Origin of the sequence: Sphaerisporangium sp. TRM90804 (genome assembly GCF_029846175.1) — a bacterium.
Taxonomy (GTDB): Bacteria; Actinomycetota; Actinomycetes; order Streptosporangiales; family Streptosporangiaceae; genus Sphaerisporangium.
This window is the reverse complement of record NZ_JARWAC010000027.1, coordinates 113,325-200,062: the sequence shown is the minus strand read 5'-3', so window position 1 is coordinate 200,062 and position 86,738 is coordinate 113,325. Positions and strand designations below refer to the sequence as shown.

77 protein-coding genes, 2 tRNA genes and 1 riboswitch (1 of these 80 only partly in view) are annotated in these 86,738 nt (G+C 71.0%); of the genes, 32 read left to right on the top strand and 47 right to left on the bottom strand.

Features of this window, described 5'->3' with window-relative positions:
• Positions 1–535: 535 nt before the first annotated feature.
• From PYR91_RS30550 to PYR91_RS30525, 6 genes are all read right to left on the bottom strand, one after another.
• Positions 536–3,127 (bottom strand): valine--tRNA ligase, encoded by a 2,592-nt coding sequence (locus PYR91_RS30550; protein ID WP_347943720.1) that lies wholly within the window; start codon positions 3,125–3,127, stop codon positions 536–538.
• Positions 3,128–3,323: 196 nt separating this feature from the next.
• Positions 3,324–4,607, bottom strand: coding sequence for an ATP-dependent Clp protease ATP-binding subunit ClpX (gene clpX, locus PYR91_RS30545; protein ID WP_279785421.1), 1,284 nt, complete (start codon positions 4,605–4,607; stop codon positions 3,324–3,326).
• Positions 4,608–4,787: 180 nt separating this feature from the next.
• Positions 4,788–5,432, bottom strand: coding sequence for an ATP-dependent Clp protease proteolytic subunit (locus PYR91_RS30540; protein WP_279785420.1), 645 nt, complete (start codon positions 5,430–5,432; stop codon positions 4,788–4,790).
• Between the two features lie 10 nt (positions 5,433–5,442).
• A complete protein-coding gene (locus PYR91_RS30535; RefSeq protein ID WP_279785418.1) occupies positions 5,443–6,087 on the bottom strand; it encodes an ATP-dependent Clp protease proteolytic subunit in 645 nt (214 codons plus the stop codon).
• A 333-nt stretch (positions 6,088–6,420) separates the two neighbouring features.
• Positions 6,421–7,788, bottom strand: a complete 1,368-nt coding sequence (tig, locus tag PYR91_RS30530) for a trigger factor (RefSeq protein WP_279785415.1) — start codon at positions 7,786–7,788, stop codon at positions 6,421–6,423.
• A gap of 207 nt (positions 7,789–7,995) precedes the next feature.
• Positions 7,996–8,865 carry a helix-turn-helix transcriptional regulator gene (locus PYR91_RS30525; protein WP_279785414.1) on the bottom strand — a complete coding sequence of 290 codons (870 nt, stop codon included), beginning with the start codon at positions 8,863–8,865 and terminating at the stop codon, positions 7,996–7,998.
• Positions 8,866–9,144: 279 nt separating this feature from the next.
• Here PYR91_RS30525 and PYR91_RS30520 point away from each other — a divergent pair, with 279 nt between their 5' ends.
• A complete protein-coding gene (locus tag PYR91_RS30520; protein ID WP_279785412.1) occupies positions 9,145–9,633 on the top strand; it encodes an ATP-binding protein in 489 nt (162 codons plus the stop codon).
• A gap of 66 nt (positions 9,634–9,699) precedes the next feature.
• On the opposite strand, the gene PYR91_RS30515 is transcribed toward PYR91_RS30520, so the two are convergent.
• Positions 9,700–9,773: transfer RNA gene (locus PYR91_RS30515), tRNA-Pro, on the bottom strand.
• Between the two features lie 89 nt (positions 9,774–9,862).
• On the opposite strand from PYR91_RS30515, the gene PYR91_RS30510 reads away from it, so the two are divergent.
• Positions 9,863–9,933 (top strand) — tRNA-Gly (locus PYR91_RS30510).
• A 62-nt stretch (positions 9,934–9,995) separates the two neighbouring features.
• Here the strand turns inward: PYR91_RS30510 and PYR91_RS30505 are convergent.
• The 10 genes from PYR91_RS30505 to PYR91_RS30460 all read right to left on the bottom strand — a co-directional run bounded on the left by PYR91_RS30505 (position 9,996) and on the right by PYR91_RS30460 (position 17,378).
• Positions 9,996–11,204, bottom strand: coding sequence for a site-specific integrase (locus tag PYR91_RS30505; protein WP_279785410.1), 1,209 nt, complete (start codon positions 11,202–11,204; stop codon positions 9,996–9,998).
• Positions 11,204–11,455 carry an excisionase family DNA-binding protein gene (locus PYR91_RS30500; RefSeq protein ID WP_279785408.1) on the bottom strand — a complete coding sequence of 84 codons (252 nt, stop codon included), beginning with the start codon at positions 11,453–11,455 and terminating at the stop codon, positions 11,204–11,206. The genes PYR91_RS30505 and PYR91_RS30500 overlap by 1 nt, the downstream gene beginning before the upstream one ends.
• A complete protein-coding gene (locus PYR91_RS30495) occupies positions 11,452–13,131 on the bottom strand; it encodes a replication initiator (RefSeq protein WP_347943715.1) in 1,680 nt (559 codons plus the stop codon). The genes PYR91_RS30500 and PYR91_RS30495 overlap by 4 nt, the downstream gene beginning before the upstream one ends.
• On the bottom strand, positions 13,128–13,283 hold the full coding sequence (locus tag PYR91_RS30490; RefSeq protein WP_279785406.1) for a hypothetical protein: 156 nt from the start codon (positions 13,281–13,283) through the stop codon (positions 13,128–13,130). The genes PYR91_RS30495 and PYR91_RS30490 overlap by 4 nt, the downstream gene beginning before the upstream one ends.
• Entirely contained in the window at positions 13,280–14,704 is a 1,425-nt protein-coding gene (locus PYR91_RS30485; protein WP_279785404.1) for an FtsK/SpoIIIE domain-containing protein, read from the bottom strand. The genes PYR91_RS30490 and PYR91_RS30485 overlap by 4 nt, the downstream gene beginning before the upstream one ends.
• A gap of 90 nt (positions 14,705–14,794) precedes the next feature.
• Complete coding sequence (locus PYR91_RS30480) at positions 14,795–15,142, bottom strand: hypothetical protein (RefSeq protein ID WP_279785402.1); 348 nt, start codon at positions 15,140–15,142, stop codon at positions 14,795–14,797.
• On the bottom strand, positions 15,139–15,420 hold the full coding sequence (locus tag PYR91_RS30475; protein WP_279785400.1) for a hypothetical protein: 282 nt from the start codon (positions 15,418–15,420) through the stop codon (positions 15,139–15,141). The genes PYR91_RS30480 and PYR91_RS30475 overlap by 4 nt, the downstream gene beginning before the upstream one ends.
• Complete coding sequence (locus tag PYR91_RS30470) at positions 15,420–15,845, bottom strand: plasmid replication, integration and excision activator (RefSeq protein WP_279785399.1); 426 nt, start codon at positions 15,843–15,845, stop codon at positions 15,420–15,422. The genes PYR91_RS30475 and PYR91_RS30470 overlap by 1 nt, the downstream gene beginning before the upstream one ends.
• A gap of 109 nt (positions 15,846–15,954) precedes the next feature.
• Positions 15,955–16,689: a GntR family transcriptional regulator gene (locus PYR91_RS30465; RefSeq protein WP_279785397.1), complete on the bottom strand. Its 735-nt coding sequence runs from the start codon at positions 16,687–16,689 to the stop codon at positions 15,955–15,957.
• Positions 16,690–17,030: 341 nt separating this feature from the next.
• Positions 17,031–17,378, bottom strand: coding sequence for a hypothetical protein (locus tag PYR91_RS30460; protein WP_279785395.1), 348 nt, complete (start codon positions 17,376–17,378; stop codon positions 17,031–17,033).
• Positions 17,379–17,984: 606 nt separating this feature from the next.
• Here PYR91_RS30460 and PYR91_RS30455 point away from each other — a divergent pair.
• From PYR91_RS30455 to PYR91_RS30425, 7 genes are all read left to right on the top strand, one after another.
• Positions 17,985–18,761, top strand: a complete 777-nt coding sequence (locus PYR91_RS30455; protein WP_279785393.1) for a GntR family transcriptional regulator — start codon at positions 17,985–17,987, stop codon at positions 18,759–18,761.
• 17 nt (positions 18,762–18,778) lie between these two features.
• The gene (locus PYR91_RS30450; RefSeq protein ID WP_279785391.1) at positions 18,779–19,705 is read left to right on the top strand and encodes a DMT family transporter; all 927 of its coding nucleotides are present in this window, start codon (positions 18,779–18,781) and stop codon (positions 19,703–19,705) included.
• 1,269 nt (positions 19,706–20,974) lie between these two features.
• Complete coding sequence (locus PYR91_RS30445) at positions 20,975–21,268, top strand: hypothetical protein (RefSeq protein WP_279785389.1); 294 nt, start codon at positions 20,975–20,977, stop codon at positions 21,266–21,268.
• 60 nt (positions 21,269–21,328) lie between these two features.
• Positions 21,329–22,666, top strand: coding sequence for an NAD(P)/FAD-dependent oxidoreductase (locus PYR91_RS30440; RefSeq protein ID WP_279785388.1), 1,338 nt, complete (start codon positions 21,329–21,331; stop codon positions 22,664–22,666).
• Positions 22,667–23,160: 494 nt separating this feature from the next.
• Positions 23,161–23,961 carry a DeoR/GlpR family DNA-binding transcription regulator gene (locus PYR91_RS30435; protein ID WP_279785386.1) on the top strand — a complete coding sequence of 267 codons (801 nt, stop codon included), beginning with the start codon at positions 23,161–23,163 and terminating at the stop codon, positions 23,959–23,961.
• The gene (gene galT, locus PYR91_RS30430; protein ID WP_279785384.1) at positions 23,958–25,037 is read left to right on the top strand and encodes a galactose-1-phosphate uridylyltransferase; all 1,080 of its coding nucleotides are present in this window, start codon (positions 23,958–23,960) and stop codon (positions 25,035–25,037) included. Before PYR91_RS30435 ends, galT begins: the two co-directional genes overlap by 4 nt.
• A gap of 64 nt (positions 25,038–25,101) precedes the next feature.
• A riboswitch (cyclic di-AMP (ydaO/yuaA leader) is annotated at positions 25,102–25,236 on the top strand.
• Positions 25,224–26,210: a hypothetical protein gene (locus PYR91_RS30425; protein WP_279785383.1), complete on the top strand. Its 987-nt coding sequence runs from the start codon at positions 25,224–25,226 to the stop codon at positions 26,208–26,210. It overlaps the preceding riboswitch by 13 nt.
• A 203-nt stretch (positions 26,211–26,413) precedes the next feature.
• On the opposite strand, the gene PYR91_RS30420 is transcribed toward PYR91_RS30425, so the two are convergent.
• Entirely contained in the window at positions 26,414–27,718 is a 1,305-nt protein-coding gene (locus PYR91_RS30420) for a site-2 protease family protein (protein WP_279785382.1), read from the bottom strand.
• A gap of 228 nt (positions 27,719–27,946) precedes the next feature.
• On the opposite strand from PYR91_RS30420, the gene PYR91_RS30415 reads away from it, so the two are divergent.
• Entirely contained in the window at positions 27,947–28,573 is a 627-nt protein-coding gene (locus PYR91_RS30415) for a response regulator transcription factor (RefSeq protein ID WP_347943708.1), read from the top strand.
• An 18-nt stretch (positions 28,574–28,591) separates the two neighbouring features.
• Here the strand turns inward: PYR91_RS30415 and PYR91_RS30410 are convergent, their stop codons facing one another.
• A complete protein-coding gene (locus PYR91_RS30410; RefSeq protein WP_279785378.1) occupies positions 28,592–29,707 on the bottom strand; it encodes a PP2C family protein-serine/threonine phosphatase in 1,116 nt (371 codons plus the stop codon).
• A gap of 119 nt (positions 29,708–29,826) precedes the next feature.
• Here PYR91_RS30410 and PYR91_RS30405 point away from each other — a divergent pair, with 119 nt between their 5' ends.
• A complete protein-coding gene (locus PYR91_RS30405; protein WP_279785377.1) occupies positions 29,827–31,080 on the top strand; it encodes a GNAT family N-acetyltransferase in 1,254 nt (417 codons plus the stop codon).
• A gap of 94 nt (positions 31,081–31,174) precedes the next feature.
• Here the strand turns inward: PYR91_RS30405 and PYR91_RS30400 are convergent, their stop codons facing one another.
• Both PYR91_RS30400 and PYR91_RS30395 read right to left on the bottom strand, forming a co-directional pair.
• Positions 31,175–31,384 carry a hypothetical protein gene (locus PYR91_RS30400; protein ID WP_279785375.1) on the bottom strand — a complete coding sequence of 70 codons (210 nt, stop codon included), beginning with the start codon at positions 31,382–31,384 and terminating at the stop codon, positions 31,175–31,177.
• A 73-nt stretch (positions 31,385–31,457) separates the two neighbouring features.
• Positions 31,458–31,931: a ribose-5-phosphate isomerase gene (locus tag PYR91_RS30395; RefSeq protein ID WP_279785373.1), complete on the bottom strand. Its 474-nt coding sequence runs from the start codon at positions 31,929–31,931 to the stop codon at positions 31,458–31,460.
• A 154-nt stretch (positions 31,932–32,085) separates the two neighbouring features.
• Between PYR91_RS30395 and def the strand changes: the two genes are divergently transcribed.
• Positions 32,086–32,574, top strand: a complete 489-nt coding sequence (gene def, locus PYR91_RS30390) for a peptide deformylase (protein ID WP_279785371.1) — start codon at positions 32,086–32,088, stop codon at positions 32,572–32,574.
• An 81-nt stretch (positions 32,575–32,655) separates the two neighbouring features.
• On the opposite strand, the gene PYR91_RS30385 is transcribed toward def, so the two are convergent.
• A complete protein-coding gene (locus PYR91_RS30385) occupies positions 32,656–34,062 on the bottom strand; it encodes an aldehyde dehydrogenase family protein (protein WP_279785369.1) in 1,407 nt (468 codons plus the stop codon).
• Between the two features lie 255 nt (positions 34,063–34,317).
• Positions 34,318–34,962: a disulfide bond formation protein DsbA gene (locus PYR91_RS30380; RefSeq protein ID WP_279785368.1), complete on the bottom strand. Its 645-nt coding sequence runs from the start codon at positions 34,960–34,962 to the stop codon at positions 34,318–34,320.
• Positions 34,963–35,247: 285 nt separating this feature from the next.
• Here PYR91_RS30380 and pepN point away from each other — a divergent pair, with 285 nt between their 5' ends.
• Together pepN and PYR91_RS30370 are read left to right on the top strand one after the other, a co-directional pair.
• Positions 35,248–37,815 (top strand): aminopeptidase N, encoded by a 2,568-nt coding sequence (gene pepN, locus PYR91_RS30375; RefSeq protein ID WP_279785366.1) that lies wholly within the window; start codon positions 35,248–35,250, stop codon positions 37,813–37,815.
• A gap of 168 nt (positions 37,816–37,983) precedes the next feature.
• Positions 37,984–38,976: a hypothetical protein gene (locus PYR91_RS30370; protein WP_279785364.1), complete on the top strand. Its 993-nt coding sequence runs from the start codon at positions 37,984–37,986 to the stop codon at positions 38,974–38,976.
• Positions 38,977–38,988: 12 nt separating this feature from the next.
• On the opposite strand, the gene PYR91_RS30365 is transcribed toward PYR91_RS30370, so the two are convergent.
• Positions 38,989–40,407 carry an amidase gene (locus tag PYR91_RS30365; protein WP_279785362.1) on the bottom strand — a complete coding sequence of 473 codons (1,419 nt, stop codon included), beginning with the start codon at positions 40,405–40,407 and terminating at the stop codon, positions 38,989–38,991.
• A gap of 269 nt (positions 40,408–40,676) precedes the next feature.
• On the opposite strand from PYR91_RS30365, the gene PYR91_RS30360 reads away from it, so the two are divergent.
• The 3 genes from PYR91_RS30360 (at position 40,677) to PYR91_RS30350 (ending at position 44,041) form a co-directional block, all read left to right on the top strand.
• Positions 40,677–41,381 carry a nuclease-related domain-containing protein gene (locus tag PYR91_RS30360; RefSeq protein ID WP_347943701.1) on the top strand — a complete coding sequence of 235 codons (705 nt, stop codon included), beginning with the start codon at positions 40,677–40,679 and terminating at the stop codon, positions 41,379–41,381.
• A 178-nt stretch (positions 41,382–41,559) separates the two neighbouring features.
• The gene (gene ilvD, locus PYR91_RS30355) at positions 41,560–43,398 is read left to right on the top strand and encodes a dihydroxy-acid dehydratase (protein WP_279785359.1); all 1,839 of its coding nucleotides are present in this window, start codon (positions 41,560–41,562) and stop codon (positions 43,396–43,398) included.
• Positions 43,399–43,558: 160 nt separating this feature from the next.
• Entirely contained in the window at positions 43,559–44,041 is a 483-nt protein-coding gene (locus PYR91_RS30350) for a WYL domain-containing protein (protein ID WP_279785357.1), read from the top strand.
• On the opposite strand, the gene PYR91_RS30345 is transcribed toward PYR91_RS30350, so the two are convergent.
• Positions 44,038–44,259, bottom strand: coding sequence for a zinc ribbon domain-containing protein (locus tag PYR91_RS30345; RefSeq protein ID WP_279785356.1), 222 nt, complete (start codon positions 44,257–44,259; stop codon positions 44,038–44,040). The two genes, PYR91_RS30350 and PYR91_RS30345, sit on opposite strands and share 4 nt — an antisense overlap.
• 53 nt (positions 44,260–44,312) lie before the next feature.
• Positions 44,313–44,822, bottom strand: a complete 510-nt coding sequence (locus tag PYR91_RS30340) for an HNH endonuclease (protein WP_279785436.1) — start codon at positions 44,820–44,822, stop codon at positions 44,313–44,315.
• A gap of 366 nt (positions 44,823–45,188) precedes the next feature.
• Here PYR91_RS30340 and PYR91_RS30335 point away from each other — a divergent pair, with 366 nt between their 5' ends.
• Positions 45,189–47,261, top strand: coding sequence for a prolyl oligopeptidase family serine peptidase (locus PYR91_RS30335; protein ID WP_279785354.1), 2,073 nt, complete (start codon positions 45,189–45,191; stop codon positions 47,259–47,261).
• Between the two features lie 111 nt (positions 47,262–47,372).
• Positions 47,373–48,347: a zinc-binding dehydrogenase gene (locus PYR91_RS30330; RefSeq protein ID WP_279785352.1), complete on the top strand. Its 975-nt coding sequence runs from the start codon at positions 47,373–47,375 to the stop codon at positions 48,345–48,347.
• 21 nt (positions 48,348–48,368) lie between these two features.
• Here the strand turns inward: PYR91_RS30330 and purU are convergent, their stop codons facing one another.
• Positions 48,369–49,217: a formyltetrahydrofolate deformylase gene (gene purU, locus PYR91_RS30325; protein ID WP_279785350.1), complete on the bottom strand. Its 849-nt coding sequence runs from the start codon at positions 49,215–49,217 to the stop codon at positions 48,369–48,371.
• A 241-nt stretch (positions 49,218–49,458) separates the two neighbouring features.
• On the opposite strand from purU, the gene PYR91_RS30320 reads away from it, so the two are divergent.
• From PYR91_RS30320 to PYR91_RS30310, 3 genes are all read left to right on the top strand, one after another.
• A complete protein-coding gene (locus PYR91_RS30320) occupies positions 49,459–49,620 on the top strand; it encodes a hypothetical protein (RefSeq protein WP_279785348.1) in 162 nt (53 codons plus the stop codon).
• Between the two features lie 82 nt (positions 49,621–49,702).
• The gene (locus PYR91_RS30315; protein ID WP_279785346.1) at positions 49,703–50,152 is read left to right on the top strand and encodes a hypothetical protein; all 450 of its coding nucleotides are present in this window, start codon (positions 49,703–49,705) and stop codon (positions 50,150–50,152) included.
• 28 nt (positions 50,153–50,180) lie between these two features.
• Positions 50,181–50,633 (top strand): NUDIX domain-containing protein, encoded by a 453-nt coding sequence (locus tag PYR91_RS30310; RefSeq protein ID WP_279785344.1) that lies wholly within the window; start codon positions 50,181–50,183, stop codon positions 50,631–50,633.
• 5 nt (positions 50,634–50,638) lie between these two features.
• On the opposite strand, the gene PYR91_RS30305 is transcribed toward PYR91_RS30310, so the two are convergent.
• From PYR91_RS30305 to PYR91_RS30295, 3 genes are all read right to left on the bottom strand, one after another.
• Positions 50,639–52,585 (bottom strand): tetratricopeptide repeat protein, encoded by a 1,947-nt coding sequence (locus PYR91_RS30305; RefSeq protein WP_279785342.1) that lies wholly within the window; start codon positions 52,583–52,585, stop codon positions 50,639–50,641.
• Between the two features lie 235 nt (positions 52,586–52,820).
• A complete protein-coding gene (locus PYR91_RS30300; protein ID WP_279785340.1) occupies positions 52,821–53,333 on the bottom strand; it encodes a GNAT family N-acetyltransferase in 513 nt (170 codons plus the stop codon).
• The gene (locus tag PYR91_RS30295) at positions 53,330–54,400 is read right to left on the bottom strand and encodes an XRE family transcriptional regulator (protein ID WP_279785338.1); all 1,071 of its coding nucleotides are present in this window, start codon (positions 54,398–54,400) and stop codon (positions 53,330–53,332) included. Before PYR91_RS30295 ends, PYR91_RS30300 begins: the two co-directional genes overlap by 4 nt.
• Before the next feature lie 819 nt (positions 54,401–55,219).
• Here PYR91_RS30295 and PYR91_RS30290 point away from each other — a divergent pair.
• From PYR91_RS30290 to PYR91_RS30275, 4 genes are all read left to right on the top strand, one after another.
• Complete coding sequence (locus PYR91_RS30290; RefSeq protein WP_279785336.1) at positions 55,220–55,489, top strand: hypothetical protein; 270 nt, start codon at positions 55,220–55,222, stop codon at positions 55,487–55,489.
• A gap of 461 nt (positions 55,490–55,950) precedes the next feature.
• Complete coding sequence (locus PYR91_RS30285; RefSeq protein ID WP_279785334.1) at positions 55,951–56,934, top strand: mechanosensitive ion channel family protein; 984 nt, start codon at positions 55,951–55,953, stop codon at positions 56,932–56,934.
• A gap of 14 nt (positions 56,935–56,948) precedes the next feature.
• Entirely contained in the window at positions 56,949–57,338 is a 390-nt protein-coding gene (locus PYR91_RS30280) for a globin (protein WP_279785333.1), read from the top strand.
• Positions 57,339–57,368: 30 nt separating this feature from the next.
• Positions 57,369–58,910, top strand: coding sequence for a glycoside hydrolase family 13 protein (locus PYR91_RS30275; protein WP_279785331.1), 1,542 nt, complete (start codon positions 57,369–57,371; stop codon positions 58,908–58,910).
• Positions 58,911–58,972: 62 nt separating this feature from the next.
• Here PYR91_RS30275 and ettA read toward each other — a convergent pair whose 3' ends face one another.
• The 16 genes from ettA to PYR91_RS30195 all read right to left on the bottom strand — a co-directional run bounded on the left by ettA (position 58,973) and on the right by PYR91_RS30195 (position 80,299).
• Positions 58,973–60,637 (bottom strand): energy-dependent translational throttle protein EttA, encoded by a 1,665-nt coding sequence (gene ettA, locus PYR91_RS30270; protein WP_279785329.1) that lies wholly within the window; start codon positions 60,635–60,637, stop codon positions 58,973–58,975.
• A gap of 10 nt (positions 60,638–60,647) precedes the next feature.
• Positions 60,648–61,907, bottom strand: a complete 1,260-nt coding sequence (locus tag PYR91_RS30265) for a GGDEF domain-containing protein (protein ID WP_279785328.1) — start codon at positions 61,905–61,907, stop codon at positions 60,648–60,650.
• 498 nt (positions 61,908–62,405) lie between these two features.
• Positions 62,406–64,055: a GTP-binding protein gene (locus PYR91_RS30260; RefSeq protein WP_279785327.1), complete on the bottom strand. Its 1,650-nt coding sequence runs from the start codon at positions 64,053–64,055 to the stop codon at positions 62,406–62,408.
• On the bottom strand, positions 64,052–66,778 hold the full coding sequence (locus PYR91_RS30255) for a GTPase (protein ID WP_279785325.1): 2,727 nt from the start codon (positions 66,776–66,778) through the stop codon (positions 64,052–64,054). Before PYR91_RS30255 ends, PYR91_RS30260 begins: the two co-directional genes overlap by 4 nt.
• Positions 66,775–68,010 carry a uroporphyrinogen-III C-methyltransferase gene (cobA, locus tag PYR91_RS30250; protein WP_279785323.1) on the bottom strand — a complete coding sequence of 412 codons (1,236 nt, stop codon included), beginning with the start codon at positions 68,008–68,010 and terminating at the stop codon, positions 66,775–66,777. Before cobA ends, PYR91_RS30255 begins: the two co-directional genes overlap by 4 nt.
• 190 nt (positions 68,011–68,200) lie before the next feature.
• Positions 68,201–69,235: an agmatinase gene (gene speB, locus PYR91_RS30245; RefSeq protein ID WP_279785321.1), complete on the bottom strand. Its 1,035-nt coding sequence runs from the start codon at positions 69,233–69,235 to the stop codon at positions 68,201–68,203.
• A 983-nt stretch (positions 69,236–70,218) separates the two neighbouring features.
• On the bottom strand, positions 70,219–71,499 hold the full coding sequence (locus tag PYR91_RS30240; RefSeq protein WP_279785319.1) for a nicotinate-nucleotide--dimethylbenzimidazole phosphoribosyltransferase: 1,281 nt from the start codon (positions 71,497–71,499) through the stop codon (positions 70,219–70,221).
• A 1-nt stretch (position 71,500) separates the two neighbouring features.
• The gene (locus PYR91_RS30235; RefSeq protein WP_279785317.1) at positions 71,501–73,042 is read right to left on the bottom strand and encodes a sirohydrochlorin chelatase; all 1,542 of its coding nucleotides are present in this window, start codon (positions 73,040–73,042) and stop codon (positions 71,501–71,503) included.
• Positions 73,043–73,232: 190 nt separating this feature from the next.
• Positions 73,233–74,321 carry a GNAT family N-acetyltransferase gene (locus tag PYR91_RS30230; RefSeq protein WP_279785315.1) on the bottom strand — a complete coding sequence of 363 codons (1,089 nt, stop codon included), beginning with the start codon at positions 74,319–74,321 and terminating at the stop codon, positions 73,233–73,235.
• Positions 74,322–74,483: 162 nt separating this feature from the next.
• Positions 74,484–75,656, bottom strand: a complete 1,173-nt coding sequence (locus PYR91_RS30225) for an ABC transporter permease (RefSeq protein ID WP_279785313.1) — start codon at positions 75,654–75,656, stop codon at positions 74,484–74,486.
• The gene (locus tag PYR91_RS30220) at positions 75,653–76,561 is read right to left on the bottom strand and encodes an ATP-binding cassette domain-containing protein (protein ID WP_279785310.1); all 909 of its coding nucleotides are present in this window, start codon (positions 76,559–76,561) and stop codon (positions 75,653–75,655) included. Before PYR91_RS30220 ends, PYR91_RS30225 begins: the two co-directional genes overlap by 4 nt.
• On the bottom strand, positions 76,554–76,871 hold the full coding sequence (locus PYR91_RS30215; RefSeq protein WP_279785308.1) for a transcriptional regulator: 318 nt from the start codon (positions 76,869–76,871) through the stop codon (positions 76,554–76,556). The genes PYR91_RS30220 and PYR91_RS30215 overlap by 8 nt, the downstream gene beginning before the upstream one ends.
• The gene (locus PYR91_RS30210) at positions 76,868–77,308 is read right to left on the bottom strand and encodes a hypothetical protein (RefSeq protein WP_279785306.1); all 441 of its coding nucleotides are present in this window, start codon (positions 77,306–77,308) and stop codon (positions 76,868–76,870) included. Before PYR91_RS30210 ends, PYR91_RS30215 begins: the two co-directional genes overlap by 4 nt.
• 144 nt (positions 77,309–77,452) lie before the next feature.
• The gene (locus tag PYR91_RS30205; protein WP_279785304.1) at positions 77,453–78,088 is read right to left on the bottom strand and encodes an LUD domain-containing protein; all 636 of its coding nucleotides are present in this window, start codon (positions 78,086–78,088) and stop codon (positions 77,453–77,455) included.
• Positions 78,085–79,494, bottom strand: a complete 1,410-nt coding sequence (locus tag PYR91_RS30200; RefSeq protein ID WP_279785302.1) for a lactate utilization protein B — start codon at positions 79,492–79,494, stop codon at positions 78,085–78,087. The genes PYR91_RS30205 and PYR91_RS30200 overlap by 4 nt, the downstream gene beginning before the upstream one ends.
• A 28-nt stretch (positions 79,495–79,522) precedes the next feature.
• On the bottom strand, positions 79,523–80,299 hold the full coding sequence (locus PYR91_RS30195; protein WP_279785300.1) for a (Fe-S)-binding protein: 777 nt from the start codon (positions 80,297–80,299) through the stop codon (positions 79,523–79,525).
• A gap of 110 nt (positions 80,300–80,409) precedes the next feature.
• Here PYR91_RS30195 and PYR91_RS30190 point away from each other — a divergent pair, with 110 nt between their 5' ends.
• From PYR91_RS30190 to PYR91_RS30165, 6 genes are all read left to right on the top strand, one after another.
• Positions 80,410–81,099, top strand: a complete 690-nt coding sequence (locus PYR91_RS30190) for an FCD domain-containing protein (protein WP_279785299.1) — start codon at positions 80,410–80,412, stop codon at positions 81,097–81,099.
• An 82-nt stretch (positions 81,100–81,181) separates the two neighbouring features.
• The gene (locus tag PYR91_RS30185; RefSeq protein ID WP_279785297.1) at positions 81,182–82,201 is read left to right on the top strand and encodes an LLM class F420-dependent oxidoreductase; all 1,020 of its coding nucleotides are present in this window, start codon (positions 81,182–81,184) and stop codon (positions 82,199–82,201) included.
• A 137-nt stretch (positions 82,202–82,338) separates the two neighbouring features.
• A complete protein-coding gene (locus PYR91_RS30180) occupies positions 82,339–83,136 on the top strand; it encodes a class I SAM-dependent methyltransferase (RefSeq protein ID WP_279785295.1) in 798 nt (265 codons plus the stop codon).
• Positions 83,137–83,790: 654 nt separating this feature from the next.
• On the top strand, positions 83,791–84,435 hold the full coding sequence (locus PYR91_RS30175) for an ATP-binding protein (protein ID WP_279785294.1): 645 nt from the start codon (positions 83,791–83,793) through the stop codon (positions 84,433–84,435).
• A gap of 21 nt (positions 84,436–84,456) precedes the next feature.
• Positions 84,457–85,101, top strand: a complete 645-nt coding sequence (locus PYR91_RS30170) for a response regulator transcription factor (protein ID WP_279785292.1) — start codon at positions 84,457–84,459, stop codon at positions 85,099–85,101.
• A gap of 203 nt (positions 85,102–85,304) precedes the next feature.
• The gene (locus tag PYR91_RS30165; RefSeq protein WP_279785290.1) at positions 85,305–85,979 is read left to right on the top strand and encodes a hypothetical protein; all 675 of its coding nucleotides are present in this window, start codon (positions 85,305–85,307) and stop codon (positions 85,977–85,979) included.
• 237 nt (positions 85,980–86,216) lie between these two features.
• On the opposite strand, the gene dnaE is transcribed toward PYR91_RS30165, so the two are convergent.
• Positions 86,217–86,738, bottom strand: the 3' end of a protein-coding gene (gene dnaE, locus PYR91_RS30160) for a DNA polymerase III subunit alpha (RefSeq protein WP_279785434.1). 3,156 nt of this gene lie beyond the right edge of the window; the window shows 522 of its 3,678 coding nt (coding positions 3,157–3,678); the start codon falls outside the window, past its right edge — the gene reads right to left on this strand; the stop codon is at positions 86,217–86,219.

The window sequence follows — 86,738 nt, the reverse complement described above, 5'->3', positions numbered from 1 at the left end:
TCTCAAGAAACGGACGCGTACACCGACCACCACCAGAAACCAGAACAGTTCCCAGCCCGACCGGGGCTTCCATCTCGCTTTAAGCTTACGAATCTTGGTCGACCCCTGTCAAATCAAGTGATTTGACAACAACCCGGCCAATCCTCGCTCCTACAACACCCCGTCTCCAGGGCAACCCTGCTAACTTACCCACACCGGGCGCCACGGTCAAATACCGACGCGGCGACCAGAGAAGGTGGATAACCAGGGAGTGCGAGTGATCACTATCTCCAGGAGTTGGCTGACTTCCGGAGCCTCCGCCAGGCCTGAGCCGGGGAGGGCTGTGATCGCCCTGCAAGAGAAACTCTATCACCGGCTGAGCGGCATCATGAACAACTCTGCTCAGCCCGTGGATATTCCCCGCGCGAATCGTGCCCAAACCTTGGCCTGGTGAACGCATCGTCGCAGGTCAACGGCTCCACGTCGCCGTGCGCATCCCGATGAGAACGGGCGGGGTCCGTGTCCGCTGCCGGTCACGGACCCCGCCCGTCGTGTCTCAGCCGGCCGGAAGCGCGGCGAGCTGGGCCTCCAGCCGGGCGATGTCGCCGTCGGCCTGGGCCGCACGTGCCCGCACCTTGGCGACGACGTCGTCGGGGGCCTTGGACATGAACTGCTCGTTGCCCAGCTTGGCCGTCGCCTGCGCCGCCTCCTTGCGCGCCGCGGCGAGGTCCTTCTCCATGCGCCGGCGCTCGGCGGCGACGTCGATCGCGCCCGCGGTGTCGATCTCCACCGTCGCCGGGCCCACGGCCAGGCGAGCGGTCGCCGCGAAGGACTCCGACGGCTCGTCGAGGCGCAGGAGCACGCGTATGGCCCTCTCGTGGGCGGCCAGAGGCGTGCCGGCGAGCCCGAGCCGCGCGGCGACGCGCTGCCCCGGCTTGAGGCCCTGGTCGGACCGGAACCGCCGGACCTCGGTGACGAGCTCCTGCAGTGCCGCGATCTCGCTCTCGGCCGCCGGGGCGGCGTAGCGGGCGTCCACCGAGGGCCAGGCGGCCACGGTGATCGACGGGCCGCCGGTCAGCGCCCGCCACAACTCTTCGGTGACGAACGGCATGAGCGGGTGCAGCAACCGGAGCAGGGCGTCGAAGACGTGACCCAGCACCAGCCTGGTGCGCTCGGCCACCTCGCCCCCGGACGCGATCTGGATCTTGGCCAGTTCGACGTACCAGTCGCACACCTCGTCCCAGGCGAAGTGGTAGAGCAGGTCGGAGATCTTGGCGAACTCGAAGTCCTCGTACGCCGTGTCGACCGCGGCGAGCACGTCGTGCAGACGGGAGAGGATCCAGCGGTCGGCCACGGCCAGCTCGCCAGGCTCGGGCAGCGGGCCCGCGACGGTCGCGCCGTTCATCAGCGCGAACCGCGTGGCGTTCCACATCTTGTTGCAGAAGTTGCGCGAGCCCGCGGCCCAGTCCTCACTGATCGCCACGTCGGAGCCCGGGCTGGCGCCCCGCAGCAGCGTGAAGCGGGTGGCGTCGGCCCCGTACCGGTCGATCCAGTCGAGCGGGTCGACGACGTTGCCGAACGACTTGGACATCTTCTTGCCGTACTGGTCGCGCACCATGCCGTGCAGGGCCACCGTGCGGAACGGCGGCTCGCCGTCCATGGCGTACAGCCCGAACATCATCATGCGGGCGACCCAGAAGAACAGGATGTCGTAACCGGTCACCAGCACCGTGGTCGGGTAGAACCGCTCCAGCTCGGGGGTGCGCTCCGGCCAGCCGAGCGTGGAGATCGGCCACAGGCCCGAGGAGAACCACGTGTCGAGCACGTCGGAATCCTGGGTGTAACCGGGGGGCGGCTGCTCGTCGGGACCGACGCACACCAGCTCGCCCCCGGGCCCGTACCAGACCGGGATGCGATGGCCCCACCAGAGCTGCCGGGAGATGCACCAGTCGTGCATGTCGTCGACCCAGTCGAAGTACCGCTTGGCCAGCTCGGGCGGGTGGATGCGGGTGCGGCCGTCGCGCACGGCGTCACCGGCCGCCTTGGCGAGCGGCTGCACGTTGACGAACCACTGCAGCGACAGGCGCGGCTCGACCACCGTCTTGCAGCGCGAGCAGTGGCCGACGGCGTGCAGGTAGGGGCGCCGCTCGGCGACGATGCGGCCCTCGGCGCGCAGCGCGGCCACCACGGCCGGACGGGCCTCGAAGCGGTCGAGGCCCTCGAACGGCCCGTGGGTGGTGATCACGCCCCGTTCGTCCATGACGGTTAGCGACGGCAGCCCGTGCCTGCGGCCGATCTCGAAGTCGTTGGGGTCGTGCGCCGGGGTGACCTTCACCGCGCCGGTGCCGAACGACGGGTCGACGTGCTCGTCGGCCACGACCGGGATCATGCGGCCGGTGAGCGGCAACTCGACGGACGTGCCGATGAGGTGGCTGTAGCGCTCGTCCGCCGGGTGCACCGCCACGGCGGTGTCGCCGAGCATGGTCTCGGCGCGGGTGGTGGCGACGACGATGGACGCCTCGCCCTCGCCGTAGCGGATCGAGACGAGCTCGCCCTCGTCGTCGGAGTGGTCGACCTCGATGTCCGACAGCGCGGTGAGGCAGCGGGGGCACCAGTTGATGATGCGCTCGGCGCGGTAGATCAGCCCGTCGTCGAAGAGGCGCTTGAAGACGGTCTGGACGGCGCGCGACAGGCCCTCGTCCATGGTGAACCGCTCGCGTGACCAGTCGACGCCGTCGCCGAGCTTGGCCATCTGGCCGAGGATGCGGCCGCCGGACTCCTCCTTCCACTGCCAGACCCGCTCGATGAACGCCTCGCGGCCGAGATCGTGGCGGGAGAGGCCCTGCTTGGCCAGCTCGCGCTCGACGACGTTCTGCGTGGCGATGCCCGCGTGGTCCATGCCGGGCAGCCAGAGCGTCTCGTGCCCGCGCATGCGCGCCCGGCGGGTGAGGACGTCCTGGATGGAGTGGTCGAGGGCATGACCGATATGCAGCACGCCGGTGACGTTGGGAGGGGGCAGGACGATTGAGTACGGTTCTCGTTCGCTGCCTACATCCGCCGTGAAGTAGCCCTGCGCCACCCAGCGCTCGTAGCTCCGGGTCTCGACATCAGCGGGTGCGTACTGGGTAGGCAGCTCAGGCGTTGTCACAGTCCCCAATTCTAGGGACGTCCCCACCCTGCACGCGTCTCAACCGCAGGCACCCCGAACCGTTATACAGGGGGCTGTCACCGAAAAGCCTATTGCGGTCGGCTGTAAGCCGGAATCGTCACGGAGCGTCGCCGCTGGATCGCGCGTGCACTACCGTGACGAGACCGGTGCGGAGGGTGGGCGGGAACGCCGCCGGTCAGGCGGACTTCTCCCGGGGGGTGCGCTGCTGCTTGGCGTTGAGCTGGTCGCGCGGCACCAGGGTCGGGTTCACGTGCTCCAGCACCGACTCGCGGGTGATGACCACGCGGGCGACGTCCTCGCGGGACGGCACCTCGTACATCACCGACAGCAGCACCTCTTCGAGGATGGCGCGCAGCCCGCGCGCGCCGGTGCCCCGCAGGATCGCCTGGTCGGCGATGGCCTCAAGGGCGTCGTCGGTGAACTCCAGCTCGACGTTGTCGAGCTCGAACAGCCGCCGGTACTGCTTGACCAGGGCGTTCCTCGGCTCGGTGAGGATCTGGATCAGAGCCTCGCGGTCGAGGTTGTGCACGCTGGTGATGACCGGCAGCCGGCCGACGAACTCGGGGATCATGCCGAACTTCAGCAGGTCTTCCGGCATGACGTCGGAGAAGATGTCGGAGGAGTCGATGTCGTCCTTGGAGCGGATGATCGCGTTGAAGCCGATGCCCTTCTTGCCCACCCGGGACTCGATGATCTTCTCGAGCCCGGCGAAGGCGCCACCACAGATGAACAGCACGTTCGTGGTGTCGATCTGGATGAACTCCTGGTGGGGATGCTTCCTGCCGCCCTGCGGCGGGACCGAGGCCGTGGTGCCCTCAAGGATCTTCAGCAGGGCCTGCTGCACACCCTCGCCCGAGACGTCGCGGGTGATCGAGGGGTTCTCGCTCTTGCGGGCGATCTTGTCGACCTCGTCGATGTAGATGATGCCCGTCTCGGCCTTCTTGACGTCGTAGTCGGCGGCCTGGATGAGCTTGAGAAGGATGTTCTCGACATCCTCGCCGACGTAGCCGGCCTCGGTGAGCGCCGTGGCGTCGGCGATGGCGAACGGCACGTTGAGCATCTTGGCGAGCGTCTGTGCCAGCAGCGTCTTGCCCGAGCCGGTGGGGCCGAGCAGAAGGATGTTGGACTTCGCCAGCTCAAGGCCGTCGTCGCGGCCGCGCTCGCCGGACTGGACGCGCTTGTAGTGGTTGTACACCGCCACCGAGAGGGCCTTCTTCGCCTTGTCCTGACCGATGACGTAGGCGTCGAGGAACTCGTAGATCTCCCTCGGCTTGGGCAGACTGTCCCACTTGAGCTCGGAGGACTCGGAGAGCTCCTCCTCGATGATCTCGTTGCAGAGATCGATGCACTCATCGCAGATGTAGACGCCTGGTCCGGCGATGAGCTTTTTGACTTGCTTCTGGCTCTTCCCGCAGAACGAGCACTTCAGCAGGTCTCCCCCGTCGCCGATGCGTGCCACCCCAGATACTCCTTTGCGTGGGACCGCCTGCTCCGCGATCCGAATCTTGCGGACTCGGTCCGAAAAGTCATCCCGCTCAGGTTTCGACGTTACCGTCTTCTGGGCCCTCAGTGCGCCCCCTAGCGGTGAGTCGCACCGGAACGTGCCCAATTGGGCACCGTTCCGGTGCGATCCGCGTCCTCAGGAAGCCACGGCTTGGGCGCGCTTCTTCCGTGAGGGGATGATGTCGTCGATCAAGCCGTAGGCCTTGGCCTCGTCGGCGTTGAGGATCTTGTCGCGTTCGATGTCGCGGCGTACGTCCTCCGGCGCCTTGCCCGAGTGCTTGGCGACGATCTCCTCCAGCAGCGAGCGCATCCGCAGGATCTCTCGCGCCTGGATCTCGATGTCGCTGCCCTGGCCACCGCCCTCGGTCGACGGCTGGTGGATCAGGACGCGGGCGTTCGGCAGCGCGAAGCGCTTGCCGGTGGTGCCGCCGGCCAGCAGCACGGCCGCGGCCGAGGCCGCCTGGCCGAGGCAGACCGTCTGGATCTCCGGCCGGACGAACTGCATCGTGTCGTAGATCGCCGTCATCGCGGTGAAGGAACCACCCGGCGAGTTGATGTAGATGCTGATGTCACGGTCGGGGTCGAGCGACTCCAGCGTGAGGAGCTGCGCCATCACGTCGTTCGCCGACGCGTCGTCGATCTGCACCCCGAGGAAGATGATGCGGTCCTCGAAGAGCTTGTTGTACGGGTTCATCTCCTTCACGCCGTACGTCGTGCGTTCGACGAACGAAGGGATGATGTATCGGCCGTTGATGTCTCCCGGCCGGATCAGGTCACTCACGATTGCCCCTTCAGGAGACGGCGCCCTCGGAGGGCACCTGCCGCGCGCTGCGTACGACGTGGTCGATGAAGCCGTAGTCCTTGGCCTCCTCGGCGGTGAACCAGCGGTCCCGGTCGGAGTCCCGCTCGATCTGGTCGAGGGGCTGGCCGGTGTGCAGGGCGATGCGCTCGGCCAAGGTCTTCTTGACGTAGAGCATCTGCTCGGCCTGGATCGCGATGTCCGCCGCGGTGCCGCCGATGCCGCCGGAGGGCTGGTGCATCATGATGCGGGCGTGCGGCAGCGCGTACCGCTTGCCCGCGGCGCCGGCGCACAGCAGGAACTGCCCCATCGAGGCGGCGAGTCCCATGGCGACGGTGCAGACGTCGTTCGGCACATACTCCATCATGTCGTAAATCGCCATGCCGGCCGTCACCGAACCGCCAGGAGAGTTGATGTAAAGCCAGATGTCCCGGTTGGCATCGTCGGCGGCGAGCAGCAGCAGCTCGGCGCAGATCCGGTTGGCGACCTCGTCGTCCACCTGGGTGCCGAGCACCACGATGCGCTCGCGCAGCAGACGGTTGTACAACTGGTCTTCGAGCCGGAACGAGCCGTTCTGCGGGGCTCGCGACTCCGGGCCGAAGCCGGTGGGCAGATTAGAGGTCGGCGGGCTGGTCACAGCTTCACCTTCCGATGCGTCGTAATCGATGGGCTTTGCTTGTGACCTTAACCCGCGCCGCGGACCGGTCATGCCCGCTCTCCGTGCTGTTCGCTGACGGCGCAGGTAGCCCGGCCCCCCTCCGGCACCCGGCCGGGCGCGGCCGTGCGCCCGCTCGTGAGGGCAGGGGCCATGGCCCCTACGGCCGGCTCGCGGGTAGGGGCCGGGCGGGGGTGCTCCGAAACGGCGCAAGCACCGCCTGAGACCCGCTGTGTGCCGTTCCCGCGCCGGAGGCCGGGAACGGCGACGCCCCCGCCGGGGCGGGGGCGTCGTGCGTGCGAGGTGGCGTGGAGGCTACTCCGCGGCCTGGGCGTCGGCGGGCGCGCCCTCCTGCTCGGGGTTGAGCTCGGCGTAGATGGCCTTGAGGTCGACCTCGTTGCCGGCGTCGTCGACGACCTTGGCGGCGTCTCCGACGACGGTCTTGGCCTTGTCGCGGACGATCTCGACCATGGCCAGCGTGAGCTGGTCGTTGTCGGCCAGGTGCTGGGCGAGCGTGTTGGGCGCGACGCCGAGCTGCGCGGCGCGGCGCATCACGAAGTTGGTCAGCTCGGGCTCGGTGACCCCGAGCTCCTCCTGCTTGGCGATCTTGTCGAGCACGAAGCCGACCTTGATGGCCTTGCGGGAGTTCTCGTCGAACTCGGCGAAGCGCTCTTCCTCGGTGGTCTGGTAGAGCCGGAAGTAGGCCTCGCGGCTGAGCCCGCTCTCGCCGATCTGGTGCTCGAGGTTGTGCTTGCGAGCGTCGAGCTCGGCCGTCAGCGCGCTCTCGGGCAGCGGGATGTCGATCTTGTCGAGGAGGGCGGTCAGCGCGCGCTCGCGGGACTCGACGACCTGCTCGAAGAGCTTGCTGCGACGCGCCTGGGCGCGCACGCTCTCGCGCAGCTCCTCAAGGGTGTCGAACTCGCTGGCCAGGCCCGCGAAGTCGTCGTCGAGCTCGGGGAGGACCTTCTCCTTGACGCTCTTGACGCTGATGGTGACGTCGGCTTCCTCGCCGGCGTTCTCGCCGCCGACCAGCGTCGTGGTGAAGGTCTTCTCGTCGCCGGCGGACATGCCCACCAGGGCGTCGTCGAGCCCCTGCAGGACCGAGCCGGCGCCGACCTCGTAGGAGACGTCGGAGGCCTGCTGCTCCTCGATGTTCCTGCCGTCGATGGTGGCCGAGAGGTCCATCACGACGTAGTCGCCGTTGCCGGCGGCGCGCTCCACGCCGGTCAGCGTGGCGAAGCGCTGGCGCAGGGCGTCGATCTGGGTGTCGACGTCCTCATCGCTCACCTCGGCGGTGGGGACGGTGACCTCGAGGCCCTGGTAGTCGGGGACGTCGAAGGCGGGGCGGACGTCCACCTCGGCGGTGAACTCGACCTCCTTGCCGTCCTCGATCTTGGTGACCTCGATCTCCGGCCGGCTCACCGGGAAGACGTCGCTCTCGTCCACGGCCTGGCCGTAGAGCCGGGGCAGCGCCTCGTTGAGCGTCTCCTCCAGGACCACCGCGCGGCCGAAGCGCTGCTCGATGATGCGGGCGGGAACCTTGCCGGGGCGGAAGCCGGGCACGCGCACCTGCTGCGCGACCTTCTTGTACGCCGCCTGCATGCTCGTCTCGAGCTCCTCGAACGGCACCTCGACGGTGAGCTTCACCCGGGTCGGGCTGAGCTCCTCGACAGCGGTCTTCACGGGGTGGTCTCCTTGATCAAGCTACTGGTGATCGCGGGCGCGTCATGCCGTACGGCTACCGCGACATGATTCGCGCGCCGCGCCCACATGGGCGGCTCAGTGCACAGGCCAGCGCATGCCCTGTCTGGGCGTGCTCAACTGTGGCGGGTGTCCAGCGCCGCATGCCAGTCTAGAGCAGGCGGGCCCTTCCGTCGTCATCGACAGGCGTCAGAATCTCTCGGTGGAGATCTTCTGGAGGATGTCGACGGTCGCCTCGGGAGTGGTGCTGACCGCGCAAAGGCGCTCCATCACCTCGCTGTAACGGTCCACTTCCTCGCGTTTGTCCAAGTAGAGGGCACTGGCGAGCTGTTCCACGTACACGACGTCCGGAAGCTCGCTGTCGTTGAAGCGGAGGACGCTGAAGGCCCCGCCCTCGGCGCTGTGGCCGCCGAAGCTGAACGGCATGACCTGAATCGTGATGTTCGGCAGGCGCATCAACTCCAGCAGGTGCTCCAGCTGCCCCCGCATGACCTCGGCGCCGCCGATCGGCCGCCGCAGCGCGGCCTCGTCGATCACCGCCCAGAACACCGGCCCGTCGGGACGGTCGAGCACCCGCTGGCGCTCCATGCGCAGGTCGACGCGGCGGGAGATCTCCGCCGCCCCGATGCCGGCCGCGCCCGCGGTGATGACCGCCCTGGCGTACTCCTTGGTCTGCAACAGGCCCGGCACGAACTGCACCTCGTACGTGCGGATGCGCGAGGCGGCCTCCTCAAGGCCGACGTAGGCCTGGAACCAGGAGGGCAGCAGGTCGTTGAAGCGGTGCCACCAGCCGGGCTCGTTGGCCCTTTCGAGCAGGCCCATCACCGCCGTGCGGGCCTCGCCGTCCTCGACGCCGTAGTACGCGAGCAGATCGGCGACGTCACGCTCCTTGAACCCGACCCGGCCGAGCTCCATACGGCTGATCTTGGACTCGGAACAGCGGATGACGTTCCCGGCCTCTTCGCGGGATATGCCCTTGCTCTCGCGAAGCCGGCGGAGCTGGGACCCGAGGAGAATGCGGAGGGCCGTCGGACCCGACCCGGGCTGGAACGAAGTCAAGGCTCCCTCCTCCCGTCTCCTCGGCGTCTACAGGGGCCAGCCAACACAGTGTCACCACTTCCGGCCCTCGTGACAAGGGCCGGTCACCCCACCCTCTCCCCCAGCTTCCCAAGGCGATCGGTGCGTCTGCACGAGGCAACTGCACGTGCATTTGGGTCTTGCACCGAACCCAATACTGACCCATGATGGCCTAGTGCATATTGGGCTAAAGGTGCACTAACTCGTTGAAATGACGACTGGCCGCGGAGACCGACAATGACAGCGGGAGGTAGCACCAGAATGCTGGAGCCCGTATCCGCGGCCCACTGCGTCGACGCCATCCCCGAAGTCGCCTTCAAGAAGCTGCTGCGGTCGAGCGTGCGGGAGGACACCGCCACCTGCCCACTGCGCCCCCAGGCCGACTCGGTCAAGACGGCTCGTGACGTCACCCGTTCGACCCTCAGGCAGTGGGGCCTGGCCGAACTCGGCGACGACGCCGCGCTCGTGGTGTCCGAGCTGGTCACCAACGCGGTGCGCTACTCCAGATGCACGCCGGGGTTCTACACCGGCCACGCGCCCATCACGCTCATGCTGCTGCGCCTGCGCCCGCACGTGCTGCTGGCGGTGGCCGACCCGAGCGACGAGGCCCCGACGCCCAAGGAACCGGACTTCATCTCCGAGAACGGGCGCGGCCTGTACATCGTCGAGACCTACAGCAGGTGCTGGGGGTGGGACGCCCTCGACGAGGGCGGCAAAGCCGTCTGGGCGCTCTTCCACTCGGGCGCCTGACCCGCGCGTTCCGCTCGTTCTTCCCGCCAGCCGGCCCCACCGCTGACGGAACCTTGCCCTCATGTGTCGGGGTGACCGGATTTGAACCGATGATCTCCTGCACCCAAAGCAGGCGCGCTACCAAGCTGCGCTACACCCCGGAACGTCAGCCGCTCACCTACTCGGAATCTCCGGTACGCTAACTTCCTGACGACCGGAAGAAGTCTAGACCAGACCACGACCGGCTCGTGCGGACGTAGCTCAATGGTAGAGCCCCAGTCTTCCAAACTGGCTACGCGGGTTCGATTCCCGTCGTCCGCTCTCACCACTAAGGCCCAGGTAGGGACATGCTCCCCGACCCGGGCCCCAGTTTCTTTCACGGCTTACTTTTGGTGTCGTGCCCGTTGTGTGCCCGTTCTCTTTTCGCCCTGTCGACCTGACCGGCGAGCGTGCCCGTTCCCCGTCGCCGGCGTCCGCCTTTCCCCGGGCCCGCCGTCCCTGGCGATCTTGAGTGCCTGGCCGAGCGCTTCGGCGATGACCTTGTCCCGGTCCTGCGTGGCGTGCTGGTAGATCAGCGCCGCCCGAGGGCTCGCGTGGCCCATCCTCACCATCAGCTCCTTCAGACTCGCCCCCGATGCCGCCGCCAGGGTGTTGCCCACGTGACGCAGATCATGGAAGTGAAGATCCGGGAGTCCGACATCGGTGCGGACCTTGTTCCAGATCCGGCGGAAACCCGACCGGCGCAGCCATCCCCCTTTGGGTCCGACGAACACCCGTCCGCTCTCCCCCGGCTCTGCGAACTCCTCAAGGTGGTGGCGAAGCTCAGGAATGATCTCCTGCGGAATGGTGACCACCCGGCGACCGGCCCGAGACTTGGGGGTGTCCTCGATGAGCTTGCCGCCGTCCAGTTCGGCCAACTCGCTCACGACCCGGACAACCCCCTCCTCCAGGTCGAGATTCGGACGACGCAGGCCGGCCAGCTCGCCCCAACGAAGGCTCGTGAACGTGCCCAGGAGCACGAGTGCCCGGTATCGCTCAGGCACGTTGCCATGAATCTCCAGAACCTTCGCCAGTGGGATCATGCGCCGTTCTGGGGTGTCGGGGGTACCAGCGCCTTTGATCCGGCATGGGTTCTTACGGATCAGCTCATCCTCGACAGCCGTACTCATGATCGACTTGAGAAGCTGGTACGCCTTGGCCACCGTGGACTGCCCCACCACACCGAGCCGTTCCTTGCGCCACCGGCGCACGTCGGCGTCCTTGATGTCCCCCAGGGTGGAGTTGCCGAAAGCCGGGACCAGGTGGTTCCTCAACAAGCTGCGATACAGACCCTCCGTCCTCGCCTTCAACACCCGATCATCAATCCACGACGTGGCGTAGACCTCGAAAAGGATCTTTCCGGCGTCGGGGTTCATCCAGTCGCCCCGTTGGATCTCCGCCTCCTTCAGGACCAACCAGCGCTCGGCGTCCCGGCGACTAGCGAAGGTGTAGGGGGCCGGCCGATCGATGCCGTCAGGCCCCGGGTAGCGCGCCTGAAATCGCCCGGAGGGAAGCTTCCGGACCCTGCCGAACCGCCGCTTCTTCTCAGCCATCAGGCAGCCCTCCCAGTCGTCGACCTGATCGGCTCGACGAGGCCGGCACGTATGAAGTCCTCAAGCGCGGACTCCGGGATGCGGACGAAGCGGCCGACGTGGACGAAGCGAATGCGCCGCTCTTCGATGAGCCGTCGCGGGAAGCGGACCGAGGTGTTCAACCGTTCAGCCGCTTCCTCAACGGTGAGTAATCGGTCCCGGCCTATGTCGGAAGCCGCTACGTTCACCGCACGAGTGCCCTTCTGACTCATGCCGCCCTCCCGGCTGCCGAGAGATCTTCGATGAGTTGTCCGTCTGCTTGGGCTTGGGCTTGTTTGAGTGCCGCGCGCCATTCGTGGCGTCGGGCTAGTTCGTTGAGGAGTCGTTTGGTGCGGGGTGGGACGCCGGGGTCTTGGGGGTTTGCCAGGCGCCACAGGTAGCGGTGCGGGTCGACGGGCTCAGCTCGGTCATCAGTTGCCGAAAGGCCGAGCTGTTGCAGCACCCAGGCGCGGCGGTCCTGCTTGTGTTCGGTCAGGGTCTTGCCGGACCACTTGCGCGAGACCAGGACGCGGCGGCCGGCGTAGCCGAGGTGTTCGGGCTTGTGTGCCTTGCCCCGGCAGCCGCCCGGACGCATGCCAGGCTTGGCGCCTTTGGGCTGTACGCCGTAGCGCAGCCAGTTCGGGCAGGTGGGTGCGCACGGCTCGAACCGCAGCGCGTTCATCAGTCGTTCGAGGTGGGCTCGTTGGGCGTCGGTGGTGGGCTCGTGGCAGGCCGACAGGGACTTGGTCAGGTACTTGGACAGGTAGAACAGCCCCCGATCCGCGCCCGGGGAACCGGCAAGCACGCCTTTGACGTCGACCTGTTGACCCAGCCGCACCACATGAAGCGGTTCGGCGTCTTCGTCGGCGTCGAGCTGGTCGAGTGCCTGTTCCCAGGTGGGGAGAAGTTCGCCCGTTGCGGGGTCGAGGTAGTCGCCGGCCTGCCCGTCCTGGCGGTAATGCGCATGCTCATCAGCGACCCAGACCGGCAGGTGATCCCCTTCGAAGCGGACCACGTCGCACGAAGGCCACCACACCTGGTGATACGTGGCCGCGGCCACCGCTTTGACCTCAGCGCGTGGCATGGTCCCCCGCACAGCCATGTGCAGATGCGGTGCGAGACGCCGTTGGGGTTCGACGGTGGCGAAGTATTGGACGTCGTAGCCGGCGACCCGGCGAAGGTTCTGCACGAACCGGTCGACCACCTTGGGGAAGTGGATGGCATCGCGAGCCGCGCGCACGTAGTCATAGGTCGAGGGGTCGACCGGGGTGCCGTCGTGTCTGACCCTGCCGTAGCTGTCACAGGTGAGGGTGATGAACAGCGAGGGCCGGTAGACGTTGCCGTCGGGTGCGGTGAAGGTGCGTCCCACGGTGCGGTTCTCCCGCTGCCGCTTAGGAAGGTCGGGGGCGTCCTGCCGGCGACGCGTCGAGCGGGACCGGCGCGGCTTGCCGTCATCACCGGGCAGGACGCTGCCCCGCACACCTGATTCGGTGAGCTGGTCGTCCAGGTCGGTGATGACCTCATCCCAGACCTCCAGGTCCCCGCCGGCCTGTTCGGCCAGCTCCCGTAGGGCTTGGGCGTCGGCGCGTTCCTCGATCAGCCAGACCTGACGCTCTGTCGGGGTGTCGCGTTCGGCCAGGGGTTCGGCCTCCAGGTGCCAGCCTTCGCGGCATTGCGCCTTGCGGAGCTGGACGGCTCGTTTGGCGCAGGGTTCGCATTTGGTGTCCAGGGTGGCGCCGCAGGGGATGTTGAGGTGTTCTACCTGCCCGGTGTGGGTGTCGACCTTCTTGAGCACCAGCGGCCGCAGGCACACCCCGTTGGCTTTGCATGCCTCCTCGATGACGTCCAGGGCCAGCGGCATCGCCGCGCGCACCGCCCGGGGAACAGACCGGTCATGGGGGTTGGTCACGCGGCCTCACCGCCGTCCACCTCGACCAGGCAGCTGGCCCGCTCCCCGCACTGGCGGCACTCCACCAGCCCTCGGACGGCATCCAGCCACAGCACGTTGAGGGCCCCGCAGCAGGCGCAGCGCAGCCCGTCCAGGAAGTGCGCCAGCGTCATCGCCCCTCACCGGCCCCGGCGAACTCCGCGACCATCGCGCGGATGTCGGTGTCGGAGACGAACGCCGCGCGGACGCGTAACGGTTCGGGGCAGGCTTCCAGGCGGACGTATCCGACGCCGGCCCCCAGGGTTGGGGTGGAGGAGATGTGATCCGCCAATGCGCCCCGGTCGCGGGCCCCGTCGCCGAGGACGAGATCCACCTGTGAGGGCTCATCGAGCCGTAGGGCGATCTTGTCGGGGAACAGGTTCCGGATGGACAGGATCTCTTTGCGGGGGTCTTGTAACGCGGCCATCACCCCGACGCCGACCGCGCGCCCCTGCGTGGTGAGGGTGGCCAGGGCCGCAGTGATGCGGTCTTTGAGTTTGCGGTCGGTCTGGTAGGCGGTCAGGAACGCCACCTCATCCACGATGACCAGCACGAACGGATCTTCCACGGTGGCGACGTGGTTGCGCTGCACACCGGCGAACCGCCCGGCGCGCTCTTGCATGACCTTGACCGCTTCCTCCAGCAGCTCGGCGCAGGCGGCGGGGTCGGCGGCGTAGTGGTCGCCGAACAGGGCGCGGCCGTAGGACAGCTCCATGAGCTTGGGGTCCAACGCCCAAATCTGAGCCAGCCCGGCGAGCACGGCCGGCAACAGGCCGCGGATTGCCGACCACAGCCACGACCCCTTGCCCGCCCCGGTCGCCCCAGCCACCAGGACGTGTGTGCCATGCAGCTTCAGCCGGTAGACGCTCCCGTCCTCGTGCAGCCCGATCGGGACGGCCGAGACCTGTACGTCGGTGGGGATTGGTAGGGCGGGTATCGGGGTGGCCAGCAGGTCACGGCGCGGCAGAATCAGCGTGATCCGGCCGGGTTTGTCGACCTTGACCCGGCATTCGGGAGCGGCGAACCCGTGGGCGAGGTTGTCGGCCCGCTCCTGCCACTGGTCGGCCGATTGACCCGAAAGCATCTTGAGGTGCACCACGTCGGCGGTGGGGGTGCAGGTGACCTTGAGCAGCCGTGGCAGGTACTCCCGTCCGCCGACGTGCTTGGCCAGGCCGGAGACGACCATGACGGGTTGCCAGTGCCGGCGGTAGTTGCTCATCCACCGCCACCAGGCGAACAACCCCAGCCCCACCCACGGCGTGAAGGAGGCCGGATGAGCCAGCCGCCACCCGGCCAACGCCGTGACGACCGAGACGACGAGGATCAGGGCGGTATGCCAGTCATGCAGCCACCACAGCGCCGCCGCAGTGGCCACGGCCAGGCAGGCGACCGGATGGCGCCACAGCATGCCGGCCAGGCCCACGACGGCCCGGAACAGCATCACGCCCAGGGTGATGATGGCCGGGGTCGTGACTACCACCGGGCGAAAGACGATCGAGTCCGGGACGGTGGAGACGATGTCGCGGGTGTAGTCGCCGGGGAGTTTGCGCAGCATAAACTGAACGCCTCTTCTCGTGAATTGAGTCGCAGGGAGAGAACCCGGGGGCCGCCGGAAGTTGCCGCTTCCAGCGGCCCCGCTAAACGATCAGGCCGCCTTGCCGGGCGTCGCCTTGCCGGTACCGGTACCGGTACCGGTGTCGCCGGAGTCGCCGGCGTGTTCGTCGCGCAGTCGCTCACAATCGGCCAGGAACCGGGCCGCCGCGTCGAACAGGTCCCGGGCGAAGCGCACGTGCGCGTCGGTGACCTTGGTCTTGCTGGTCGTGCCGATGCTCACCCGGGCGTCGCCGTGATCCACCGACACGAAGGCGTGCGCGTCGTCGGTGGCGGGGTAGTACTGAGCCCGCGCGTACTCGTCGGGGTAGAAGGACATGGCGATCACAGGTGACTGCCCCGGCCGCATGCTGATCGAGGTGTAGCTGTAGCCGCTGCTCATGCCACGCTTTCCTTCCGCTTGGACTCCCGCCGGACCTGAACCAGATACAGCCGCTCGACCTCAGCGGCGAACGCCGCTGCTTGATCGGCCATCTCCCGGGCGAACATCACCGAGGCGTAGTCCACCCGGTTGGCGTGCAACGTGACCTTGATGACCGCGTTGCCCGCCGCGATCTCCAGGATCGGCGTGCGGTGCGGGTAGGCCAGGCACGCCACCCGGCCCCGCCCGTCCACGTGTAACGCCGTGGTCTGCCACGAGCCGTTGACCCGGCGGCCCATCAGGCAGCGTCCTTCCCGCTCACGCTCACCGCGACCTTGGCCGGACCGGCACTGGCACCGGCGCGGGGAGCGCGCATCTCCCTGGCCCGGAAGGAGAACGCCTGCCGCTCGTTGTTGACCCACGGGGTGACGGTCATGCCGTCGAACTCCACCGGGATGAACGGCAACCCCTGAAGGGGAGCCGGCGGCACCGGCTGAACCGGCGCACTCACCTTGACCTTGACCGTCTTCTCCCGCGCCTCAGGGTCACAGTCGATCACCGTGACCTGCCACACGAACTCCCCCGTCGCCTTGTCCCGCGCGAACACCGGCTTACCGGCCGACGACGCCGCAAAATCCCTGACCTGTTCCACCTCCCCGACCATGTAGCAGCCGTGCGGGAACACGTGCTCGAACTTGACTGGGATAGGCCCCTGAAGTGCCACACTGTCCTCCTGTCGTACTGTCGCTAACTCGTACTGTCGAGTTGACTCTAACCGGTCCAACGCTCACTCGACAAGACGAGTTTCCTAGACGGCTGTGACTTGAGTCACATCACAGCGAGTATGAATCTTCCAGCTCGTGCAACGTCCCCGGCATGGCGATGTCCACCACCAGAACCGCCCGCCCCGAGGAGTCGAAGACCTGACCCAGGACGCCGAGCACAGCCGCGGACTTACTCAGCTTGAACACCTTGACCTCATGCGGCAACGGATGACGAGCAGACAACCGTTCGGTCACATGATCCAGACGCAGACCCTTGACCGCCTGCACATGCTGGCGAACGCTCACCGACAACGCTTGAGCGCGACCAAGGTCGGTCCCTTCGGCGATCTGCATCGGACACCAGAAGGTGACCAACTCGACCGGCTCATCGGCCTCACTCAGCAGCACCCGGCGCATCACCACCGGCGTCCCGTCCGGCAGCGACAACATCCCCGCCACATTGGCCGGGGCCGGTTGCGTCCCGGCTTGGATCACCGCAGCGTCGCCGCCGGTCTCGGCCCGATCCAGCACCGCGCGCCCAGGCCGGGAACCCTCCCCGTCCCCCGAAGGCGGCGTGGACTTCACATACGAGCCCTTGCCGTGCTCCCGGTCGATGATCCCGCGAAGCTGCAACACCTGAAGCGCCCGCACCACCGTGGGCCGGCTCACCGCGAACTCGCGAACCAATTGGGTCTCTGAGGGCAGTTGGGAGCCAGGCGGATAGGTGCCATCCTCGATCTTGCGCCGAATCGCCGTGACGATCTGCGCGTACTTCGGCGGTGCGTACTGGTCCTCTACCGACATAACGACTACCCAACTACTCGACTTATCGTCAGGATAGACGGAGCGCGCTCAGCTTGTACACCGGCGCTCAGATGTGCCAGTCGTCGGGCCCGAAGTGCCGAGGCAGCCGACCGGCTTCCTGCCGATGCGCGGCTCGCTCCAAGAGCCACCGGTCAAGCCAGCCCAGGGCCGCGACGCCCGCCACAGCGAGCACAGCGACCAGCACGTCACCAGAGGAGCCAGCAACGGCGATGAGGATCACCCCCGCTAGGCCACCCAACACGAACACCCGCAGGCTAAGGGAACGACACAAAAGCCTGAAACGCATAACAACGCCTCCACGAAATCGGGGGATGTGGGCCTTACCAAGACCAGGGCCGGTTCTCGATCTCCGTTTCGGTGGCGAGGAAGGAAGCCAGTTCATCCAAGGTCGCCGCGCATCGAACGTTGGACATGCCGCGAGCCAGCGCCGCACCCGACAGGCGGTCTCGACGGACGGCGATCCACCCACCCGCCACACCATCGAAGATGTCCCACCGCACCCCGTACCGGCGATGCAACTCCGACACAGTCACCGCCGCCGAGGTAGCCGGCGGCTCACTGCGGCCCATGGTCACCCCCCGCGTTCGGTTCCAGCCAGGGCGCCCGGTGAAGACGCCGGACCTGCGCATACCGAAACGCGATCCGATTCGCCGCACGAGCAGGCTCAAGCGCCGGATGCCACGCGTAGACGACACGGCGATCCCGCCGATTCCAGCCAGCGCGCCACCAGAAGCGATGACCGTCGCACCACACGACCAGCCCCACCCAGACCGACACGAGCGCCAAGTCATAGCCGTCATGCACGTCAGAGGGGATACCGTGCGCAGCTAGTTCGACCTGCAACGCCTCTGCCGTCCTCAGGGCAAGCACGCCATCTCGGGCTGCTCGAGGATGGCCGTTCACGACACCAGCTCATCGCCGGCAACTGCGGGCGTGCAGGAACCCCAGCATGTTGAGCATCGCTCACGAGCGCGAGAATGACAGACGACCTCACCGGGCACGACGAGCAATCGCCGTCGAGAGCTGACGTACTTCCACCCTCTCCCCTCACATGACGGACACGAAGGGTCGTCGTCCAACACGCCCTCACCACCCTCACGGAATCGAGCGCCCAAGACGCATCCAGCATCTTGAGCCACCTAGGCAACTGGCTCAAGCCAGTTGCTGTCTGGTGCCAGTAGAGCACACGATCGGCTACTGGCTCAAGCCTGTTGGAGGATTGGCCTAGGCCACAGGTACGCTAACGGTGCACGACTGAGAGCGAGGGAAGGCTTATGGGCACGCAACAGCCGGCGGAACGACAGCTTCCAAGCCGCCGCATCGCAGATGACCTACGCCGGGCGATCGAAACGGGCGAGCTGGCCCCCGGTGCGCGACTCCCCTCTGAGCGCGACCTTGCAGGCCGCTATGGCACCGCACGCAACACCGCGCGGGAGGCGATTCGCCTCCTGGCAGACGGGGGGCTCGTCATCGCCGAGCATGGCCGCGGCGTATTCGTACGTCGTGAGTCGCCTCTCATACGACTCGGCAACGATCGTTACTCACACAAGTACCGTGAGTCTGGCCTGTCCCCCTTCTTGCTCGAATGCGCCAAGCAGGGCAAGACCGGCCGATTCGAAGTCTTGAGCATCGAGCAGATCGAGCCGCCCGCAGAGGTAGCCCGTCACCTACGTCTCTCGATGAGCGAGCGATCCGTCCTCGTACGCGAAAACGTGTTCTTCGCCGACGCAGACCCCGTTCATCGCGTCACCACCTACATCCCGTGGGAAATCGCCGAGGACACCGGACTCGTCAACCCGGAGGTAGGGCATCCCTACGGCATACACGGCATCTTCGAAGAGCGTGGGCATGTGATGACCAGGCTTCGAGAGAGTGTCAGCGCGCGAATGCCCAAAGCTGACGAAGCCCGCTACCTCCAGCTTCCGCCGGGGGTCCCCGTGCTGGATGTCATGCACATCAGCATCGACCAGCACGGCGAGCCATACGAGCTGACCAGGTTCGTGATGCGCGCCGACCTCACCGGACTCCTCTACGACACACCCATCGAATAAGCGGGAACCGAATCCACATGCGCAAGGGCAGCACTCTGCGTTTGACGGCTCTGGCTCTCCTATGGGGATCTAGCTTCCTCTGGATCGCGATAGCCCTCTGGGCGATGTCTCCCGCGCAAATCGTCCTGGTACGGCTTGCCCTAGGCGCCCTCGTACTCCTCGCAGTCACGAGGATTCGGCACCTCAAACTGCCGAAAGATCGGGGCGTGTGGTTTCACCTCACAGTAGCGGCACTGTTCGCGAACGTAATTCCTTACCTGCTCTTCGCAGTCGCCGAACAACACGTAAGTTCGAGCGTTGCCGGCGTACTCAACGCCACGACACCGATATGGACAGTCGCCGTCGCGTTCGCCGTGGGCACTGACCGCCGACTCTCCCGCCTGCAACTCGCAGGACTGATCATCGGTTTCGCCGGAACGCTCATGATCTTCTCCCCCTGGGAGTCGGGCTCACAGATCACGAGCTGGGGCGGCCTCGCAGCCCTCGGCGCCGCCGCGAGCTACGGCATCAGCTACGTCTACATGAACCACTACCTCATCGGGCGCGGCATCGAACCACTCGTACTCTCAGCCAGCCAATTGCTGGCCGCCACCGGCCTAGTTGCCGTCGCGGCCCCGTTCATCGGCGGTCTAGACGCCCTACACCCCCGCTGGGACGCATTCTTAGCCGCCGCAGTCCTAGGCGTTCTCGGTACCGGAGTCGCCTACGTGCTGAACTACCGCCTCATCGCCGACGAAGGCACGACCGCCTCTGTCGTCACCTACCTCTTGCCAGTGGTAGCCGTCGCCCTTGGCGCGACCGTCCTCTCAGAGCCATTGACCGTACCTGTCCTCGCAGGCATGGTCATCGTGCTCGCCGGCGTCGCCCTCACACGCCGAGCCGCAACACGCGTCCCACCTGCCCAAAAGACTTCCCCAAGTACGCAAGACCCCGCAGAACGCTGACACCGCGAACAAGACGCCGAACGATCCCCGTTCATCGCCACGACAGTGCCAACCGTTGCATTGCCGAATTTCGCTCTTAGGTATCAAGGGCGACGCTCCGCGCCGCCTCGCGGCCTTGCGCCCGCTCGCCGACTGGGCATGCGGCCTGGCGGCCGGTCCCAGCCGGCGGCGGCTTAGACCGCTCGCTTTCAGCTCCCGAGTACGTCGACTGCAGGTGCGGTACGATACCAACACAAAGAGGCGCCACCGCGTTCAAGGTCGGACTTGAACATGGCAGCGCCTGAAGGCCACTGCGAGAGACAGCCTGCTTAAGCACTACTACACACGTTACCAGTACTTAGCGCCTAGCGGCTAGAGATGGCAGGTGGCGACGTGTAGGAGTACGGCTGGCTCCCGCGACATGAGAGCTCGTGGAGGATCAGCATGCCGTTATCCGACGCCCTACTCCAAGCCAGCCTCAGCCTGGCGTTCCTCCTGGGAGTGCTCCACGCTCTCCAGGTGCTCGCGAAGCAGCTCCGCAGGTTCATCCGGCGCCTCAGACCCAAGGGCCAGCTCTCTTGGAACGGGAGCTGGTGCGGGGTCCAGCTCCGATTTGGCCGCTAGTCGGTCGAGGCCCCGGCCCTGACCGCCGATGCGCCTCCGCCTCTGGCGGGGGCGCTCCGGCTCCGGGATGATCGGCATGACCGCTCACAGCCACCTGCCCATGGGGGCTGAGGTTGAGGGCTGATCATCCCGTCCGCCATCGACCCGGGACAAGCCGAGCGGACCAGGGCCAGCGGGTCAAGGTCGTTCGTCCAGTAGGGCGCTCCACCTTGACCCGCTGGCCCTGTCCCGCTCCCCCTGCGGGCGGGTCGACGGCAGACGGGATGATCAGCTGGGTGGAGTGCGCGCGAAGCGCCGGAAGATCCACCCGCGTGCCCGATGCGTGCCCGATGTGCCGGTGATCCAGGGGGACTCCCGGGTACCCCCGGACAACCCACCTTGCCCGTAACCAGGGACGCAGCAGGTTGGGCGGTAGTGAGCCGAAATCTTCCAAACTGGCTACGCGGGTTCGATTCCCGTCGTCCGCTCTCATCATCAAAGCCCAGGTGGGGGATGCGCTCCCCGGCCCGGGCCCCACTTTTTTCCCGACCTGTTTCTGGTGTCGTGCCCATTGTGCGCCGCTCCCCTTTTCGGCCTGCCGGGGCGCGGGCGCCGGAGCCGCCGGCATACGAGGGGGTCCCCTTCCCCGCCGCGAGTTGTACGGTGCGATGGAGGAGGCGGACGCTTATGGCAGACGAGCAGATCACGACGATCGGCAGATGTCACGTGTGCAAGCGCACGTTCGGTTTCACGCCCGCGAGGGTCATGAAGGTCACGATGGACCCCGTGACGAATCTCCCGCTGGGCATGACGGTGGCGGGCACCTTCCGCGAGCCCACGCCGGAGGCCGTCGCCCGATCGGTCGAGGAACCCGTCTGCGCCGACTGCGTCGACAGGGCGAAGGAGTTCAAGGAGGCGATGGATGCTCCCCCGCTCCGGTTCGAGACCTGGCGGGCGGAGCGCCCTGATCGCGGCGACTGATCATGCTCGCGTCGTGTCGAAGTGGGGTCCTCGGGGCAGTGGCACCCTATGGCTGCGGATGTGGAAGAGGTCGACGTCGTCGTTCTGGGGCTCGGACCCGGGGGTGAGAAGGCCGCCGGGCGGCTCGCGGGAGCCGGGCTGGTGGTCGCGGGCGTCGAGGGCGAGCTGATCGGCGGAGAGTGCGCCTACTGGGGGTGCGTGCCGTCCAAGATGATGATCCGGGCGGCCGACGTGCTCGCGGAGGGGCGGCGCATCCCCGGCATGGCCGGGGACTCCACGGTGACGCCCGACTGGGCGCCCGTGGCGAGGCGGATCCGGGAAGAGGCCACCGACTTCTGGAACGACAAGGTCGCGGCCGACCGTCTGGTCGGCAAAGGCATGATCCTCGTTCGCGGACGCGGGCGGATCACCGGGGAGCGGGAGGTCACCGTCGGGACGCGGGTGCTGCGGGCCCGCCGCGGCATCGTGATCGCCACGGGCTCCTCGCCCGCCGTCCCCCCGGTGGCGGGGCTGGCCGGCACGCCGTACTGGACCAACCGCGACGCGATGGAGACCGAGCGGGTGCCGGAGTCGCTGGTCGTGCTCGGCGGCGGCGCCATCGGCGCCGAGCTGGCGCAGGTGTACGCCCGCTTCGGGGCGCGGGTCACCCTGATCGAGTCGGCCGGCACGCTGCTCCCGCAGGAGGAGCCGGAGGCGGGCGAGCTGCTCGCCAAGCTGTTCGCCGGCGACGGGATCACCGTCGCCACCGGGACGGAGGTCACCCGGGTGGACCACCACGGGTCCGCCTTCACGGTCATGACCGAGGAGGGCAGCCACCGCGGCGAGAGACTGCTCGTGGCCACCGGGCGCCGCTGCGACCTGGCGGCGATCGGCGCGGCCGCGGCCGGCCTGGACGAGTCGGCGAACGCCGTCGAGGTGGACGAGCGCATGCGCGCCGCCGAGGGCGTGTGGGCGGTGGGCGACGTAACCGGCAAGGGGCCGTTCACCCACGTGGCCATCCACCAGGCGACCGTGGCGGTCGCCGACATCCTCGGCGAGGACGGTCCGGCCGCCGAGTACCACGCGATCCCGCGGGTCACCTTCACCGATCCGGAGGTCGGCGCGGTCGGCCTGACCGAGCGGCAGGCGCGCGAGGAGGGCATGACCGTGCGCACCGCCATGACTCCAGCCCTGTCGGGGCGCGGCTGGATCCACGGGGCGGAGGGGCTCGTCAAGCTGGTCGCCGACGAGCATGCCCTGGTGGGCGCCACCTGTGTCGGGCCCTACGCCGGCGAGGTGCTCGGCGTGCTGACCCTGGCCGTGCACGCCCGGGTGCCCGTCGAGCGGCTCAGGACCATGCTGTACGCCTACCCGACGTTCCACAGGGCCGTCGAGGACGCCCTGAAGGGCCTCAAGTGACCACCTGACCGCACACGGCGCTCAAAGCGCCTGTGAGTGCCCGGTGGGGCCCGCTCGCCCCGCCGGGCGCCCGCGCCGTCACGCTCGGGGCCGAGGCCGGGCCGGCCGTTCGCGCCGCGGGCTGGCCCAGCGAGAGATGGGCGCCTGCCTCGGGCCGCGGCCCGGCCGGTCGTCGTGCCGGCCGCGCCGCGGGGTGGCTCAGCGGGAGGCGGGGCGCTTGCCGTGGTTGGCGGACTTCTTCTTGCGGGCCCTGCCCTTGCGTGCGCGTCGTCCCATGATGTCGTTCCTCCCGTGAAGGTTTCGGTGAGGCCGTAGCCATCAGAGTGGTCCGGCGGCACCTCCCCCGCAAGGCCCAAAGGCCTCGTTGGACGGACCGGCTTCCCGGGCGCGTGTCCCGGCCGCTCTCCTCACTGGTGTGCGCACCGATCCACCACCTTCAAACACCAATGTGTCCGAATATGGCATAATTTGGTGGAATCTGTGAAGGAGAGACGATGCTAGCCCAGCAACGCCGGCAGGCGATCCTGGAGCGCGTTCGCAGGAACGGCGCGGCGCGGGTCGCCGACCTGGTGCGCGAGCTCGGGGTTTCGGACATGACGATACGCCGCGACCTGGAGGTGCTGGCCGAACGCGGGCTGGTGGAGAAGGTGCACGGCGGCGCGACGACCGCCGGCTCGGGGTCCACCGAGGAGCCGGGGTTCGCCGCCAAGTCCGTGCGCCAGCAGGCCGAGAAGGAGGCCATCGCCCGGCGGGCCGCCGAACTCGTACGGCCGGGCAGCGCCGTCGCCCTCTCGGCGGGGACCACGACGTGGACGCTCGCCCACCACCTCGTGGACGTGCCCGAGCTGACCGTCATCACCAACTCCCTGCGGGTCGCCGACGTCTTCCACCGCGCGGGCCGGCCCGACCAGACCGTCGTGCTGACCGGGGGGGTGCGCACGCCGTCGGACGCGCTGGTCGGCCCGATCGCCGCCGCCGCCGTGCGGTCGCTGAACGTCGACACCCTCATGCTGGGCGTGCACGGCATGAACGCCCGCGCCGGGTTCACCACGCCCAACCTCCTGGAGGCGGAGACCGACCGCGAGCTGGTCGCGGCGGCCCAGCGGCTCGTGGTGCTCGCCGACCACACCAAGTGGGGCACCGTGGGCATCAGCACGATCGCCGAACTCGGGGAGGCGCAGGTGCTGATCAGCGACACCGGCCTGCCCCAGGAGGCCAGGACCGAGCTGTCGGGGCAGGTCGGCACCCTGCTGCTCGCCGAGCCGGCCGGCGCCTCGACGGCGGTGGCCCGGTGAAGCGCACGGTCACCCATCTGGCGGACGGCCGGGAGCTGATCTACTTCGACCGCCGCGACGACGCCGACCGCGGCGCGGCCGACACCCGTGACCTGCCGCCGCGTCCCCTGGCCTCGGAGCTGCGTCACGACCCGCTCATGGACGAGTGGGTCGCGGTGGCCGGGCACCGGCAGAGCCGCACGTTCCTGCCGCCCGCCGACCAGTGCCCGCTGTGCCCCTCGGCCCCGGGCAAGGCGAGCGAGATCCCGTCCGGCGACTACGACGTCGCGGTCTTCGAGAACCGCTTCCCGTCCTTCAGCTTCAACACGGGCGAGTACGCCGACGTGGGCGGTCTCAGCGAGGTGCGGCCGGGGGTGGGCCGGTGCGAGGTGGTGTGCTTCACCTCCCGGCACGACTCCTCCTTCGCCGCGCTCTCCCCCGAGCAGGTCGACCTGGTGCTGCTGGCCTGGGCCGACCGGACGTCGGAGCTGTCGGCGCTGCCGGGTGTGGAGCAGGTCTTCTGCTTCGAGAACCGGGGCGCCGAGATCGGCATCACGCTGGCCCACCCCCACGGGCAGATCTACGCCTACCCCTACGTGACGCCCCGCACGAAGCAGATGCTGGCCTCGGCGAGCCGGTACCGCGAGCGCACCGGGGGCAACCTGTTCGCCGACGTGCTGGCGGCCGAGCGCGAGGCGGGCACCCGCGTGGTCGCCTCCAACGCGCACTGGACGGCGTTCGTCCCGGCGGCGGCCCGGTGGCCGTTCGAGGTGCATGTCTACCTGAACCGTCAGGTCCCCGACCTGGCGGCGCTGGACGACGAGGAGCGCGCCGCCTTCGGGCCGCTCTACACCGACGTGCTGCGGCGCCTGGACGGGCTGTTCGGCGTTCCCATGCCGTACGTCGCCGCCTGGCACCAGGCTCCGGTGCGCGAGGGGCGGGAGCTGGCCTACCTGCATCTGCAGCTCTTCAGCATCCGCCGGGCGCGCGAGAAGCTGAAGTTCCTGGCGGGGTCGGAGTCGGCGATGGGGGCCTTCGTCAACGACGTGCTGCCCGAGGAGGCGGCCCGGCTGCTTCGCTCAGAAGGTAATTTTTAGGTCTTTCGCAGGACAAGTCGCCACAAAGCGGTCCTTCGCACTACTATCCACAGCACCGTTCGTAGCCAACGGTACGCCAAATCCCAGGTGCCCCGCCTGGGAGCCGGGGACCCATCAGTTCTGGGGTGAATCCACATCGTGGTAGGGCGACTCCGGCCCGAACCCGTCAGCTAACCCGGTCGGCAGATGGAGAGGAGAAGGGCTCTGCGCCCCACGTCCACCCGCTGCGCCTTCGTGGCCGCCGGTGTCCTGACCGCGACCGGCCTGGTGCTCGGCCACGGGACGGCGGCGACCGCCGCCCCCAAACCCACCCAGAAGCAGCTCAAGGCTCAGCTCACGTCGCTGAACAAGAAGATCGACAAGCTGATCGGCGAGTACAACACCAAGCGCGTCGCCGTCGCCGAGGCCAAGAAGGCCGAGAAGGCGGCGCGAGAGCGCCTGACCGACGCCGAATCGGCGTACACGACGGCCGAGGCCCAGGTCGGCGACATCGCCCAGCTCCGCTACCAGGCCGGCGGGCTGGGCATGGTCGGCGAGCTCATGTCCCCCGGGTACGGCAACGCCGCCATGCTGCAGCAGCTGCAAGCCGAGCAGAACGCCCGGGTGGCCGGGTTCGCGGCGGTGCGCGACGCCAAGAGCAAGGCGGCGGCCGACGCCGCCGAGGTGACCGCGCGGCTGCGTGACGACGTCGTCGAGGTCACCGACCGCCGGGCCGACGCCGAGAAGCTGATCGAGGAGATCAAGGAGAGGCTGAACGATCTGGTCCCCACCGCCCCCGGAAAGAGGGCGAACGGGGCCTGGGCTCCGGAGCTGCCGACCGGGAGCGACAACATCACCCCCCGTACGCGGTTGATGATGGCGCAGGTCAAGGCGGCTTTCTCCCTGCGCTTCCCCGTCGGCTGCTATCGGGCCGAGAACGGCGGAGAGCATCCGCTCGGCCGCGCCTGCGACTTCATGCTGAGCTCCGGCGGCGCGATGCCCTCGGCCGCGCAGGCGGCGCTCGGCGACGAGATCGCCGCCTGGACGATCAAGAACGGCCGCAAGCTGGGCGTGAAGTACGTGATCTACCGCCAGCGCATCTACAACATGGGCTTTCCCGGCTGGCGCGCCATGGCGAACCGCGGCGGCGTCACCGCCAACCACTTCGACCACGTGCACATCTCGATGATGTAGCGCGGCGCCCAGCGTGCGCTCGGCACCCAGCGCGGGCGTGGCGGGAAGAGCCTGCCGCCGGGCGAGGGAGCCGGGGGGGGGTGGCGCGGCGCCCCGCGCTGGCGTGACGGAAGCCTCAGGTGAGCACGACGCGGCGAAGGCCGGGCCCGGGCGGGCCCGGCCTTCGCCGTGTGTCACGGTGCACGGCCGCCGCCCGCGCGGGCTCAGCCCGACAGGCGGATGGGGTTGACGATGTCGGCGTAGATCAGCAGCGTGCCCATCACCAGCAGGATGACCGCCATCGCGTAGGTGAGCGGCAGCGCCTTGGCGATGTCGACGTGGCCGGGCATCGGGCGGCGCCGCACGCGGGCGAAGCCGCGCTTGAGGCCCTCCCACAGGGCGCCGGCGATGTGGCCGCCGTCCAGGGGCAGCAGCGGGACGAGGTTGAACATGCCGATGGCGAGGTTCACGCCCGCGAGCAGCATGAGCAGTCCGACGATCTTGTTCTCCACCGGCACGGCCGACGCGGCGATCTCGCCGCCGATGCGGCCGGCCCCGACGACGCTCATCGGGCTGTTCAGGTCGCGCTCGGCGCCCCCGAAGGAGGCCTGCCACACGCCGACGAGCCGCTGCGGGAACATCGCGATCGACTGCGCGGCCCGCTTGGTGAGATCCCACATGTAGACGACGACGAAGCCGGGGCTCTGCTTCTCGACGACGCTGGTGGGGAGCACGCCGAGGAAGCCGACGTTCTTGTCGAGCTTCGTGGGGTCGTCGACCGACGGGCGGTCTTGGGCGATCAGGGTGGTGTGCAGGGTCATCGGGCGGCCGTCGCGCACGATGCCGATGGCGACCGGGCCGGCGCCGTGGGAGCGGATCAGCGTCGTGGCGTCCTCCCACGAGCCGACCGGCTTGCCCCCGAAGGACACGATCTTGTCGTTGACCCGGAGCTTGGCCTGCGCCGCGGGGGTGGCCGGGTGGCTGGGCGTGCACTTCTGACCCTTCGTCTGCTCGGCCACGGTCATGACGCACTGGCTCACGGAGGCCACGACGGGCTTGGTCACCGCGATGCCGAAGCCCATGAGCACGCCGGCGAACAGCGCGAAGGCGAGCAGGAAGTTCATGGCGGGCCCGCCGACGAAGATGACGACGCGCTGCCACCACGGCTTGCGGTACAGGACGCGGTCGTCGTCGCCGGGGCGGACCTCCTCCAGCGAGGCCTGCCGCGCGCTCTCGATGAGCCCCTGCCAGGGGCCGGTCGACATGCTGCGCAGCTTGCCGTCGTCGTTAGGCCTGGGGGGCAGCGGGCCGATCATGCGGATGTAGCCGCCGAGCGGAATCCATTTCACACCGTATTCGGTTTCGCCGCGGCGCCGGGACCACATGGTGGGCCCGAAACCCACCATGTACTGGGTGACCTTGACGCCGAAGAACTTGGCGGGAACCAAGTGGCCGATCTCGTGCAAGGCAATCGAGGCCAACAACCCGACGAAGAAGATGACAAACCCGGCCACGACCAACCAGCTCATAGGTGCTACCCCCACCTGCGGAGAGACGCGACGCGTTTACTTTGCCCGGCTCCGAGCCTAACCGAACTCCGCCCGGGCTCCGTCCGTCCCCGGAATCGTCTCAACGACCAGTCGTAGGAGTGACTTGCGCGCAGTGGACCGAATCGGGAGACTGCATTGACGGTAAGCAATCATCTAGACACCGTGGGATATGAGTCGGCGTAGCAAGATTTGTCGGATCTGTTCCCAATGCCCAGCCAAGGGAGCACCTTGATACGCATCCTGGTCGCCGAACATCTGCCCCTCGTACGGCGAGGCTTGGTGGCGTCCCTGAACGGGGAGAAGGATCTCATGGTGATCGCCGACGTCGCCTGCGGCGAGTACGTCGTACCGGCGGCACTGGAGCTCGAACCGGACGCGGCCGTCATCGACGTCGACCTTCCCGACCTCGACGGCCTGACCGCCGCCGCGCGCCTACACGAGCAGGCTCCGCTGTGCAAGGTGCTGCTGCTTTCGGCGCAGCCCAGCCCCGGCCAGGTCCGCCGGGCGTTCGCCGCCCACGCGCTGGGGTTCCTCAGCATCGACGTGGCGCCGGAGCACCTCGCGGACGGCATACGCAGGGTGGCCGCCGGCCGCAAGGCGGTCGACTCCGACCTCGCCATCGCCGCGCTCGCGTCGGCGGACAATCCCCTCACCCCCAGGGAGCTGGACGTGCTTCGCATCGCCGCCCAGGGCGCCTCCTCGAAGGAGATAGCCGCGAAGCTCTATCTGTCCGTGGGAACGGTCCGAAATCACCTTTCGCGCATCATCTACAAGACCGGGGCGCGCAACCGGGTGGACGCCGTGCGCATCGCCGCCGAAGCCGGCTGGCTCTGACGACGCGTCGGTGGGGGCCTACGGCCGCCAGATGAGGATGAGCGCGCAGTCGTCGTTGTGGCCGGCCGACATGGAGTTCACCAGCGGGCGGGCGCCGTCGTGGAATCCCGACGGCACGAGCCGCTCGGCCTCGCCCAGCAGCCGGTCGAGCCCGGAGTCGATGTCTCTGCCGGGCTGCTCGATGAGCCCGTCGGTGTAGAGCATGAGGGCGTCGCCCCTGCGCAGCACGCCGCTGTCGGGCTCGCAGTGCAGGTCGGGAACGACGCCCAGCACCACGCCCTTGGCGGCGGACACCTGCCAGGTGCCCCGTCCGGCGTCGAACTTCACCACCGGCGGGTGGCCGGCGGAGGTGATCACGTAAGCCCCGGTGGACAGGTCGAGGCGCAGGTGGACGGCGGTGACGAACCCCTCCCCCTCGGGCTGGCGGTGCAGGTAGGCGTTGCACGCGGGCAGGAACGACTCGACCGAGCCGAGCAGCCCGCCGAAGGTGCCCGAGAGCATGAGCGCCCTGGTGCCGGCGTCGACCCCCTTGCCTGAGACGTCGACCAGCGCGACCTCCAGGATCGGGCCGTTGCGCGTGGAGACCAGGAAGTCGCCGCCGAAGGAGGAGCCGCCGGCCTGCTTGAGCACGACCCGGTGACCCCAGTCTTTGGGCAGGGCGGGGAGGTCGCCCTGGCGCTTGAGCCGGTCGCGCAACTCCAGCAGCATGACGTCGCCGCGCAGCCCCTGCACGCCGAGCTTGCCGCGGGTGCGGGCCATCAGGAGCGCGAGCACCATCGTGAACCCGAGGGTCACCAGCATGCCCGGCCCGACGTCGCGGACGCCCAGCACCACCGCGACGTACCCCAGGGCCACGCAGACGGCCCCGAGCAGCACCGCCAGGCTGCGCAGCCGCAGCTGCAGGCCGCCCACCAGCGTCACCAGGATGAACAGGCTGGGCGAGAACCACTCGGTGGAGACCCGGGCGGCGAGCACGCCGAGGAGCAGGGTGAGCACGCTCAGCGTGATGAGGAGGTTCCGGTCACGCGCCAACGGCCCCCTGCGCAGAAATCGCACGATCGGCACCAGGAACGGAATGCGTACCAGGATCGCGCGGAGCCGCGGGGGGATCAGCGGCGCCGGACGGGAACTCATGATGCACCCGACTCTATCTGCCCCTCTGCCCTTTGGGCAGCCGACTTGACCAAGACCTTGATCATTAAACGCGGATATTAGGTGGCCGATCCGGTTTGCCCGGACCTACCTTAGGCAGGGTGAACGCTGAATCCGCCTCCCCAGCCGGCTTCGTCCTCCGCCCCATCGACGAGTCGCAGTGGCCGCAATGGCTGGCGCTCGACGACGAGGCGTTCGGAGACGACACCTCCGAGATCCGCGGCGAGCGCATAAAGGCGATGACGGAGTTCGACAGAGCCATCGGCGCCTTCGACGGCGACCTGCTGGTCGGCAGTGTCGCGGGGCTGAGCTTCTCCATGACCGTCCCGGGCGGGCCGAGGCCGGTCTGCGGCGTGTCGGCCGTCGGGGTCATGCCGTCGCACACCCGCAGGGGCATCCTGTCCTCCCTCATGCGCCGCCAGCTCACCGACCTGCACGAGGGCGGCGAGGCCGTGGCGGCGCTGTACGCCTCGGAGTCGTCGATCTACGGGCGGTTCGGGTACGGCAGGGCCGCCGACACGCTGGCGTTCAAGATCGCCACGCGGGGCGCGCGGTTCGTCAAGGACGCCCCGGCCGACCCGTCGCTGAGGTTGCGCATCGTGCGCCCGAGCGCGGCGCGGGCCGACCTGCAGAAGGTCTTCGACGCCGTCCTGCCCACCCGCCCGGGCCTGTACGCCAGGACCCCCGAGCGCTGGGACTCCGTGCTCGCCGACGAGGAGGCCGTGCGCTTCGGCGGCAGCTCGCTGCGCTGCGTCATCGCCGAGGACGACGCCGGCGCGCGGGCGTACGCCCTGTTCCGCATCACCTCGTCGTTCACCGAGCACGACCTGCCGGACGGCGAGCTGCGCGTCTTCGAACTCTTCGGCCTCGACCCCGCCGCCTACGCGCTGGTGTGGCGCCACCTGCTCGACCGCGACCTGTGCTCGCGGGTGGTGACGCACAGCAGGCCGGTGGACGACCCGATCGTCCATCTGCTGGCCGAGTCGCGCCTTCTGACCTCATCGTGGTTCGACGAGCTGTGGGGGCGCGTGGTGGACGTCGACAGGGCGATGCCGCTGCGCGCGTACTCGGCGCCCGTGGACGTCGTCATCGACGTCAAGGACGACTTCTGCCCGTGGAACACCGGCCGCTGGCGGCTGTCGGCCGACGCCTCCGGGGCCGTCTGCGCCCGCACGACCGACCCGGCCGACGTCGCCCTGCCGGTGAGTGTGCTGGGCGCCGCGTACTTCGGCGGGCGCTCGCTGGGCGCGTACGAGGCCGCGGGCGTCGTCCGCGAGATCCGCCCCGGCTCGCTGCGGGCGCTGTCGGCCGCGATGCGGTGGGAGCACGAGCCGTGGGGCGGCCGCATCTTCTGAATGCTCGCGCGCTCGCGCGGCCGGTCGTGCGTACCGGCTTGGAGTCGCTTCGCTCGGCTTCCCGGAGGCGCCCGCCGCCGGCCCTCTCGGGGCGCTAGCCGTCCGCGCGGCGTCGCGGCTCGGGCTTGCGGTGCGTCTCGGGCCTGCGCTGGGGCTCGGGCCTGCGGGGCGGCTCGGGTTTGCGCGGGGCCTCGTCGCGCAGCGGCCGCCGGTCGGCGGCCTCCTGCTGGTCGGACGTGGGGCGCGACACGTCGCGCGCCCGCATCGCGGTGATCGCCGTGATCTGCAAGCTCTGCAGTGCCATGCCTGGAGTCTAGATCGCGGGACCCGGCCGCACGCCAGACGGCGGACGGCCCCGGACGGGGCCGCCCATGTGGTCAGCCCTCGGGGAGGGGCGGGATCGCGCCGGACTCCTCGTAGGCGCCGATCTGCGCGATGCGGCGCCGGTGCCGGTCGTCGCCGGAGAACGGGGTGCCCAGGAAGGCCTCCACGAAGCGCGTCGCCTCCTGCGCCGAGTGCATGCGCGCGCCGAGGCTGATGACGTTGGCGTCGTTGTGCTTGCGGGCCAGCGTGGCGGTCTCCTCGCTCCAGGCCAGGGCCGCGCGGACGCCGCGCACCTTGTTGGCGGCGATCTGCTCGCCGTTGCCCGACCCGCCGATCACCACGCCGAAGCCGCCGGGGTCGTTCGCGACGCCCTCGGCCGCGCGCAGGATGAAGGCCGGGTAGTCGTCCTCGGGGTCGTGGACGAAGGGGCCTTCGTCGACGACCTCGTGGCCGTGGTCCTTGAGCCAGGACACCAGGTGGTTCTTGAGTTCGTAGCCGGCGTGGTCGGCGGCGATGTAGACGCGCACGCGGTCATTCTCGCAGCCCGCGGCCACGGCGGTCCAACCGGCCGCGCCGCGTGCGCCCGATCGCCGGGACGGCCGCCGGAGCGGGGTCCCCACCGGCGGCGATTCCGATACAGTAACGGGCGGTTGGCCATCTCGACCCTTACAGGAGTGCCTCATGCGCGAGATCCGCGTCATCGGCGACCCGGTTCTGCGAAGCCCGGCCGAGCCGGTCACGGTGTTCGACCGCGACCTGCGGCGGCTGATCGACGAGATGGTCGACTCGATGCGCGCCGCCGACGGCGTCGGCCTGGCCGCACCGCAGATCGGCGTCCCCAAGCGGGTGTTCGTGTACGACGCGGGCGGGCGCAAGGGGCATGTGGTCAACCCCGAGCTCACCATCGACGACGCCGACGAGGTGCTCGACGAGGAGGGCTGCCTGTCGATCCCCGGCCGCGACACCGGCAAGCCGCTGTTCGCCAAGACCCCACGCGCCGCCGGGGTCACCGTCGAGGGCTTCGACCGGCTCGGCCGGCCGACGCGCACCCGGGCGCGCGGGCTGCTCGCCCGGTGCTTCCAGCACGAGTTCGACCACCTCGACGGGGTGCTGTACGTCGACCGCCTCGCCAAGGACGCCGCGCGCAAGATCCTGCTCCAGGCCCCCTGACCGGCGCGCGGGCACCCGCCCGCCCGGTCCACGGCGCGCCGCGGGCCGGCCGCGCCCGGCCCCCGCCGTCCCCGGCCGCCCCTAGAACTGCAGGGACTTGATCTCCAGATACTCCTGCAGCCCGAAACGCCCGAGCTCGCGGCCGTTGCCCGACTGCTTGTAGCCGCCGAAGGGCGCCGAGGGGTTGAACCGGCCGCCGTTGACCGCCACCTGCCCGGTGCGCAGCCGCCGCGCCACGGCGACGGCCTCCTCCTCGGTGCCGGCCCACACCGCGCCCGCCAGGCCGTACGGCGTGCCGTTGGCGATCTCCACGGCCTGGTCGACCGAGGTGTAGGGGATGATCGCCAGCACGGGCCCGAAGATCTCCTCCTGCTCGATGGCCATGCCGGGGTCGACCCCGGCGAAGACCGTGGCCTCCACGAAGTAGCCGCGCTCCAGCGGCCGGTCGCCTCCGCCCGCCACCAGGCGGGCGCCCTCCTCCTGGCCCCGGTTGACGTAGCGGACGACCCGGTCGCGCTGCGCGGCCGACACCAGCGGCCCCAGGCGGGTGGCTTCGTCGAAGGGACCGCCCAGGGTGTAGCCCGACGCGGCGGCCACGGCCCGGCCGACCACGTCGTCGTACTGGTCGCGGTGGACGAGCATGCGGCTCCAGGCCGAGCAGGTCTGCCCGGAGTTGACGAAGGCGTTGGCCACCCCGGCCTTCACCGCGACGTCGAGGTCGGCCTCGGGCAGGACGACGCTGGCCGACTTGCCGCCCAGCTCCAGCGTGACGCGTTTGATCGTGTGGGAGGCCAGCGCCGACACGCGCCTGCCCGCCCGGGTGGAACCGGTGAAGGACACCATGTCGACGTCGGGATGCGCGGCCAGCGCCTCGCCCACCACCGGCCCGTACCCGCTCACCATGTTGAAGACGCCCGGCGGCAGCCCCACCTCGTGGAGGATCTCGGCCAGCGCGTACGCGGCCAGGGGCGCCACCTCGCTGGGCTTCAGCACGACCGTGCAGCCCGCGGCCAGGGCGGGCGCGACCTTGCACACGACCTGGTGCAGGGGGTAGTTCCAGGGCGTGACGGCCGCGACGACGCCGACCGGCTCGCGCAGGATCAGCGAGCGGCCGGCGCGCTCGCCGGCGTCGTCGAGCTCTTCGGCCATGCGGGCGTGGTCGGCGAGCACCCCGGCGGGCATGAGCGTGTGCACCTTCAGCGCCAGGCCGTACGGGGCGCCCATGTCGACCGCGATGGTGCGCGCGACCTGCTCGGCCTGCTCCTTGAGCAGCGCAGCCGCCGCCATCAGCAGGGCGCCGCGCTCGGCGGCGGGCGTGGCGGCCCAGGCCGGGAAGGCCGCGCGCGCCGCGGCCACGGCGCGGTCGACGTCGGCGGCCGAGCCGGCGGGCACGCGGTCGACGACCTCCTCGGTGGCCGGATCGACCACGTCCACCGCCTCGCCCGAGGAGGACGCGACCCAGCCCCCGTGCACGTAAAGATGGCGCATATCCACATCCCCTGCGCGCGGTCCGCCGGGGCGGCCGGGAGCCCCGCCGGGAGCGGCCGTCCCACCCCCGGGACGGCTCTCGATCGGACGCGGCCCGCGCGCGATCGCCGGCATCCTGTCGCCTTCCCGATGACAGTACGTCGCGCGGGGCCCTCTGGATTGCGCTCGGCCCCGATTGCTGCCGCGCGGTCCCGCCCGGGGCGTTCCGCCCGCCCCGGCCCGTCCGGGCCGGCGGACCGCCCCGGGCGTGGCGGCTCAGTCGAAGACGGGCTCGCGGGTGCGGGAGCGCTTCAGCTCGAAGAACCCGTCGGTCTGGGCGACCAGGAGCACGCCGTCCCAGAGCTTGCCGGCGTCCTCGCCCTTCGGCGCCGGGGACACGACGGGGCCGAAGAACGCGACGCCGTCGACGGCGATCACCGGGGTGCCCACGTCGTGGCCGACCAGGTCGATGGCCGCGGCGTGCGACCGGCGTATCTCCTCGTCGTATTCGGCGGAGTCGAACGCGGCCAGCAGCGCCCGGTCGAGCCCCGCGGCTTCCAGGGCCTCGGCGATCAGGTCGCGCAGCAGCGTGCCGGGGTCGACGTCGCTGCCGGGAGCCGGCTCGCGACGCCCTTGATCATGGATACGGGTGCCGATCTGGGTGTAGAGCTCGCCGAGGGCGGCGCCGCCGTACTTCTGCGCGACGGCCTGGAGCACGCGCAGCGTCTCCAGCGAGCCGTTCAGCCCGGCGCGGTAGTCGTCGCTCACGTCCTTGTCCTCGTTGAGCACGACCAGGCTCATGACGTGCCAGCGGGGCGCGACGGGCCTCACCTTCTCCACCTGCAGCAACCAGCGGGAGGTCATCCAGGCCCAGGGGCACCACGGGTCGAACCAGAAGTCGACCGGGGTACGTTCGCTCATCACAGCTCCTGTTTCGAGCGGGTGTCACCTCGCTGCAACCCCTACCCGTCCCCCCGCTATTCCCTACCTCCACTGAGGGGAAATGGCCGGGTCGCGCGGCGCCCGCGGGGAGTCCGGCGGCCTCGCGCCACGCGCGCGGCGCGGGGGATCGCCGCACGCCCGGGCCCGCGGGTGGCCGGGGGCCGGCATCCCCGGAGACGGTGCGGCATTGCGTCGCCCGACGTGGCAGGATTCATGCATCCCTTCCGCGCCGAGGGCGGAGAAGAGCTGTGATGAGGAGTGGATGTGGCAGGCAACCTGACCCGCGATGAAGCCCGGGATCGGGCCCGACTGTTGAACGTCGAGTCCTACTCGGTCGAACTCGACCTCACCGAGGGTGAGGAGCGGTTCGAGAGCATCACCACGGTCCGTTTCTCCTGCACCGAGCCCGGCGCGACCACCTTCATCGACCTCGCCGACGCGAAGCTCCGCACGGCCACCCTCAACGGCGCCGAGGTCGACGTCACAGCGTACGACGCCGAGCGGGGCCGCCTGCCGCTGCCCGCCCTGGCCGCGTCCAACGTGCTGCGCGTCGACGCCGACTGCGTCTACATGCGCACCGGCGAGGGCCTGCACCGCTTCGTCGACCCCGTCGACGACCGCATCTACCTGCACTCGCAGTTCGAGACGGCCGACGCGCACCGCATGTACGCCTGCTTCGACCAGCCCGACCTCAAGGCGTCCTTCGAGCTGACCACGCTCGTGCCCGCCGACTGGGAGGTCGTCTCCAACGCCGCGCCCGACGTCGTGGACGAGCTGGAGGAGCACCGCGGCCGTCACGGCACGCTGCGGTCGGCCAAGCGCGTGCACTTCCCGCCCACCCCGGTGATGTCGACCTACATCACCGCGCTGATCGCCGGGCCCTACTCCGTGGTGCGCGACGAGCACGACGGCATCCCCCTCGGCGTCTACTGCCGCGCCTCGCTGGCCGAGCACCTGGACGCCGACAACATCTTCGAGGTCACCAAGCAGGGGTTCGACTTCTTCCACCGGGTCTTCGGGGTGCGTTACCCGTTCGGCAAGTACGACCAGCTCTTCGTCCCGGAGTTCAACGCCGGGGCCATGGAGAACGCCGGCGCGGTGACCTTCCTGGAGGACTACATCTTCCGCTCCCGCGTCACCGACGCCGTGGTGGAGCGCCGCGCCGAGACCATCCTGCACGAGATGGCCCACATGTGGTTCGGCGACCTGGTGACCATGCGCTGGTGGGACGACCTGTGGCTGAACGAGTCGTTCGCCACCTACATGTCCGTCCTGTGCCAGGCCGAGGCCACCCGCTGGGGCCAGGGCGCGTGGACGACCTTCGCCAACGTCGAGAAGGCCTGGGCCTACCGGCAGGACCAACTGCCCTCGACCCACCCCATCGCCGCCGACATCCCCGACATGCAGGCCGTCGAGGTCAACTTCGACGGCATCACCTACGCCAAGGGCGCCTCGGTGCTCAAGCAGCTCGTGGCCTACGTCGGGCTGGAGAACTTCACGGCCGGCGTGCGCGACTACTTCGGCGAGCACGCGTGGGGCAACACCGAGCTGAAGGACCTGCTGTCGGCGCTGGAGCGCACCTCGGGCCGCGACCTGGCGTCCTGGTCCAAGGAGTGGCTGGAGACCGCCTGGGTCAACACGCTGCGCCCCTCCTTCACCGTCGACGCCGAGGGCCGGTTCCTCGGGTTCGACATCCTCCAGGAGGCCCCGGCCGACTACCCGACGCTGCGCTCGCACCGCGTCGCCGTCGGCCTGTACTCCTGGGTGGACGGCGCGCTGGTGCGGGTCAAGCGGGTCGAGCTGGACATCGTGGGCGCCCGCACGGCCGTGCCCGAGCTGGTGGGCGTCGAGCAGCCCGACCTCGTGCTGCTCAACGACGACGACCTCACCTACGCCAAGATCCGCCTGGACGAGCGCTCGCTGCGCACCCTGGTCGACGGCGGCATCGCGGCCTTCACCGAGTCGCTGCCGCGCGCGCTGTGCTGGTCGGCCGCCTGGGACATGACCCGGGACGCCGAGATGGCCACGCGCGACTACGTCCGGCTGGTGACGGCCGGGGTGCACTCGATCACCGACATGACGGTCCTGCAGACCGTCCTGCGCCAGGGGCGGCTGGCCGCGCTGCAGTACGCCGACCCGGCGTGGCGGGAGATCGGCATGGCCGAGCTGTCGGCCCGCCTGCGCGAGCTGATCACCACGGCCGAGCCCGGCTCCGACCACCAGCTCGCCTTCGTCAACGCCTTCACCGCCGGCGCCACCGCCGCGGGCGACCTCGCGTACGTCAAGGCGATCGCCGACGGCACGTCCGTCCCGCCGGGCCTGACCGTGGACGCCGACCTGCGGTGGACTCTGGTGCACGCGCTGGTGTCGGGCGGGGTGTACGGCGCCGACGAGATCTCCGCCGAGCTGGTGCGCGACCCCACGGCCACCGGCGAGCGGTCGGCCGCCATGTGCCGGGCCAGCCTGCCGACCGCCGACGACAAGGCCAGGGCCTGGGCGGCCATCGTGGGCGGCGAGCTGAGCGGCGCGGTGCTGCGGTCGACGGTGGCCGGGTTCATGGACCCCAACCACGTCGATCTGCTCCAGCCGTACGGCGAGCGGTTCTTCGAGGAGGTCGGGCGCATCTACAAGAGCTGGTCCTCCGACAGCGCGCAGCGGTTCGCCATCGGGTGCTACCCCGCGCTGCTGATCGACGCGACCACGGTGGCCTGGACGCAGGACTACCTCTCCTCCTCCGCGCCGCCCAACGCGCTGCGCCGGCTGCTGCTGGAGGGCGCCGACGGCGTCAGCCGGGCACTGCGCGCCCGCGCCAAGGACGCCTCGGCCGCCTGACGCGGGCGGCGGGCGCCCGCCGCCCGCGCACGGCCCCGCCCGAACCGTCCGCGTGGGCGGCCGGGCGGGGCCGTCCGCGTCCGGGGGCGCGCCGCCGCCGTCAGGGACGCACGGGCCGGCCTCGGCGGCGGCGCGCGTCCTTGGGATGGCTCGTGGGAGGCTGTCCAGGTGTATTCGCCCCTCGAAATGCTCACCGACCTGGCCCGGCGCCACGCCTTCGCCGATCTCGGCGCGCTCGCCCCGCGGGTGCTGCCCGAGGCCGTCGTGGTGCCGGCGCTGTGCGAGTTCGGCCAGCGCCTGCTCACACTGGACGCGGAGGACTTCGCCACCGAGGGGGACGCCAGGTTCGTCCCCGGCGACCTGCGACGCCGCGCGCGCGACTGCCACATGCCCCAGACGGCCCGCGAGCAGCCGCGCGGCGCCCTGGCCTCGCTCCGGCCGGCCTACGGGCTGCTGCTGGAGGTGATCCGGGTGCGGTGGGAGCGGCGCGAGCTCAGCTCGATGATGGCCGCCGTCCACATCGCGGGCGAGTACCTGCCGCTGCTGGCGTTCGAGCCGGTGCTGGGGCACGCGGGCGACCCCGCCCTGTGGCCGCAGGGGCTGCGCGCCGAGGGCAGCCGGTTCGGCGTGATCGGCGACCGCGAGTGCGACCACACCAAGCCCGAGCAGTCGGCCGCCGAGCGCACGCTGCGGGTGGCGCAGGAGCCGCCCACCGGCTGGCGGGCCTACTTCGACCGCCAGCACAGCCAGCTCGCCGGGGCTCTGGCGACCTGCGTGGCCCGGTGCCGCAAGCCGTGCACGGCGATGGACTGGGTGCGGGCCGCCGACCGCGAGAGCCTGGCGGTGCGGTGCAAGGTCGCGCTGGCGTTCGCCGAGACCCCGCTGGTGCGGCTGCGTCACGCCACGCCGGTGGGCCACGGGTTCGGCGTGCCCTCCCCGGAGGAGGTGCTGGACGCCTGGACGCGCACCCGGGCGCAGCTCGACCGCAACGACGTCGGCAAGCAGGCGTCCCAGGACGACGGGTTCCCGCTGCCGGGGCTGCCCAGCCTGTTCTCGGCCGTGGCCGCCGCGCCCCTGGAGCCGTCCACGCTGCTCGGCGACGTCGCCGAGCACCTGGTGGCGCTGATCGAGCGCCCGCTCACGCCCGGCGTGCGCGCCTGAGTGGGCCGGGGGTCACCACACTGCCGGGCGGCGGTCGCCCCAGAACCCGCCGACGGCCGCCTCGACCTGGGCCGAGAGCGAGATCAGCGTCGACTCGCCGCCGAACCGCCCGGCGAGCATGACCCCGATCGGCAGGCCCTCCGGCGTCCAGTGCAAAGGCAGGTTGACGGCGGGCTGGCCGCTGACGTTGTAGGTGGCGGCGAACGGGGCGAAGCGCTCCATGCGCAGGAACGTCTCCTCCGGATCCTCGACGTCCTCGAACCAGCCCACGGGGACGGGCGGCAGGGTGACGGTCGGCGACAGGACGGCGTCGTACTCGTTCATCACCAGGTAGCCGAAGCGCGTCGCCGTCTGCAGGTCGGCCTGCGCCTGCAGGAACTGCGGCGCCGTGGTCGCGTAGCCGCGCTCGCGCAGCCACCTGGTCAGCGGGCGCAGCTTGGGCTCCATCGACGGGTCGACGGGGTGCATGCAGGCGAAGCAGAACCACAGCTTCTCGAACTGCGGCACTATCGCGGAGCCGAACGGCGCCGGCATGTCGATCACCTCGTGGCCCAGCGAGGCCAGCAGTGCCGACGCCTTCTCGTAGGCCTCCAGCACGTCGGGATGCACCCGCGCGCCGGGGACGGCGGGCGTGGCGTACCTGCCGACGCGCAGCCGCCCGGGCTCGCGCGTGGCCGCCTCGGCGAAGCCGATCTCGGTCGGCGGCGCGACGTACAGGTCGCCCGGGTGGTTGTGGGCCATCACCTCCAGCAGGGCCGCGGCGTCGGCGACGGTGCGGCTGATGGGCCCGTTGGTCGACAGGCCGGCCAGGTCGGGGACGACCGGGGCGAAGGAGATGCGGCCGCGCGTGGGCTTGATGCCGTACAGGCCGCACACCGACGCCGGGATGCGGATCGAGCCCGCTCCGTCGCTGCCCTGGGCGGCCGGGGCGAGCCCCGCGGCGACCGCGGCGGCGGCTCCCCCGCTGGAGCCTCCCGCCGACCGCGTGAGGTCCCAGGGGCTGCGCGAGGGCGGGGAGAGGTAGGTCTCGGTGTAGCAGGGGAGGCCGAACTCGGGGGTGGCCGTCTTGCCCGTCATGATCGTGCCGGCGTCCCGCAGCCGCTCGACGACGCTGTCGTCCACCGGCGCCACGAAGCCCTCGTAGGTGGCGGAGCCGAAGTGGATCGGCACGCCCTTCACGAGGTTCAGGTCCTTGACGGGGACCGGCACGCCCAGCAGGGGCGGCAGGTCGCCGCCGGCGAGCACCCTGGCCTCGGCCGCGCGCGCCTGGTCGAGTGCCAGGTCGGGGGTCGGCGTGACGAACGCCCCCACCTGCGGGTCGAGCCGTTCCATGCGTTCCAGGTAGTGCTGGGTGATCTCCACCGGAGACAGCTCGCGGGCGCGGACGGCCGCCGCCTGCTCCAGCGCTGTAAGATCGTGTATGTGCGCCACGCTTCCGCACAGTAGGGCGTTCGGCGACGAGTTATCTAGAGAGAAATGAGTAAGATACCCGGCTTTTCGCCTTACAAAGCGGGAACTGTGGGCCACAAAAATGTGAACCAGCCAACACTAGGCACGCCCTTGGGGCGTCAACTACCGTGAGTTATGTGGATTCCGGTCTAGAACCCGACGACGGTCACAATACGTCACCCATCTGGGTGAGTGACCGCTCCACGGAGCCGAGATCTCGGCCCGCGGCCCCCGAGGCGACCTACGCTCCTGTGGAGCGCGCGTCCCTGCTCGGGGTTCTCCAGCAGCCGAAGTACCGGCATCTGCGCCTACGGGTGCTGATCGCCGTCGGCGCGGGCCTGATCGTCGGCATCCCCACGTGGAGCTGGCGGCTCGGGCTGGTCGCGGCGATCCTCGCCGCCGTCGCCGACACCGTCTACCGCGCCCGCACGGTCTCCTCGGTGGCCCCGTGGCGCCGCGCCTCGGCCGCCGAGCGCCGCACCGAGGGGCAGCTCAGGAAACTGGAGCGCAGCGGCTACCTCACGCTGCACGCGCGGGCCATCCCCGACAGCGACGCGCAGATCGACCATCTGGTCGTCGGGCCGACCGGCGTGTACGCCGTCGACTCCGAGAAGTGGGACAAACGCCTGCCCGTGCGCGTCCAGTCGCACCGCAAGCTCTTCCACGGGCCGTTCAACCAGAAGCCGCGCCTCGACGAGGCCCGGTGGGAGGCGTCCCGGGCGGGCGAGCTGATCTCCAAGGCGCTCGAACGGGAGGTCACGGTGGTGCCCTCCCTGGCGATCTACGGCCCGGCGATCCCCTGGAAGATCCTCAACATCCGAGAGGTCGACGTCTTCGACGGCAGCCGCGTACGAAAGTGGATCACCAACCGGGAGCGGTCTTTGACCAGCGAGGAAGTCGAGGACATCTACGCCGCCGCGGAGCAGGTCCTCCCACCGCGGTATCCCGAGAGCTGACCGTCGTAAGGGTCCTTCGGGGTTCCCGTCTCCACCACTGCCCCCGGGAATCCCGAAGGATCTCGCTTTCGCGCGTCCATCCTGTGGACCGCCGGTCTCGCCAGCCGGGCGGTGGCCGTACCATTTGAAGACTCGGCGTCGTTGTGAAGACGCGGCGATCCTCGGATGGGAGACGATCATGCCGGCCCTCAGGTCTCGCACGGTGACTCACGGCAGGAACATGGTCGGAGCCCGCGCCCTGCTCCGCGCCACCGGTGTGGCGGGCGGCGACTTCGGCAAGCCCATCATCGCGGTCGCCAACAGCTTCACCCAGTTCGTCCCCGGCCACGTCCACCTCCGCGAGGTGGCCCAGGTGGTGGCGGGCTCGATCCAGGAAGCCGGGGCCATCGCGCGCGAGTTCAACACCATCGCCGTCGACGACGGCATCGCCATGGGCCACGGCGGCATGCTCTACTCGCTGCCCTCCCGCGAGCTGATCGCCGACGCGGTCGAGTACATGGTCAACGCCCACTGCGCCGACGCGCTGGTGTGCGTCTCCAACTGCGACAAGATCACGCCGGGCATGCTGCTCGCGGCCTTCCGGCTCAACATCCCCACCGTCTTCGTCTCCGGCGGGCCCATGGAGGCCGGCAAGACGCCGAACGGCAAGATCGACCTGATCGACCCCATGGTCGCCGCCGCCGACGCCGGCGTCTCCGACGCCGAGCTGCTCGAGATGGAGGAGGCCGCCTGCCCGACCTGCGGGTCGTGCAGCGGCATGTTCACCGCCAACTCGATGAACTGCCTGGCCGAGGCCATCGGCCTGGCGCTGCCGGGCAACGGCACCACGCTCGCGACCCACGCGGCGCGCAAGGGGCTGTTCGAGGAGGCCGGGCGGCAGATCGTCGAGATCACCCGGCGGTACTACGACCACGACGACGCGTCGGTGCTGCCGCGCGCCATCGCCACCCGCGACGCCTTCGAGAACGCCATGGCGCTCGACGTCGCCATGGGCGGCTCCACCAACACCATCCTCCACCTGCTGGCGGCGGCCCGCGAGGCGGGCGTCGACTTCGGCCTGAAGGAGATCAACGAGCTCTCCCTGCGCGTGCCGTGCCTGTGCAAGGTGGCGCCGGCGACCTCCAAGTACCACGTGGAGGACGTCCACCGCGCGGGCGGCATCCCGGCCATCCTCGGCGAGCTCGACCGTGCGGGGCTGCTGCACCGCGACGCGCACAGCATCCACTCCGCCTCGCTCACCGAGTTCCTCGCCAAGTGGGACCCCGTCTCCCCCGGCGTCACGCCCGAGGCCATCGAGCTGTGGCACGCGGCCCCCGGCAACGTCCGCACGGTCAAGCCCTACTCCCAGAGCGCCCGGTGGGAGGATCTCGACCTCGACCGCGCCGAGGGCTGCGTGCGCGACCTGGAGCACGCCTACACCCGCGACGGCGGTCTGGCCGTGCTCTACGGCAACCTGGCGCCCGAGGGGTGCATCGTCAAGACCGCGGGCGTGGACGAGTCGGTGTGGCGGTTCAGCGGCCCGGCCGTGGTGTTCGAGTCGCAGGAGGACGCCGTCGAGGGCATCCTGGGCGGCAAGGTCGCGGCCGGCGACGTGGTGGTCATCCGCTACGAGGGCCCCAAGGGCGGCCCCGGCATGCAGGAGATGCTCTACCCGACGAGCTTCCTCAAGGGCAAGGGCCTGGGCAAGGCCTGCGCGCTGATCACCGACGGCCGCTTCTCCGGCGGCACCTCGGGCCTGTCGATCGGGCACGCCTCCCCCGAGGCCGCCGAGGGCGGCCTCATCGCCCTCGTCGAGAACGGCGACCTGATCGAGATCGACATCCCGGGCCGCGGCGTCGAGCTGAAGGTCGGCGAGGCCGACCTCGCCGCGCGCCGCGAGCGCCTGCTGGCCGACCTCGGCGGCTACCGCCCGCGCGACCGCGTGCGCCAGGTCAGCGCGGCCCTGCAGGCCTACGCCGCGCTCACCACCTCGGCCTCCACCGGCGCGTCCCGCGACCTGTCGCAGCTCGCCCGCTGACCTCCGCCGCCGCGGCCCGCCCGGGCCGCGGCGTGTCCGCGCGGGGCCATCCGGCAGGGCAGAGGAGCCTCACCTGAAGGTGACGAACAATGGCCTTCAAGCGGGCCTTCCGGCGATCTGGTGTTCGAAAAACGTCGGTGCCGGCGGCTAGTCTAGAGGCATGGCCAACGTCACCACGCCCCTTCTGACGACCGCCGAAATCGCTGCTCTCGCCCTGTCCCTCGCCCATCTGGGCGAGGGGCCGCAGGCCATCACCGCCCGCCGCGGCCTGCGTAACGTGTTCGACAATCTCGGCGTCGACGACGACGTCGTGGCCGCCACCCTCGACACCCTCACCCGGCCGCTGGCGCCCGAGGTGGCCCGGCGCGCGCGCACGATCGCGGGCGCCGTCACCGGCCGGCAGGTCGTCCGCCTCCACTACCGCGACGCCGGCGGGCGCGTCACCTCGCGCGACGTCGAACCGGTGACCTGTCTGGTCCACCGCGACCACTGGTATCTGGTCGGGTGGTGCCGCACGAAGGTCGGCATCCGCGCGTTCAGGTTCGACCGCATCGTCGCCGTCGAGCCCACGATGGTTCCCGCCCGCCCGCACCGCGCCGAGCGCTACCTGCCCTTCCAGCGCAGGCGCGCCGCCGCGGCCTAGCCGCAGCAGCCGCCTCCACAGCAGCCGCCCCCGCCCCCGCCCGCGCCGCCGGCCGGGCGGGGCGCGGACGCGCCGCCGGTGACGGCGATCGTGGAGAGCAGCTTGACGGTGTCGTCGTGCCCCTGGGGGCACGGGGCCGTGTCGGCGGAGGCGGACATCGGTCGTGAGACCTCGAAGGTCGATCCGCAGGCGCGGCAGCGGTAGTCGTAACGCGGCATGCCCTCAGGGTACGACGAAACGGCCGTCCCGCGACGGCCGCTCGTCGTGGCAGTCAGGCCGCCGTCTCGGTCAGGTAGGGCGCCCACTGGGGGTCGCCGTCGAACTGGGCGCCGATGAGCCTCCAGTGGGCCCCTCGCGGCACCACCGGGGCGACGCGGAGCGACCACCCCAGTTCCTCCAGCAGACGGTCGGCCTTGCGGTGGTTGCACGTCATGCAGGAGGCGACGCAGTTCTCCCACGTGTGCAGCCCGCCGCGGGAGCGGGGGAGCACGTGGTCGATGGTCTCGGCGCGCAGCCCGCAGTAGGCGCAGCGGTAGTCGTCCCTGCGCATCAACGCGGCACGGGTCAACGGGATTCGCGAGCGGTAAGGGATTCGTACATATCGCCGGAGCCGTATCACCGACGGCACGTCCATCGTCCGGGTCGCCGAGCGCAGCACCGCGCCCCGGCCGTCCCGGTGGACGACGTCCGCCTTCTCCCGAATGATCAGCACCACGGCGCGGTGCAGGTTGAGAGTGGTGAGCGGCTCGAAGGTGGCGTTCAGCAGCAGCACCTGACGCATCAGCGGGCCTTTCCCGCCGCGCAGGTCGTCGTAGGGGATGCGCCGCGGCACACCCCGGGTTGCGGCCCGTCCGATTGGGCCTCGGATGCTTCCGTCACGTGGACCTCCGCCGGACGGCCCAGTGGATGGGTTCCACGGCACCGCCCTCAGCAAGTGTGGCCTTTCGGTCGACTCTCCCGCCACCCCAATTAACGGTCGTGTCTTCCAGACCCCGCCTTTCGTGTTATGTCCGTTTCACCCTGCTAAGCAAACCTGACAGCGAAAGATCACTCCGATCCCATGAAGATCGGGGTACCCCTAAGACCGTCGCATTCAGCCCAAATGATGTCCCACGCCAGGTCACGGCGGTGTCATAAGCTCGCCTCTATGACGCGAGAGCCGTACCCATACGCACGCCGTGACAACGTAGTCGACGACTACCACGGAACTCCCGTGCCCGATCCTTACCGCTGGCTGGAGGAGCCCGAGCAGCCCGAGGTCAAGGAATGGCTCGAGGCCCAAGGCGAGCTCTTCGCCAAGGAGATGGCCGCGTCCCCCAACCGTGAGGCGTTTCGCGACCGCATCGCCGAGCTGGTGAGGTCGGGCACGATCGGCGCCCCGGTCTGGCGGGGGGACCGCCACTTCTTCATGCGCCGCACCCCCGACCAGGAGCACGCCGTGCTCTACACCGTCGACGCCGAGGGCAACGAGACCACCCTGCTCGACCCGATCGCGATGGACGCCTCGGGGCTCACCACGGTCGACTCGTGGCAGCCCGACAAGGAGGGCCGCAGGCTCGCCTACCAGATCTCCGTCGGGGGTGACGAGGAGTCGTTGCTGTACGTCCTCGACGTGGCCGGCGGCGAGCGGGTGGACGGGCCGATCGACCGGTGCCGCTACTCCCCCATCGCCTGGCTGCCGGGCGGCGAGGCGTTCTACTACGTGCGCAGGCTCGCGCCCGCCGACGTGCCCGCGGGCGAGGAGCAGTATCACCGCCGCGTCTACCTGCACCGCCTCGGCACCCCCGTCGAGCAGGACGTGCTGGTCTTCGGCGAGGGGCGGGAGAAGACCAACTACTACGGCGTCGGGGTGTCCAGGGACGGCCGGTGGCTCTCGATCTCCGCCTCGCGGGGCACGGCCCCCCGCAACGACCTGTGGGTCGCCGACCTGTCGGCCTCGTCCCCCGACGCGCCCGCCCTGACCGTCGTCCAGGAGGGCGTGGACGCCCAGACGATGCTGTCGTTCGGCCGCGACGGCCGGGTGTACGTCTACACCGACCGCGAGGCGCGGCGCGGCCGCGTCTGCGTGACCTCGCCCGACCGCCTGGACCCCGAGAACTGGCGTGACCTCGTCCCCGAGGACGAGGAGGCCGTGCTGAGCGACTTCGCCATCCTGGACGACCTCGACCGTCCGGTCATGCTGATCGGCTGGACGCGGCACGCCATCAGCGAGATCAGCGTGCACGACCTCGCCACCGGCGAGAAGGTCGGCAGGGTCCCGACCCCCGGCCTGGGCACGATCGGCGGCATCACCGAGCGGCCCGAGGGCGGGTACGAGGCCTGGTTCGGCTACACCGACAACACCACGCCGTCGAGCATCCAGCGCTACGACGCCCGCACCGGCGAGACCACCCTGTGGGCGGCCTCCCCCGGCGCGGTCGAGGTGCCCCAGGTGACCACCGAGCGGGTGGTCTACCGCTCGGCGGACGGCACCGAGGTGCACATGATCGTGGTGTCCAAGCCCGGCGCCGGCCCGCGCCCGACGATCCTGTACGGCTACGGCGGCTTCAGCGTCTCGATGGCGCCCGGCTTCTCGGCCACCACCCTGGCCTGGGTCGAGGCGGGCGGGGTGTACGCCGTGGCGCAGCTGCGCGGCGGCGCCGAGCAGGGCGAGGAGTGGCACCGCGCCGGCATGCTGGGCAAGAAGCAGAACGTCTTCGACGACCTGCACGCCGCGGCCGAGCACCTGATCGCCACCGGGGTCACCACACCCGGGCAGCTCGCGATCTCCGGCGGGTCCAACGGCGGCCTGCTGGTGGGCGCCGCGCTGACCCAGCGGCCCGACCTGTACGCGGCGGTGGCCTGCTCGGCGCCGCTGCTCGACATGGTGCGGTACGAGAAGTTCGGTCTCGGCGCCACCTGGAACGTCGAGTACGGCTCGGCCGACGTCCCCGAGGAGTTCGCCTGGCTGTGGGACTACTCCCCCTACCACCGCGTTCGCGAGGGCGTGCGGTATCCGGCGACGCTGCTGGTGGTCTTCGGCTCCGACACCCGGGTACACCCGCTGCACGCCTGGAAGATGTGCGCGGCGCTCCAGCACGCCCAGGCGGCGGACGACCGGCCCATCGTCCTGCGCAACGAGAACGAGGTCGGCCACGGCGCGCGCGCGGTCAGCCGCTCGGTGCAGCTCATGGCCGACCAGCTCGCCTTCCTCGCCCGGCACACCGGGCTGTCGTCCTAGAGCCCGGCCCGGCGTCACCCCTCGCCGGGAGTTGACCTCAACCGAAGTAGAGGTTCCAGACTGCTCCCAGGAGTCCGGGCGTCCGGACCAGGACGACAGGGAGTGGTGGACGTGCGGGTGGCACAGGTGACGCGGTTCGGGGAGCCCGAGGTGCTGGTCAGCGCCGAGGCGCCCGATCCTGAGGCCGGCCCGGGGCAGGTCGTGGCCGAGGTCGCGGCGGCGGACGTCCTGTTCGTCGAGACGCAGATCCGCCGGGGTGGCCAGGGCGCCTACTTCGGATTCGTGCCGCCGTACGTGCCCGGCGGTGGGGCGTCCGGGAGGGTCGTCTCCACCGGGCCGGGCGTGGATCCCGCGTGGGCCGGCCGGCGGGTGCTCGTCCGCACCGGCAACCGGGGCGGCGGGTACGCCGAGCGGGTGCCGGCCGACCTCGGGGAGGTGCTCCCGGTGCCCGACGGGCTGGGCCTGCGGGAGGCCGCGTCGCTCACCGCCGACGCGGTCACCGGGCTCGGGCTCGTCGAGAACGCCCGGCTCCAGCCGGGCCAGTGGGTGCTGGTGCTGGGGGCCGCCGGCGGCATGGGGGTGCTGCTCGTGCAGCTCGCCCGCGCCGCGGGGGCGCGGGTGGTCGCCGCGGCGCGGGGCCGGCGCAAGCTCGATCTGGTCGACGGCCTCGGCGCCGAGGTGAGCGTGGACTACTCGCGCGACGGCTGGGTGGAGGCCGTGCGGGAGGCCACCGGAGGCAAGGGCGTGGACGTCGTCTTCGACGGCGCCGGCGGGACGCTCGGGGTGGCCGCGTTCGGCCTGGTGGCGCCGGGCGGCCTGTTCTCCGCGCACGGCGCGCCCAGCGGCGGGTTCGCCCCGGTCGACGCCGAGGAGGCGCGACGGCGCGGCATCGCCCTGCGCGGGATCGCCGACCTGCGGTTCGCGCCCGACGAGGCCGTACGGCTGCTCCGGCGCGCGCTCACGGAGGCTGCGGAGGGGCGGATCCGCCCGGTGATCGGCCAGACGTTCCCGCTGGCCGAGGCCGCCGCCGCCCACGCCGCCATCGAGTCCCGCGACGTCGTCGGCAAGACCCTGCTGCTGCCCTGACCCCCGGCGCGGACGCGCCGGCTACCGGGGGAAGACGATGGTCTTGTGGCCGTCGAGCAGCACCCGCTGCTCGGCGTGCCAGCGCACCGCCCGCGAGAGCGCCAGGCGCTCGACGTCGCGCCCCATGGCCGCGAGGTCCTCCGGGGAGTGCGTGTGGTTGACCCGCGCGACCTCCTGCTCGATGATCGGGCCTTCGTCGAGGGCGGCCGTGACGTAGTGGGCGGTCGCGCCGATCAGCTTGACGCCGCGCGCGTAGGCCTGGTGGTACGGCCGGGCGCCCTTGAAGGACGGCAGGAACGAGTGGTGGATGTTGATCACCTTGCCGGCCAGCTTGCCGCACAGGTCTTCCGAGAGCACCTGCATGTAGCGGGCGAGCACCACGAGGTCGATCCGGTAGTGCTCCACCAGGGTCAGCACCTCGGCCTCCTGGCGGGGCTTGGTCTCGGGGCCGACCGGCAGGTGGTGGTAGTCGATGCCGTACGACTGGGTGAGCGGCCGCAGGTCGGGGTGGTTGGACACCACGGCGGCGATCTCGATGTCGAGCAGGCCCGAGCGGGTGCGGTAGAGCAGGTCGTTCAGGCAGTGGCCGAGCTTGCTGACCATCACCAGCACACGCGGCTTGACCGTGAGGTCGTGCAGCCGCATCTCCATGGCGAACTCGGGCGCCAGGGCGGCGAGCAGGGCGCGCAGGTCGCGCTCGGCCATGCCGGAGGTGAACTGCACCCGCATGAAGAACCGGCCGGCGTCGCGGTCGCCGAACTGCTGGCTCTCGGTGATGTTGCACCCCTGCTCCGCGAGCAGGCCCGAGACGGCCGCGACCACGCCGGGCCTGTCCGGACAGGACAGGGTCAGCACATATTCGGAGCTCACCGACGACTCACCCCTTCATCACGTTGAGGCAGGGTACCGCTCCGCCGCGGGACCGCGTCCGGCGTTCCACAGGTTGGTCCGCCACTCACCGGCTCGTACGCCTGAATCGCCGTGATATGAGGGGATTACAGAGGTATCCGAGCCGTTCATGGCATTCATGATGATTAGCGGACAAGACGAAGACCCAAGGGAAGAGTCCGTATTGCCACTGTTTGACTAGGGGGTTCGTAGCCTCGATGACGTGAAATGGGTCGACAGCAGAGGATTCGAGGTCGAGGCGCTCGTCCTCGGCAACCAGCCCTGCCTGCGCGTGCGCAGGGGGCGGGAGTACGTCGCGGACTACGCCGACGTCACCGAGCTGTCCCGTCACCTGGACCTGACGGACCTGGTGGCCGCCGACTGACCTCTCCGCCGAGCGGCTCGCGCGCGGCCCGTCACATACGCGAAGTACAGTGGCGCCCGTATGAGCGGAGAGGAGCCGGCGGGTGCTGAAGTGGGACAGGTTGTCACCGGGAGAGAAGCGGGCGGCCGTCGCGCTGGCGGCGATGCTCCCCGGATACGTGAACGCGGTCTTCGTCGCCGAGCACCTGCCCGAGGCCATCGCCTGGCAGCGTGGCGAGCTGACCGACGATCAGCTCATGGAGCGCACCGGGTGGGTCCTCAACGCGACACCCGAGGAGTACGCCGAGATGGCGATCACGGCGGCGCGTCGGGCGGGGGTCAGCCCGGTCGAGTGGCTCGACGCGATGAAGGGCGCCTACCCCGAGCAGCGTGCCATCGCCGCCGAGCTGCAGCAGGAGGGCATGCGCCAGTCCGCGCGCCGTCCGGACGACTTCTGGCAGATCATCAACGCCAACACCTGGCCCGACCTCCCCATCCCCGACGACTCCGGGCCCGACGACCCGTCCAGGGAGCCCGGCCGGCCGGAGACGTGAGGGACGCCGCGGCCGTGGTGAGGCGCCGGTGACGATCAGCGACCGGCCCGCGGCGCGCGTGGTGTGCGTGGACGGGCTGGGGCGGGTGCTGCTGCTGCGGTGGCGCGACTCCGTGAGCGGCGTCGTCTTCTGGGAGCCGCCGGGCGGGGGCACCGACCCCGGCGAGGCGCCGCTGGACGCCGCCCGCCGCGAGCTGACCGAGGAGACCGGCCTGCCGGGCGAGGCGGTGGACGACGTGTGGGTCCCCGTGCCGCGTGACTTCCACTGGCTGGGCGTGCACTACGTCAAGGTCGAGCCCTTCTACCTCGCGCGCTTCGCCGAGCCCCCGGAGGTGGCCCCGGCCCGGTTCACCGGCGAGGAGCTGGACGCCTACCAGGGCCACGGCTGGTTCACGCCCGCGCAGATCGCCGCCCTGCCCGAGCCGGTCGAGCCGCCCGGCCTGCCGCGGATCGTCGCCCTGCTCACCAACCGCGCCGGCTGAGGCCGTCAGCTCACCGCGTCGAGGGCCCGGGCGATGTCGGCGTCCTCGGGGGCGAGGGCGCGCGCGCGGCGCAGATCGTCCACGGCCTCTGCGACCCTGCCGAGCTCCTTCAGCACGACGGCGCGGTTGTAGTAGTGCGCGGCGTCCTCCTGGAGCTCCACGGCGCGGGTGAGATCGGCCACGGCGCCCTGCAGGTCTCCCGTCTCGTAGCACAGGACTCCCCGGCTCGCCCAGGCCGCGGCCAGGCCGGGGGCGCCGGCCACCGCGGCGTCGAACGCGGCCCGCGCCTGCTCGACGCCGCCCGCGGCGCTCTCCAACTGGCCCAGCACGCACGACAGGTGGGGGTCGCCGGGGGCGATGGCGAGGCCCGCGGCGACGTCCTGGCGCGCCTGCCCGTCCAGTCCCAGCTCCAGCAGCAGGCCCGCCCGGTTGATGTAGGCGTCCAGATAGCCGGGGTCCAGCTCCAGGACGTGGTCGAGGTCGGCCCTGGCCCCCGTCAGGTCCCCCGTGGCCAGCCTGAGCTGGGCGCGGTTGTAGTAGCCCTCGGGCAGGGGCGGGCTGAGCCCGATCGCCGCGTCGTACTCGGCGAGCGCCTCGTCCAGCCGCCCCATGCGGAACAGCAGGTTGCCCCGGTCGAGACGGTAGTCGGGGTAGGCGGGGTCCACGGCGACCGCGGCGTCCATCTCGCCCAGCGCCTCGTCGTGCCGTCCCAGCCTGCCCAGGAGCTGCGCGCGGTTGGCACGCAGCACCATGCGGTGGATCGGGTGGCGACCCGAGGGCAGGTCGGTCTCGGCCAGGTCGATGGCGGACTCCACCAGCGACAGGGCACGGTCGGCGCGACCGCGGCGCATCTCGATGAGCGCCTTGCCGTTGAGGTCGAAGCCCAGCTTGAACGCGCGGACCGGCGGGTCGGGCAGCAGGGTGGAGATCGCGACGGCCTCGTTGATCCAGCCCTCGGCGCGCCCGAGGTCACGCCGTGCGGGGTCGGGGTGCCGGGCGTCGAGCATGGCCGCGCCGTAGGCGGACGCCGAGTGCACCTCGGGGTCGACGCTCGCGCGGCGTGCCCGCTCGTACAGCTCGCGTGCCTCCTCCCGGCGCCCGATGCCGGCGAGGGCGGTCGCCGTCGCCTGCGTGAGGTTCCACCACCGTCCGGCCCCCGGGGCCGCCAGCCGCAGAGCGCGCAGGCCGAGGTCGGCCGCCGCGGCCAGGAAGCCCTCGCTCACGCAGTGGTCGAGCGCGGCCCAGAGCGACTCGACGCCGGCGCCCGAGGGATCGGTGCCGTGCTCGCGGTGGAAGGGGATGGCGCCGAGCGCCCAGGAGGGGTCGCCGGTGGCGGCCAGCTCGTCACCGCGGCGGTCGTGCAGGGACGCGCGCCCGGCCGCGGGCAGCGCCTCGTACGCGGCGACGACCCGGGGGTCGTCCGACGTGCCGTCGGAGGCGACATAACGGTGCGCGAGGTTTTCCGGTTCCTCCGAAGCGGTTAATTCGGCCGCAATATTTCGCCCCTCAAAACCATCAAGCGGCGCGTTACGGGAGCACACCACAATTGTCAAACTCTCCGTGGGAAAACGACGCAGAAGCGTCGCCAGGAGTTCCAGGTCGGTCGCGTCGGCCTCGTGCACGTCGTGAACGACGAGGGTGCCGAGGGGCACGCCGCAGTCGCGCACGAATTCGGCGATTCCATTGGCGATCCGCAACGTCCGGCGCGGGGCGGGCACGAGGATGCGCTCCTCGGGCGGGAGGCTCGTCTCCAGCGGGGGACGGCGGACCCCGACCCGGTCGCGCAGACCGGGCGCCACCGCCCTGATCTCGATGTCGTGCTCGGCGGCCACGCCGGAGCGATGCTCCAGCGTGGCCGGGACGAGCGCGCCGAGCAGGGATCCGCCGAAGGTGTAGGGCCCTCGCAGGCGCCGGTGGGCGCCGAAGGCGAGCACCGGCGAAGGGAGGTCCATCCGGGTGAGCATGCTCTGGCGGTCCCGCGCCAGCCCTCCGTGGATCCAGAGATGCCCGGCGCGGGCGGTCACCCCTTGTGGATCGCGCTGGCCGCGCCTGTGAGGTGGGCGACTCCGGGCTTGCGGACGACGATCTTCTTCATCGTGTCATCTCCCCTAGGTCTTCAGCTACAAAGACCTAATTATTCGCGAGATATCATCATCCGCAAGCTTTGATTCCGAGATTGTAGGTTTTTCAGCCGATATTAGTGGAACGAGCGGCATGCGGTGCGGGGTGTGAGATCAGCTCCTTCTCACCGTAAAGAACGACAAGTCCACCCCGCTCCTCCCGGCGGACTTCACGCCACCCCGCCTTGCGATACAACTCCATGGCCGCCCCCTGCCGCAGGGTGGTGTCCCCGCGGAGCAGGGCGTAGCCCAGCCGTCTCGCCGACTCCTCCAGCGCGTCGAGCACGAGCTTGCCGTACCCGCGCCGCTGATGGTCGGGATGGACCCTCAGGCGGCACATCTCGGCCGTCTCGTCGTCGATGCGCCGCAGCCCGCCCATGGCCACGAGCTCCGGGCCGTCCACCTCGCCGACGAGGAACTCGCCGCCGTCGGCCAGGTAGACCTCGTTGATGCGCGGGATGTCGTCCTCGTAGTAGACGCCGTCGCCGTCGACGATGCCGACCTGGGCGAGACACGTGCGGTGGAGGGCCCAGACGGCGTCCATATCCGACCAGCGATACCGCCTGAGCAGCAGTGTCATACATCCGCCTCCGAGGGTGTCATCGTGGCCGCGGGCGGCGGCGCGGTGAGCAGGTCTTTGAGGGGACCGAGGCCGGGAAGGTCGCCGCATCTGTCCTCGATGGCCTTCACCAGGTCGTGGGCACGGCGCAGGATGATGTCGGTGCGGAAGCCCTCGCCGACGCGGGTCACCGCGTCCACGCCGAGCCTCAGCGCCTCGTCGCCGTCGCCCTCCAGCAACCGGCAGTGCGCCCGGTCGAAGCGGATGAGGGTCTGGTCGAGCAGATCACCCTCGTACTTCTCCAGGGCCTGTTCCAGGATCAGGTCGGCCTCGATGGTCTGCCCCAGCCTGGCCAGCGCGTCGCCCTGGTGGAAGTAGAGCTGGCGCTCGGTGTAGCCGAACACCGTGTCCTCCTGCTGGGCCGGGGCCATCTGCGCGAACGCGGCCCGCGCCCGGGACAGCGCCCGCTTCGCCTGGTCGACGACGTCCTTCTTGCCCCCGGAGTTGGCGAGCATGGACAGCGCTCGGGCCTCCACCACCGGGGCCATGGCCTTCGCCGCGCAGGGGGTCTGGCCGGCGAGGTCGCGGCTCTTCTTGGCCAGGGTGAGCGCCTCGCGGGGGTCGCCGTAGAAGAGCGGCACCAGGGACTCGCGGGCCGTGACCCAGGCGCGCAGGGCGCGATCGCCCGTCTCGTCGGCGGCGGTGCGCGAGGTGCGGAAGAAGGACCGGGCGAGCCGCTGGTCGCCGAGGTCGATCATGATGATGCCGGCCAGGCCGGACAGCCGCGCCGCCAGGGCGCAGAGCCGTTCCTGGAGATCGATGGGCTGATGGTTCTCCATCGCCTGGCGGACCGTGCTGAACTCCAGAAGCACGTCGCACAGTTGGCGCATCGGAGGCGTGTTCATGTACTGGCGGCCGAAGGCGGCCGCGGCCTCTTCCCAGTGGTCGAGCATGGCCGGGGAGACCGTGGTCGACACGAGCGTTTCGTCCATGCGCCGCCGAAAGTGCTCGGCGGCTCCCATGACGGGCGGGGTCAGCGGCACCGCGGCACCACCCGCGATCACCGCCAGCAGGGTCCTACGTAGCACGTTCTCGTCCTCCTCACCCCCGTCCACTGACGTGACGTCGAGCGGTTTGATCCACAGCTCGCGTGAGTCGGGGGAAGTGTCGGGTTTGGTCTCCTGGATGCCGCCCCGGACGACGCCCGGAATGCGGTGACCGTGGCCACAGATGCACGGGCCGTCATAACCGAGGGCGGCCGGTTCGACTCGGTAGACGGAACACAAGTAGTGGAGGTACTCCGGCCCAGGCCTCTTCAACCCGCTCTCGTAAGCGCTCACAAGCGTTTCACCGATGCCGGGAGCCGGTTTGCCGTCGCGTTCGAACAGCGCACGCACCTGCTCGACGACGTCGGCGAGGGCGATGCCATGAGCCAGACGGTGAGATTTAATGCGTGATGTCCCAAAATGAGGGCCACACGCCTCGTAAATCTCCTCGGCGATTCGAGCCATACCGCGCCCTACCGCCAAGCCGCGCGCCCGGGTTCGCCGCGCTAACTCCGTTTCCTTGTGCTGTCTGCCGGACATACCGGCCCCTCCCTGTGACCAGATTCGCGTCTGGTCACCGTCCCGACCGGTCCTTCACTAGGCTGACGTGACTTCACTCCCGGGTATGCCGCGTCCTGACAAAATGATGGACCAGCTATGGGCGGGAGTGAATGGACCGTAGAAGCTGCTGGCTTAGAATCGTCCCCCGCTGGGGACGTTCTTTCAACCTACTTCAGATATCACCTCACCCCGGAAGCCACGATCCTTCGTTGACCGGTCAGGGCAAGTTGAGTCAGATTTGGCCGAGCATCCAGATACGTCGCCTCAAGCGGCGAACGGAAAAGATCAGGAAGGCACGAAGTGGAGGACGGCTTCCGACACCTTGAACGACTGGTCGACGAACTCGACGCCCGCGGGCTGCACGCCCGGCTGGTGCACACACAGTCCGGGCGGGCGTTCGTCCGGGTGATCAACCCGAACGCGACGAGCCTCGCGGAGAACGTCACGTGCCGCCCCCAGGCGGTCCCCGCGTACTACTGGTGGTCCTGGGGTGAGCGCATGCACCAGGTCGACGACCCGGCCGGAGCGGCCACCAAGGTCGCCCGAGTGCTGGCCGCGGTGGGCGAGTAGGAGGCGCGCCGGAGGCGGTACAGCGCAGTCGCCGCGTCCACGCGTCACCTGATCCCCACCACGGCCTACGGGCCGGCGGAGCGCTCGGTGCGGAGCGCCTGGGCCGTTGCGAAGCGGTCGCCCGGGCGCTGAGCGCGCCGCCGGCCCCGGAACAACCATGAACGGCCACCGGCGTCCGGGGTCTCGTCCCCGGCATCGGTGGCGGCCGGGGAAACCCCGGCCGGAAGCGGTGCGGGACTCACTTCCGGGTGTGTGTCCCGCGCCGGGCCGCCCGTCACCGGGGTGCCCCGAGCCCGCCCTCCGCGGCCCCGGGCGAAGGGCACTCCCGTCTTCCCCGGCGTGATGTGACGGCGGCCGGGCCGGTCGGCGGACGCGATGAGGTCAAGTACCGTTTGCTTCAGGTCAAGTACCGAGACCGTTCCGCCGGCCGACCCGATCCGACCGAAAGGGGAACCGACCGCGTGTTGGCGCCCGCCCCGGACCCATCCATCACGCACGATCTGTCGCAGGCGGCGAACGCGCTGTTCGCGACATGCACCACCGGTGCTGGAAACGACGACGTGCTTTGTGCCACGCTGCTGAACGTGCTTCCCGCGACCTGGGCCTCACCGGTCGCCTGGTTGATCAGCCTCGTGCTCATCGTGATCGGCGCGCTCATCATCCGCGCCCTTCTGCAGCGCCTCATCGAGCGCGTGATCCGCCGCGCAGCCGACGGCGTGATGCCCGAACGCCTGCGCGTCAGGGCCGCCTCGGGCAACGAAGGCACCCTGGCCGTGCTGACCGAGAGACGACGGCAGCGAGCCGAGACCCTGGGGTCGGTGCTCAGCAGCCTCATCTCCATCGTCGTCCTCGGCACCGCCGCACTGATGATCATCGGCCGCTTCGGCCTCGACCTGGCGCCGGTCCTGACCAGCGTCGGCATCCTCGGCGTCGCCATCGGCTTCGGCGCCCAGGAGCTCGTCAAGGACTTCATCGCGGGCATGTTCATGCTCCTGGAGGACCAGTACGGCGTGGGCGACCTGATCGACACCGGCGCGGCCGTCGGCACCGTCGAGGCCGTGACGCTGCGCATCACCCGCCTGCGCGACGCCGACGGCCGCGTGTGGTACGTGCGCAACGGCACGATCACCCGGATCGGCAACGAGTCGCAGGGCTGGGCCCGGGCCCTGGTGGACGTGCCGGTGGCCTACGAGGCCGACATCGTCGGCATGCGCGAGCTTCTCAAGAAGGTCGCCGAGGACTTCTGGGCCGATCCCGCCTTCCGCGAGACCGCCATCGTCGAGGAGCCCGAGGTCTACGGCCTGGAGCAGATCTCCGACAAGGCCATGATCTTCCGGCTGACGGTCAAGACCGTCCCTTCGCAGCGGGCCGAGGTGGCGCGGGAGCTGCGCATGCGGGTCAAGTGGGCGCTCGACCAGGCGGGCATTCCGCTCGCCGGGGTCTGAGTAGGCTGAGACCTGTGTCCGCTACTCCTCCGGAATCCGAGTCCTTCTACGACGCCGTAGGCGGCACCGAGGCGTTCGAGCGCCTCGTCCACCGCTTCTACCAGGGCGTCGCCGACGATCCCGTGCTGCGCCCGCTGTACCCCGAGGAAGACCTCACCGGGGCCGAGGAGCGGCTGCGGCTGTTCCTCATCCAGTACTGGGGCGGCCCCACCACCTACGGCCAGACTCGCGGCCACCCCCGGCTGCGCATGCGGCACGCCCCCTTCGTGATCGGCGAGCGCGAGCGGGACGCCTGGCTGCACCACATGCGCGAGGCCGTCGACTCCCTGGAGCTGCCGGAGGAGCTGCGCGCCCGGCTGTGGACCTACCTGCAGTACGCGGCCCAGAGCCTGTTGAACGCATAAGTCTCCCGGAGGCGGGGCAGCCAAGGACGTGTGAAGAATTCCCCTTGGTGGCGTGACGCCGTCGTTTACGAGATCTACGTTCGCAGCTTCGCCGACGCCTCGGGAGACGGCGTCGGCGACCTGGAGGGCATCCGCGCCCGCCTGCCCTATCTGGCGGAGCTGGGTGTGGACGCGGTCTGGCTCACCCCCTTCCAGCCCTCGCCGATGGCCGACGGCGGGTACGACGTGGCCGACTACCGGGGCGTCGATCCCCTGTTCGGCACGCTGGACGACTTCGACGCCCTGGTGGCCGAGGCCCACGCGCACGGCCTGCGGCTGATCGTCGACGTCGTGCCCAACCACAGCTCCTCGGAGCACCCGTGGTTCAAGGCCGCCCTGGCCTCCCCGCCGGGCAGCCCGGAGCGCGACCGCTACATGTTCCGCGACGGCGACCGGCCGCCGAACAACTGGACGTCGACGTTCAGCGGCCCGGCGTGGAGCCGCGTCCCCGACGGGCAGTGGTACCTGCACCTGTTCGCGCCGGAGCAGCCCGACTTCAACTGGCGCAACCCCGCCGTGCACGAGGAGTTCCTCGACGTGCTGCGGTTCTGGCTCGACCGCGGCGTCGACGGGTTCCGCATCGACGTCGCGATGGGCCTGTACAAGGACGCCGACCTGTCGGACGTGCCTCCCTCGGAGGAGGGGTTCCAGTCGCGCTCCCCCATCTGGAGCCAGCCGGAGGTGCACGAGGTCTACCGCGCGTGGCGCAAGGTTTTGGACTCCTACCCCGGCGACCGGGCGGCCGTCGGAGAGGTGTGGACCGACTCCCCCGAGGACCTCGCCCTGTACGTGCGCCCCGACGAACTGCACCAGAGCTTCAACTTCGCCTGGCTGGAGGCGCCGTGGTCGGCGACCTCCTTCCGGAAGATCATCGACGACACGCTCGCGGCCGTGACCGCGCCCACGTGGGTGCTGTCCAACCACGACGTGGTGCGGCACGTCACGCGGTACGGCGAGGGCTCGCTGAACCCCGGGGCCGGGAACGCGCGCGCAAACGCCGCCCTGCTCGCGATGCTCGCCCTGCCCGGGTCGGCGTACCTCTACCAGGGGGAGGAGCTGGGCCTTCCGGAGGTCAGGGAACTCCCCCCGGAGGCGCGCCAGGACCCCATCTTCAAGCGCTCCAAGGGCGAGCTGCCCGGCCGGGACGGATGCCGGGTGCCGCTGCCGTGGTCGGGCACCGAAGCGCCGTTCGGGTTCTCCCCCGACGGCGGCCGCCCGTGGCTGCCGCAGCCGCCCGAGTGGGCCGCCCTCACCGCCGAACGGCAGGCCGGCGACCCGGAGTCGACGCTGGCGTTCTACCGGCGCGCGCTGGCGCTGCGAAGGTCGCTGCGGGACTCCCTGCCGGACGCCATCGCCTGGCTGGACGCGCCCGCCGACACGCTGGCGTTCTCGCGCGGCGAACTGGTGTGCGCGATCAACTGCGGCGACCGGCCGGTGCCGCTGCCGCCGCACGACGGCGTGCTGATCTCCAGCGGGCCGGTGGACGAGACCACGCTCGCCCCGGACACCGCCGTCTGGCTCCGCTCGGCGTAGAGCCCGAGGCAGCCGTGAGGCTGAGCACGGCGGGCGCCGTGCTCAGCCCCGGGAGGCGGTGCTCAGTCGCGGGTGAGCTTGCGGTAGGTCACGCTGTGGGGGCGTGCCGCGTCGGGACCCAGCCGTTCGATCTTGTTCTTCTCGTAGTCGGCGAAGTTGCCCTCGAACCAGAACCAGTTGGAGCTGCCCTCCCACGCGAGGATGTGCGTCGCCGTGCGGTCGAGGAACCACCGGTCGTGCGACGTGATCACCGCGCACCCGGGGAACTCGAGCAGCGCGTTCTCCAGGCTGGACAGGGTCTCGGTGTCGAGGTCGTTGGTGGGCTCGTCGAGCAGCAGCACGTTGCCGCCCTGCTTGAGGGTGAGCGCGAGGTTCAGCCGGTTGCGCTCGCCGCCCGACAGGATGCCCGCGGGCTTCTGCTGGTCGGGGCCCTTGAAGCCGAAGGCCGCGATGTAGGCGCGGGACGGCATCTCGACGTGACCCACCTTGATGTGGTCGAGGCCGTCGGACACGACTTCCCACACGTTCTTCTTGGGGTCGATGTTGCCGCGGCCCTGGTCGACGTAGGAGATCTTGACGGTGTCGCCGATCACGATGCCGCCGGCGTCGGGCGTCTCCTGGCTCATGATCATGCGGAACAGCGTGGTCTTGCCCACGCCGTTGGGACCGATGATGCCGACGATGCCGTTGCGCGGCAGGTCGAAGGTGAGCCCCTCCATGAGCAGCCGGTCGTCGAACCCCTTGGTCAGCTCGTCGGCCTTGATCACCGTGGTGCCCAGGCGCGGGCCCGGCGGGATCTGGATCTCCTCGAAGTCGAGCTTGCGGTACTTGTCGGCCTCGGCGGCCATCTCCTCGTAGCGCTGGAGACGGGCCCGGCTCTTGGTCTGGCGCGCCTTGGCGTTGGAGCGCACCCACTGCAGCTCGTCCTCCAGGCGCTTCTTGCGCTTGGCGTCCTTCTGGCCCTCGACCTTCAGGCGGGCCGCCTTCTGCTCCAGGTAGGTGGAGTAGTTGCCCTCGTAGGGGAAGCAGCGGCCGCGGTCGAGCTCGAGGATCCAGGTGGCGACGTTGTCGAGGAAGTACCGGTCGTGCGTGACGGCCAGGACGGTGCCGGGGTACTTCTCGAGGTGCTGCTCCAGCCACTGGACGCTCTCGGCGTCGAGGTGGTTGGTGGGCTCGTCGAGCAGCAGGAGGTCGGGCGCCTCGAGCAGCAGCTTGCACAGCGCGACGCGGCGGCGCTCTCCGCCGGACAGGGTGGTGACGTCGGACTCCGGCGGGGGGCAGCGGAGGGCGTCCATCGCCTGTTCGAGCTGGCTGTCGATGTCCCACCCGTTGCGGTGGTCGAGCGCCTCCTGCAGCTTGCCCATCTCGTCGAGCAGCGCGTCGCTGTAGTCGGTGGCCATGAGCTCGGCGATCTCTTCGAAGCGCGCGCGCATGGCGAGGGTCTCGGCGACGCCCTCCTGGACGTTGCCGAGCACGGTCTTGGACTCGTTCAGCGGCGGCTCCTGCTGGAGCATGCCGACGCTGAAGCCGGGCATGAGCCGCGCGTCGCCGTTGGAGGGCTGCTCCAGGCCGGCCATCATCTTCAGAAGGGTGGACTTGCCGGTTCCGTTGGGGCCCAGCACACCGATTTTGGCTCCGGGCAGGAAATGCAGGGTGACGTCGTCAAGGATGACCTTGTCACCGTGCGCCTTGCGCACACGCTGCATCGTGTAGATGTACTCGGGCATGCTCTTAAGACTAGGGGATCCCGCCTTCGGAGTTGTCCGCCCTGGCACGAGGCGGGGGTACCGGGGCCACCGGCATGCAGATGCGGTCGCGGCCGAGCTCCTTGGCCCGGTAGAGCGCGAGGTCGGCGGCGGCGAGCAGTTCGATCAGGTCGTCGCCGTGGACGCTCATGATGGCGACGCCCGCCGAGACCGTCACGGTGATCAGCGCCTCGTCGACGGGGATGGCCATCCTGCCGACGCGCGACCGCAGGCGCTCGGCCACCCTGCGGGCCTCGGTGACGTCGGCGCGCGGCAGGAGCACCACGAACTCCTCGCCGCCGAACCTGCCGACGATGTCGTAGTCGCGGAGCTGGCTGCGCAGAGCGGTGGCCACGCCCGCGAGCACCTGGTCGCCGACGAGGTGGCCGTGGGTGTCGTTCACCCGTTTGAAGTGGTCGATATCGACGATCAGCAGGGCCAGGGTGTCGCCCGTGCGGCGGGCGCGGAGGATCTCGGTGTCGGCCTCGCGCTGCCAGGCGCTGGCGTTGAGCAGCCCGGTCTTGGCGTCGGTGCGCGCGGCGGCCGTGAGCTGGGCGTGCAGGAGGCTGCGTTGCAGCAGGACCACGGGCGGCAGGGTGAGCACGAGCAGGGCGGGGCTCAGGCAGCACACGAGCGCGACGAGCACGCCGAGGCACAGCTCGACGACGTCGAGCGTGACCCGCTCGCGGTCCCACAGGACCTCGCGCCAGCCGTTCTCGGGGTCGGCCAGGTGCAGGGCCACGGCGATCAGCGCCGTGTTGAGCACGGTGAACAGCACCGCGCAGCCCACGGACAGGAACAGCGTGCCCGTGCTCAGCGAGCGGTCGAGCGGTTCGTGCGTCACCGCGTGGAACACCGCCGACGCGGCTCCGGCCGCCAGGCCGATCGCCGCCGCGCTGAAGAGCCTGCGGTGCAGGACGGTGGCGCGGACCCGCAGCTGCAGCAGGAACTGCAGGGGCAGCGGCGCCAGCAGCGCGTACACCGGGGGGAGCAGCAGCGCGGCCGGCAGCCACCACGCGGACAGCAGGTCGCGCGAGACGCCGGCGGGCATGCCGAGGCGGCGGGTGGCCTCGATGCACACGGTGCCGCAGGCGATCAGGGCCACGAAGGTCAGCAGCTCGGACCAGACGAACGGGGTCGACGCCCCGAGGTGCACGAGCGCGCCGATCGCGAGGCCCACGGTGCCGCACAGGTAGACGACCAGGGCGGCAGGCTGGGAGAGCAACGGCCAGCGGTCGGCCAGCGACGGCATCTGACTGCGCTCCTTGATGGGAATCTCCCTGGACGTTGTCATTACGCCCCCAACGTCACATCCGTCCGGATTGGTGTGGCACTTCCGACTCTACGTCTCACGATGTGTAACACGATAGTCGCAGAGTGTGCGCCACAGCACGAGAACCGATACGTTGTGCACTGCGGCCGTGTCCGTGCGTCACCGATGCCCGCCCTCAGCGGCCGGCGGCGCCCAGGGTCGCCCCCCGGCGCGACCGTCCACCCTTGCCGACAAGGAGCACTTCGGTGCGAGGCATCATCTGGATCTGAAGGCACCGCCGAATGACACCACCCCGCCCCCGACAATGGCCGACGACACGCCCAGCCGGAAGCACCCGCCAGACGACGCCGTTCCACAACAGGTGTGCCACGGTGCGTGACGGGGGGCACGGCGACGGGGGTCCCACGGGCGGCAGATGACACCGGGCGTCCCGGCGGCACCGGGGCGCCCGGCCGGCGGGCCGTTGCGCCGGAGGCGTCAGCGGCGGGCGGCGGTGAGCGCGGCGAAGAACTCGTTGTAGCGGCGCAGCTCCTGCTCGACCGGCTGGACCACCTGCTCCTTGGCGATCGCGGCGATTCGACGGCGCATGTCGCGTTCCAGCCGCTCACGCTCCCGGTTCGCGCCGAGCACCACGAAGTTGCGGCTGGCGATCGCCGAAAGCAGCCCGACCCCCAGCACGCTCACCGTCATCAGCCCCAGCCACGGCAGCGCCGAGACGTCGCCCAGCAGGTCGGCCGGCTCCTGCCCCACGCCCATGACGCCGTAGACCACGATCGCGACCGCCCACGCGAGCCCGGCGACGAACAGCGCGACCAGCAGGTACTGCCAGATCTTCAGCGCGCGCCACCACCCGGGCACCCGGTCGAGCGGCGGCGCGACCTCCCCGACGTCCTCGGAGATGACCTGCGGCAGGCGCGCCAGGTTGGAGCGCGCGGCGTCGCGCACGCCGTCCCGCCACGCCTCGGGCATGCCGGGGGTCAGGCCGTCGGCGAGCGCCTGCACGGCGTTCTCGACCTCGGCGGGCTGCGCGCTCACCGACGCGGCCGTCACCGCCTTGATCTCGTCGCGCAGGCCGCCCAGCCGCAGGCTGTTCAGCGGGTCGGGCCGCAGCCGGGCGGCCCACCTGGCGAACGGCCAGCCCACCCACGCGATGGAGCGGGCCCCGTAGACGTTCTCCATGGCCTCGCCGACCGCCGGCACGCCCACCGCGTCGCACAGGGCGTCGGTCAGGCCCTCCTGCCTGGCGAGGTCGACCGACTGCTGCACGCTCATGGCCTCGGGCGCGGGCATGACCTTGGTGAGCCGGCCCATGACGCGGTCGAGATCGGCCTGGAGCCGGTGCACCGCCGCGCGCCGGTTGACCACCGACTCGGCCAGCACGCTCTTGAGGCTGTTCACGCCCCTGCCGGTGGTCGCCGAGGTGGGGACGATGCGCGGTTGCTGCACGCCTTCCCGCTTGAGCAGGTCGGACAGGTCGACCACGCACTCGGCCAGTTCCTCCGGCGCGAGCCGGTCGGCCTGGTTGAGCGCGAACACTGTGACGGCCTCGTGCCCGGCCAGCTCGGCGACGTAGCGCGTGTGGGTGGCGGCGTCGGCGTACTTCTGCGGGTCGAGCACCCAGACGATCACGTCGGCGATCTCGATCAGGCGGTCGGCCTCGTGGTCGGTGATCGCCCGGATGGAGTCGTGGTCGGGCAGGTCGAGCAGGATGAGGCCGTGGAGCTGGCTCTCGCCCCGGTCGAGGGCGCTGGCGCGGGCGAACCTGTGCCGCCACTGCACCTGCAGCCAGTCGAGCAGCGGCCCGGCGCCGTCCAGGCCCCACACGCAGGCGTGGGTGCGGGCGGTCGTCGGCCGGCGGACACCGGTCGGCGACAGTTCCAGCCCCGAGATGCGGTTGAACAGCGAGGACTTGCCGCTGCCGGTGCCGCCCGCCAGGGCGACCACCGTGTGGTCGCCGGAGAGCTTGAGGCGGTCGCCGGCCCGCATGAGCAGCCGGCTCGCGTCGGTGATCAGCGCGGGGTCGACCCGTCCGGGGCCGAGCTCCACGACGCGGGCGAGGGCGGTGAGCCGGACACCCAGATCGCTTCGTGTGTCCACCGCTCCGGCACGCGCGCCGCTGACAGTCATCGGGAGACCTCTAGGTTGTACGTCGCCTGGTAGAGCCGCTTGGACGCGGCCTCGTCGGGAATGCCGGCCTCGTCGAGCACCTGCACGTATCTCAGCGTCTCCTCGTCGAAGAGCACGCTGACGCGGGCCCGCAGGTCGGTGCGGGCACGAGTGCCGATGGCGCGCAGCGACTCGGCGCCGAGAACTCCCCGCAACAGGCGCTCGGGAAGCGTCCCGGTGCCCGAGGAGGCCGCGATGTCGGAGTTGCCGTAGCCCAGCAGCCCGACCATGAAGACCAGCGCCAGCGCCTCCTCGTCGAACGCGACGACCTTGGCGACCGAGCGCTTGGCCACGCCGCCGGAGCGGATGAGCGCCACGACGTGCTCCTGCCAGGCGGCGACGGTGCGGGCGGCACGGCGAGGCAGCTCCTCGGAGGAGCGGCCCAGGCCGGGAGCGGCGGCCAGGCCGTCGCCCACGCCCGCGCGCTGCCGCCACCGCGCGACGGCCTCCTCCGCCGCGCGCTGACCCGCGGAGATGATCACCGATTCGAGACCGGCGCGCAGCGCGGCCTTGAACGCGCGCAACCGGGCGGGCGCCTGCTGGCCGGTCTTGGACGCCGCGCGGCCGGGGCGGCGCAGGTGCAGGGTGCGCATCATGTCGCCGGAGCCGGCGAAGTCCTGCCAGCGGGCGAGCACCTCGCCGCGCAGGATGGAGCCGTCGCTGGTGGCCCGGTCGATCTCGGCCAGCGCCCCCATGTAGGCGGCGTCGACGTCGGTGCGCAGCTCGGCGCGGAACGCGACCTGCGCCTCCAGATGCCTGGCGAGCGCGGGCAGGCGGCTGCGGAAGCTGTTGAGCACGCCGTCGAGCGTCGCCTGGATGGCCTGCGCGCGGCGCTGGTCGTCCACCGACAGCTCGGTCAGCCACATGCGCAGCTCGGCGACGTCCTCGTCGGGCAGACGGCCGCCGGTGACCTTGGACTCGTTGACGACGAACCGCTCGACCTCGCCGAGGCCGTACTCCTGGAGCATGCGGGCGAAGTGCTTCTCGACCACCTCGCGCGAGCGTACCGGGACGCGCGACAGGACGATGGCCAGGCGCGCGCCGCGCTCCTTCGCCAGGCGTAACAGGTTCCAGGCGGGCGCGTCGGCGTAGCGGGTCGCGGTGGTGACGAAGACCCACAGGTCGGCGGCGTCGAGCATGCGGTGCGCGATCTCGTGGTGGCTCTCGACCACCGAGTCGATGTCGGGGGTGTCCAGCAGCGCCAGGCCCGGGGGGAGCCGCTCGCTGGCGGCCAGCACCAGCGTGTCCAGCGAGCTGTCGGGGCCCGGCCTGGCGACGCGCACCATGCCGCCCAGCACGTCGCTCTTGGCGAACCACTCGCGGTCGTCGGGGTGGCAGGCCAGGACGGGCGTTCCCGTGGTGGGACGGCGCACGCCCGTGGCGCTGACCTTGGCGGCGGCGAGGGTGTTGACCAGCGTGGACTTGCCCGCGCCGGTGGAGCCGGCGATGACGACGAGCGCCGGGGCGGTGCTCATGTGCACGCGGGGGATGACGTAGTCGTCGAGCTGGGCGAGGATCTCGACCTGCGCCTTGCGCGCCTCCTCGACGCCGGGCACGTCAAGGCCCAGCCTGAGGCCGGTGACGCTGTGCTTCAGCCCGGTGAGGGCGGCGGTCAGGGCGCGTGAGACGGGCTTGGGCAACGGCACTTCCCGCACCGGCTCGGCCGGCCGCACCGGCCGCACCGCGCGGAACAGGCTGCCCTCGCCCTCCCCGGCCGGGGAGGCCCCGTCGCCGTCCCCCGCCGGCCCGGCCTCACCGGGCCCGGCCTCGGGAGCCGTGGGGCCATCCGCGGAGCCGTCGTTCGTGGAGCCGTCGCCCGTTGCCGGGTCCGCCGCGCCATCTTCGTCCCTGGCCTGGCCCGCCGTGGTCTGATCGTCCGTGGTCTGATCGTCCGTGGTCTGCTCGTCCGTGGCCTGGGGGTCCGTGGCCTGGTCGTCCGTGGTCTGGTCGTCCGTGGCCTGGTCGTCCGTGGTCCCGTCGTCCGTGGCCTGCTCGTCCATGGCCTGGTCGGTCGTCAGCTCGTTGGTCGACGGCTGGTGGACCTTCGGCTCGAACAGCGAGGCCGGCTCCGGGGCCGTGACCGTGCTCACCGGGCCCGCGGCGGCGTCCTCCGGCCCCGTGAGGGCGGCTCGCGGGCCGTGGACCTCGGGTTCCGGAGACGGGTCCTCCGGGCCGGTCGCCGAGGCTTCCGAGCGCGCCGTTGCCGACTCGGGGGGCGCGATCGGGGCTTCCGGGGCGGTGACCTCGGCTCCGGGTGACGCGGCCTCCGGCCCCGGGGACACGACCGCCGGATCCGGGGACGGGACCTGGGCCTCCGGGTCGGTGACGACGGCGTCCTTCGCGCGGGCAGGGGTCTCGGGGCTGTCCGCCTCAGGCTCGGCGGTGGTCATGACGGGAGCCGCCAACGGGCCGGATCCCGTCGCCGCGTTCGCGTCCTGCTCGGCGGACGTCTCCTCGCCCGGCTTCACGCCATCTTCGGCGGACGCCTCGGCGCCCGGCGTCGCGCCGTCCTCGGCGGAACCCGGATCGGCGTCGCCGGACGGGACGGCCGAGAACGTCGCCGTCTGCTCCTCGGGAGCCTCGGGAGCGTTCCGGCCCTCAGAGTCCTTGACCTCGATCACCTTGTCATCCGGCTGACCTGCGTGCTCGTCCGCGCGACCCGCCTTGCTCGCCGTCGACTTCACGGAACCCGCTCCGCTCGTACCATCTCGATCTCCTGGCCGACCCTGACGACGTCACCGACGACCACGATCGCCGGGGGCCGCGTCCCAGCGGCGGTCACGCGCTCCGCAACCGTGGAGAGGTTGGCGTACAAAGCTCGCTGGGTCGGAAGAGTACCGTCCTGTACCACCATCACGGGGGTTTCCGGCGAACGTCCGTATCGTTGCAGTGCGTCAGCGATCATGGCTATACGTTCGACAGCCATCAGAAGTACCAGGGTTCCCGGTGATCTCGCCAGTCCCGCCCAGTCAACAGTTGATTTCGGATCGTCCGGCGGGACGTGAACGGAGATCACGTGGAACTCCTGGCTCACCCCGCGGTGGGTGACGGGGACGCCCGCGGCGGCGGGCACGGCGATCGCGCTGGTGACACCGGGCACCACGGTGACGGGGATGCCGGCGTGGGCGCAGGCGAGCATCTCCTCGCCGCCCCGGCCGAACACGAACGAGTCGCCGCCTTTCAGGCGGACCACGAACTTCCCCTGCCGCGCGTGCTCGATGAGCAGCTCGTTGATCTTCTCCTGGGCGAGGAAGCGGCCGTAAGGGATCTTGGCGGCGTCGATCAGCTCGACGTCGGGCGCGAGCTCGTCGAGCAGGGCACGCGGCGCCAGGCGGTCGGCGATGACGACGTCGGCCTGGGAAAGGAGCTGGCGCCCGCGCACGGTGATGAGCCCGGCGTCGCCGGGGCCGCCGCCGACCAGGGCGACGCCGACCGGCTTGGTGCGGTTGCGCCGGGCGTCGACGGTGCCGTCGCGCAGGGCGTTGACCACGGCGTCCCTGATGCCGGCCGCGCGGCGCGGGTCTCCGCCGGCGGTCACGGCCACGCTGACCTCGTCGACGCGGCCGCTGGCCGGAGTCCACGCGGCCGAGGCGTCGCGGTCGTCGGCGCGCACGCACCAGATGCGCTTGGCGTCCGCCTCGGCGGCCACGGCGGCGTTGACCGCGCGCTGGCTGGTGCAGGCCTGGACCAGCCAGGCGCCGTCGCAGTCTCCCACCTGGTAGGGCCGCCGCTCCCAGGTGAACTGGCCGTCGGCGATGAGGTCGTCGAGGGCGGGCGTCACGCTCGGGGAGACGAGGACGACCGAGGCTCCCGCCTCAAGGAGAGCGGGCACCCTGCGCTGCGCCACGCGCCCGCCGCCGACGACGAGCACACGCCGGCCCTTGAGACGGAGGCCGAGCAAGTAGGGCGACGACATGGACGGTGTTCCCTTTCCGGGAATTCGACATGACCGGTGGTCCGTGGGGTAAACCTACCGGTCCCTCGCCGCGCGGGACACAGCTCACCCATCCTCCCGCCATCACCCCAGCTCGCCATGGGGACGGCACCCTTCCCCCCTCGGCCCGGCCTGGCCACCGCACGGCCGCTTTCGGTGGTTCGTCCTCGGTTCAGGCGCCGTCCGGCTCGTCCGCGCGGCCGTCCAGCAGGGGGCGGCGCGGGTCCCAGGGCTCGCCGCCCGCGGCGTCCCGCCTGCGGCGCGCGAGGGCGGACAGCGCCTCCAGGATCACCCGGTTGCCGAGGAAGGCGGTGATGTCGGCGTGGTCGTAGGGCGGGGCCACCTCGACGACCTCCATGCCGACGACCGGCAGCTCGTAGCAGATGCGCCGCACCGAGTCGAGCAGCTCGCGGGCCGACAGCCCGCCGGGCTCGGGGGTGCCGGTGCCGGGGGCGTGGCCGGGGTCGCACACGTCGATGTCCACCGACAGGAAGACGCCGTCGCACCCGTCGGTGGCGATCGTGAACGCCTCGGTGAGGCAGTCGCCGAGCCCGCGCTCCACGATCTCGGTCATCTCGTACGAGCGCATGTTCTGCCGGGCCATCCAGCGCAGGGTGTCCGGGCCCGGCCAGTAGCCGCGCAGCCCGATCTGCAGGAACCGGTCCCCCCTGATGGCGCCGGACTCGATGAGCCGCCGCATCGGCTGGCCGTGCCCGTACAGGTGGCCGAACTCGATGTCCCCGGTGTCCGCGTGGGCGTCGAAGTGGATCATGGATGTTCGGCCGAACCCGTGGTGACGGGCGACGCCCCGGGCGTCCGGCAGCGCGATGGTGTGGTCGCCGCCGAGGACCAGCGGCATCGCCCCGGAGGCGGAGATCGTGTGAACGGCCTCCTCGATGGCGGCGATCGAGGTCTCGATGTCGCCGGAGTAGCACTCGACGTCCCCGGCATCCAGGACCCTCAGGTCGCGCAGCGGATCGACCCGCAGGGCCAGGCTCGGCCGCGAACCGTCGTGCGGCAGGTAACAGGCCTGCCGCAGGGCCATCGGCCCGAAACGCGCCCCGGGACGGTTGCTGGTGCCGCCGTCGAACGGCGCGCCGAGGATGACGACGTCCGCCCCCGCGAAGCTCTCAGGCGCGGCCAGATCGCACCGCTCGACGCCGAGAAACGTGATGTCGGGCCCGAACATGGGGCCGTAACGGCTCATGCCCCCATCATGCTCGCCCCCACCGGTCCCCATGAATCCACACAACCCCACCAAAGTCAGCGCCGTACCGGCAACAGGCCGAGACCCGTACTGGCTGGGATGAGACCTGAGCGGGAGCCACCGACGACGGCATCAACGACGGCGACCCCTGACCGCCGACCTCATTCCGCCCACCACGGCGCCGACGAGACGAGCACCGGCACGGCGAACCCGGCGCCGCCTACGGCGCCCCACCCGCCACTCGCCACCGGTTGTGACGAACCGGCCGCCGCCCCTGAAATGGCGCCTTCGGCGCAGCCTCCCCAAGGGCGACCATCACCCGACCATCACCCACCGTCGTGCTTGAGCGGCGGATCCTCGGTTGGGTCGGCGGGCTGAGCACCGTACGGCGGCGCCGATTTCGCCATACCAGTACTCGCCGTCACGGCGCCTTGGTTGGTTGCCGTGCCAGTGACGAGCCGACGGCAACGCGCGGGTGGGGTGGGCCGACGGCAACGCGCGGGTGGGGTGGGCCGGTGGGGTGAGCCGGTGGGGTGAGCCGGTGGGGGGCTTCACGCAATGACGGGTGGAGGGCCGTACGACGGTTGCGAGCTGCCGTATCAGCTAGACACCGTTCGGCTCCCCTCACGCACCGCCGGGCGGACTTGCATGATCTCGGTGATGAGTCGCCTGCCGCGTCCGAGGGTGGTGCCGGCGCGATGGGGGTGCTCGCGCGATGGGGGGTGCTGGCGCGATTGGGGGTGCTGGCGCGATTGGGGGTGCTGGCGCGATTGGGGGTGCTGGCGCGATTGGGGGTGCTGGCGCCGTGGGGGGTGCTGGCGCGATCGGGGGTGGTGGCGCGATTGGGGGTGGTGTCGCGATTGGGGGTGGTGTCGCGATTGGGGGTGGCGTCGCGGTGAGAGCCACCTTTGAAAGGCTGCGCCGAAGGCGCCGTTTCGGTGGACGGCCGCCGTTGGCCGCACCGGCCAAGGGGGGGAAGCGTCTCAGGTCGCCTGGCCGTCCTTGCCGGTAACGCCGGCGGAGTCGAAGGTGGCGACCTCGTGCAGGACTCGTACGGCCGCGCCGACCAGGGGGTACGCCAGCAGGGCGCCGCTGCCCTCGCCGAGCCGCAGCTCCAGGTCGACCAGGGGGCGGAGGCCCAGGTGGCGCAGGGCCACCGTGTGGCCGGGCTCGGCCGAGCGGTGGCCGGCCACGCAGTAGTCGACGACGGCCGGCGCCAGGGCGACGGCGGCGAGCGCGGCCGACCCGGCGATCACACCGTCGAGGATGACCGGGACGCGGGCCTCGGCGGCGCCCAGGATGAACCCGGCGATGGCCGCGTGCTCCAGGCCGCCGACGGCCGCGAGCACGGTCAGCGGATCGGCCGCCCCGTTCCGCGTCGCGTCCCCGGCGCCCGGCGCCGCGTCCGGCGACCGGCCGTCACCCAAGCTTCGCGCCGCGTCCCCGACGCCCGGTACGGCGTCCGGCGACCGGCCGGCGCCCCAGCTTCGCGCCGTGCCGCCGGGGGCCGGTGCGGACTCGGGCGATCGGCCCGCGCCCCACACGGGGGGCGGGGGGATGGAGCGGGTGCGGCTGAGGCCGTTGGCCTCCAGCGCGCGGCGGACGACGTCGATCTTGTGTTCCAGGGTCGCGGCGTCGATGCCGGTGCCGCGGCCGGTGGCTCCGGCGGCGTCGGTGCCGGTGAAGGCGCAGACGAGCGCGGCGGAGGCCGTGGTGTTGGCGATGCCCATGTCACCGGTGATCAGGCAGGCGGCGCCCGCCTCCACCAGCTCGCGCGCCACGGCGATGCCCACCTCCAGCGCCGCGACCGCCTGGGCGACGGTCATGGCGGGCCCGGCGGACAGGTCGGCCGTGCCGTGGGCGACCTTGCGGATGACCAGGCCGGGCGCCGGGGACAGGTCGGCGGCCACGCCGACGTCGACCACGGTGACCGACGCGCCGACCTGGTTGGCGAACGCGTTGGCCACGGCACCGCCCGTGACCATGTTCGCCACCATCTGGGCGGTCACCTCCTGCGGCCAGGGGCTGACCCCCCGCGCGTGCACGCCGTGGTCGGCCGCGAAGACGGCGAGCGCGGCGGGCGAGGGCAGCGGCGGCGGGCTGACGCCGGCGATGCCGGCGAGCCGGGTGGCGACGTCCTCCATCGCCCCGAGGGAGCCGCGCGGCTTGGTGAGGCGGTCGTTGTGGGCGCGGGCCTGGGCCATCGCCTCGTGGTCGACCGGCACGATGGCCGCGATCGTCTGGTTCAGCGTGGGGGTGCCCATGTCACACCAGCCCCTCGGCCATGGCTGCCTCCTCGCGCGACAGCCGGCGCACCGCCGGCTCCCCGGGGCGCCTGCCCTTGCCGCTTGCGGCGCCGTCGCGTACCGGCGGGTCGAGGGCCTGACCTCCGGGAAGCGTGAGGACCGGAGCCTCGGCGGCGTCCCACGCGTCGACCGCTCGCAGCGGTTCCTTCCCGGCCTGCGGGAGAGCGCCGCCGTCGGGCACGCCTTCCCCGGCCGCAGCCTCGGCGGCGTCCCACGGAGCGGCCACTCGAAGGAGCACGCTCTCCTCCAGCGGGAGAGCGTCGCCGTCGGGTACGCCCTCTCGCGCCGAGACGTCGGCAACGCCCCGTGGACCGGCCGCTCGCAGGAGCACGCTCTCCTCCAGCGGGAGAGCGTCGCCGTCGGGCACGCCCTCTCGCGCCGAGACGTCGGCAACGCCCCGTGGACCGGCCGCTCGCAGGAGCACGCTCTCGTCCAGGGGGAGGGGGTCGTCGTCGGGGGTGCCTTCCTGCGTCGCCTCGGCGGTGTCCCACGAGGCGGCCGGTCGCGGTGTCTGCCTCTCGGCCGGGAGGCGGCGGTCGCGGTGCGGGGTGCCCTGCCGGGGCGGGGCCTTGAGGGCGGCCCAGGGGGTGGACGGGGCGAGGAGCTCCTCCTCGGGGTCGGACGGCAGGCGGGGCTCGTCGTCGTCCGGAAGCAGGCGGGGGTCGTCGGGGACGTGGTCGGGCATGGGTGGCTCGGCGGCGGCGAGGATCTCCTCGTAGCGCTCGATGATGAGGTCGGCCAGGCCCTCGCAGTCGCCGATGACCTCGGCGCAGCGCACGTCCAGGGTGGTGTGCCCGGCGGCGTAGGCGAGGGCCTCGGCCCAGATGCGCTCCAGCACGCCGCCGGCGAACAGCAGGTAGGGAAGGACGACGACGCGCCTGGCGCCCAGGCGGCGGCAACGCTCGATGCCCTGGGCGACGCTGGGCGGGGCGTCTGCGACGTAGGCGGTCTCGACGGTCAGCAACTCGGGGGCGTGCCGCTCCCAGAACAGGCGCGACACGCGGTGCACCTCGGCGTTGGCGGCGGCGTCGGCGGAGCCGTGGCCGACCAGCACCACGGCGGTCTCGGCCGGCGTCACCGGCTCCCACGGCGCCTCGCCGGACTCGTCGGCGTGGGTGACGGCGGCCAGGCGCGGCATCTCGGCGAGCGCGTCGGCCAGGCGTTCGGCCATGAGCGCCAGCACGCGGGGCGCGGCGCCGAGACAGGGGCCGCTGTCGCAGGTCAAGCTCGGGTGGGTGGCCCGCGCGCTCATGACGGCGGCCGGCACCTCGTCGCTCTCGAACAGGGTGAGCGGGATGGTCACGAGGCGGTGATGGCCACGGGTGACCAGCGACGCGACGGAGTCGCTCAGCGACGGGCGTCCTCTGGCCACGAACCCACCGGACACATCAGCCACAACCTGGTCGAGCCGGCACCGCAGGCGGTGGACGAAACGGCCGAACTCAGCGGCTCCTGTGTCGTCGTGGGCGCCGTGCCCTATGAGTACGAGCGGCGGCTTCATGTGGATCTCCGATACGTTGACCTGCAGTTACGTTGGTCGAGCCGCGAGGATATCCGAATCTGTCAACCCATGGACATGGCTTTGCCCTCCCTTGGAGAAAGACGACACGGTTCATTCACCGTCAACTCGCCCACCCCGTCCACCGGTTCCCCGAAACCGGTGCGGCTCAGAGAACCTCGTCCTTGAGGGCTCAGAGAACCTCGTCCTTGAGGAGGCTGAACAGCACCGCGTCCGAGATGCCGCCGGACACCGGCAGCGCCCGCCGCAGCACCCCCTCCTCCACGAAGCCCGCCTTGCGCGCGACACCCTGGCTGGCCAGGTTGCCGACGGCCGCGAGCAGGGTGACGCGGTGGAAGCCGCGCATCATCAGGTACGTGCTGACCGCCCGCGTCGCCTCGCACGCGTAGCCGCGGCGGCGGGCCCACGGGGAGATCCAGTAGCCGACCTCGGCGTCGCCGCGCTCCCAGTCGGCGCGCTGGACGCCGACCGACCCGACGAGCCGTCCGCCCGCGCGGGGTTCGATGGCGAACTGCACGCCGTTCAGCGCGTCGGTGTGCGCGTACCGGGTGCACCAGTCGTACGCGCGCTGGAGGTCGTACCCCTCGGCCCAGGGCATCCAGCGGTTGATCTCCGGGTCGCGGTCGACGGCGGCGAAGACGTCGCCGGCGTCCGTGCCGGTGAAGGGGCGCATGACGAGGTGTTCGCTCTGCATGCGGACGCCGGTGCCGAACCCCCTGCCGTTCACCGTGGGCGGCCCCATGGACAGGTCTTGGGACAGCAGCCCGAAGATGACCAGGTCGCGCGGGCCGTCGTCCTCGTAGCCGCCGCCGCGCAGCACGCCCTCGCGGGTGAAGCCGCACTTCTCGGCGACCCGGAGCGACGCCGGGTTGTCGAGGTTGGCGCGCAGCTCGACGCGGCGCAGGCCGCCGTGGGTGAGCGCCCACTCGGTGAGCCCGGCGACGGCCTCGGGGGCGTAGCCCCTGCCCCGGTGCGCCGGGTGGACGCCGTACCCGATCTCGGTGGTGCCCGAGCCCCAGACGGTGCGGAACAGGCTCACGGCACCGACGATCATCCCGTCGGCGACCATGGCGAGGTGGATGCCCTGGCCCGAGCGCCACAGCTCGTGGACGCCGTAGGTGAGCCACTGGGACACACCGGCCAGGTGGCCGGGCGCTCCGGGCGGGAGGAACGCCGCCCGGGACTCGACGATCGCGCGCACCCGGTCGGTGTCACCCGGCTCGAAAGGCCGCAGGACCAGGCGCTTCGTGTTGATCGTCAAGTGCTGCTCGAAAGCCGACAACTTCTTCCCCCTCGTGCGGACATATCAGCTCACCGCACTTGGAGGGTGGTCCGCAACTTGACCGGCCCTTGGCGGACAGGCGACCCGCGCCTTGCCGCCAAGGGCCGTGCCACTCAGGGCTCGTGCCTCACTTCTGACAGCTCACGACGCCATGCCGAACGCCTCGCGCAGGCGCACCTTGGCCCCCGTGCGCATCACCGCGCGGCGGTAGACACGCCCGCCGATGAACAGCACGACGGCGGCCGCCGCGAGCATCGCCCCGGCGGCGAGCGCGGACTCCCACAGCGGGACCTCGGTCACCGCCGACCGCACCGGCATCACCATCGCCGAGAACGGCGGGACGATCGACAGCACGTGGGTCAGCGTGCCGTCCGGCTCCTGGGCTGCGACGAAACCGACCAGGTAGCTCGCCATGAGCAGCATCGTGGCCGGGGTGAGCACCCCGCTAAGCTCCTCCTGGCGGGACACCAGCGAAGCGATGGCGGCGAACATGGCCGCGTAGAAGGCGTAGCCGAGCAGGAACCACCCCACCGCGCCCGCCACGACGCCGTACGTGCCGTCGGGCAGCCGGGGCACCGCACCGGTGAGCTGGGCCGCGGCGAGCCCCGCCCCGGCGATGACCAGGAGCTGCGACAGGCCCAGCACGCCGAGGCCGAGCGTCTTGCCCGCCAGGAGCTGCCACGGCCGCACGGCGGTCAGCAGGATCTCGACGATGCGGCTGCCCTTCTCCTCGACCACGCCCATGGCCACCCAGGTGCAGATCTGGATCAGCAGCATGAACAGGATGACGACGATGGTGATCGCGATCACGCGGCGGATCGTGGCGTCCTCGCCGCTGCCGTGGAGCGTGACCTCGGTCAGAGGGCGTACCTGCTGTGCCTGCCCGACCCGCGCGGGGTCGAGGCCGGCGGCACGGAGGTTCTCCTCGACGGCGACGGCGCGGTGGACGGTGTCGAGGATGGCCGACAGCCCCGTGCCGACGACGCTCTTGGAGACCACCGTGGCGTTGTCGACGACGGCCGCGTCGACCTCGTCGCTCGCCACGGCGGCGCGGGCCGCCGCCTCGTCGGCGTACGGCTTGACCTGGATGGTGAGGTCGGCGTCCGCGGTGTCCTGCGCCGTCAGCGCCGCGCGCAGCCGGTCGGCCTGGGCGCCCGCCACCCCGATCGTGTGCTCGGAGCCGGAGCCCATGAGGGCGGGCAGCGACGCCAGCAGGGCCACCAGCACGGCGGTGACCAGCAGGCCGTAGCGGTATCCCTTCGTGCGCCCCCGGACGGAGATCTCGCGGCGGGCGACCAGCAGGACGGCGTTCACGCGACCACCTCACGGAAGATCTCGGCCAGCGAAGGCTCCTGCCAGGCGAAGTGCTGGACGCGGCCGGCCTCCACGGCCACGTGCAGGGCCTGCTGGTCGTCGGCCGGGGCGAGGACCACGTCGTCGACGCGCTCCCCCGCGCGGTCGCCGGCCGGCGCCTCGGCCTTGGTGAGGATCGTGCCGGACAGCCGGTCGGTCCAGCCGGGCTCGGCGCCCGCGACGACGATGCGCAGCAGTTTGCGCGACTCCCGTGCGCGCAACTCGGCGACGGTGCCGGTCGCCACCATGCGGCCCGCCTTGATGATGCCGACCGAGTCGCACAGCCGCTCGACCAGGTCGAGCTGGTGGCTGGAGAACACGACGGGCACCCCGGCCGCCCGGCGCTCGGCCAGCACGTCGGCGAGAGCGTCCACGGCGATCGGGTCGAGACCGGAGAACGGCTCGTCGAGCACCAGCGCCTCGGGCTGGTGGATCAAAGCCACGGCGAGCTGGACGCGCTGCTGGTTGCCCAGCGATAGGCCGTCGACGTGGTCGTCGCGGCGCGGGCCGAGCCCGAGCCGCTCGATGAGGGTGTCGGCCGACCGGCGCGCCGTGGCGGCGTCCACGCCGGCGATGCGGCCGAAGTACTCGACCTGCTCGCGGACCCGCATCTTGGCGTAGAGGCCGCGCTCCTCGGGCATGTAGCCGAACCGGCGGCGGGTCTCGAAGCCGGCGGGCTCGCCCTTCCAGCGCACCTCGCCGCCGTCGGCCGCGAGCACGCCCATGACGATGCGCATCGTGGTCGTCTTGCCCGCGCCGTTGGCGCCGACGAAGCCGAACATCTCGCCCGGGCCGACGGACAGGCTGACGCCGTCGAGCGCCACGGTGTCGCCGTAGCGTTTTTCAAGCCGGTCGACCTCAAGCATGGGGGGATCCCTTCATGATCTTCTCCAGTACCGCGACGTATTCGGTGAAGGCCCTGCGGCCCTCGGGGGTGAGCGACAGCCAGGTGCCGGGCTTCTTGCTGACGAAGGCCTTGTCGACCTTGACGTAGCCCGCCTCCTCCAGCGTCACCATGTGCTTGGACAGCAGGGAGTCGCTGACCTCGATGGTGTCGCGCAGGAAGCGGAACTCGACCTTCTCGGCGGCGGCCAGCGCCGCCACGATCGAGAGCCGCACCGGCGTGTGGATGAGCGGGTCGAGGTCGTGGCGCGGGTGGGCTCCGTTGGCCGTCACCGGGCCGCCTTCCACGGGCGCACCCGCCACGCGCCGTAGAGCATCGGCAGGGCCGCCACGACGGCGGCGACCAGGCCGACGGCCACCCACCAGCCGGACGGATCGTCGGGCATGACGGCGCCGACGACCATCGCGGTCAGCATGGTGACGATCCAGGCGCCGGTGAGGACGTTCGTCAGGCGCGTGTGGTCGGGGCCGTAGACGCCCTGCCGGTAGCTGTAGACGACGGTGAGGACGGTCATCGCCACCCAGCCGATCGCCGCGATCGTGGGGTAGGGGCGCGGGGCGAGGTACATCGCCGTCCAGTAGGCCACGGCCGCCAGGCCCCAGGTGAGGTAGAGCCACCCGAGCCACCGCGTGGAGCGCCCGACGTGCCGGCGCATGCGGCCGATCTCCTGCAAGGCCTCTTCCGCGCTCAGTTCCCCACCGGTGTTCACGGGCTCGACCACCTTTCATGTTGTGGAAAATGTATCAAGCACTCAACTCCCATTCAAGTGCATGACCGTGATTCCATGACGAAGCGCCCGTGAGGGCGTGCGGGCACGCCGGAGGAGACGGCCGGCGTTCTCCGGGGCCGGAAGTCAGGACGTGCGCGTGCCCGGCTCGGCGACGATCACTTCGAGCGTGCGGGGGCCGTGCACGCCCTCGACGCGGTTCAGCTCGATGTCGCTGGTCGCGGACGGGCCGCTGATCCAGGTGAGCGGGCGTACGGGGTCGAGCCGGGCCACGGCGTCCGGCACCGAGGCGACGACCTGCGCCGCGCGCACCACGCACAGGTGGTAGTCGGGCAGCAGGGTCAGGGCCCTGCGGCCCTGCCCGGGGCCGGCGTCCAGCACGATCGTCCCGGTCTCGGCGACGCCGGCCGCGCAGGCGCTCAGCACGCCGTCCGCCGCGTCCAGGGCGGAGGCCGCGAGCGGCGGGTCGTCCACCAGCCGTTCGAGGCCGGGCAATGCGGCCAGCCACTCCTCGGGCAGCCCGGCCGGGACGACCACCCGTCGCGCGCCGCGGGCCGCCAGCGCGGCGGCGACGGCGGCCGGCACCTCGTCGTCGGGGACGACGTGGACGACCGCCCGGTAGTCGCGCACCCGCTCGGCGAACAGCTCCAGGTCGGCCGCCCCGCCGTCCGGGGCCCGGTACGCGCGGGCCGCCTCCCCCACCGGCGCCGAGCCCGCCACGGCCGCGCGGACGCGGGCCAGGATCACGTCGCGCGAGCTCATCGGGCGCCTCCCTCGGTGCGGTCCCACCAGTCGCGGAACGACTCCTCGGGCACCGAGGGGACGTCCCGGGTCTGCGTCCAGGCCGCGCCGGGCCCGGGCAGGCTCCTCTTCGGCACCAGCCCCCGGAACCTGGAGGCGAGCCGCTGGACGCGCCGCAGCCGCGCCGGCCGGTCGAGCACCCAGGAGGCGGCCTTGAGCCCGAGCCGCTCCGCCGGGCGGTGCGGGGCCTTCGCGCGCAGGTGGACGAGCACCTCGGGGATGTCGATGGCGACCGGGCACACGTCGTAGCAGGCGCCGCACAGGCTGGAGGCGTACGGCAGCGAGGCGTCCAGTTCCGAGCCCATGCCGCGCAGCTGCGGGGTGAGGATGGCCCCGATCGGCCCCGGGTAGACCGAGCCGTACGCGTGCCCGCCGACGCGCTCGTAGACCGGGCACACGTTGAGGCAGGCCGAGCAGCGGATGCAGCGCAGCGCCTGGCGCCCGACCTCGTCGGCCAGCACGTCGGTGCGGCCGTTGTCCAGCAGCACGAGGTGGAACTCCTGCCCCTCGGCGGCGCCGGTCCACATGGAGGTGTAGGGGTTCATCCGCTCGCCGGTGGAGCTCCTGGGCAGGAGCTGCAGGAAGACCTCCAGGTCGCGCCAGGTGGGCAGGATCTTCTCGATGCCCACCACGCTGATCAGCGTCTCGGGCAGCGTGAGGCACATGCGGCCGTTGCCCTCGGACTCCAGCACCACCAGCGTGCCGGTCTCGGCGATCAGGAAGTTGGCCCCGGAGACGCCCACCTTGGTGGACAGGAAGCGCTCGCGCAGGTGCAGCCGCGCGGCCTCGGCGAGGGTCTTCGGCTCGTCGGTGAGGTTCGCGGGGGCGGGACGGCCCCACTCGCCCATGTGGTCGAGGAAGATCTCGCGGATCTCCGAGCGGTTGCGGTGGATCGCCGGCACCAGGATGTGCGACGGCCAGTCGTCGCCGAGCTGCACGATCAGCTCGGCGAGGTCGGTCTCGTAGGCGGTGACGCCCTCGGCGGCCAGGGCCTCGTTGAGGCCGATCTCCTGGGTGGCCATCGACTTGACCTTGACGACCTCGGTCTGCCCGGTGGCCCTGACCAGGTCGGCGACGATGCGGTTGGCCTCTTCCGCGTCGGCGGCCCAGTGGACGTGGCCGCCCGCCTCGGTGACCATGCGCTCGGCCTGGAGCAGGTGCCGTTCCAGGTTGCGCAGCGTGTCGTCCTTGATCGCCTTGCCGGCGGCGCGCAGGCCCTGCCAGTCGGGCAGCTCCTCCACCACGGAGGCGCGCCTGCCTCGGATGGTGTGCGTCGCCTTGCGCAGGTTGAACCTGAGCTGGGAGTCCGCCAGCGCCTTCTCGGCGTTGCGCGGGAACGCGGGCATGCCGAGGAACGTGCCGCTCATCGTGCCTGGCCTTCCGGTCGCGCGGGGCTCATCGTCCGGCCTCCGTGGCGGCGAGGATCTCGGCCAGGTGCATGACGCGGACGCCGGCGCGCTGCCGGCCGAGGGCGCCGCCCACGTGCATCAGGCACGAGTTGTCGGTCGCGCAGAGCACCTCGGCGCCGGTGGCGACGACGTGCCCGACCTTGTCGGCGCACATCGCCGAGGAGACCGCCGCGTTCTTGACGGCGAACGTGCCGCCGAAGCCGCAGCACTCCTCGGCGCCCGGCAGCGGGACGAGTTCCAGGCCGCGCACGTTCGACAGGAGCCGGAGCGGGCGGTCGCCCACCTTCAGGCCGCGCAGCGAGTGGCAGGTCGGGTGGTAGGTGACGCGGTGCGGGAAGTAGGCGCCGACGTCGGTGACGCCGAGCACGTCGACGAGGAACTCCGACAGGTCGTACACCTTCGGGGTGACCTCGGCGACCGCGCGGGCGAAGGGCGAGCGGCCGCCGTGCGCGGCGGCGAAGGCCTCGGGCCGCGTCGCCCCCATGCCGGCCGCCAGCTTCGGGTACTGCTCGCGCACCATGGAGGCGCACGAGCCGGACGGGACGACCACGGCGTCGTACGCCGCGAAGGTGTCCAGGAAGCTCCGCGCGAGGCGGACCCCCTCGTCGCGGTAGCCGGTGTTGACGTGCATCTGGCCGCAGCAGGTCTGGGCCGGGGGGAACTCCACCTCGCAGCCGAGGCGGCGCAGCAGCGTCACGACCGCCTTTCCCGTGCCGGGAAACAGCGTGTCGTTCACGCAGGTGATGAACAGGGCGACCCGCATCGCACCCCTTCTCTCGACTCCTCCGGGCCGGGCCGCCGGGCCGGATCACTCCCGGGCGCGGCGTGCGGCCCAGTATGGTCAGACCATACTCCAGGACGGCGGAGGATCACGTGGCGGACAGGGATCGGCGCCCGCGGGCGTTCGAGGAGGTGCTCATCCAGGTCGAGCGGCGCATCGCCGACGACGGCCTGCGGGTGGGCGACCGGCTGCCCGGCGAGCGCCAGCTCGCCGAGCAGCTCCGGGTGAGCCGGTCGTCGGTGCGCGAGGCGCTGCGCGTGCTGGAGACGCTGGGAGTGGTGTCCTCGCAGGCGGGGCGCGGGCCCGACGCCGGCGCCGTGCTCACCTCGCGCCCCGACGGCGCGCTGACCGACCTGCTGCGCCTCAGCCTGAGCCTGTCCAGCCTGTCGCCGCGCGAGGTCGTCGAGACCCGCCTGATGATCGAGCGCTGGTCGGCCGAGCACGCCGCCCGCCACGGCCCCGGCGCCTCCGCCGGGCCGCTGGCCGAGGCGCTTCGCGCCATGGAGACGGCGGCCACCGCCGAGGAGTTCGTCGAGCACGACATCGACTTCCACGTGGCCATAGCCGAGGCGTCCGGCAACCGGTTGTCGGCGGCGGTGATGCGCGCGCTGCGCGGCGCGATGCGCAGGTACGCGATCGAGGCCGTCGAGCGGCTCGGCGACACCGGCGTGCTGCGCGAGGACCACCGCCGCATCCACCACGCCATCACCTCGGGCGACGCGGCCGGCGCCGCCGAAGCCGTCACCGTCCACCTGGCGCACGCCTACCCCGAGCTCTTCTGACGCCCGCGGCCTCCCCTCGACCGCGAACCTAGAACGTGTTCTAATCACTGGGCGAACCGTACGACGCGGAGGTCTGGACGGCATGAGCGGCGACCTGAGGCTCGGACTGAACGTCGGCTACTGGCAGCGCGGCCCGCACGACGCGACCGAGCTCGTCCAGGCGGCCGAGCGGCTCGGATACGACTCGGTGTGGACGGCGGAGGCGTACGGGTCGGACGCCTTCACCCCGCTCGCCTGGTACGGGGCGCGGACCAGCCGGATCAAGCTGGGCACCAGCGTCGCGCAGATGTCGGCCCGCAGCCCGGTGACCACCGCCATGACCGCCATGACGCTCGACCACCTGACGGGCGGTCGCCTGATGCTCGGCATCGGCGCCTCCGGGCCGCAGGTCGTCGAGGGCTGGTACGGCGTCCCGTTCCCCCGCCCGCTGGCCCGCACCCGCGAGTACGTCGACATCATGCGCAAGGTGTGGCGCCGCGAGGAGCCGGTCACCTCCGACGGCCCGCACTACCCGCTCCCCTACCCGGGCGGCACCGGCCTGGGCAAGCCGCTCAAGTCGATCACCCATCCGCTGCGGCCGGACATCCCGCTCTACCTGGGGGCCGAGGGCCCGAAGAACGTGGCGCTCGCCGCCGAGATCACCGACGGCTGGCTGCCGCTGTTCGTGATGCCCGACAAGATCGGCGGCATGTACGGCGAGTCGCTGGCCGCCGCGCCGCCGGACTTCGACATCGCCGCGATGGTGCGCGTCACCGTCACCGACGACGTCCAGGGCGCCCTCGACATCGCCAAGGCGACGCTCGCCCTGTACATCGGCGGCATGGGCGCCAAGGACCGCAACTTCCACGCCGACATCGTCGCCAGGATGGGCTACGCCGACACCACCGAGAAGATCCAGGAACTCTTCCTCGCCGGCCGCAAGGACGAGGCCCTGCGCGCCATCCCCGACGACCTGGCCGACGGCATCTCCCTGATCGGCCCCCCCGCCCGCATCCGCGAACGCCTCACCCTCTGGCGCGAAAGCCCGGTGACCACCCTGCTGGTCATGGGCGCCGACGACGAACCCACCCTCCGCCTGATCCGCGACCTGGTCCTGGGCTGAGTTCTCCCCCGACCCTCGACATGGTGCCTTCGGCGCAGCCTTCCCAAGGGCGACCCTCACCCCGCCCACCACTCGAAGTCTCGCGGGTACCCGCCTTGACCGCCCGGGAACAGGTGCCGCGTCAATAGCCTTCCCCCATGACGACAGGCGATCGCGAGAGGTTGCGCAGGACGTTCGACGAGGACGCGGAGCTGTATGACCGGGCTCGGCCCCGGTATGTGGGCGAGCTGTTCGACGGCTTGGCCGAGCTGGCGGGGATCGGCGCTGGGGCGCGGGTGCTGGAGATCGGGTGTGGGACGGGGCAGGCCACGGTGTCGTTGGCGGAGCGGGGGTTCCGGGTCGTCGCGGTGGAGCTGGGTGCGTCCATGGCTTCGGTGGCTCGCCGGAATCTGGCACGGTTTCCGCTGGTCAGCGTGGTGAACTCCACGTTCGAGGAATGGGAGCTGCCCAGCGAGCCGTTCGACGCCGTGGTGTCGGCGACGGCGTTCGCCTGGGTGGACCCGGCCGTGCGGGTGGCGAAGGCGGCGGACGCGCTGCGTGCCGGGGGAGCGCTCGCCACGGTGGCCACGCACCATGTCGCCGGCGGCACCGTGGACTTCTTCCACGAGGCCCAGGACTGCTACGAGCGGTTCGACCCCGAGACGCCGCCGGGGCTGCGCCTGACGCCGGCGGCCGACATCCCCACCGACAGCGCCGAGGTGGACGAGTCGGGGCGGTTCAGCCCGGCCGCTTTCCGCCGCTACGAGCTGGACGTCGAGTACTCGACCGACAGCTACCTGGACGTGCTGCGCACCTACTCCGGCCACCGGGCGCTGGAGAGCGGCGCCCGCACGTCCCTGCTGAACTGCATCGCGGCGCTGATCGACGGCCGGTACGGCGGCACGATCACCAAGCGCTACATGTTCGAGCTGCGTGTCGCCCACCGAATCACCTGACGGAACGCCGACGCCGACGGCGCTGAGGAGATGGGGTCACCGGCGGGGGAAGGCGTCCCAGCCCAGATGCGCCTTCCCGCGCCGATGCCCATCGGATGCGGCGAGCCATCCTCGTTGAGCGCGCCCCGCTCGCCCGCCGTAGTCCGTCCTGCCACATTCACTGTAATCCCTACCTGCTATACATACAACAGGCGGGCAGGACGGCCCCTGGGCCGAGGTCGTCGTCCAGGCGGCGGCACCGGGCGTCAGCTTCTCGATCACCTCGACGGTTCCGGCGTCCACGCGGTTCGCGGCGCGGACGGCCGTCATCAGCCGGTCCTTCTCCGGCGGGGAGAGATGCCGCAGCAGCATCAAGGCGGGCGCGCCACCGAGCGCCAGACCCCCGGACGTTCGGTAGACCTGCGCGAAGAGGGCGACCGTGCGGGCCGTGGGGCGCTGGCCGCGTTGCGGCCCGTGCTCGAAGTCGTACAGGCGTGACTCGCGGAGCGTGGCCGTGCCCGCCGGAGATCACGTGCAGATCTCCGTTCCGGCAGGTCACCGGCTGTTTGCTGGGCAGCGGTCCGGACGGCCGAAGCCGGATCGGCGTATCACGCGGCACCGTCCAGGGTTCTGGGTTGTGTACCTGCTCTTCGACCCCGCGACGAGGAGGCCCGTGTGACGGCCGACCCCACCACCCACCCCGGCCCGGCTCAAGAGGAGGCCCGTGTGACGGCCGATCCGATCACGCTCCCCGGCCCGCTCGGCGAGGACCACCCGTCGCGGTCGGCGCCGATCAACGAGTCCGTCCGGCTGGGGCCCGAGGTCCTCATCTGGCGCCGCGCCTTCCCCGGGCGGGCCGATCAGGCTTCGGAGGCCAGGCGGTTCGTCCGCTTCCTGCTCGGCAGCACCCTCTTCGCCGACGACGCCGAGCTGATCGTGGGCGAGCTGGCCGGCAACGCCATCCGCCACACCCGCAGCGGGCCGCCCGACGGCCGCTTCACCGTCGAGATCACGCTCACCTCCGCCCGCCACGAGCCGCTCACCACCCCCGCGACGGCCGTCAACGTCCTGATCACCGTCTACGACCTGGGCGGGGGCGGCACCCCCCTGTCCACCGTCCCCGACCGGCGAGACTCATGCGAGGAGAGCGGTCGCGGACTGGCCATCGTCACCGCCCTCGCCGACCGCACCGGCCACCAGGGCACGCCCACGACGGGCCACAGCGTGTGGGCCTACCTCTCCGGCGAGCACGACCCGCGGCCCGCGCGAACCGGCGGCCGCACGGGCACCGCGAGTACGGATGGGTCGGGCGTTTTGTGATCTGCTGGCAGAATCGGGGCGGTGAGGGTACTCGTCGCGGATGACCAGGCTTTGGTGCGCACCGGGTTTCAGATGATCCTCGACGCGCAGCCGGACATCGAGGTGGTGGCCACGGTGGGTGACGGGGCAACGGCGGTCGAGGAGGCGCGGCGGCTGCGGCCCGACGTGTGCCTGCTCGACATCCGGATGCCCCGGCTGGACGGGCTGGAGGCCACCCGCATGCTGGCGGGGCCGGGCGTGCCCTCCCCCATGCGCGTGGTGATCGTCACGACGTTCGACCTGGACGAGTACGTCTACGGGGCCCTGCGGGCGGGCGCCTGCGGGTTCCTGCTCAAGGACAGCGGGCCCACGCTGCTGATCGAGGCCGTCAGGGCCGCCGCCAACGGGGACGCGCTGGTCTCGCCGTCGATCACGGTCCGGCTGCTGGCGCACCTGGCCCGGCCCGTGGCGGCGGGCGGCAGGCCGCCACGCGAGCAGCTCACCGAGCGCGAGCTGGACGTCGTGCGCCTGGTCGCGCGGGGGCGCACCAACCAGGAGGTCGCCGCGGAGCTCTTCGTGTCGCTGTCCACGGTGAAGACGCACCTCGCCAGCGTCCAGATGAAACTCGGGGCGCGCAACCGCGTCGAGGTCGCCGCCTGGGCGTGGGAGTGCGGCATAGTCACCTGAACTGCGAATCCTTGACGAGACCGGTCACGCCGGACGGGCCGGTCCTGGATCTTGTGAAGAATTTCGGCCGTCGTGTGAACATCCTGGATCTTCTCCGGCGCCTCGCCCGATTAGCGGAGAGGCCGACTGGATAGGAGTGAGTCAGGCGTCGCGCTACGTCACCTGCGATAGACGGACTTCAGCGCATGCCGAGGGAGGATCACATGCGCTACACCCGGTCCGCGGTCGGCAGGTCGGCGGTCGGCGTCTACCTGGCGCTCGCCGCCCAGATCGCGACGCTGGCCTGCCTGGTGGCCTTCGAGCTGGTGCGGGGCAGGCAGCTCGCGCGGCAGGTCTCGTTGCTGGGCGACGACCCCAAGGCGCCCGGCGCGGAGGCGGTCGTGGGGGACGTCACGTGGTTCGCCGTGCTGCTCCTGCTGGTGGTGGCCACCACGATCGCCGCCGGGTTCTCCTACTTCTCCTGGCTGCGCCACGCGGGGGCGACCTCGCGCATGATCGCCATCGCGTGGTTCGTCCCGGTGCTCAACCTGGCGGCCCCGGCGCTGCTCGTGCACGCCCTGCGGCAGGACGCCGGCCTTCGGGACGGCGGCCGCAGGCCCTGGCTCGCGCTGGTCGCCGCCTGGTGGGCGTGCTGGCTGGCCACGGTGTTCCTCGTCCTGGTGATGCCCGTCACCAAGTCCCACGGCGGCACGGCCCTGACCGGGCTCGGCGTCACCGAACTACTCGTGGCCGTCCTCGCCGCCCTCTTGTGCGCCGCCACCGTGCGCGCGGTGACCTCCGCCCGCCTCAGCGCCCGCCCCTCCCCCATAGCCCCGCGCCTGAAGCTGCTCCCCGCCCTGCGCTCCCTGCCCCGGCACACCTACCCCACCGGGGAGTGACCGCCCGGCACCACGAGCGGACGCCCGACCGGTTACGCGCCGCAAACGGCGCCGGCCTCACCGCACCACGTCCCACCGTGCCGGCGCCGAGACAGACACCCCGGGGCAGCACAGGGGCGCGCGGTGGGCAGGGGGCCGGCTCCCGGCCCACACGACCTGGGCAGGGCGGGCGCGCGGCAGCCTCCGACGCGGCGGGGCGGGGGCGCGAGCGGGACGGGCGAGTGTAGTGCGGCGCCGTCAGGTGCGGCGTGGGTCGCGGGCGGGGCGGGGGCGGGGGTCGCGAGGGGTGGTCAGGTCCATGGTCGGGCGGGGGCGTGGGGGGTCCAGGGGGCCGGAGCTGCCGGGGCTGGAGTGCCAGAGTTTGCTCGGGGGCTGGTGCATGCCGGGGGCTCCGCCCAGGTCGGCGTAGGGGGAGATGGTGTAGCCGTTGCCGTAGCGGATGCGGCGGCCGCCGACGGCTCCGGCGTCCTGCCGGGGGTCGCCGAGCATGGCTCGCACCTGAGCCAGGCCGCCGGTGCGCCAGGCCTCGTCCAGCTCGACGAGGTTCCAGCAGTCGAGGGCGCGCAGGGAGACCGCGCGGGCGCCGACCCTGCGGACCACCCCCTTGGCGACCATCAGCCACGAGCCGAAGACCGTGGCGGCGCAGCGGCCCTGCACCGACTCGAAGAAGGTCAGGTCGATGGGGCCGGTCGAGTCGTCCAGGGTGGCGAAGACGACACGCTGGCCCGAGCGCACCGCCGGGGTCTGGGTGGCGACCTT

Coding starts and splice junctions, on each gene's coding strand:
- PYR91_RS30345 (WP_279785356.1), bottom strand. CDS start 44,259: ATGCCGCGTTACGACTACCGCTGCCGCGCCTGCGGATCGACCTTCGAG.
- PYR91_RS30220 (WP_279785310.1), bottom strand. CDS start 76,561: ATGCTTGAGGTCGACCGGCTTGAAAAACGCTACGGCGACACCGTGGCG.
- PYR91_RS30455 (WP_279785393.1), top strand. CDS start 17,985: ATGGGCACGCAACAGCCGGCGGAACGACAGCTTCCAAGCCGCCGCATC.
- ettA (WP_279785329.1), bottom strand. CDS start 60,637: ATGCCCGAGTACATCTACACGATGCAGCGTGTGCGCAAGGCGCACGGT.
- PYR91_RS30200 (WP_279785302.1), bottom strand. CDS start 79,494: ATGAGCGGCACGTTCCTCGGCATGCCCGCGTTCCCGCGCAACGCCGAG.
- cobA (WP_279785323.1), bottom strand. CDS start 68,010: ATGTCGTCGCCCTACTTGCTCGGCCTCCGTCTCAAGGGCCGGCGTGTG.
- PYR91_RS30475 (WP_279785400.1), bottom strand. CDS start 15,420: ATGGGCCGCCGGGTCAACGGCTCGTGGCAGACCACGGCGTTACACGTG.
- PYR91_RS30305 (WP_279785342.1), bottom strand. CDS start 52,585: ATGGACCTCCCTTCGCCGGTGCTCGCCTTCGGCGCCCACCGGCGCCTG.
- PYR91_RS30445 (WP_279785389.1), top strand. CDS start 20,975: ATGGCAGACGAGCAGATCACGACGATCGGCAGATGTCACGTGTGCAAG.
- ilvD (WP_279785359.1), top strand. CDS start 41,560: ATGCCGGCCCTCAGGTCTCGCACGGTGACTCACGGCAGGAACATGGTC.
- PYR91_RS30400 (WP_279785375.1), bottom strand. CDS start 31,384: ATGGCACTGCAGAGCTTGCAGATCACGGCGATCACCGCGATGCGGGCG.
- PYR91_RS30240 (WP_279785319.1), bottom strand. CDS start 71,499: ATGGGCACCCCCACGCTGAACCAGACGATCGCGGCCATCGTGCCGGTC.
- PYR91_RS30520 (WP_279785412.1), top strand. CDS start 9,145: ATGCTGGAGCCCGTATCCGCGGCCCACTGCGTCGACGCCATCCCCGAA.
- PYR91_RS30180 (WP_279785295.1), top strand. CDS start 82,339: ATGACGACAGGCGATCGCGAGAGGTTGCGCAGGACGTTCGACGAGGAC.
- PYR91_RS30165 (WP_279785290.1), top strand. CDS start 85,305: ATGCGCTACACCCGGTCCGCGGTCGGCAGGTCGGCGGTCGGCGTCTAC.
- PYR91_RS30420 (WP_279785382.1), bottom strand. CDS start 27,718: ATGAGCTGGTTGGTCGTGGCCGGGTTTGTCATCTTCTTCGTCGGGTTG.
- PYR91_RS30260 (WP_279785327.1), bottom strand. CDS start 64,055: ATGACTGTCAGCGGCGCGCGTGCCGGAGCGGTGGACACACGAAGCGAT.
- PYR91_RS30505 (WP_279785410.1), bottom strand. CDS start 11,204: ATGGCTGAGAAGAAGCGGCGGTTCGGCAGGGTCCGGAAGCTTCCCTCC.
- PYR91_RS30490 (WP_279785406.1), bottom strand. CDS start 13,283: ATGACGCTGGCGCACTTCCTGGACGGGCTGCGCTGCGCCTGCTGCGGG.
- PYR91_RS30300 (WP_279785340.1), bottom strand. CDS start 53,333: ATGACACTGCTGCTCAGGCGGTATCGCTGGTCGGATATGGACGCCGTC.
- PYR91_RS30410 (WP_279785378.1), bottom strand. CDS start 29,707: ATGAGTTCCCGTCCGGCGCCGCTGATCCCCCCGCGGCTCCGCGCGATC.
- PYR91_RS30235 (WP_279785317.1), bottom strand. CDS start 73,042: ATGAAGCCGCCGCTCGTACTCATAGGGCACGGCGCCCACGACGACACA.
- PYR91_RS30500 (WP_279785408.1), bottom strand. CDS start 11,455: ATGAGTCAGAAGGGCACTCGTGCGGTGAACGTAGCGGCTTCCGACATA.
- def (WP_279785371.1), top strand. CDS start 32,086: ATGCGCGAGATCCGCGTCATCGGCGACCCGGTTCTGCGAAGCCCGGCC.
- PYR91_RS30415 (WP_347943708.1), top strand. CDS start 27,947: ATGCCCAGCCAAGGGAGCACCTTGATACGCATCCTGGTCGCCGAACAT.
- PYR91_RS30385 (WP_279785369.1), bottom strand. CDS start 34,062: ATGCGCCATCTTTACGTGCACGGGGGCTGGGTCGCGTCCTCCTCGGGC.
- PYR91_RS30450 (WP_279785391.1), top strand. CDS start 18,779: ATGCGCAAGGGCAGCACTCTGCGTTTGACGGCTCTGGCTCTCCTATGG.
- PYR91_RS30265 (WP_279785328.1), bottom strand. CDS start 61,907: ATGCCGTCGCTGGCCGACCGCTGGCCGTTGCTCTCCCAGCCTGCCGCC.
- PYR91_RS30380 (WP_279785368.1), bottom strand. CDS start 34,962: ATGAGCGAACGTACCCCGGTCGACTTCTGGTTCGACCCGTGGTGCCCC.
- PYR91_RS30485 (WP_279785404.1), bottom strand. CDS start 14,704: ATGCTGCGCAAACTCCCCGGCGACTACACCCGCGACATCGTCTCCACC.
- PYR91_RS30480 (WP_279785402.1), bottom strand. CDS start 15,142: ATGAGCAGCGGCTACAGCTACACCTCGATCAGCATGCGGCCGGGGCAG.
- speB (WP_279785321.1), bottom strand. CDS start 69,235: ATGAGCCGTTACGGCCCCATGTTCGGGCCCGACATCACGTTTCTCGGC.
- PYR91_RS30350 (WP_279785357.1), top strand. CDS start 43,559: ATGGCCAACGTCACCACGCCCCTTCTGACGACCGCCGAAATCGCTGCT.
- PYR91_RS30185 (WP_279785297.1), top strand. CDS start 81,182: ATGAGCGGCGACCTGAGGCTCGGACTGAACGTCGGCTACTGGCAGCGC.
- PYR91_RS30335 (WP_279785354.1), top strand. CDS start 45,189: ATGACGCGAGAGCCGTACCCATACGCACGCCGTGACAACGTAGTCGAC.
- PYR91_RS30465 (WP_279785397.1), bottom strand. CDS start 16,689: ATGTCGGTAGAGGACCAGTACGCACCGCCGAAGTACGCGCAGATCGTC.
- PYR91_RS30340 (WP_279785436.1), bottom strand. CDS start 44,822: ATGCGTCAGGTGCTGCTGCTGAACGCCACCTTCGAGCCGCTCACCACT.
- PYR91_RS30435 (WP_279785386.1), top strand. CDS start 23,161: ATGCTAGCCCAGCAACGCCGGCAGGCGATCCTGGAGCGCGTTCGCAGG.
- PYR91_RS30195 (WP_279785300.1), bottom strand. CDS start 80,299: ATGCGGGTCGCCCTGTTCATCACCTGCGTGAACGACACGCTGTTTCCC.
- PYR91_RS30205 (WP_279785304.1), bottom strand. CDS start 78,088: ATGAGCTCGCGCGACGTGATCCTGGCCCGCGTCCGCGCGGCCGTGGCG.
- PYR91_RS30425 (WP_279785383.1), top strand. CDS start 25,224: ATGGAGAGGAGAAGGGCTCTGCGCCCCACGTCCACCCGCTGCGCCTTC.